Source organism: Actinoplanes sp. NPDC051475 (genome assembly GCF_040689425.1).
Taxonomy (GTDB): domain Bacteria; phylum Actinomycetota; class Actinomycetes; order Mycobacteriales; family Micromonosporaceae; genus Actinoplanes.
Genome location: NZ_JBFAZZ010000009.1, coordinates 1 through 114,442, shown reverse-complemented (window position 1 = coordinate 114,442; position 114,442 = coordinate 1). Strand labels below are relative to the sequence as shown.

The 114,442-nt window shown below is 72.7% G+C and carries 96 protein-coding genes; 54 read left to right on the top strand and 42 right to left on the bottom strand.

The window, feature by feature from the left end; genetic code table 11:
* The first annotated feature begins 61 nt into the window (after window positions 1-61).
* A complete protein-coding gene (locus AB0368_RS19725; RefSeq protein WP_366155337.1) occupies window positions 62-3,733 on the top strand; it encodes a SpoIIE family protein phosphatase in 3,672 nt (1,223 codons plus the stop codon).
* Between the two features lie 6 nt (window positions 3,734-3,739).
* On the opposite strand, the gene AB0368_RS19720 is transcribed toward AB0368_RS19725, so the two are convergent.
* The gene (locus tag AB0368_RS19720; RefSeq protein WP_366155336.1) at window positions 3,740-4,384 is read right to left on the bottom strand and encodes a hypothetical protein; all 645 of its coding nucleotides are present in this window, start codon (window positions 4,382-4,384) and stop codon (window positions 3,740-3,742) included.
* A 178-nt stretch (window positions 4,385-4,562) separates the two neighbouring features.
* Between AB0368_RS19720 and AB0368_RS19715 the strand changes: the two genes are divergently transcribed.
* Window positions 4,563-5,258 (top strand): DivIVA domain-containing protein, encoded by a 696-nt coding sequence (locus AB0368_RS19715; RefSeq protein WP_366155334.1) that lies wholly within the window; start codon window positions 4,563-4,565, stop codon window positions 5,256-5,258.
* Between the two features lie 142 nt (window positions 5,259-5,400).
* Here AB0368_RS19715 and AB0368_RS19710 read toward each other — a convergent pair whose 3' ends face one another.
* The gene (locus AB0368_RS19710; RefSeq protein WP_366155333.1) at window positions 5,401-5,976 is read right to left on the bottom strand and encodes a helix-turn-helix domain-containing protein; all 576 of its coding nucleotides are present in this window, start codon (window positions 5,974-5,976) and stop codon (window positions 5,401-5,403) included.
* Window positions 5,977-6,160: 184 nt separating this feature from the next.
* Between AB0368_RS19710 and AB0368_RS19705 the strand changes: the two genes are divergently transcribed.
* Window positions 6,161-7,768, top strand: coding sequence for a CocE/NonD family hydrolase (locus AB0368_RS19705; protein ID WP_366155332.1), 1,608 nt, complete (start codon window positions 6,161-6,163; stop codon window positions 7,766-7,768).
* Window positions 7,769-7,864: 96 nt separating this feature from the next.
* Window positions 7,865-8,446 carry a hypothetical protein gene (locus AB0368_RS19700; protein ID WP_366155331.1) on the top strand — a complete coding sequence of 194 codons (582 nt, stop codon included), beginning with the start codon at window positions 7,865-7,867 and terminating at the stop codon, window positions 8,444-8,446.
* Here AB0368_RS19700 and AB0368_RS19695 read toward each other — a convergent pair.
* From AB0368_RS19695 to AB0368_RS19645, 11 genes are all read right to left on the bottom strand, one after another.
* Complete coding sequence (locus AB0368_RS19695; RefSeq protein WP_366155330.1) at window positions 8,443-10,260, bottom strand: S9 family peptidase; 1,818 nt, start codon at window positions 10,258-10,260, stop codon at window positions 8,443-8,445. The genes AB0368_RS19700 and AB0368_RS19695 overlap by 4 nt on opposite strands.
* Window positions 10,257-11,618, bottom strand: coding sequence for an FAD-dependent monooxygenase (locus AB0368_RS19690; protein ID WP_366155329.1), 1,362 nt, complete (start codon window positions 11,616-11,618; stop codon window positions 10,257-10,259). Before AB0368_RS19690 ends, AB0368_RS19695 begins: the two co-directional genes overlap by 4 nt.
* Window positions 11,615-11,905, bottom strand: coding sequence for a PqqD family protein (locus AB0368_RS19685; RefSeq protein ID WP_366155328.1), 291 nt, complete (start codon window positions 11,903-11,905; stop codon window positions 11,615-11,617). Before AB0368_RS19685 ends, AB0368_RS19690 begins: the two co-directional genes overlap by 4 nt.
* Window positions 11,886-13,364 (bottom strand): StsB family radical SAM/SPASM domain sactipeptide maturase, encoded by a 1,479-nt coding sequence (stsB, locus tag AB0368_RS19680; protein WP_366155327.1) that lies wholly within the window; start codon window positions 13,362-13,364, stop codon window positions 11,886-11,888. The genes AB0368_RS19685 and stsB overlap by 20 nt, the downstream gene beginning before the upstream one ends.
* A 63-nt stretch (window positions 13,365-13,427) precedes the next feature.
* On the bottom strand, window positions 13,428-13,694 hold the full coding sequence (locus AB0368_RS19675) for a StsA-related sactipeptide RiPP (RefSeq protein ID WP_366155326.1): 267 nt from the start codon (window positions 13,692-13,694) through the stop codon (window positions 13,428-13,430).
* 91 nt (window positions 13,695-13,785) lie between these two features.
* Window positions 13,786-14,796, bottom strand: coding sequence for a methyltransferase (locus tag AB0368_RS19670; protein WP_366155325.1), 1,011 nt, complete (start codon window positions 14,794-14,796; stop codon window positions 13,786-13,788).
* Complete coding sequence (locus AB0368_RS19665) at window positions 14,793-16,022, bottom strand: cytochrome P450 (protein ID WP_366155324.1); 1,230 nt, start codon at window positions 16,020-16,022, stop codon at window positions 14,793-14,795. Before AB0368_RS19665 ends, AB0368_RS19670 begins: the two co-directional genes overlap by 4 nt.
* A complete protein-coding gene (locus tag AB0368_RS19660; RefSeq protein ID WP_366155323.1) occupies window positions 16,019-17,314 on the bottom strand; it encodes a TfuA-like protein in 1,296 nt (431 codons plus the stop codon). The genes AB0368_RS19665 and AB0368_RS19660 overlap by 4 nt, the downstream gene beginning before the upstream one ends.
* A complete protein-coding gene (locus tag AB0368_RS19655; protein WP_366155322.1) occupies window positions 17,314-18,480 on the bottom strand; it encodes a YcaO-like family protein in 1,167 nt (388 codons plus the stop codon). Before AB0368_RS19655 ends, AB0368_RS19660 begins: the two co-directional genes overlap by 1 nt.
* Window positions 18,481-18,497: 17 nt before the next feature.
* Entirely contained in the window at window positions 18,498-19,313 is an 816-nt protein-coding gene (locus tag AB0368_RS19650; RefSeq protein WP_366155321.1) for an ABC transporter permease, read from the bottom strand.
* Window positions 19,310-20,251: an ABC transporter ATP-binding protein gene (locus AB0368_RS19645; RefSeq protein ID WP_366155320.1), complete on the bottom strand. Its 942-nt coding sequence runs from the start codon at window positions 20,249-20,251 to the stop codon at window positions 19,310-19,312. The genes AB0368_RS19650 and AB0368_RS19645 overlap by 4 nt, the downstream gene beginning before the upstream one ends.
* 138 nt (window positions 20,252-20,389) lie before the next feature.
* Here AB0368_RS19645 and AB0368_RS19640 point away from each other — a divergent pair, with 138 nt between their 5' ends.
* The 7 genes from AB0368_RS19640 to AB0368_RS19610 are packed head-to-tail and all read left to right on the top strand — an operon-like array spanning window position 20,390 to window position 27,510.
* A complete protein-coding gene (locus tag AB0368_RS19640; RefSeq protein ID WP_366155319.1) occupies window positions 20,390-21,319 on the top strand; it encodes a hypothetical protein in 930 nt (309 codons plus the stop codon).
* Complete coding sequence (locus AB0368_RS19635) at window positions 21,309-21,578, top strand: helix-turn-helix transcriptional regulator (protein WP_366155318.1); 270 nt, start codon at window positions 21,309-21,311, stop codon at window positions 21,576-21,578. The genes AB0368_RS19640 and AB0368_RS19635 overlap by 11 nt, the downstream gene beginning before the upstream one ends.
* A 1-nt stretch (window position 21,579) precedes the next feature.
* Window positions 21,580-21,759, top strand: a complete 180-nt coding sequence (locus AB0368_RS19630; protein WP_366155317.1) for an aroma-sacti cluster domain-containing protein — start codon at window positions 21,580-21,582, stop codon at window positions 21,757-21,759.
* A complete protein-coding gene (locus AB0368_RS19625; RefSeq protein WP_366155316.1) occupies window positions 21,756-24,674 on the top strand; it encodes an adenylate/guanylate cyclase domain-containing protein in 2,919 nt (972 codons plus the stop codon). The genes AB0368_RS19630 and AB0368_RS19625 overlap by 4 nt, the downstream gene beginning before the upstream one ends.
* A complete protein-coding gene (locus tag AB0368_RS19620) occupies window positions 24,665-25,567 on the top strand; it encodes a S8 family serine peptidase (RefSeq protein WP_366155315.1) in 903 nt (300 codons plus the stop codon). Before AB0368_RS19625 ends, AB0368_RS19620 begins: the two co-directional genes overlap by 10 nt.
* Window positions 25,533-26,183, top strand: coding sequence for a GAF domain-containing protein (locus tag AB0368_RS19615; RefSeq protein WP_366155314.1), 651 nt, complete (start codon window positions 25,533-25,535; stop codon window positions 26,181-26,183). Before AB0368_RS19620 ends, AB0368_RS19615 begins: the two co-directional genes overlap by 35 nt.
* Window positions 26,184-26,241: 58 nt before the next feature.
* Window positions 26,242-27,510 (top strand): helix-turn-helix domain-containing protein, encoded by a 1,269-nt coding sequence (locus AB0368_RS19610; RefSeq protein ID WP_366155313.1) that lies wholly within the window; start codon window positions 26,242-26,244, stop codon window positions 27,508-27,510.
* On the opposite strand, the gene AB0368_RS19605 is transcribed toward AB0368_RS19610, so the two are convergent.
* Window positions 27,505-28,854: a radical SAM protein gene (locus tag AB0368_RS19605; protein WP_366155312.1), complete on the bottom strand. Its 1,350-nt coding sequence runs from the start codon at window positions 28,852-28,854 to the stop codon at window positions 27,505-27,507. The two genes, AB0368_RS19610 and AB0368_RS19605, sit on opposite strands and share 6 nt — an antisense overlap.
* A gap of 5 nt (window positions 28,855-28,859) precedes the next feature.
* On the bottom strand, window positions 28,860-29,048 hold the full coding sequence (locus AB0368_RS19600) for a hypothetical protein (protein ID WP_366155311.1): 189 nt from the start codon (window positions 29,046-29,048) through the stop codon (window positions 28,860-28,862).
* Between the two features lie 160 nt (window positions 29,049-29,208).
* Here AB0368_RS19600 and AB0368_RS19595 point away from each other — a divergent pair, with 160 nt between their 5' ends.
* Window positions 29,209-29,838 (top strand): helix-turn-helix domain-containing protein, encoded by a 630-nt coding sequence (locus AB0368_RS19595; RefSeq protein WP_366155310.1) that lies wholly within the window; start codon window positions 29,209-29,211, stop codon window positions 29,836-29,838.
* Here AB0368_RS19595 and AB0368_RS19590 read toward each other — a convergent pair.
* Genes AB0368_RS19590 through AB0368_RS19575 form a run of 4 tightly spaced genes read right to left on the bottom strand, consistent with a single transcriptional unit; the run spans window position 29,835 to window position 33,843 of the window.
* Entirely contained in the window at window positions 29,835-32,060 is a 2,226-nt protein-coding gene (locus AB0368_RS19590; protein ID WP_366155309.1) for a bifunctional polysaccharide deacetylase/glycosyltransferase family 2 protein, read from the bottom strand. The two genes, AB0368_RS19595 and AB0368_RS19590, sit on opposite strands and share 4 nt — an antisense overlap.
* A 1-nt stretch (window position 32,061) precedes the next feature.
* The gene (locus AB0368_RS19585) at window positions 32,062-32,454 is read right to left on the bottom strand and encodes a hypothetical protein (RefSeq protein ID WP_366155308.1); all 393 of its coding nucleotides are present in this window, start codon (window positions 32,452-32,454) and stop codon (window positions 32,062-32,064) included.
* The gene (locus AB0368_RS19580; RefSeq protein ID WP_366155307.1) at window positions 32,451-33,224 is read right to left on the bottom strand and encodes a hypothetical protein; all 774 of its coding nucleotides are present in this window, start codon (window positions 33,222-33,224) and stop codon (window positions 32,451-32,453) included. Before AB0368_RS19580 ends, AB0368_RS19585 begins: the two co-directional genes overlap by 4 nt.
* A gap of 34 nt (window positions 33,225-33,258) precedes the next feature.
* The gene (locus AB0368_RS19575; protein ID WP_366155306.1) at window positions 33,259-33,843 is read right to left on the bottom strand and encodes an RNA polymerase sigma factor; all 585 of its coding nucleotides are present in this window, start codon (window positions 33,841-33,843) and stop codon (window positions 33,259-33,261) included.
* Window positions 33,844-33,978: 135 nt separating this feature from the next.
* On the opposite strand from AB0368_RS19575, the gene AB0368_RS19570 reads away from it, so the two are divergent.
* The 5 genes from AB0368_RS19570 (at window position 33,979) to AB0368_RS19550 (ending at window position 37,268) form a co-directional block, all read left to right on the top strand.
* Window positions 33,979-34,236, top strand: a complete 258-nt coding sequence (locus tag AB0368_RS19570; protein ID WP_366155305.1) for a hypothetical protein — start codon at window positions 33,979-33,981, stop codon at window positions 34,234-34,236.
* Between the two features lie 98 nt (window positions 34,237-34,334).
* Window positions 34,335-35,003, top strand: a complete 669-nt coding sequence (locus tag AB0368_RS19565; RefSeq protein WP_366155304.1) for a YbaB/EbfC family nucleoid-associated protein — start codon at window positions 34,335-34,337, stop codon at window positions 35,001-35,003.
* A 25-nt stretch (window positions 35,004-35,028) separates the two neighbouring features.
* Complete coding sequence (locus AB0368_RS19560; RefSeq protein ID WP_366155303.1) at window positions 35,029-35,361, top strand: hypothetical protein; 333 nt, start codon at window positions 35,029-35,031, stop codon at window positions 35,359-35,361.
* 15 nt (window positions 35,362-35,376) lie between these two features.
* Window positions 35,377-36,165, top strand: coding sequence for a hypothetical protein (locus tag AB0368_RS19555; RefSeq protein WP_366155302.1), 789 nt, complete (start codon window positions 35,377-35,379; stop codon window positions 36,163-36,165).
* A complete protein-coding gene (locus AB0368_RS19550; RefSeq protein ID WP_366155301.1) occupies window positions 36,162-37,268 on the top strand; it encodes a S8 family serine peptidase in 1,107 nt (368 codons plus the stop codon). The genes AB0368_RS19555 and AB0368_RS19550 overlap by 4 nt, the downstream gene beginning before the upstream one ends.
* 4 nt (window positions 37,269-37,272) lie before the next feature.
* Here AB0368_RS19550 and AB0368_RS19545 read toward each other — a convergent pair whose 3' ends face one another.
* Window positions 37,273-38,823 carry a serine hydrolase domain-containing protein gene (locus AB0368_RS19545; RefSeq protein WP_366155300.1) on the bottom strand — a complete coding sequence of 517 codons (1,551 nt, stop codon included), beginning with the start codon at window positions 38,821-38,823 and terminating at the stop codon, window positions 37,273-37,275.
* Between the two features lie 115 nt (window positions 38,824-38,938).
* On the opposite strand from AB0368_RS19545, the gene AB0368_RS19540 reads away from it, so the two are divergent.
* The gene (locus AB0368_RS19540; RefSeq protein WP_366155299.1) at window positions 38,939-39,907 is read left to right on the top strand and encodes a DMT family transporter; all 969 of its coding nucleotides are present in this window, start codon (window positions 38,939-38,941) and stop codon (window positions 39,905-39,907) included.
* Between the two features lie 132 nt (window positions 39,908-40,039).
* Window positions 40,040-40,348: a hypothetical protein gene (locus AB0368_RS19535; RefSeq protein WP_366155298.1), complete on the top strand. Its 309-nt coding sequence runs from the start codon at window positions 40,040-40,042 to the stop codon at window positions 40,346-40,348.
* A gap of 7 nt (window positions 40,349-40,355) precedes the next feature.
* Here the strand turns inward: AB0368_RS19535 and AB0368_RS19530 are convergent, their stop codons facing one another.
* A complete protein-coding gene (locus AB0368_RS19530; RefSeq protein WP_366155297.1) occupies window positions 40,356-41,492 on the bottom strand; it encodes a hypothetical protein in 1,137 nt (378 codons plus the stop codon).
* A complete protein-coding gene (locus AB0368_RS19525; RefSeq protein ID WP_366155296.1) occupies window positions 41,489-43,216 on the bottom strand; it encodes a YncE family protein in 1,728 nt (575 codons plus the stop codon). Before AB0368_RS19525 ends, AB0368_RS19530 begins: the two co-directional genes overlap by 4 nt.
* A gap of 262 nt (window positions 43,217-43,478) precedes the next feature.
* Between AB0368_RS19525 and AB0368_RS19520 the strand changes: the two genes are divergently transcribed.
* The 4 genes from AB0368_RS19520 to AB0368_RS19505 all read left to right on the top strand — a co-directional run bounded on the left by AB0368_RS19520 (window position 43,479) and on the right by AB0368_RS19505 (window position 46,887).
* Complete coding sequence (locus tag AB0368_RS19520) at window positions 43,479-44,522, top strand: NAD(P)-dependent alcohol dehydrogenase (RefSeq protein WP_366155295.1); 1,044 nt, start codon at window positions 43,479-43,481, stop codon at window positions 44,520-44,522.
* A 103-nt stretch (window positions 44,523-44,625) separates the two neighbouring features.
* A complete protein-coding gene (locus AB0368_RS19515; RefSeq protein WP_366155294.1) occupies window positions 44,626-45,711 on the top strand; it encodes a carboxymuconolactone decarboxylase family protein in 1,086 nt (361 codons plus the stop codon).
* 41 nt (window positions 45,712-45,752) lie between these two features.
* On the top strand, window positions 45,753-46,331 hold the full coding sequence (locus tag AB0368_RS19510) for a hypothetical protein (protein ID WP_366155293.1): 579 nt from the start codon (window positions 45,753-45,755) through the stop codon (window positions 46,329-46,331).
* Window positions 46,332-46,335: 4 nt separating this feature from the next.
* Entirely contained in the window at window positions 46,336-46,887 is a 552-nt protein-coding gene (locus tag AB0368_RS19505) for a copper resistance CopC family protein (RefSeq protein ID WP_366155292.1), read from the top strand.
* A gap of 53 nt (window positions 46,888-46,940) precedes the next feature.
* Here AB0368_RS19505 and AB0368_RS19500 read toward each other — a convergent pair whose 3' ends face one another.
* Genes AB0368_RS19500 through AB0368_RS19490 form a run of 3 tightly spaced genes read right to left on the bottom strand, consistent with a single transcriptional unit; the run spans window position 46,941 to window position 50,360 of the window.
* A complete protein-coding gene (locus AB0368_RS19500) occupies window positions 46,941-48,158 on the bottom strand; it encodes a cytochrome P450 (protein ID WP_366155538.1) in 1,218 nt (405 codons plus the stop codon).
* A gap of 5 nt (window positions 48,159-48,163) precedes the next feature.
* The gene (locus AB0368_RS19495) at window positions 48,164-49,126 is read right to left on the bottom strand and encodes an NAD-dependent epimerase/dehydratase family protein (RefSeq protein ID WP_366155291.1); all 963 of its coding nucleotides are present in this window, start codon (window positions 49,124-49,126) and stop codon (window positions 48,164-48,166) included.
* Window positions 49,113-50,360, bottom strand: a complete 1,248-nt coding sequence (locus tag AB0368_RS19490; RefSeq protein WP_366155290.1) for a glycosyltransferase — start codon at window positions 50,358-50,360, stop codon at window positions 49,113-49,115. Before AB0368_RS19490 ends, AB0368_RS19495 begins: the two co-directional genes overlap by 14 nt.
* Window positions 50,361-50,533: 173 nt before the next feature.
* On the opposite strand from AB0368_RS19490, the gene AB0368_RS19485 reads away from it, so the two are divergent.
* The 5 genes from AB0368_RS19485 (at window position 50,534) to AB0368_RS19465 (ending at window position 56,163) form a co-directional block, all read left to right on the top strand.
* On the top strand, window positions 50,534-50,923 hold the full coding sequence (locus AB0368_RS19485; RefSeq protein WP_366155289.1) for a YciI family protein: 390 nt from the start codon (window positions 50,534-50,536) through the stop codon (window positions 50,921-50,923).
* Between the two features lie 29 nt (window positions 50,924-50,952).
* The gene (locus tag AB0368_RS19480; protein WP_366155288.1) at window positions 50,953-53,196 is read left to right on the top strand and encodes a glycoside hydrolase family 3 C-terminal domain-containing protein; all 2,244 of its coding nucleotides are present in this window, start codon (window positions 50,953-50,955) and stop codon (window positions 53,194-53,196) included.
* A gap of 100 nt (window positions 53,197-53,296) precedes the next feature.
* Window positions 53,297-53,686 (top strand): YciI family protein, encoded by a 390-nt coding sequence (locus AB0368_RS19475; protein ID WP_366155286.1) that lies wholly within the window; start codon window positions 53,297-53,299, stop codon window positions 53,684-53,686.
* Window positions 53,687-53,690: 4 nt separating this feature from the next.
* Window positions 53,691-54,935 carry a sigma-70 family RNA polymerase sigma factor gene (locus tag AB0368_RS19470; protein WP_366155285.1) on the top strand — a complete coding sequence of 415 codons (1,245 nt, stop codon included), beginning with the start codon at window positions 53,691-53,693 and terminating at the stop codon, window positions 54,933-54,935.
* Window positions 54,936-54,981: 46 nt separating this feature from the next.
* Complete coding sequence (locus AB0368_RS19465) at window positions 54,982-56,163, top strand: acyl-CoA dehydrogenase family protein (RefSeq protein ID WP_366155284.1); 1,182 nt, start codon at window positions 54,982-54,984, stop codon at window positions 56,161-56,163.
* Window positions 56,164-56,270: 107 nt separating this feature from the next.
* Here the strand turns inward: AB0368_RS19465 and AB0368_RS19460 are convergent, their stop codons facing one another.
* Window positions 56,271-56,471, bottom strand: a complete 201-nt coding sequence (locus AB0368_RS19460) for a DUF4287 domain-containing protein (protein ID WP_366155283.1) — start codon at window positions 56,469-56,471, stop codon at window positions 56,271-56,273.
* Between the two features lie 232 nt (window positions 56,472-56,703).
* On the opposite strand from AB0368_RS19460, the gene AB0368_RS19455 reads away from it, so the two are divergent.
* Window positions 56,704-57,579 (top strand): alpha/beta hydrolase, encoded by an 876-nt coding sequence (locus tag AB0368_RS19455; RefSeq protein WP_366155282.1) that lies wholly within the window; start codon window positions 56,704-56,706, stop codon window positions 57,577-57,579.
* Between the two features lie 142 nt (window positions 57,580-57,721).
* On the opposite strand, the gene AB0368_RS19450 is transcribed toward AB0368_RS19455, so the two are convergent.
* From AB0368_RS19450 to AB0368_RS19435, 4 genes are all read right to left on the bottom strand, one after another.
* The gene (locus tag AB0368_RS19450; RefSeq protein ID WP_366155281.1) at window positions 57,722-58,024 is read right to left on the bottom strand and encodes a hypothetical protein; all 303 of its coding nucleotides are present in this window, start codon (window positions 58,022-58,024) and stop codon (window positions 57,722-57,724) included.
* Complete coding sequence (locus tag AB0368_RS19445) at window positions 58,021-59,508, bottom strand: MFS transporter (RefSeq protein WP_366155280.1); 1,488 nt, start codon at window positions 59,506-59,508, stop codon at window positions 58,021-58,023. Before AB0368_RS19445 ends, AB0368_RS19450 begins: the two co-directional genes overlap by 4 nt.
* A 158-nt stretch (window positions 59,509-59,666) precedes the next feature.
* Window positions 59,667-60,080 (bottom strand): SgcJ/EcaC family oxidoreductase, encoded by a 414-nt coding sequence (locus tag AB0368_RS19440; protein ID WP_366155279.1) that lies wholly within the window; start codon window positions 60,078-60,080, stop codon window positions 59,667-59,669.
* Window positions 60,077-65,368, bottom strand: coding sequence for a beta-ketoacyl synthase N-terminal-like domain-containing protein (locus tag AB0368_RS19435; RefSeq protein WP_366155278.1), 5,292 nt, complete (start codon window positions 65,366-65,368; stop codon window positions 60,077-60,079). The genes AB0368_RS19440 and AB0368_RS19435 overlap by 4 nt, the downstream gene beginning before the upstream one ends.
* 252 nt (window positions 65,369-65,620) lie before the next feature.
* Here AB0368_RS19435 and AB0368_RS19430 point away from each other — a divergent pair, with 252 nt between their 5' ends.
* The 4 genes from AB0368_RS19430 to AB0368_RS19415 are packed head-to-tail and all read left to right on the top strand — an operon-like array spanning window position 65,621 to window position 70,580.
* Window positions 65,621-66,820, top strand: coding sequence for a cytochrome P450 (locus AB0368_RS19430; protein WP_366155276.1), 1,200 nt, complete (start codon window positions 65,621-65,623; stop codon window positions 66,818-66,820).
* Window positions 66,821-66,845: 25 nt separating this feature from the next.
* Complete coding sequence (locus tag AB0368_RS19425; RefSeq protein ID WP_366155275.1) at window positions 66,846-67,868, top strand: methyltransferase; 1,023 nt, start codon at window positions 66,846-66,848, stop codon at window positions 67,866-67,868.
* A 30-nt stretch (window positions 67,869-67,898) separates the two neighbouring features.
* Window positions 67,899-69,542 carry an AMP-binding protein gene (locus AB0368_RS19420; RefSeq protein WP_366155274.1) on the top strand — a complete coding sequence of 548 codons (1,644 nt, stop codon included), beginning with the start codon at window positions 67,899-67,901 and terminating at the stop codon, window positions 69,540-69,542.
* 24 nt (window positions 69,543-69,566) lie between these two features.
* Window positions 69,567-70,580, top strand: a complete 1,014-nt coding sequence (locus tag AB0368_RS19415; RefSeq protein WP_366155273.1) for a methyltransferase — start codon at window positions 69,567-69,569, stop codon at window positions 70,578-70,580.
* 55 nt (window positions 70,581-70,635) lie between these two features.
* Here AB0368_RS19415 and AB0368_RS19410 read toward each other — a convergent pair whose 3' ends face one another.
* Window positions 70,636-71,796, bottom strand: a complete 1,161-nt coding sequence (locus AB0368_RS19410; RefSeq protein ID WP_366155272.1) for an epoxide hydrolase family protein — start codon at window positions 71,794-71,796, stop codon at window positions 70,636-70,638.
* Between the two features lie 179 nt (window positions 71,797-71,975).
* Between AB0368_RS19410 and AB0368_RS19405 the strand changes: the two genes are divergently transcribed.
* The 5 genes from AB0368_RS19405 to AB0368_RS19385 all read left to right on the top strand — a co-directional run bounded on the left by AB0368_RS19405 (window position 71,976) and on the right by AB0368_RS19385 (window position 77,453).
* Entirely contained in the window at window positions 71,976-73,307 is a 1,332-nt protein-coding gene (locus AB0368_RS19405) for an FAD-binding monooxygenase (protein ID WP_366155271.1), read from the top strand.
* A 1-nt stretch (window position 73,308) separates the two neighbouring features.
* Window positions 73,309-74,733, top strand: a complete 1,425-nt coding sequence (locus tag AB0368_RS19400) for an MFS transporter (protein ID WP_366155270.1) — start codon at window positions 73,309-73,311, stop codon at window positions 74,731-74,733.
* 31 nt (window positions 74,734-74,764) lie between these two features.
* A complete protein-coding gene (locus tag AB0368_RS19395; protein ID WP_366155269.1) occupies window positions 74,765-75,574 on the top strand; it encodes a TIGR03084 family metal-binding protein in 810 nt (269 codons plus the stop codon).
* Between the two features lie 137 nt (window positions 75,575-75,711).
* Window positions 75,712-76,371 (top strand): MerR family transcriptional regulator, encoded by a 660-nt coding sequence (locus AB0368_RS19390; RefSeq protein WP_366155268.1) that lies wholly within the window; start codon window positions 75,712-75,714, stop codon window positions 76,369-76,371.
* A 98-nt stretch (window positions 76,372-76,469) separates the two neighbouring features.
* Window positions 76,470-77,453: a DUF1702 family protein gene (locus AB0368_RS19385; protein ID WP_366155267.1), complete on the top strand. Its 984-nt coding sequence runs from the start codon at window positions 76,470-76,472 to the stop codon at window positions 77,451-77,453.
* A 37-nt stretch (window positions 77,454-77,490) separates the two neighbouring features.
* Here AB0368_RS19385 and AB0368_RS19380 read toward each other — a convergent pair whose 3' ends face one another.
* Complete coding sequence (locus AB0368_RS19380) at window positions 77,491-78,789, bottom strand: FAD-binding protein (protein ID WP_366155266.1); 1,299 nt, start codon at window positions 78,787-78,789, stop codon at window positions 77,491-77,493.
* 178 nt (window positions 78,790-78,967) lie between these two features.
* Between AB0368_RS19380 and AB0368_RS19375 the strand changes: the two genes are divergently transcribed.
* The gene (locus AB0368_RS19375; RefSeq protein WP_366155265.1) at window positions 78,968-79,417 is read left to right on the top strand and encodes an SCP2 sterol-binding domain-containing protein; all 450 of its coding nucleotides are present in this window, start codon (window positions 78,968-78,970) and stop codon (window positions 79,415-79,417) included.
* A 25-nt stretch (window positions 79,418-79,442) separates the two neighbouring features.
* Here the strand turns inward: AB0368_RS19375 and AB0368_RS19370 are convergent, their stop codons facing one another.
* The 5 genes from AB0368_RS19370 to AB0368_RS19350 all read right to left on the bottom strand — a co-directional run bounded on the left by AB0368_RS19370 (window position 79,443) and on the right by AB0368_RS19350 (window position 84,622).
* Window positions 79,443-80,093, bottom strand: a complete 651-nt coding sequence (locus AB0368_RS19370; protein WP_366155264.1) for a MerR family transcriptional regulator — start codon at window positions 80,091-80,093, stop codon at window positions 79,443-79,445.
* A gap of 24 nt (window positions 80,094-80,117) precedes the next feature.
* The gene (locus AB0368_RS19365) at window positions 80,118-80,948 is read right to left on the bottom strand and encodes an AraC family transcriptional regulator (RefSeq protein WP_366155263.1); all 831 of its coding nucleotides are present in this window, start codon (window positions 80,946-80,948) and stop codon (window positions 80,118-80,120) included.
* A gap of 484 nt (window positions 80,949-81,432) precedes the next feature.
* Window positions 81,433-82,419: a carboxymuconolactone decarboxylase family protein gene (locus AB0368_RS19360; protein WP_366155262.1), complete on the bottom strand. Its 987-nt coding sequence runs from the start codon at window positions 82,417-82,419 to the stop codon at window positions 81,433-81,435.
* Window positions 82,416-84,056, bottom strand: coding sequence for a GMC family oxidoreductase (locus AB0368_RS19355; RefSeq protein WP_366155261.1), 1,641 nt, complete (start codon window positions 84,054-84,056; stop codon window positions 82,416-82,418). The genes AB0368_RS19360 and AB0368_RS19355 overlap by 4 nt, the downstream gene beginning before the upstream one ends.
* Window positions 84,053-84,622 (bottom strand): DUF5987 family protein, encoded by a 570-nt coding sequence (locus AB0368_RS19350; RefSeq protein WP_366155260.1) that lies wholly within the window; start codon window positions 84,620-84,622, stop codon window positions 84,053-84,055. Before AB0368_RS19350 ends, AB0368_RS19355 begins: the two co-directional genes overlap by 4 nt.
* 283 nt (window positions 84,623-84,905) lie before the next feature.
* On the opposite strand from AB0368_RS19350, the gene AB0368_RS19345 reads away from it, so the two are divergent.
* The 9 genes from AB0368_RS19345 to AB0368_RS19305 all read left to right on the top strand — a co-directional run bounded on the left by AB0368_RS19345 (window position 84,906) and on the right by AB0368_RS19305 (window position 98,891).
* The gene (locus AB0368_RS19345) at window positions 84,906-85,886 is read left to right on the top strand and encodes a DUF1702 family protein (protein WP_366155259.1); all 981 of its coding nucleotides are present in this window, start codon (window positions 84,906-84,908) and stop codon (window positions 85,884-85,886) included.
* A gap of 3 nt (window positions 85,887-85,889) precedes the next feature.
* A complete protein-coding gene (locus tag AB0368_RS19340) occupies window positions 85,890-91,673 on the top strand; it encodes a type I polyketide synthase (RefSeq protein WP_366155258.1) in 5,784 nt (1,927 codons plus the stop codon).
* A 2-nt stretch (window positions 91,674-91,675) separates the two neighbouring features.
* A complete protein-coding gene (locus AB0368_RS19335; protein WP_366155257.1) occupies window positions 91,676-92,113 on the top strand; it encodes an acyl-CoA thioesterase in 438 nt (145 codons plus the stop codon).
* Window positions 92,110-92,640 (top strand): flavin reductase family protein, encoded by a 531-nt coding sequence (locus tag AB0368_RS19330; protein WP_366155256.1) that lies wholly within the window; start codon window positions 92,110-92,112, stop codon window positions 92,638-92,640. Before AB0368_RS19335 ends, AB0368_RS19330 begins: the two co-directional genes overlap by 4 nt.
* Window positions 92,637-93,995: a cytochrome P450 gene (locus AB0368_RS19325; protein ID WP_366155255.1), complete on the top strand. Its 1,359-nt coding sequence runs from the start codon at window positions 92,637-92,639 to the stop codon at window positions 93,993-93,995. Before AB0368_RS19330 ends, AB0368_RS19325 begins: the two co-directional genes overlap by 4 nt.
* Window positions 93,996-94,059: 64 nt before the next feature.
* Complete coding sequence (locus AB0368_RS19320) at window positions 94,060-96,030, top strand: CRTAC1 family protein (protein WP_366155254.1); 1,971 nt, start codon at window positions 94,060-94,062, stop codon at window positions 96,028-96,030.
* On the top strand, window positions 96,027-97,088 hold the full coding sequence (locus AB0368_RS19315) for an enediyne biosynthesis protein (protein WP_366155253.1): 1,062 nt from the start codon (window positions 96,027-96,029) through the stop codon (window positions 97,086-97,088). The genes AB0368_RS19320 and AB0368_RS19315 overlap by 4 nt, the downstream gene beginning before the upstream one ends.
* Window positions 97,089-97,095: 7 nt before the next feature.
* Window positions 97,096-98,028: a hypothetical protein gene (locus AB0368_RS19310; RefSeq protein ID WP_366155252.1), complete on the top strand. Its 933-nt coding sequence runs from the start codon at window positions 97,096-97,098 to the stop codon at window positions 98,026-98,028.
* A gap of 14 nt (window positions 98,029-98,042) precedes the next feature.
* Window positions 98,043-98,891, top strand: a complete 849-nt coding sequence (locus tag AB0368_RS19305; protein ID WP_366155251.1) for a maleylpyruvate isomerase N-terminal domain-containing protein — start codon at window positions 98,043-98,045, stop codon at window positions 98,889-98,891.
* 62 nt (window positions 98,892-98,953) lie between these two features.
* Here the strand turns inward: AB0368_RS19305 and AB0368_RS19300 are convergent, their stop codons facing one another.
* A complete protein-coding gene (locus AB0368_RS19300; protein ID WP_366155250.1) occupies window positions 98,954-99,586 on the bottom strand; it encodes a DUF4360 domain-containing protein in 633 nt (210 codons plus the stop codon).
* A 474-nt stretch (window positions 99,587-100,060) separates the two neighbouring features.
* Here AB0368_RS19300 and AB0368_RS19295 point away from each other — a divergent pair, with 474 nt between their 5' ends.
* From AB0368_RS19295 to AB0368_RS19280, 4 genes are all read left to right on the top strand, one after another.
* Window positions 100,061-100,702 (top strand): DUF4360 domain-containing protein, encoded by a 642-nt coding sequence (locus AB0368_RS19295; protein ID WP_366155249.1) that lies wholly within the window; start codon window positions 100,061-100,063, stop codon window positions 100,700-100,702.
* 161 nt (window positions 100,703-100,863) lie between these two features.
* Window positions 100,864-104,823: a HAMP domain-containing protein gene (locus AB0368_RS19290; protein WP_366155537.1), complete on the top strand. Its 3,960-nt coding sequence runs from the start codon at window positions 100,864-100,866 to the stop codon at window positions 104,821-104,823.
* 145 nt (window positions 104,824-104,968) lie between these two features.
* Window positions 104,969-105,778, top strand: coding sequence for a PRC and DUF2382 domain-containing protein (locus AB0368_RS19285; RefSeq protein WP_366155248.1), 810 nt, complete (start codon window positions 104,969-104,971; stop codon window positions 105,776-105,778).
* A 255-nt stretch (window positions 105,779-106,033) separates the two neighbouring features.
* On the top strand, window positions 106,034-107,467 hold the full coding sequence (locus tag AB0368_RS19280; protein WP_366155247.1) for a GGDEF domain-containing protein: 1,434 nt from the start codon (window positions 106,034-106,036) through the stop codon (window positions 107,465-107,467).
* Here the strand turns inward: AB0368_RS19280 and AB0368_RS19275 are convergent.
* On the bottom strand, window positions 107,464-109,296 hold the full coding sequence (locus AB0368_RS19275) for a GGDEF domain-containing protein (protein ID WP_366155246.1): 1,833 nt from the start codon (window positions 109,294-109,296) through the stop codon (window positions 107,464-107,466). The genes AB0368_RS19280 and AB0368_RS19275 overlap by 4 nt on opposite strands.
* 287 nt (window positions 109,297-109,583) lie before the next feature.
* On the opposite strand from AB0368_RS19275, the gene AB0368_RS19270 reads away from it, so the two are divergent.
* The gene (locus AB0368_RS19270; RefSeq protein ID WP_366155245.1) at window positions 109,584-111,062 is read left to right on the top strand and encodes a GGDEF domain-containing protein; all 1,479 of its coding nucleotides are present in this window, start codon (window positions 109,584-109,586) and stop codon (window positions 111,060-111,062) included.
* 3 nt (window positions 111,063-111,065) lie between these two features.
* Here the strand turns inward: AB0368_RS19270 and AB0368_RS19265 are convergent, their stop codons facing one another.
* Together AB0368_RS19265 and folE are read right to left on the bottom strand one after the other, a co-directional pair.
* Window positions 111,066-112,298: an FAD-dependent oxidoreductase gene (locus AB0368_RS19265; protein WP_366155244.1), complete on the bottom strand. Its 1,233-nt coding sequence runs from the start codon at window positions 112,296-112,298 to the stop codon at window positions 111,066-111,068.
* A 1-nt stretch (window position 112,299) separates the two neighbouring features.
* Window positions 112,300-112,851: a GTP cyclohydrolase I FolE gene (gene folE / locus AB0368_RS19260; protein WP_366155536.1), complete on the bottom strand. Its 552-nt coding sequence runs from the start codon at window positions 112,849-112,851 to the stop codon at window positions 112,300-112,302.
* A gap of 143 nt (window positions 112,852-112,994) precedes the next feature.
* On the opposite strand from folE, the gene AB0368_RS19255 reads away from it, so the two are divergent.
* Entirely contained in the window at window positions 112,995-113,699 is a 705-nt protein-coding gene (locus tag AB0368_RS19255; RefSeq protein WP_366155243.1) for a helix-turn-helix domain-containing protein, read from the top strand.
* On the opposite strand, the gene AB0368_RS19250 is transcribed toward AB0368_RS19255, so the two are convergent.
* On the bottom strand, window positions 113,669-114,442 hold a 774-nt coding region (locus AB0368_RS19250), incomplete at its 5' end, for a discoidin domain-containing protein (protein WP_366155242.1). The genes AB0368_RS19255 and AB0368_RS19250 overlap by 31 nt on opposite strands.

The window sequence follows — 114,442 nt, the reverse complement described above, 5'->3', positions numbered from 1 at the left end:
GGTTGGGCAGTGCATCGCCGGCGGGCGCGGGGGAGACGTGATGGCGAAATGACGGGCACCGATGGCGCCGGATGACGTGTTCGCGGAAGGCGGGGGCACCGGCGAACTCATGGCTCGGATCGACTGGTCCCGTACGCCGCTGGGGCCGGTGACCGGATGGCCGCAGAGTCTGCGGTCAGCGGTACGCATCGTGCTGTCGTCGCGCTATCCGATGCTGCTCCTCTGGGGACCCGAGTACACCCAGCTGTACAACGACGCGTACTCCGCGCTGATCGGGGACCAGCACCCCGCCGCTCTCGGCGGCGACGTACGCGTGACCCTCGAGGCCGGCTGGGACGTGCTGGAACCGCTGATCGCCGAGGCCATGGCGACCGGGGTGGCGAGCTGGGTGCCCGCCCTGCGGCTGATGCTGGAACGGGCCGGGTACCGCGAGGAGGCGTACTTCAGCGTCTCGCATGCGCCCGCGCGGGACGACTCCGGGCGTACCGTCGGCGTGCTGACCGTGTGCAGCGAGGTGACCGAGCAGGTCGTGGGGGAACGGCGGTTGCGCCTGCTGCGTGACCTGCCGGTGCGCGGCGGCCAGAGCGGCGGCGCCGGCGAGACCTGCCGGCGCCTGGCGGCGGCCATCGCGGAACACCCGCTCGACGTGCCGTTCGCCGGGATCTATCTGCGCGACGGCGGCGTGCTGCGCCGGGCGGCCGGCGCCGGCGTCGATGCCGCCGGCCGGGACGTGACCGCCCTCCTGCCGCAGGTGCTGGACGAAGCGCCGCCGGACACCGTACGGCTGGACACGCCGGGCTCGCTGGAGGTCGCGGGCGGGCCCTGGGCGCTGCCCGTACGCGATACGGTCGCCGTCCCGTTGCCGTCGGCCGACCAGGCCCAGCCGCTCGGGGTGCTGCTCGCCGGGATCAGCCCCAGCCGGGCCCTCGACGACGCCTACCGCTCCTTCTTCGAGCTGCTCGCCCAGCAGGTGTCGGTGGCGGTGCGCAACTCCCTGGCGTACGAGGAGGAACGGCGCCGCGCGGAGACGCTCGCCGAGCTCGACCGGGTCAAGACCGCGTTCTTCACCGACGTCAGTCACGAGTTCCGGACCCCGCTGACGCTGATGCTCGGGCCGCTGACCGACGCCCTCGCGGACCGCGCGGAGCCGCTCGGCGAGCGCCAGCGCGACCGCGTCGATACCGCCCGCCGCAACGCCACCCGCCTGCTCACCCTGGTCAACAACCTGATGACCTTCTCTAGCCTGGAGGCGGGGCGGGCCGGCAACACCCCGCGCCAGGTGGACCTCGCCCGGCTGACGGCCGAGCTCGCCGGCGTCTTCCGCGCCGCCGTCGAGCGCGCCTCGCTGCGCCTGGTGGTCGACTGCCCGCCGCTGCCGCGCCCGACCGCCGTCGACCCGGCCAACTGGGAGACCATCGTCACGAACCTGATCTCCAACGCCCTGAAGTTCACCTTCGTCGGCACGATCCGGGTGGCGCTGGACAGCGATGACGAAATGATCCGGCTGCACGTGACGGACAGTGGCATCGGCATCGCGGCCGCGGAGCTGCCGCACCTGTTCGACCGGTTCCACCGGGTCCAGGGTGCGCAGGCCCGCAGCCACGAGGGCAGCGGCGTGGGGCTGGCGCTGGTGCGCGAGCTCACCCGGCTGCTCGGCGGTGACGTCGCCGTGACCAGCTCGCCGGGCAGCGGCACGACCGTCACCGTGGCTCTGCCGTGGACGGCCGTGACCCCGGCCGGCGCCGTCCCCGGCACGGCCGCCACGGGTGCCCGGGCCCGCGCCCTGGCCGAGGAGGCGTCGGGCTGGCTGCCCGAGCCGGGTACGGCCCCGGACGAGCCCGACGAGCCGAACGATCCGGACGAGCTGGTGATTCTGGTCGCCGACGACAACGGCGACATGCGCGCGTACCTGACCCGGCTGCTGACGGCCGAGAACTGGCAGGTGGAGGCCGTGGGCGACGGCCAGGCGGCGCTCGACTCGATCCGGCGCCGCCGCCCGAGCCTGCTGCTGACCGACGTGATGATGCCCCGGCTGGACGGCTTCGCGCTGGTCCGGGCGCTCCGCCAGGACGAGGCGACCCGCACGCTGCCCGTGGTCATGCTCTCCGCCCGCGCCGGGGACGAGGCCGGCGTGGAGGGCCTGGACGCGGGCGCGGACGACTACGTCGTGAAACCGTTCACCGCCGCCCAGCTCGTCGCCCGGGTCCGCAGCGTCCTGGAGCGCGACCGGCTCCGGACCGGGTCCGCCCGGCACGGGTCCGCGGCGGCTGCGACCACCACCGTGATCGCGTCCGGACGGGTGCTCGAGGACGCCGTCCGCGCCGCGACCGAGCAGGCCTGCGCGCTGGTGGGCGGAGTGCGCGCCAGCACAGTACTGAGCGGCGGACCGGACCGGCCACCGCTGACGTTCAGCACCACGGCGCTGCCCGGCAAGGACGGCCGCGGCCTCGTCCGTACGGCGATCCGCGCCCGCGACGGCAGCGAGATCGGCACCCTCACGGTCCTGCTCGACGCGCCGGCCGAGCCCGGCGACGCTGAGGCGTTGCTCGAACCGGTCGCGGCGATGCTGGCGGCCCTCGGCGAGAGCCGGTGGGAGCTCGGCGACGGGCGGCAGATCGCGATCACGATGCAGCACAACCTGCTGCCGGAGAGCCTGCCCGCCGTACCCGGCTGGGACCTCGCCGCCCGGTACCGGCCGGCGCCGGGCACTGTGTGCGGCGACTGGTACGACGCCGTCGCCGTGGACGGGGGAGACCTGCTCCTGGCCGTCGGCGACGTGGCCGGGGAGGGGCCGGATGCCGCGGTGACCGCCGGCCGCCTGCGCAGCGCCGTACGCGCGTACGCCGCGCAGGACCCCACCCCCGAACGCATCCTGGCCCGGCTGGTGACCATGGTGTCCCGGTTGCGCACCCCGTCCTTCGCGACCGTGCTGCTGGCCCGGCTGAGCCCGGGCACCGGCGAGCTGACCTGGGCGACGGCGGGCCACCCGGCGCCGGTCACCTGCCGCCCCGGCGAGCCCGCGACCTGGCTGACCGGCGCGAGCGGCCCGCCGCTGGGCCTCGGGACCGCCTCGTACGCCGGCAACCGGCTGAACCTCCCGCCGGGCGCCCACCTGCTCCTGTTCACCGACGGCCTCGTGGCCGATCGCGGGCAGCCGTTCGACGCGGGGATCGCGCGGCTGCTCGCCCGGTGCACCGACCGCAGTCACCGCGGCGTGGCCTCCGCCGACCTGCTCGACGCCGCCCTCGCCGGGGACGGCGGCCCGCCCGCCGACGATGTCGCCGCGCTGGCGCTGCACCGCCTGCCGCCGGAACGGCCGGCCGCGGCCCCGGCTCCGCCGGCGGCCCTCGATCGGGCGTGGACCTATCCGCTGCTACCGACCGCCTCCGCCGGGATGCGCCGTGACCTGCGCGCGGCCCTCGCCGGCCAGGTGACCCCGGACCTCCTCGACGACCTGCAACTGGCCGCCACGGAGGCGGTCAACAACGCGGTGGAGCACGCCCAGCAACCGGCCCGTCCCCAGGTCGACGTACGGCTGCAGGTGGCGGACGATGTGATCCGGGTCAGCATCCAGGACTACGGCACCTGGCGCGGCCGTCCTGCCCCGATGGACCGCGGGCGCGGTGCGCTGCTGATGAACGCGTACGGCGAGGTCCGCGTCACCTCGACCCCGGCCGGCACCCTGGTCACCGTCGAGCGGCGGCTGGGCCCGGGACCGGCCCCCGGACCCTGATCCGCCTCAGCGGCGCAGTCCGACCGAGACCAGCACTGCCCGCGCCATGCCCGCGCTCGGGCGTACGACGGCGTCGCGCACCCACCGCCCGGCGCCGGCGACCACCCGCCACGCGGGGACGACCGTCCACCGCCACCCCCAGGCGATCGCCAGCCCGATCGGCCGCAACACCCATCGGTACAGCTGTCGCAGCACCCGGCCGGCGCCGAGCCATCCGGGCAGCAGGACCCATCGGTACGCCACCCGCCCGATCGCGCTGAGCACGGCGACCAGCGCCTCGAGCGTCCACGTCAGGCCTCGCCCCAGCGCCGCCCACACCGGCCCGGTCACGGTGAAGAACCACGCCACGGGTACGACGACCAGGTAACGCACCAGGAACACGAGCGGCCGGACGAGAAACGCCCGATGGGCCCACACCCACCGCGCCAGCCACCGCAGCGGCACGACGACCAGCCGATGCGCCAGCCGGTTCAGCGGCACGACGACGAGCCGGCGCCACAGCCGGGCGAGCGGACGCCCGACGTAGCGTTCGAGGAACCCGCCGACGACCTTCAGCAGCTCCCACGCGACCCGGATCGGGAGCACGACCACGACGGCGAGGACCCGGACCGGCCACTGGATCCAGGGCGGCTGCTCGGGCGCGGTGCTCATGGCCGACCACGGTAGTGGACCCCCTCCACTTGCGGAATCACTTCGTGGCGCTCTATGTCGTTCTGTCGGGCTACTTCACCTGGACCCGCCGGAAGGCCCTCCGCGCACGCGAGTGACTTTGCGCGGCGGCATAGGATCGACCCCCGACACCGCCGCCGACATCTCTCAAGGGAGCGCGATGCCGCTGACTCCGGCCGACGTCCACAACATGGCCTTCAAGAAGCCGCCCATCGGGAAACGGGGATACGACGAGGAAGAGGTCGACGCGTTCCTCGACGAGGTCGAGCAGGAGCTCATCCGGCTGCTGGAGGAGAACGGGGCGCTCCACAACCAGGTCCAGCGCCGCGGGCCGGGCGGTCCCGGTCAGGCCGCTTCCACCGTGGTGCTCGACGGCGAGTTCGCCGAGATCGCGGCGAAGCTGGAGCGGCTGCAGGAGGCGCGTGCCCGCGCCGAGCAGAACGCCCGCAGTGTGCAGGCGCAGCTGGAGCAGGCTCGCAACGCGCCCGTGGCCGCCCCGGCCGCGTCCGGCGACGACGACCGCAACGCGCGGGTGCTGATGATGGCGCAGCGTACGGCCGACGACCACCTGCGTGACGCCCAGCAGGAGTCGGAGTCGCTGCTGACCGACGCCCAGGGCAAGGCCGAGCAGATCACCGGCGAAGCCCAGATGCGGGCCGGCACCATCGAGGGCGAGGCCCGCCGCAATCACACCGAGGCGATGAACAGCCTGGGGGCCAAGCGGGCCGCGCTGCTCGACGAGATCGAACGGCTGGGCCAGCTCGCGCAGAGCTACCAGAACGCGCTGCAGAGTCACCTCTCGCAGCAGATGCAGGAGCTGAACAGCGAGCCGAAGGTGCCCCGCGCCGCTCCGTGAGCCGACCGTGCGCGTCCGCGTCAGGAGCGCGGCGTGCCGGTCGGCCGCCCGGCTGCGTCCTCGTCCCCGCGGATGATCCGGCGCACGTCGTCGGAAGGGTTGTCGAACTGCGCCTGCGCCAGCGCGGCCGCCGGCTCCACCGTCAGGGCGCGTGGCGGCCCCGGAAGACGCCGTCGAGCATGAGGTCGATCGAGCGGTCGGCGGCGGCGCGGGCGGCCGCCGTGTCCTCGCCCGCGCCCGCGATGCCCCGCACCATCGCGAAGAGCAGCAGCAGGTCGCCGGGGACCAGGTCGCGGCGTACGTAACCGAGGTCCTGCGCCCGCCGCAGCGGCTGGGTGAAGGCCGTGACCATGCGGCGCTCGTACCGCCGGCGGGCGCCGGACTCCAACCCCTCCGCGAACACCACCAGCGACCGCATTTCGATCAGCCGGTGCAGAACTGTGCGCAGCAGCGAGCGGAACGCGTCGGGACGCTCGGTGCTCGCGGCGGCGGCCTCCTCCAGCCGGTGCAGCTGGTGGCCGATGACGGCGGCGGTCAGTACCTGCCGGTCGGGGAAGTGCCGGTACAGGGTCGCCAGGGCGACGCCCGCGCGGCGCGCGATCTCGGGCATGAGGCTGACGGCATCTCGCCCGCACAGCACCTGGCTCGCGGCTTCGACGATGGCTTCACGATTTCGCCTCGCATCCCGCCGGAGTGACGTTCGCGCACCGTAGAGCATGTGCGAGCCCCCTAATGTCGGCGTATATGTTACCGACAAGTAACGAGAATGTCACCGCCTTCAATTTCTCGGTACCGGCTCCTACGCTGCCGCCACTGACGCGCTGCAGCTTCGCCACCGCCCCCCACCGGGGCCGATGGCCGTCGGCAGGTCCACCGACGCTTCGACACCTTCAGGAGTGCTCATGGCGCCCCGTCGCGCTGCCCTGCCCGTCCTCGCGCTCTCGCTGATCACCGCCACCGTCCTGGCGACCGCACCCACTCCGGCGGCGGCCTCCGTCACCGCCACTACGCCCGTCGCCGCCGCACAGGCCTCCGCCGGCCTGCGCTTCGTCGACATCACCGCCCACGACGGCGTGGTGCTCAAGGCCAACGTCGCCGTACCGGCCACCGCCGGCCGGCATCCCGTACTGATCATGCCGGCGAGCTGGGGCCTCAACGATCTCGAATACGTCGCCCAGGCCCAGGAGCTCGCCGGCCGCGGCTACGTGGTCGTGTCGTACACCCCGCGCGGGTGGTGGTTCAGCGGCGGCGAGATCGACACCGCCGGCCCGAAGGACATGGCCGACCTGTCGCTGATCATCGACTGGACGCTCGCCAACACCCCGGCCGACCCGGCGCGCATCGGTGCGGCCGGCATCTCGTACGGCGCCGGGCTGAGCCTGCTCGGCGCGGCCTTCGACCGGCGGATCAAGGCGGTCGTGGTGATGAGCGGCTGGGCCGACCTGGTCGCCGCGCTGTACGCCGACGAGACCCGGCACCGGCAGTCCGCAGGGTTCCTCGAGCTCGCCGCGGACACCCTCGGCAACCCCAGCGCGGAGCTGAGCGACGCCCTCGCCGACTTCAACGCCAACCGGGACAAGCCGCAGGTGCAGGCCTGGGCCAAGAAGCGGTCCCCGGCGACGTACCTCGACGCGATCAACGCGAACGGGCCCGCCGTCATGATCGCCAACGGCTGGGGTGACACGTTCTTCCCGCCCAACCAGATCGTGGACTTCTACAACCGGCTCACCGTTGCGAAGCGCCTGGAACTGCGCCCCGGTGACCACGCGATCGCCGAGCTCACCGGCTTGGCGGGGCTCGACAACGATGTGTGGAACAGCCTGTACCGGTGGTTCGACCAGTACCTGGGCGGCGTCTCCACCGGCGTCTCCACCGAACCGCCGGTGGAGGTCAAGCCCTACAACGCGCCCGAGGAGCACTACGCCTCCTGGTCGGCACTGGCCACCTCGAACCGCCGCTACGGCCTCGGCGCCATCCGCTGGTACGACGGCACCGGGCTGCTCGGCGGCGACCCGAGCACCGGCTGGTCCAAGTCCCTGCCGACCGACAAGGACACCTTCGCGAACGGTGGGATCGCCCTGATCACCAACAGCCTCGCGGCGTTCACGGGGTGGCAACCGTGGATCTGGCTCCCGGCGGTCGACCGCTCGCGGGCCGGTGTGTGGGCCTCGGAACGGCCGTCGTCGGTCCAGCGGGTCCGCGGTATCCCGAAGGTGCACCTGGAACTGAGCGGCACGGAGGCGCAAGGCACGGTCGTCGCCTACCTCTACGACCTCGACTCGCTCGGCAACGCCAGTCTGATCACCCACGCCCCGGCCACCTGGCTGGACGAGAAGGGCGGCTCGCGCAGCTTCGACTTCTCGCTGCAGGCGACCGCGTACGACGTACCCGCCGGGCACTCGCTGACGCTCGTGATCGACACCGTCGACGGGCTGTACTACGACGAGAACGCCCCGCACAAAACGGTGACGATCGACGGCGGCTCCTACCTGGACGTGCCGCTGCACTGACCCCGGACGGCCCCGGCGTCCCGCCACGGGCGCCGGGGTCGGCCGCTGTCGGATATCCGCGGCTCAGCAGTGGTGCCGGTGTGCGACCTTGTCGGTATGCACCTGCGCCTGAACCGTCGTCCCGTGGCCGCCGCCGTGCTCGCCACCGCGCTGCTGGCCGTGGCCGCCTGCAGCGACAAGCCGTCTTCCCCGGCTCCCACCACGGCGACCACCGGCCCGGCGCCGTCGGCCGCCAAGCCGGCCGCGACCGGCATCGGCACCAAGCCGGCCGGCGAACCGGCCGCCACCACCGGGGCGCCCGCGGGGGACTCGAAGGCTGCGATCGGCGAGGGGCGCTGGCCGGCGTACGTCACGGCGGTCGGCGACGGCGAGTTGACCATGGACCTGGTCGAGTTCCTGACCGGGGACGCGGCCGTGAAGGCGTGGCAGAAGAAGTACCCGGACTCCGACGAGAAGACCCCGCCGAACGACTACATGATCGTGAACGACAATCCCAAGAAGCGCGTCGTGCCCATCACGGACCCGGTGGCCGTGAAGGTCGTCGGCGAAGGCGTCGGGGGAGTCGCGGACAAGAAGGGCGACCTCGGCGACGTGAAGGCGCGGATCCCCCACACGCTGTTCTGGCTGACCGTCAAGGGCGGCAAGGTCACGGCGATCGAGGAGCAGTTCCTCCCCTAGCCCAGATGCTCCGCGAGGAAGCGTTCGACCGCGGCGTAGTAGGTCTCCCGGTTCTCCGGCCTGGCCAGGCCGTGGCCCTCGTCCTCGAAGAGCAGATACTCGTACGGCAGGCCCTTCGCCCGCAGCGCCGCGACGATCTGCTCGGCCTCGTCCTGCGTCACCCGGACGTCGTTCGCGCCGTGGGCGACCAGGATCGGGGCGGTGACGTCGCCGATGCACGACAGCGGTGACCGCTGCCAGAGCAGGTCGCGTTCGGTCTCCGGATCGCCGACCTGGGCGCGCATGAACGACGCCAGCGGAGTCCGGTACGGCGCGCCCCCGGCGAGCAACGTCAGCAGGCTCGACGGCCCGCACAGGTCGATCGCGCAGGCGAAGACGCCGGGGGTGAACGCGGCGCCGGCCAGCGCGGCGTATCCGCCGTACGAGCAGCCCATGATGGCGACGCGGGCGGGATCGACCGCGCCGAGGCCGACGAGGTGGTCGACCGCGTCGAGCAGGTCGGTCTGCATGGCCGCGCCCCACTGCTTGGCGCCGAGGTTGCGGAAGTGCTTGCCGTAGCCGGTGGAGCCCCGGAAGTTCACCTGGATGCAGGCGTAGCCGCGGTTGGCCAGCAGCTGCGCCTCTTCGTCGAAGGCGAAGGTGTGGCGGGCCCAGGGACCGCCGTGCACGTTCACCACCGCGGGCAGGTTGCGGCGGTCGGCCTGCGGCGGCCAGGTCACGTACCCGTGCACGGTCACGCCGTCGCGCGCGGCGTACTCGAACGGTTCCATCCGGGCGAGCCGGTAGGGGTCGAGGCCGGGCTGGTGGTTGCCGAGGTAGCGCAGCCGCCCCGCCGCCCGCTCGTACACGTAGTAGAGAACCGGGCCGGCGCCGGTCACCGCCGAGACGGTCCACAGGTCGCCGGAGCGGTCGGTACGGTCGGCGTACACCTCGGCATCGACGTCCCGGAGCGCGAGCTCGCCGCGGATCCGGGCCATGTCCTTGGCGTAGGCTTCGTCGAGGTACACCCATTCGTCGCGGTCCTTGGCGAAGGCCACAGCCTGCGGCGCCCCGGTGAGCGGGTCCAGTTCCACGCGCGTGACGTCGTGGACGGGATCGCCGGCGAGCAGGGTCTGCGTGCCGGAGGCGAGGTCGACCGCGTAGAGCCGGGCGGCGTTCGCGCCGATGGACGACAGCAGGTGCACGGTGGCGCCGTCGCCGGTGAAGCCCAGGACCCGGGTTCCCATGACGTCCTCGTACGGCACCTCGAGCCAGGGCTCGCCGTCCAGGTGGATGGTCGCCCCGCCGTCCGCCCGCATCGTCGTGCCGCCGCGGATGCGCAGGTCGGAGTCGATGATCCAGCTCAGGTAGCCGGGGTTCTCGGCGACCCGGGTCAACTCGCCGGTCGGCAGGTCGAGGCGGTAGACGTCGTGCAGGTGCCGGCGCTCCCGGTTGAGCCCCAGCAGCACGGTCTCCGGGTGCCGGCGGTGGTGGGCCAGGACGCGCGCCTGCACCCCGTCGAACGGGGTCGCGCACCGCTCCTCGCCGGACAGCAGGTCGACCAGGTACAGCCGCCAGCTCTCGTCGCCGTGCTCGTCGCGCAGGTAGAACAGGGTGCGGTCGTCGTGGCAGACGCCGTAGGTGCGGATGCCCCGGCCGCGGTCGCGCGTCACGACCCTCGCCTCGCCGGGCCGGTCCACCGGGGCGATCCACACGTTCATCACGCCGTCGTCCGGCGCGAGATGGATCAGGTGCCGGCCGTCCGGGGAGATCTCGGGCTTCAGGTACGCCGGGTTGCCGAACAGAACGGACCGCGGAATCAACGGTACGGTCACAGCCGGCTCCCCGCGGTCGACAGCCACCAGTCGGACAGCCCGCGGTACTGCGCGATCGCCTCGCCGGTGGCGAGCGGCGTACCGGGCTCGGCGGTCAGCTCCCGCAGGAACGCGGCGTCCACGGTCCGATGCGCGGGCACCAGCGTCTGGGCCCGGAACATCTCGGTCATGAGCGCCGGGCTGCTCAGCACCGCGCGGCCCGTAAGGGCCGGTGTCCGGCGTGGCGGGGGCGTCCCGGTGGCACCGGCGCGGTCCTGTCCCGTCGCCATCCGCCAGGAGGCGTCCGCCTCGGCCGCCATGGCGTCCTGCAGGCCGCCGAGCCCGCCTCCGGGCCGTCCGGTGAGTTCGCGGTCCAGCCGCAGGGCGCTGAGCGCGGCGACCGACATGCCGTGCGAGTACACCGGATTCACCGCGACCAGGGCATCGCCGAGGACGAGGAAGTTGCCGGGAAGGGCCTGCCGCTCGAAGAATTTGCGCCGGTTGGCGGTCGCGCGGTACGGGCGGATCGGGCCGATCGGCTCGGCCGCGGCGAGCAGTCCGGTCAGGACGGCGAGGTCCAGTCCGTCCGCGCACTCGGTGAACTCCGCGTCCGTCACCGGGGGAGGGGCGCCCCGGGTCCCGGTCAGGGTCACGATCCACCGGTCGTCCTCGATCGGCAGCAGTGTCGCCCCGTACCCGGGACGTCCGCTCGCCGGCCGCGGATGCAGCATGATCGCCGGGAGGGTGGCGGCGAGGCCCGCGGGCCCCCGGTAGATCCGGGTCGAATAGGCGAGGCCCGGATCGACCGTCTCCTCCTCGACGGGCGGGCCGCCGAGCGCGGTCAGCCACCGGTCGGCCCTGGACCGCCGCCCCGTCGCGTCCACCACCAGGTCGGCCGGGATCGTCGCGGTCCGCCCGTCGGGCCCGGCGACCACCACGCCGGTCACCCGGGACGCATCGCCGGCCAGGGCCACCACCCGGCTGCGGTCGCGCACCGTGACGGCGCCGCCGGCCAGCGCCCGCTGCCGGATCACGTGGTCCATCAGCCATCTCCCGGCCGAGACGAGGTACGCGCCGGTGTCATGGCGGCGGAACCATCCGTCCGAGCTGCGGATGAGCGCGCCGTCCGGCAGTCCGCGCCGCTGGGCGCCGCGGGCGAGCAGCGCCTCCAGCGTGCCCGGCAGCAGCGTCTCCAGGGCCCGCGCACCGCCGGTCACCAGCACGTGGCTGTGGTACGCCTGCGGCAGCCCCGGTCGGGCGACCGGGTCCTCCGGGTACCAGCCGCTCTCGACCAGGGTGACGTGGTGGGCGTGCCGGGCGAGCACGTGCGCCGCCAGCACGCCCGCGAAACCCCCGCCCAGGACGACCGCCGACTTCATGCTTGTACGGCCGCGAGATCCTCGGCCAGCAGGCCGCTCTCGACCATGGAGCTGATGAACTGGTCCACCTCGGCGCGGATCCGCTCGCCCAGCGCCGCGTTGCGGCCGGCGAACAGCAGGGACAGCTTCGTGATGACCTGCTCGCGGTCGCCGTCGCTCTCCACCAGCACCCAGATCTTGGCGCCGGTCTCGTTCAGGCTGCGGAACTCGCCCGACTCGGTGTGGTAGAGCGCGATGCCGTTGGCGGTCTCGTTCCAGATGACCGCGTCATCGATGCGCAGGGACATTTCCCGACCTCCTCTGGACCGGCATGACCGGGATCAGCTCGCCCACCTTGATGGCGGGCTTGGGTGTGGGCACGTACGTCTTCCACTGGTCGTGCACCGCGTGGATCTCGCCGGTGGCGACCAGCCGGGGGACCGTCATCTCGAGGTCGTTCGCGGCCAGCTCGGCGCGGGTCACCCCGGTCTCCTGCCAGAGCTGCGTGACGACCCCGTGCCGCAGGATCCGGCACAGGTGGCGGCTGTTGCGGCGCAGATCTCCGGACTCGGACATGTGCGCGGCCCGGCACCCGCCGCCGCAGTTCGACTTGATGTAGCACTTGGCGCAGTCGTCGTGGAACTCGCCGCCGTAGACGGTGCTCCTGCGCATCGCGCCCAGCACCGGGCTGGCGAAGATCTCGCTCAGGGGCTGCCGCCGGACGTTGCCGGCGTGCTCGGCGCGCCCGGTGACGAGCTTGCACGGGTAGACGTCGCCCAGCGAGTTGACGTAGATCTCGTTGCCGCCCATGCCGCAGTTGCCCTTGACCGAGCACGGGCTCACCGGCCGGGGCCCGTCCGGCTTGAGCTGCGCGGCGACCGGGGAGGTCCAGACCAGCTGCTGCACGCGCAGGTGGTCGCTCCAGCCGAAGGAGTCGTCGTCGTCGACGCCGCGGCCCAGGTCGTTGTGGTTCATCAGGCGCACGCTGTGCACCTCGATCCCGTCGAGGAACGACGCGAAGTCCTCCAGCTCCTCGACGTTGTCCGAGGTCACGATGTGGTTGATCGAGGGCAGTACGCCGGCGTCGTTGAGCATCTGCAGCGCCTTGTACGTCTTCGCGAAGGAGCCGTCGCCGCGGGTCCGGTCGTGGGTCTCGGCCGTGCCGCCGTCGACGCTGATCGTCACCCCGCCGAACAGCTCCGCGAAGCGGCGCGCCAGCTCCGGAGTGCGGATCATGGTCGCGTTGGTGATGATGTTCGCCTGCAGCCCCAGCGAGTTCGCGTGCTCGGCGAGGGCGAACAGGTCCTTGCGCAACATCGGCTCGCCGCCGGTGAAGACGAGCCGCTTGGCGCCGAGGGCGGCGACCTGCGAGATCAGGTCCATCGACTCGGCGGTGTTCAGCTCGCCGGGAAGGCATTTCTCGGACGAGGCATAGCAGTACGGGCAGCGCAGATTACAGCCGTCGGTGACGGCGTAGTACACGGTGTTCAGCGGTGCCTCGGTGACTTTCACGGTGGGGATGTTGCCGTTGAAATAGACGATCCAATTGAGGATCAGCTTGGCCAGGGCGCGCTCGTTCGCCGCTGATTCCTCCAACGGTTCGCCGGCGCCGGCCAGCGCCTTCAGCACGCCGAATTCCTGCGGCTTGAGGACGCACCGGGCGCCCACCTGCGGGTTGACGACCAGGTGGTCCTCGCCGTTCACGAAATAGGTCAGGTCTTCCGGCACGTCGAACAGGGAACGGTGCCGAACCAGATTCCCGCGCATGCGTCCTCCTCAGGGCCCGGCACGGGCGCGGCCCTCGCGGGTCGCGCCCGTGCGGTGCTCGAACTAGTTCTGCTGGTGGCCGGAGCCGGACCAGGCGCCGCAGGCGCACAGCATCGCGGCGTCGAAGCCCTGCTCGGAGGCCTCCGGCTTGGCCCACTCCTGGGAGTGCGCCACCACGTCGGGCAGGACCGCCATGAGGCGGTTCTTGGTCGAGATGAGCACCTCGGTCTCCGCCTGGGTCAGGCTGCCGTAGAACTCCTCGAGCTCGGGGGTCATCGGGCCGCCGAGAATGCCGGCCTCACGCAGGGCCTCAGCCGAGTTGAACGTCATTTCTCCTCCTGAGTGAAACAGTTTTGACAACGGGGTCGATATCGAGAATGCGGGCCGGTGGCCGGTGCTCACAACCCCACGAATGTGGGTTTCAGCCGGGGTGTACGACGAGAATGCGAATAGGTGATCCGCCGATCGGCGCGGTGATGCCGGCGAGGTCGAATCCGCTCGCCACGAACAATTTCCGGAATTGGTTCTCGTCGCGTTCGCGGCCGCCGGTGTAGACGAGCATGGCGATGTCGCTCAGGACGGCTCCGGCGGCGTCCGGGGCGCGTATGGAGTCCGGCAGGACGGGTTCCACCACCAGCAGGCGCCCGTCCGGTGCGATCGCGTCCCGGCACTGACGCAGGAGCGAGAGGCAGCGCTCGTCGTCCCAGTCGTGCAGGATCCCCTTCAGCATCAGGACGTCGCCGGCCGGCACGGTCGTGAAGAAGTCGCCGGTCTCGATGCGCCAACGGTCCGTGACGCCCGCCCGCCGGAACGTCTCGGGGGCGTCCGCCACTCCTCCGGGCGCGTCGTAGAGGATGCCCTTCGCCGCCGGCGCGGCCGCCAGCACCGCGGCCAGCAGAGCCCCGTTGCCGCCGCCTATGTCGACCACGGTGCGCGCGCCGGTGAAGTCGTACGCCGCCGCGATGTCCGCGGCCAGCGAACCGGTGCCCTCGCGCATGGCGGTGTGGAAGACGCCGGCCGAGGACGGGCTCTCCGCGAGGTAGTCGAAGAGCGGCCGGCCGTGCACGTGGTCGAACGCCGCCGAGCCGGAGCGGACACCGTCGGCCAGCGCACCCCACGCCGCCCAGGCCGGCGGGTCGCCGAACAGCAGCACGCTGGAACGCATGGAGCGGGGATGGTCCGCGCACAGCGGCCGCCCGAGCTCGGTGAGGAGCACCTGTCCCTCGCCCGCCTCGTCCAGCACGCCGAGCACGACAAGAGCCCGCACCAGGCGGGTGAGCCCGTCCGGGTCGCAGCCGAGCGTCCGCGCCAGGTCGGCCACCGGGCGGGGACCCGCGGCGAGTGCCTCCGGTACGCCCAGCCGTACGGCCGCGTACACGATCTGGGAGGAGACGTAGCCGAACGCCATCCGGGAGAGAGTCGCGTAGCTCATGGGTTGCCGCCTTTCCCTGCCGCCCGAACGCGCACCGGCAGGCGGCGGACGCCGCGCAGGAACAGGTCGGGTGTCCACTCCAGCTCGTCCTCGCCGACCGCCAGCGTCAGCTCGGGGAAGCGGCCGACCAGCGTGCCGACCGCCGCCCGGGCCTGCAAGCGGCCCAGCGCGGCCCCGAGGCAGAAGTGGATGCCGTGGCCGAAGCCCAGGTGCCGGTTGGGGTGCCGGGTGATGTCGAAGACGTCCGGCTCGGCGAACACCGCCGGGTCGCGGTTGGCCGCCAGCAGGACGGGCACCACGACGTCCCCGCGCGGGACGAGCCGGCCACCGATCTCGACGTCGTCCACCGCGTACAGGTGGCGGGCGTGCCCGACCGGGCCGTTGAACCGCATCACTTCCTCGACGGCGGAGTCGATCAGTTCCGGGCGCCGACGCAGGAGCGCGAGCTGCTGCGGGTGCCGCAACAGTTCCAGCACGGTGTTACCGATCAGGTTGACCGTGGTCTCGTCGCCGGCGAGCAGCAGCTGGAACACGCCGGACACCAGCTCGGTGCGGCTCAGCCGGTCCTCCGACCGTTCCGCGCGGACCAGCCGGGACAGCAGGTTGTCGCCCGGCCTGGTCAGCCCCCGGGTGATCGTGTCGTCGACGTACGCGACGAACTCGAGCCCGGCGCGGCGCACCCGGACCGGGTCCCGGCTGCGGCAGATGTCGTCGCTCCACCGGCGCAGCAGCGCCAGGTCGCCGACGGGGAACCCGATCAGCTCGGCCACGACGAGTACGGGCAGGGGCAGGGCCAGCGCCTCGATGACGTCGATCTCGCCCTCGGCCGGCAACGCGGCGACCAGCCCGTCGACGACCGACCGGAGGTGCCGGTCGATCGCCGCGACCGTACGCGCGCCGAAAGCGGGCGCCATCAACCGCCGCAGCCGGGTGTGGTCGGGCGGGTCGAGGTGGAACATGGTGCGCCGCAGCATCGCGAGCGGGTCGAACTCCCGGCGCCGGTGCGGGGCGGCGAGATCGGCGGGCAACCGGTCGAGCTCACGCGCGAGGCCCGGATGGTGCAGCGCCTCCTGCACGTCCGAATACCGGGTCAGGTACCAGACCGCGAGCCCGGTCGTCGTGCTGACGTGCCGGTGCACGGGCTCCCGCTCCCGCATCTCGTGCAGCAGCGGGTGGGGATCGGCGAGGTCCCCGCGGGTGCTCGGCGGGAACAGCTGAGCGATCACCGGGCACCCCGCGCGGTGCTGACGTCCAGCGCGAAGAACCGCCGGACCACGGCGCCCAGCTCCTCAGGGCCCGCGAAGCCCCGCCGGGCCATCTCGATCGCGGGCGACGTGCCGGGCAGCCGCCAGTGCCGCAGGAACAGGTTCGCGCACATGGCCGGCGGCGGCACCGGGCGGCGGTAGCGGAACTCCTCCATGGCATCGTCGGCCCGCACGACGAGCTCGCTCCATTCGTCCCAGCGGCCGGAGGTGCGCAGGTCGGCGATGACGGCCGGGCGCCAGTCGGCCGACGCCCAGGTCGGCCACACGCGCGTCATCACGAGCCGGGCGCTGCGGGGCTCGTCCGGCGTGAGCCAGGCGGTGAGGCTCTCCGGCAGCGGGGACCCGTCGCCGACACCGAGCCGGTGGTTCGCGTACGCGTCCAGGCTCATGCCACGCGCGGCGGCCAGCTCGCCCAGGATCCCGGTCAGCACCTGCTCGTGCCGGGCCGGGTAGTCCGGGTCGTACAGGCGGGCGGCGTCGAGGACGTCCAGATCGGACAGCCATCGGCCCGGCGCATACTCCCGCCGGGTCTGCCGGTCGAGCTGCTGCGTGGCGCCGATCCCGGTGAGGGCCAGGCCGTCCACCGCGTCGCCGGCCGCGGGCACCGGCTCGCCGGCGGCGTGCAGCGCGGCGGTCGCGTCACGCCGCTTGAGATCCCAGTCCCCGGCGTCGATCCTCGCCGTCAGCGTCCGCAGGGCGTCGTGGTCGGCGGGCTCCAGCCGCGCCTCGAGGTCCGGCCAGGTGCGGAACGTGAACGGCAGGGACTTGGCCGCCGCGACGATCCGCCGTCCGCTGTCCGCGGGCACCGAGCCCTCGGCGGCTCCCTCGCGGCAGCCGTACCGGAGGTTGACCAGCGCCACCGTGCGCGCGGGATAGCCCATGGCGGCCGGGCCGTGCAGCACGCCGACCTCGTCGTCCCCGTCGATCTCCCCGGAGACGTACATGTCGTGGACGGCGCCGACCCCCTGCATCCCGTACGGCCCCAGCTCCACGGCGCGCAGCGCACCCATGCTGGCCGCGCCGATCACCCGTACGCCCTGCCGCACGACCAGCAGGATCTCCTTGTGGCCCACCGACCGGCGCTCGCGGAAGTAGCCGTCGATCACGATCGCGGTGTCGCCTCGGCGCCACCGCTCGGCCAGCAGGTCGCCGCGGGCGGCCGGAGGGCGTACCACCGCGTGCGGGAGTACGGCGTGCACCTCGTCCGGGGAGATCGTCGGTCCCGCGTAGACGACCATCTTCGGGCCGCTCACTACAACACCTCCGGGCTGACGCGGCTGCCGGGCGCCACGACCTTGACGACCGGCACCCCGATGTCGTCGCGGCTCAGGTCGACCACCATGGGCGGGTGACCGAACGCCGCGGTGGCCCGCTTGACGACCTCCTCGAGGTCGTCCAGCAAGCTGGGATGGTCCACGGGCGACGGCAGCAGATCGCCGACGGCGGCGGCCGTGCCGGACGGCTCCCGCCGGCGTTTCGTGCCCGCGTCGTCGATGTCGTCCTGCAGGTCGTCGCGCGCGCCCGCGATGTACGCGAGCCGCGTCTGCGCCGCCTCGGTGAGCGCCCGGGTGAGCGCGATCTCGGCGCTGAGATGGCAGCCGAAGCCGTACATCGCGGCGGGGTAGTCGTCGCAGGCCACCCAGGCCAGGAAGCAGGGCAGGCCGGTGGGCGAGGGGACGAGGCGCACCTCGTAGGCCACCCCGGCCCGTTCGATCATCGTGCACAGGCCGTCGACGACCGCCGACCCGGACGTCCGGGGATCCACCCGGACGCCCGGGTCGCCCCCGACCACGGTGGTCACGGCGTCGCGCTCGATGACCTCGTACAGGGCGTGCAGCACTGCCTCGACGCGGGTGTTGCCGCTGGCGAGACCGTTCGTCGACTCGAGGAACACCGGCGGGTTCCAGCCGGTGCGCCGCTCGAGCGACAGCCGTACGACGTCGACCGGCACCAGGGTCGGCGTGGCGTCCACGAGCGACCGGGCAGCCACCCACTCCAGCGGCAGGTCGTCGTGCAGCAGGCTGGGCGTGGAGCGGACCAGGGCGCCCACGTCGTACCCCAGCCGGTCCGCGAGGCTGCGGGGCGCCGCCGTCTCGACCGGCGCCATGGGCTGCTCCACGTGCCAGATCTCCACCGACTCCATGACCGCGGACAGCCGGGCCAGTTCGTCGGTGACGCCCTTGCCCTGGGAGACGGCGAGAGTCCGGGACAGCGGCCGGACGGCCTGCCAGGTCGGGATGCCGATGGTGTCGAGCCGGGTGATGTCCGCGACCCGGGTGACGCCGACCTTCGCCGCCGCGCGGGCCGCCATGGCCATGGTGGCCGCCGGGGGAGTGGCCCGGTCGGTGCCGGGCAGCCGGACCTTCGCGCCGTCCTGCTCGCGGGCGAGCCAGGACAGCGCCGCGTCGTCGGTTCTCATGTCGCCGCTCCGCCGGGTCACAGGTTCTCGGTACGCCGCAGCAGCGCCCGGCCGGCGAGGACGTTCGCGGCGACCGCGACAGCGAGCAGGACCAGCAGGCTCGGCCACGCGGTGCCGAAACCGAAGATCGCCGCGTCGCGCATGCCGTTGACCGCGTACGTCACCGGGTTGACCACCGACAGCCACTGCAGGACGAGCGGCAGTTGCTTCGTGGTGGACAGCGATGGCGCGGCGAACACCAGGACCGGCACCGAGACGCTGGTCAGCACCATGAAGGTGCGGTAGTCGGTGATGAGGATGGCCGCCGCCAGGTACAGGCCGTTGAAGGCGACCGAGGCGAGCACGAGCGCCACGAGCAGGGCGATCCAGTGCGACAGCGCGAACGGGTACCGGAAGATGATCGCGGCGACGACGAGGGCGAGCAGGCTCTGGGCGAGCACCAGCGACACCCCGGCCAGCAGCTTGCCGAGCAGGAAGCGCGACCGGCGCAGCGGCCACGACCACAGCTGGGTCGACACCCCGCTCATCTCCTCCTGGAACAGCGCCATGCCGGTCGTACCGGACGCGCTGACCACGGACATGGCGAGCACCATCGGCAGCAGGAAGACCGAGAACGGCAGCCGCTCGCCCCGGTAGGTGATGTCCCCGACGACGTTGCCGAGGGACGTGTTGACCAGCAACAGGTACACCAGCATCGGGGTCAGGCCCAGGATGAGGTTGACGCGGTTGCGGGCCAGCAGGGCGTACTCGCGGTAGAACACCGCGGACAGGTCGGCCGAGCGCTTCGGCGCGACCGGGGGGACCTGGGTGAAGGCGAGCTCGGTCACGGTCATCCCTTGTTCTCGGTCATCCGCAGGAAGACCCGCTCCAGCGAGTCGGTGACGGTCGCGACCCCGGAGATCGCCACCCCGGAGTCCTGGCAGTGCCGGGTCAGGGCCGGCAGGACGTCCTGCGCCACGGCGCCCTCGATCCGCACCTCGGTGTCGCCGGCCTCGGCCACGTAGCCGGCGGTCTCGGCCCACTCGGTCACGACCTTGCCGGCCACCTCGTCGTCCACGGTCACCACCAGGTGCGCGCCGCCGAACTCGCGGACGAGGTCCTTGGGATGGGCGTAGCGCAGCACCTTGCCGCGGTCGATGACCAGGACCCGCTGGCTGTTGCGCTCCAGCTCGTCGATGTGGTGGCTGGTCCACAGCACGGTCACGCCGTGGTCGCTGCGCAGCCAGCGGACGAACCGCTCGACCTGGTGCCGCCCGGCGACGTCCAGCCCGGCGGAGGGCTCGTCGAGGATGAGCAGCCGCGGGATGGTGAGCAGCGCCCGGACCAGCTGCAGCCGCTGGCGCTGCCCGCCGGACAGCTGGAAGACGAGCTGCGACAGCGCGTCCTTGAGCCCGAGGTACTCGGCGACCTCCAGCGCCCAGGGTGCCGCGGCACGCCACGACAGCCCGCGGAACCGCGCGGCGATCTGCAGGTTGTCCAGCGCCGAGAGCATCTCGTCGTACGGGCCGGTCTGGTGCATGGCACCGACGCCGTTCTTGGCCGCGACCGGATCGCGGACGGGATCCGCGCCGAGGACGCGGATGCGGCCGGTCGTGGGAGGGGTGACCCCGCAGATCATCTTGATCAGCGTCGTCTTTCCCGCGCCGTTGGGGCCGAGCAGGCCGATGGTTTCTCCCTCGGCTATCGAGAATGAAACGCCGTCGACCGCCGGCACCTCCTTCCGGCGATATCGCTTGGTGAGTTCCACCGCGGTCACCACGTCACCCGACACGAACCCTCCCCTGTCGTCCGTAGGTTTTGGAAGGAAAGTACGGCACGGACGCGGCAGGTGAACCGGGCCGGGGCAAGCTGCCTCGAAACTGCCGCCTAGCTGCCATTCTGCAGCGGTGCGGGTCAATACGATTCACCCATGGGAACGCCACAACGCGCCGTGGTGCTGGTGGACTGTGCCGGCGGCGGTGAGCTCGGGGCCGTGCACGACATCCTGGTGCACTCACTCGGTTCGCCTGCGGTTCTGCTGCGCAGGGAGGATCTCGGCCGGGCCGCGGTGACCATCGACCTGGACACCGGGCTGCTCACCGCCGACGGCAGGTGCGTCCGGCCCGCGGTGGTCTGGGCCCGCCATTCCTCCGCTCCCGCGATCGTGACGCAGGCAGATCCGGCGGGTTCCGTGACAATGCTCGAAGGCGCCTCGTGGTCGGCATTCATCGCGCATCTCACGGCGGCCGCGGAGGTCGCATTTCCGGGCGAGGCCCCGGTCGGCACGTTGCAATTGAGAAAAGCACGGAAATCCGGCGTACAGACCCCGAGAACGATTATCACCAACGATCTGCGGGGCGCGGGAACGCGGCGGGAAATCGTCAAGACGCCCGATTTCCGGCTCTTCGAGCCGGATCGGGGGAAATGGCGGGACCACGCACCTGTCATGGCCGGCGGACGGCGGCCCGCCGGTGGGCGCCCGGTCGTGGTGCAGGAGTACGTCCCGCACAGCCGCGAGCTGCGCGTGTACCACCTCGACGGCGGGCTGTGCGCCTTCGAGGTGGCGATGCCGGAGCCGGCGGCCATGTGGACGGACCCGGCGGCCGTGACCGTCACGCCGGTGGAGTGCCCGGCCGCCGTCGCCGCGGCCGTACGGACGCTGGCCGCGGCGTGGGGCCTGCGCTACGGCGCGTTCGACATGCTCGTCCGGCCCTCCGGGGAGCCGGTCTTCCTCGAGGTCAACCCGGACGGCGACTGGCTCTGGTACGAACGCCGCGCCGGCTGGCACGGCGTCTCCTTCATGGCCGCCGTGATGGTGCACGAGTCCTTCGTCCGCGCAGGTGAGTCCGTTGCCGCCTGAACAGATCTCGCCGCGCGAGATGCAACTGGTGGCGATGCTCGCCCGGGGCCACACCACCGACCGCGCGGCGCGCGAGCTGAGGCTGAGCCGGCACACCGTCGGCGAGGAGATCAGTGAACTGCTCGGCCGGTTCCACTGCCGCAACCGGGCCGAGCTGGTGGCGTACTGCTACGTGCACCGGCTCCTGCCCATCGGCATCTGGCCACCGCCGTACGGCCTGACCGACCATCCGTCCCGACTCTCCCTGGCTGGTGACTGACATGCACGATCCCCTCGAGGCCCTGCGTATCGCGGGCTGTCCCGTCGACCTGTTGAGCTCCGCCCAGCGCGCGGTGCTCGCGTCGTTGTCGCCTCAGGAGACTGCGGTGCTCGTCACCGTGCAGGAACGCCTTCGGGAGGCCGAGGGTGAGGTCGTGGCGCACAACCTGAAGATGCTGTGAGCCGCCGGCTGGTGGTCGTGCTGTTCCTCGACCTCGTCGGCTGGACGCGGCTCGCCGAACGCGTCGACCCGGAGCCGCTGCAGCTGCTGCTGGAGCAGTACTACGAGGTGTGCTCGGCCGCGGTGGAGGAGCACGGCGGGGTGGTGGAGAAATTCATCGGCGACGCGGTCATGGCGGTCTTCGGAGCCGCCCGGTCCGAGGAGGACGACGCCGTACGCGCACTGCGCGCCGCCTTCCAGATCCGCGCCGACGTCGCCGGGCTGCCCACGCCCGGTACGGCGGGCCGGCCGCCGGAGGTGCACTGCGGGATCGCGGCGGGCGAGGCGCTGGTCACCCACTCCTCCCGGGCCGGACTGCGCGTCGTCGGCGACGTCGTCAACCTGGCGGCGCGGCTGCAGTCCACCGCGGTCGCCGGCGAGATCGTCGTCAACGAGACGGTCGCGCAGCTGGCCCGGCCGCAGTTCGCCATGGCGCCGGTGGCGCCGCTGACCCTGAAGGGCAAGGCCCAGCCGGTCCCGGCGCTGCTGGTCGTGGGCCCGGTCGACACCGGCGAACCCACGGACGACGGCTCGCCCATGGTGGACCGGCATGACGAGCGCGCCAGCCTCCGGGCCGCCTGGCACCGGGTGGCCGCCCGGAGCGCGCCGGAGCACGTCACGGTGGTCGGGCCGCCGGGCATCGGCAAGACCCGGCTGGTCCGCGAGGTGCTGAACGCGGTGGGCGCCCCGGTCGTGACGGGGAGCTGTCCCTCGTACGGACCGCACGGCGACCACCTCGCCCTGGTGCAGGTGCTCGACGCCCTGACGGCGCGGTTCCCGGAATGCCGGGCGCTGGTGCAGTCGGATCCCAACGTCGCCGCCGTGCTGGACGACCTGCGGCACGCGTCGCGGGCCCGCCGGCCGGACAGCGGCCCCGGCCCCGGCGTGGAGGAGGTCTCGCGGGTCGCGCGGGACCTGCTCGGGGCCGCCGCCGCCGGACGTCCGGTCGCCGTCGTGTGGGACGGCCTCGAATGGGCCGGGCCCTCGCTCCTGCGGTTGATCGGGGAGCTGGGGACCGGCACCCGGCGGCTTCCCGTGCTGACGATCTGCGTGTCCCGCTCCGGGCCGGACCTGCCGGGCGCCGGGCCCGGCGAGGTCGTCGAGGTGGGCGCGCTGGGTCCGGCCCACAGCGCGGAGCTCGCCGGGCTGCTCGCGGCCGGCCGCGCGACCGCCGAGGTGGAGGCCCACGATCTGCACCTGCTCGACTGGGTCACCGCCGGCGGCGGGGGCAACCCGCTGTTCATCCGGCTGATGATCGAGTCCGCCGTGCCCGGCCGGCCGGCGGGCGAGCTGCCGCCGACCATCACCGCCCTGGTCGGCGCGATGATCGACCGGCTCCCGACGCCCGCCCGCGAGCTGCTGGGCGCGATGGCCGTGATCGGGTCGACGTTCACCCTGCCCCGGCTCGCCGTCCTCGGCCTGCCGGCGCCCGCCCGCGACGTCGAGACGCTGGTGGAGCAGCACCTCGTCGGCCCGCTGCCGGAGCCGGGCGCGTACCGGTTCGTCCAGCAGCCGGTGCACGAGGTCGCGTACGGCCGCCTCGACAAGCACCAGCGCCTCACGTGGCACCGCCTGCTGGCCCAGGGCGACGTCAGCCCGGCCTTCCACCTCGACGCGGCCGTCCGCCTGCTCGGTGATCTCCGCCCGTATGACCCGGAGCTCGCGGAGCTGTCCCGGGCCGCCGGCCGGGCCCTGCTGCGCGACGGCACCGCGGCCCTGCGCCAACGGGACGTGCCCGCCGCGATCGCCCTGCTGACGCGGGCGCTGGAGCTCACCGGCCCCGGCGACGACCGGGACCGTCCCCTCGCGGTTCTGCGGCTCAGCGACGCCCTGCTGCTCGCGGGTGACACCGCGCAGGCCGTGGACCTGGTCGCCGAGGCAGCCGCGGCCAGCACCGACCCCCGTGCCCAGCGGGCCTGCCGGGTGCAGCGCGATCTGCTGGCCGTACGCCGGGGTGCCCTCGCCGAGCAGGGCGTGGCGGACCTCGGCCGGGAGGTGGACGGCGCGCCGGACGACCGCCTCGCCGGATGCCGCTTCGCGCAGGTACGCATGCTCGTCCACCTCGGACAAGGCCGGTACGCCGCGGCGGAGGAGGCGGTCCGCACCGCGCTGGACCACGCGCGGGCGCTCGGCGACGACTACGAGCAGGACCGCCTGCTGGTGGCCCTCTGCGAGGTCCGGCAGTGGTCGCCGACGCCCGTCACGGCGCAGTTGGCCGGCTGTGCCGAGCTGGCCGCACGGTTCGCCGCGGACCGGTTCCTCCTGGTGCCCGTGCTGGTCGCGCGGGCCCGGTGCCTCGCGCTGACCGGCGACATCGACGGCGCGAACGCGGTGCTCGCGGAGGCCGGCGCGGCGGTGGAGGAGCTGCGCTTGACCATGGGCCGGGTCCTGATCGACCAGGCCGCCGGCGTGGTGTGCTCCGCGGCCGGGGCGCCCGCCGAGGCCGAGCGCCACTTCCGCAGGGCGGCCGCCGCGCTGGAGACGGCCGGTCACACGCCGAACGCCCTGACCCTGCGCGTCCAGGCGGCACGGGAACGGGCCCGGTACGGACCGCCCGGCGCGGTGACCGCGGAGATCGCCACCCTGCTGGAGCGAAGGGCGGAGATGGACGTACGCGGACGCATCCTCTGCATGTCCACGGCCGTGCGGCTCGTGGCCGGCGGCGACGCCCTGGACACCGGGATCGGCGACGTCCTCGCGCTGCTGCGGCAGACGGACGACGCCTGCCTGCGCGGCGATGTCGCCTTCGACCTGGCCCGGGCCCAGCGGCGCCTGGGCCGCCACGGCGACGCCCTCACGCTGGCCCGCGCGGCGATCGACAGTTACGCCGTCGTCGGCGCGACCCGCCCGCAGGAGGCGGTGCGGGCATGGATGTGAACGGCGAGCCGTGGCGGCGCGAGCGGCAGCGGCACTTCTCCGGGCTGCCCGCCTGGGGCATGCCCGCCGCGGAACATCCCGACGAGCTGGTGCCGGCGGACCTGTTCGGCGGCATCGACCGGGACTGGGCCATGGGCGGCGCGGACGGCGCGGGCGTACGGGTGTGCGTGCTGGACAGCGGCATCGACGGCGGGCATCCGATGGTGGGGCCGGTCGAGCGGGCCTGGCAGGTGGTGGCCGAGGACGGCCGGGCGCCCCGGGTCGAGGAGTGCGAGCCCCGCGACGCGGCCGGGCACGGGACCGCTTGCGCCGGCATCATCCGCGACATCGCGCCCCGGGTGTCGATCAGCTCGGTGAAGGTGCTCGGCGACGGCCGCTCGGGCAGCGCCGCCGCGTTGATCGCCGGGCTGGCGTACGCGGTGGAGCAGGGCTTCGACGTCATCAACATGAGTCTGTCCACGGCCCGGCTGGAGTTCCGCAGCCGGCTGGCGGAGCTGTGCGATCGTGCGTACTTCCGGCGGACCACACTGGTCGTGGCGGCGCACAACCTGCCGATCGAGAGCTTTCCCTGGAGCTTCTCCTCCGTCGTCTCGGTCGCCAGCCACGCCGAGCCGGAACCGTTGCGCTACTACTACAACGCGGCGCCGCCGGTCGAGTTCTGTGCCCGCGGTGTGCGCGTACCGGTCGCGAGCCCGGGCGGGGGTACGACCCGCAACACCGGCAACAGCTTCGCGGCGCCGCACATCGCCGGGATCGCCGCGCTCATCCTGAGCAAGCGTCCGTGGCTGACCCCGTTCCAGCTCAAGAGCGTGCTCTATCACTGCGCAGCCAACGTATCGGCACAGGGGGATGATCACAGTGGAGTCCTTTACACCCGAACTCCTCAGCGGTGACACCGAGCGGCGGCTGCTGCAGTCCGTCGTCACGGTCGCGCGGCACGTCTACGGCGCGGCCGCCTCCTCGGTCTTCATGGTCAGCCCGGACACCGAGGAGCTGGTCTTCGCCGCGGTCGCCGGCGCGGGCCAGCGGGACCTGGTCGGCATGCGGTTCGCGCCCGGCACCGGCATCGCGGGCTGGGTGGCGGCGAGCTGCCAGACCCTCATCGCCGACAACGTGGCCGAGACCGACCGCTTCGCCCGGGACGCCGCCGCCTCCACCGGCTATCTGCCGACGAGCATCATGGCCGCCCCGCTGGTCGCGGACGGCGAATGCATCGGCGTGCTGGAGGTGCTGGACCGCCACACGGACGGTTCGCGGGGTCCGGGCGACGAGCTCGACGACATGGAGCTCCTGGGGCTGCTGGCCACCCAGGCGGCCCTGGGCCTGTCCCTGCTGCGGCTGCGGCAGCAGAAGCCGGCGGCGCCACGCCTCGGGGGCCTCCTCGCGCGGCTCTCCGAGCACGCCGCCATGAACGCGTCCGACCCGCTGGCCGTCGCCCTGCTCGGCGTCTCGCTCGACCTGCTGGAACGGTCCACCGGCGCCATCGACGTCCTTGACAGCCGCCGCTAACGTCCAAGATAATTTGGATGTCCACCAATCAAGCGACGTTTGATCGGAGTGGGGCGCTATGACCAGCCTCGTCGCCACCGCCTCGTTTCCCGAGCTGCTTCGTCATCACCGCATCCGCGCCGGACTCACCCAGCGCGCCCTCGCCGATCTCTCCACGGTCAGCCCGCGGGCGATCCGAGACCTCGAGGCGGGGCGGGCCAACGCCCGGACCCAGACCATCCACCTGCTCGCCGACGGACTGGGGCTGCAGGGAGTGACGCGCGACGTCTTCGTCAGCGCCAGCCTCAGCCGGCGCCCGACCGGCCCGGGCGACGACCAAGACGCCGCACCCGCGGGAACAGGGGGCGCCCTGATCGGGCGCGATGCGGAAGTGCGGACCATCATGGCGGTCCTCGAGTCCGGCCACCGGCGGATGATCTCGATCTCCGGGCTGCCCGGCGTGGGCAAGACCCGGGTGGCGGCCGAGATAGCCGCCGGACTCAACGCCCGGCGGCGCTGGCCGGTGCTGTGGATCGGCCGGCGCGGCCCGGAGGCCACCGGTGCGCTCGTGCGCTCCTGGCGTTCGGCGGTCGCACCCACGCTCGATGACGTCTCCCGGATCCGCCGGCTCGTCGGCCGTCGGCACGCGCTGCTCGTGCTGGACGGGATCGCGGCCGCCGGGCCGGCCCGGGAGGTGGAGGACCTGCTGGCCGCCTGCCCGGGCCTGCGGGTGATCAGCACGTCGCGGACGCCGTGGCACGTCGCCGGTGTGCAGGCGGCCGTCATCTCCCCGCTGGACACGCCCGAGCCGGGCTGCCCACCGGCCGACGTGGTCCGCCTGCCGTCGGTGCGGCTGCTCGTGGACCGGCTCGCCGAGATCCGGCCCGGGTTCACGCTCAGCGCGGCCGAGGTGGGCGCGGCGGCCGAGATGTGCCGCAGGCTGGACGGGCTCCCGCTCGCGCTGGAGGCGGTCGCCGGGCGGGGCCGGGTGCTCAGCCTGCACCAGCTCGTCGGGATGCCGGTGACAGATCTGCTCGACCTGGACGTGCCGGCGCGGCCGGGGGAGCAGGCGACGACGATCGGCGGCCTGATCGGTGCGAGCCTGACGGGCCTGCACGCCGATCATCGCGCCGTCCTCGCCGAACTCGCGCGCAGCGACCGCGCCTGGACGGTGGCGGCCGCGGCCGCCGCGCTGCACCGTCCGCTGGGCGAGGTGATGCGCGGCCTGGACGTCCTCATCGGTCACGGGCTCGTCCAGGCCTCCCACCGCGAGCCCGCTATCGACCTCCGGGTGCCGCACCTGCTGCGCGCGTACCTGCGGCGCGGCAGCGGGAGCGGGCGGTCATGAGAGCACGGGGATGTATCCGGCGGAGGTCGCGTACAGGTCCAGCCGCTCGCGGACGTTCTCGCGCAGCGACGGGCACGGCACCGAGCCCTCCCGCCACAGCTTCGGGCAGGCGCCGCCGCATACCGGCAGGATCGGGCAGCCCCGGCACGGTGTCTCGCCGGCCGCCATCGCGTCGTACCAGTCGTCGAAGGCGCCGGCCGGCCGGGGCGACGCGGCGTCCAGCGCGCTGACATGGCCCAGATCGCCGGTGCCGAGACCGGGCACCAGGGGCTGCTCGGTGCAGCTGAAGACGCGCCCGTCCGGGGCGACGACCTCGCTGTGCCGGGTGACCGCGGCGCAGACGACCCGCCGGGGTGCGCCCGGCAGGAGCGGGAACCGCAGCCCATGACGCCGGTACGCGCGGAACCAGTCGAGCTCCACGGCCGCCATCGTGCCGCGTTGCAGCGCCATCTCGGTGACGTCGTTGCCCCACGGGTGCACGGGCGCCGGATAACACGTGACCCGCTCGTGCGCGAGGCCGGCGGCGGCCAGCTCGGCGGCGAGCGGTTCGGCCAGTCCGGCGTTGTGCACGCCCACGTTGGTCCGGACGAGGAAACTCAGGTCCGCGACCTCCGGGTCCTCCAGCGCCGCAGCGATGACCGCGAGGATGCGGTGGAACGATCGGCCGCCGCTCTTCAGCCGGCGGCTGGCGTCGTGTGCCTCCGCCGGTCCGTCCACCGTGACCTCGATCAGCCCGACGCCGCACTCGCGATGCAGCGCTGTGAGCTTGCGGGCGTCGAGCAGGACGCCGTTGGTGACCACCTTCGCCGAATAGCGGACCCCGGCCTCGCCGGCGCTCGCGATGAAGCTGCGGGAGAGCTCCCGCAGCACGGCGTACGCCATCAGCGGCTCACCGCCGAACCAGCGGACGTTGAGCGCGTCGTACCGTCCGGACCTCGCCGCGGTGCGGACCCGCTCGGTGAGCGCCGAGCGGTGTCCCCGTGCGAGCGCGAACCGCTCGTGGCCCTGCCCGCAATAGGCACAGGCCATGTTGCAGTACGCGCTCGGCATCACGACAAAATCGCGCGACCTGCCGTCGCGGGCTGCCGTCCGTCCGGCCGCGATCACCTCGGCCGCCTCGTCCCGGCCGGCCTCGACGAGCAGTCCCGCCTCGACGAGGCCCCGATCGCGCGCCGCGTCCTCGGTGAGAGGCTCGCGCTCGCGGGCGAGACGGGCCGCGGTGTCGAGGTCGACCAGGTAGACGCGAGCGGTCGCGGTGTTCAGGACCGGGCGGACGACTCGGCCGGACGGATGTCGGAACGCTGTCGTGCCGACGACGGCGTACCGGCTCGGTCGCCACCCCACGGGGATCAGTGCTGCAGATCGATGTGACAGCCGCCGTCAACCCCGCAGATGCCCCAGGCGGCCACCGTGTCGGTGATCTCCTCCAGCAGGATCTGTGTCTCGTGGTGCACGGCCGACGCGGCCGTGCTCAGTTGATTCGCCGTGTGCAGAGCCAGCTCGGCTGCCTGCTGCACCATCCAGGCCTCGATCGGCATGCGCCACCCCTCGGATCCGATCCACGACATTGAATGCAGCGATTTTTGCCACACGGTCAAGGGAAGTCAAGCATCCAAAGATCCACCGGCGTTCTAAGATATTAGACAGACGACATATTGCGCTCTTCCCCCCGAGACCCCGTTCGCAGGTGATTCCCCGATGGCCTCCGCCCGCATGGTGCAGGACGCCGAGACGCTCAAGGCCCTGGCCGACCCCGCCAGGCTGGCGATTCTCGAGTTGATGATGGGCGACTACGCCCGCGTCTGGACGGCGAAGGACCTCGCCGCCGCGATCGGCATGCCGCCGAAGAAGATCTACTACCACCTCGGCCTGCTCGAACAGCGCGGCCTGCTCGAGATCCGGGCGACCCAGGTCGTCAACGGCATCATCGAGAAGCACTACGGGGCGGCCCAGGAGAGCATCACCTTCCAGCGCGGCAACCAGCCGCTGCCGGGCGGCCTCCACAGCGGCGGCCCGGACAGCGCGGCCGGCTCGCCCGAGGACATGGCCGAGGTGGTGACCACGCTCTTCGACGAGGTGCACACCAACATCGTGAGCGGCCTCCGCTCCGGCCGCGTCGTGATGAACCGGCGGGCGCCGGACGACCAGCGGGTCTTGGTCAGCTACACGACGGCGGGAATGCCTCCGGAGCGGGCCGGCGAGTTCCGCGACGCGTTGCTCGCCGTCGTGGAACGCTTCCGGGCCGCAAGTACCCCCGGCGAACCGGCGTACGAGCTGCTCATCGCCATCCATCCCCGCGGCGACCATGCCGGCCCGGCAACGGCCTAGTTGATCGGCCACCGGTCGCGGCCGCGCCGGCCCCCGCCGACCGGCAGCGCCTGGAGGTCGGGCGGGCGCCGGGACATCCGCGGAGGCGGCGGCCACAAGGGTCCGAAGCGCTCCGGCTCGGGGACGCGAGCCGTGGCCGCCCCGGTACGGGCCATCCGGTGCCAGCGCAGCCGCCCGCCGAGCAGCGCCATCACGGTGGACTGGATCACCACCAGGTACATCAGCTGGCGGTACACGATCTGTTGCAACGGCAGGCTCCAGAGCGGTGTCCAGCGTTCGCCGTCGAGGTGCAGCGCGTACGCGGCCGTGACCATCTGGACGGCCGTGAAGCCCGCCCAGATGCCGACGACCGTGGCCGGCTCCAGGAAGACCGTGCCGTACAGGGCGTACACGTCCACCATCGGTGCGGTGAGCGGCAGCAGCACCTGGAAGAGCAGGAGGTAGCCGAGGCAGCGCCGGCCGGCGCGCGCGGCGTCGCCCCGCTCCCGCAGGGCGTGCCGGTGCTTCCACATCGCCTGCATGGTGCCGTAGCACCAGCGGTAACGCTGTCGCCACAGCTGGCGCAGCGAGGCCGGTGCCTCGGTCCAGGCGACCGCGGCGGGTTCGTGGACGACGCGCCGGCCGCCCCGGAGCACCGCCATGGTGAGGTCGGTGTCCTCGGCCAGGGTCTGCGCCGACACGCCGCCGGCAGCGTCGAGGGCCTCCCGGCGGAAAGCGCCGATCGCGCCCGGCACGGTGGGCATGAACCCGGCGACGTCGAACATGCGCCGGTCCAGGTTGAAGCCGATCACGTACTCGAGATGCTGCCAGCGGCCCAGCAGGCCGCCGCGGTTGCCGACCTTCGTGTTGCCCGAGACGGCGCCGACGCGCGGGTCGCGCAGCGGCTGCACGAGGCGGCCGACGGCATCGGGTTCGAAGACCGTGTCGCCGTCGACCAGGACGAGGATGTCGTGCTGGGCGTACCCGATGCCGTGGTTGAGGGCCGCGGGCTTGCCGGCGTTGGGCTGGCGCAGGACGTAGACGCCGAGCAGGCCGAGGCGCTCGACGATGTCGGCGGTGCCGTCGGTGGAGCCGTCGTCGACCACGATGACCTCGACCGCCGGGTAGTCGCTGCGGACCAGCGATCGTACGGTCGCGGCGATGGTGGCGGCCTCGTTGTACGCCGGCACGATCACGGACACCGGCCCGACGTACTCCAGCGGGCGGTCGTCGCGGCGCCGCCTGCGCATGTGTACGCGAGCGCTGACAAGCTGGGCCATCAGCCGCAGCACGGCGAGCACCACGGCGACGAGGACGAGCCAGGCGAGGGCGTCCGCGAGCAGGTCACCGGCGGTCTGGGCGGCGCGGAAGGCGTACCCCCGCCACCGCTGTCCCGTCCCGGCCGCCGGCATCGCGGCCAGACCCAGGCCCTCCGAGACGGTGACGAACCGGTAGCCCTTCGCCTGCAGGGCAGGGATGAGCCGGTCGAGCGCCGCCACCGTCTGGGCGCGGTCGCCACCGGAGTCGTGCATCATCACGACGGCGCCGGTGTCGCCCTCGGGCTGCGCCGCGGCGACGATGGCGTCCGCACCGGGGCGCCGCCAGTCGCCGGTGTCCAGGTCGGTGAGGACCAGCAGGTAGCCCGCTTCCGCGGCGCGCTGGTGAGCGCGCTGCTCGGCCACGGTGACCGCGGACGGCACCGACGAGTACGGCGGCCGCAACAGCACCGGCCGGCGCCCGGTGGCGGCGGCGACCGCGTTGGCGGTCAGGGTGAGCTCGGCATCGAGCCGCCGGTCCGCGAGCCCCGGCATGCCGGCGTGGCTGAAGGTGTGCGAGCCGATCTCGTGCCCCTCGGCGAGCACCCGGCGCGCGAGTCCGGGGTGTTCGTTGACCTGCGAGCCCACCTGGAAGAACGTGGCGTGCGCCCGGTGCCGGGCGAGCACGTCGAGGATGCGCGGCGTCCAGCGGGGGTCGGGGCCGTCGTCGAAGGTCAGGGCGATCGTCCTGGCGGGCATCCCGCGGCTGCTGACGGCGTCGCCGGGCCCGAGGCGCTGAACGGCCGCTCCGCCGGTGACAGCAGCCGGCGCGGGGGCGGAGCCGGTGCCGGGCAGCGGCCCGTCGCCCTCGGCGCCCACGTGCGTCACGTAACCGTGCAGGCTCAGCTCCGCCAGCAGGACGCCCGAGGCGAGCACGAGGAGGGCCCAGTGGGCCCGCGGTGCCCGGCGCAGCACGCGCTTGCCCATGTCAGCGCTTCCGTCCCGATCGTCCCGGCGGCGTGTGACTCGGATTTCCCCGGCGGTTGCCCGGGATCCGTGTCGCGGCGGGGGACGTACTCGCCGGCGCCGTGGTGGTGGGCCGGGCCGCCGGGCTGGTGCGGCTGCGCTCGCGGGTGGGCGTGGGCGTGGCCGCGCGGCTGCCCGGGCGTCCGGAAGGCGCCGGGGCCGGCTTCGCCTTCTCGCCGTGGAGCTGTTCCGTGCCGGACCCGGCCCAGCCCGGCAGCGACCCCGGGCCGGTGCCGGTGAATCCGGCAACCAGGGCGAGCGCGGCGAGCAGGAGCACCAGGGCGCCGGCCGAGCCGGCCAGCGCGACGACGCGGCGCCGCCGTCCGGTGCGATCGACGAACACCGGCTCGATCATTTCTTCTTCCCCGGGGTATGGGTCTTGTCCTTGCCCTTTCCGGGCTTGTCGCTCGGCTTGCCGGGGTGGTCCGGTTTGCCGCCGTGGCCGGGCTTGGCGCTCGGCGCCGGGGTGGTGCCCGGTGTGGCCAGCGCTTCCGCGCAGAGTTCGGCGATCTGGTCCGCGCCGCCGGCGGCGGCGATCAGGGCCTGCCGGGATGCGGCCTTCATGGCCTTACCGTGCGGTTCCTGCTGGGCGGCCCAGGCCTTGCAGAGCCCGGGTACGGCCGGAGCCCCCGGCGTGGACCCGCGACCGGTGGCCGACGCGCCGGGCGTAGGCCGCGCGGACGCCCGGGGGGACGGCGTCGCGGACGGCGTACGGCGGGCCCGTGCGGACGTGGCCTGGGGCGCGGGAACGCCGACGGCCGAGAACAGCCGATGGGCCTGGTGCTGCGCCCCGGCGGGGAGTTGCCCGGTCTCCGCCGCCAGGGCGACGCCGCTGCCCGCCAGGACAGCCACCACGGCCGCCACCTTCACGGCGGCCGCCTTGGCGGGCAGCGGCATGCGTGCACGGCGTCCTGCTCTGTGCAGGCCGGCTTGCTCGGCTTCCCGATAAGCCGCCCCGAACGCCACGACCGCGGCCCGCTCGCCGGCCAGCTCCCGGGGGGAGGCGGGCGCCTTGGCGGCGTCGAGCAGCGCGGCCAGCCCACGGTGTTCGGGGCCGGCGGGGTCGCCGGCTACCAGCCGGTCAGCCTCCGCCGGACCGAGCCGGGAAGTTCGCCGTTCACGCATCGCATGGAGAAGAGCGCGCGGACCCCGCATTGCGTTACACCTCCCTCGCGCGGGTGCTGCCGTCGTCGCCGCCACGGGCCTGAACCCGCGGATCGGCGGCGAGTTTGCGCAGGCCACGCAGGGTGGCCACGCGGACGGCGCCGGCCCGCTTGCCGAGCACGCGGGCGGTGGTCGCGACGTCGAGGCCGGCCACCACGCGCAGCATCACGGCCTCGGCCTGGTCCGGCGGCAGCCCGGCGATGACCCCGATCGCCCACTCGGTGCCGGAGTGCTCCAGGGCCTGGGTGGCGGCGTCGCCCGTACGGCCGGCATCGTCGGCGATCGTGCCGGCCGCGTCCTCCTGCCGGCGTCCGGCCCGCCGCCGTTCGTCGATGCCCCGGTGCCGGGCGATCCGGAACAGCCAGCCCCGGAAGGCCGCGCCGTCGCCGGTGAACCGGTGCAGGTCCCGGGCGGCCTGGAGCCAGGTCTCGGAGGCCACGTCCTCGGCGGCGTCCCCGGCCACGACCCGCAGATAGCGCAGGACGGCGGGCTGCAGCGAGCGCCACAGCGCCGCGAAGCCCGCCTCGTCGCCGGCGCTCGCCGCCTTCACCGCCGCGGTCAGTTCGTCGTCGTCCCACACGCTCGCTTCGTCGGCCCCTCACCCCAGCGCCGCTGGTCAGCGGCTCGGACAAGGCCAGCACGGTACACACCCGCAGGCGGACGGCGTCGCACGGTCCGCCCCGGACGACGTGATCCGCGATGCCATAGTGGAACGATGCTGCCGCGCCCCCCTCGGATCTTCGAGGCCGACGACATCCTCTCCGGCCGGGTATCGCTCGACGGTTACCCCTTCGGCCTGATCTACCTGGTGATCGCCTATTCCTCCTATTACGCCGACACCCCGATCCACCCGAGCGATCTGCCCCGGGTGGACGTGCTGCTGTCCGCGGCCGAGCTGCTGGAGACCCGCGGCTGGCAGATCGCCGGCGTCGACTCCGGCGGCAAGCTGATCTGCCTGCGCCGCCCGCAGTGACCGCCGCCCGGGCGGGGCAGCGCCGGGCAGCCCGATTGCGTACCCTCTGCGTCGCAGGGCGCCGTCGCCCTGTCTGACACGGGGACGGGGTGTTCATCGTGACCTATTCCGGGCCGGGATACGGCTCCGCGACGCCGGCGGACGAGGCCCTCGCGGAGCTGCGGAACATCAGCGTGGAACTGCGCGCGCTGAGCCGGGTGGCCAGGGCCGGGGGCCGGCCCGGCGGGCGTTACGAGGCCGCCGACCCGACCGGCACCGTCACGGTCACCGTCGACGGGCGCCAGGAGGTGCAGGACGTCACCGTTGATCCCCGCTGGGCCGAGCGGATCTCCCGCACCGAGCTGGGCGAGGCGCTGGGCGCCGCGTACGGCCAGGCGGTGCTGCGGGCGCTGAACGCGGGATCGGCGGCGTTCGACGACGCGCTCGCGGAGACCGACCGCGCCGCCATCGAGCAGGAGGTCGACGCCGAGCTGCGCCGGGCGCGCCCGCGGCACGTCGAGCCCGAGGACCTGCGGTACGAGGTCCAGCGCCAGCTCGAGCAGAACGAGATGCTGCTGCGCTTCGCCGACGCCCCGGCCGTCGCGCCGCGGGTGGCGCCGGACACGACGGTGTCCGGGCCCGGCGGCTTCGTGACGGTGGTGGTGCGCGACGGCCAGATCGCCGACGTCCAGGTGTCCGCGGCGCGCATCCCGGCGATGGCGACGAACGGAACGATCGCGCAGGAGGCGATGGCCGCGTTCCGCGCGGCGGCGAGGGCAGCCGCGTGAGGCGCGGCGCACGAGGGGAGTCCTGATGCCGGGGAAGTCCGAGGGGTTGCAGGTCGTCCGGGAGGCCCTGCTCGACGAGGCCGACAAATGGTCGAAGCTGTCTGACGACATGAAGCAGGTCAAGACCGACCTCGACAAGCTGGAGCTGCAGGTCACCGCGTTCTTCACCAACAATCCGGTGACCGCGCAGATGGCCAAGAACGCCTACGACGGCGTCTGGCAGCTCATGGGCCGCCTCGCCGGCCAGGCGTCCGACGAGTTCTTCCAGATCAACGAGGCCCTGCGGCGCGCCCACGACGACTACCAGGCCGTGGACGGCAAGGCCGCCATGGACCTGTCGAAGATCTACGGCAAGTGAGACGGAGACATCGCGATGGCGCCACCGCCCGGCGACAAGGGCCAGGTCACTGAGGCCGAGACGCAGCTGCGCAAGTCCACCGAGCAGGTCTCGGAGCAGCACTCCAAGGTCGGCGACGAGCTCAACAAGCTGATCGACACGGTCAACGACACCCTGTCGCGGATGGGCAAGGTGAAGTGGCTCGGCGGCCTGGCGGGGATCGCCGCGGCCGAGCTCTACGGCGACAAGGTGCACGACGCCCTGGAGCGGCTCAAGGCGGAGGTCGAGAAGGTTCTCGAGCTGGTCAAGAAGATCCTGGACGAGGCCGTGCCGGTCATCTCGCTGATCACCCGCGCGTTCGACTGGCTGGGGTCCGTCCACGCGCCGGTCAGCGCCATGTCGGACACCGCGGCGCAGTACACGATCAACCTCAACAACTGGTCCGGTGCGGCCAAGCAGGCGTACGACCAGCGGGTGCCGATCCAGGTCAAGGGCATCGACGGCTTCGCCGAGGCGGCCGGGGAGATGGCCGGCTGGCTCTCCGACCTGGCCGCCGCGAACGCCGCCTACATCGTCTCGCTGTTCAAGCCGCTGTTCGACATCGCCGGCGCCCTGGGTGCGGCTCTGGTCGACGCGGCCACGATCGTCGGCGCGCTGGAGGCCATCGGCAAGAGCGGCGAGGTGGTCCAGATCGCCGTTGCCGCCATGTACGAGGCGCTGGACCAGGCGGTACAGCACGTCATGGGCGTCATCGGCAAGATGGTCGACGCCAAGAAGGTGATGGGCGACCTCGGCGACGAGTGGCCGCAGATGGTCACGCTGTGACCCACTCCGCGCGCGCAGCGCTCGCCGCGGTGGCAGTGGCGCTCGCGGGAACGGTGCTGCCCGCGGCACCCGCCCTCGCGTCGCCCCCCGACCAGCAGTGGTACCTCGACGAGATGCACGTGACCGAGGCCCACCGGGTCACCCGTGGCGACGGCGTCACGATCGGCCTGCTGACCAACGGGCTCCCCGCCGCGCACCCCGACCTCGACGGCCGGGTGCTGCCGGCGATGCGCCGCAAGGGCGGCCTGTTCGGCGGGGTCGAGAAGGCGCCCGCCGACTATCCGCTGGACGACCCGCCGGCCCTGGCCGAGATGGGACTCATGGTGGGTCGCGGCGGCCCCGGCCTGCTCGGCGTGGCCCCGGACGCCAAGGTGCAGCCGGTCATCTGCCCCGGCCTCGCCGACGACACCGACGCCTGCCTGCGCTGGCTGGCCGACGACGGCGCAGACGTGATCGACCTCAGCCACGCGGTCTTCCCCGACCTGGACGCCGGCTTCGACGGCATCCGCTACGCCCTGGCCAAGGACGTGGTCGTCGTCATGGCCCTGGAGGACGGCACCCAGCTCCCGGCCGACCAGCGCAAGGGCGTGCTGCTCGTCGGCGGCCTCGAGCGCGGCGGCAAGGTCCCGGCGGACGCGACCGTCGCGAAGGACGTGTCGGTACGGGCCCCCGGCGGCGGCCCGATCGGGAGCACGGCCGAGAACCGGGTCGTCACGATCGACCCGTCGAGCCCGGGCGGCTACGGCACGCCGGTCACGTTCGACGGCGACCGGGCCGCCGCCGCCCTCGTGACCGGCGTGGTTGCGCTGGTGCGCGCCAAGGACCCCGGCCTCGACGCGCCGTCGGTGATCGACCGCGTGTTGCGCACCGCCAAGGACCTGGGTCCGTCCGGCCGCGACGACACCTTCGGTTACGGCATGGTCGACGCGGCGGCGGCCGCGACCACCGCTCCGGTCGCGGCCAACCCGCTCGGCGACCCCGGCAAGCCGGACAGGGAGTGGATCACCTGGCAGCGGGTCGTGGCCGCCGGTGCCGTCGTGCTGCTCCTGGCCGCGATCGCGGCCGCCGTCCTCGTCGTCCGCTCTCGCCGCCGCCGGGGCTGAGACCTCACCCCGGCAGGCGCAACGGGTACGGCAAAGCGGACGGCTTGAACGGCAGCCCGGCGCCGGCCGCCCGCCGTGCCGTGGCCGGGCCGCCCCGCCGGAACAGCCGGCCGCCGAACCGCAGCCACGCAACCGTGCCGTCGGCGCCGCGTACGAAGTTGGCGCGGCTGTGCGTGTCCGCTCCGCCGGGCTCCAGGACCAGAACGTAGTCCTTGCGGTAGAAGGTCAACCGCAGCCCTTCCTGCCCCTCGACACGCACGCTGAGCTGCCCGCCGTCGGCGACGACGTCGAACTCCAGGGTGACGGGCATGCCGTCGAAGCCGATCTGGGTGGCCGAGTAGCGCCCCTCGTACCCGGCCAGGACCGCTGCCGGCAGCGGGCGCGGCACCGCCGGCAGGTTGCGCACCCCGGCGAAGCGGCGCAGCGCCCAGTCGTCCGCGAAGAGCTCGGCGAGCAGGCCGGGACCACCCTCCGAGTTGGTCAGGACGGTCAGCGCGAACCCGCGCTCGGGGACCATGAGGAAGCCCGAGTGCTGCCCGGCCCAGTCGCCGCCGTGCTGGACGACCTCCGGTCCCTCGGCCGTCGGGCGCAGCATCCACGTCACGCCGACCCCGTCCAGCTCCACGAACAGCGTGCCGCCGGGGCCCGGGCGGGACTGCATCACCCGCATCGAGCGGCGGCTGAGGATCCGCGCGCCGCCCGCCGCCCGGCCGTCGCCGAGGTGGAACCGGGCCCAGCACAGCTGGTCGCGGGCGCTGGAGATCAGCCCGCCGGCGGCGTGGATGCTGCGCGGCATGGCGAAGTAGCCCGGCTGCGCGACCGGGGCGCCGGTCGCGTCGACGTCGTGCGGCACGGCCACCGTCGCACCGGGCAGGTCGTCCAGGAAGAAGGCGCTGTGCCGCAGCCCCAGGGGTTCGGTGACCAGAACCCGGATCGCCTCCTCGTACGGCATGCCGGCCGCCACCTCGACCAGCCGCCCGGCCAGCGCAAGCGCCGCGTTGTTGTACGCGAACACCCGCCCCGGCGGGGTCAGCTGGGGCAGGCCGGACATCGCCGCCACGTACCGGGCGATGGCGTCGTCACCGGAGCCGGTGTCCAGGAAGAAGTCACCCAGCCATCCGGCGCTGTGGTTGAGCACCTGCCGCAGCGTCACGCGGGCCGACGCGACCGGGTCGGCGGTCCGGAAGCCGGGCAGGTAGCTGCGCACGGTGCGGTCCAGGTCCAGCCGGCCGCGCTCGATCAGCCGCATCACCGCCGTACCGGTGAAGGTCTTGCTGGTGGAGCCGACCCGGAAGACGGTGTCGCCGTCCACGGGGGAGGGGTCGTCGACGTTCGTCACGCCGAAGCCGCGAACGTACTCCCGGCCCCGGTGGATCAGGCCGACCGCCACACCGGGGATCGCGTACCGGGTCATGCCGTCCTGGATCTTCTCCTCGAGCTCCCGAACGGCGGAGGGCGCGGCGCCGGCGGGTGCCGGCGGCGCGGTGGTGGCGAGAGCGGCGGCGCTTCCCGCGACCGCGCGTAGCAGAGTTCGGCGGGACATCACTTCCGACATGGGCCCAGGATATCGACTTCCATCACTTGCTGGCGCCGAGCGTTGTGGAGGCCCAGGTCGGCGGTGCTAGCGTCAGGAGCTCGGTACCCCTCAGCTCCTTACATCTGGAGGCGTCATGGGTTCGACCCGGCCGGCCGCTCCGGGCCTCGGACTGGCGCTGCTGTCCGCGGCCACCTTCGGCACGTCGGGCACCTTCGCGCGCTCCCTGATCGACGCCGGCTGGTCGGCCGACGCCGCGGTGGCCGCCCGGGTCGGCATCGCCGCGCTGCTCCTGGCCGTGCCGGCGGCGATGGCGCTCCGGGGACGCTGGGCCGCGCTGCGCCGTTCCCTCGGCACCGTCGGCCTGTTCGGCCTGCTCGCCGTCGGCGGCGCCCAGGTCGGCTTCTTCAACGCGATCCGCTACCTGCCGGTCGGCGTCGCCCTGCTGCTCGAGTACTCCGGGGTCGTGCTGGTCGTCCTGTGGATGTGGGCCCGCCACGGCGAGCGCCCCCGCCGGCTGACCATCGCGGGCGCCGCCGTGGCCGTCGCCGGTCTGATCCTGGTGCTGGACATCGTCGGTGGCGCGGCGATCGACCCGGTCGGCCTGCTGTGGGGCATGGTCGCCGCGGTCGGCCTGGCCGCCTACTTCGTCCTGTCGGCCCGCGTCGACCCCCAGCTCCCGTCGATCGCCCTGGCCTGCGGCGGCATGGCGTTCGGCGCGGCGGTCCTGGTGCTGCTGGGCGTCCTCGGCGCGCTGCCTCTGCGGGCGACTTTCGGCACGGTCAGCTTCGCCGGGCACACCATGAGCTGGCTCGCGCCGGTCGCCGGCCTCTCCCTCGTCGCCGCGGTGGTCGCGTACGTCACCGGCATCGCCGCCGCCCGCCTCCTCGGCGCCGCGCTGTCCTCGTTCGTGGGCCTGACCGAGGTGCTCTTCGCCGTCCTGGTCGCGTGGCTGGTGCTGGGTGAGCTGCCGAGCGTCGTGCAGGGCATGGGCGGCACGCTCATCATCACGGGCATCGCCCTGGTCCGCCTCGACCAGCTCCGCGCGGCACCGGCCGGCGGGCAGAACCCGGTCGCCGAGCCGGTCGTCGCCCGCAACGGCTGACCTCGGCGGCCGGCCCCGCAAGTGTCATGTGGGACACATTCGAGGCCTGGTGCGATGGAGCTAACAGCGTTTTCGCACGTCAGTTGCTTGACTGCGGATCCAGCAGTTACGGCGGAAGGAAGGGTCGGGGACATGTCTTTCGCCATCACGGTTTTGCCCGCGGTCGGGGGCCACCGGTGGGTGTGTGTCGAGGGCCGCGTGGACGCGACCACGGCCGACGACGTCCGGGCGGTGCTGCGCACCGCCGTGTGCGACCTGCCGACCCGGTCGCTGACCGTGGACCTGCGCCGGGCGGCCGTGGCCGACGACGCCGGCCGGCAGTGCGTCGCGGAAGCGGCGGCCGTGGCCGTCGCCGCGGGCGTGGCATGGCAGGTCGTGGAGCCGGTCGCCCCGGATGCCACGGTGGCTCCCCGGACGTCATTGGCCCTCGCCGCCGGCTGACAGCCGGTCACAGGTCCTGCCACGGCCCCCGGGACACCGACGGCACCTGTGCCGGTTGCGGGGCCGCCCAGCGCAGCGGCGCCGGGGAGGCCGGGCGGGGTAGTCGCGCGGGACCGGCATCCTGCGGCAGCGGCGAGGTCCACACCGGACGGGCGGCCGGGGGACTCCAGCCGAGCTCGGCCGCAGGTGTTGCGGCCAGCGCGGCGGCCGCGCGTCCCGGCGGGATCCAGATCGGGGGCGGACCCCACCAGATGACCCGCTCGCCCGTGCCGCGGTCCACCGGCTGCGCGGCCGCGGCCAGCTCCGGCCGTACGGGTGCGGCCGCGATGGCCTCGGCCTGCAGGGCGGCGTCGGTGGCCGGCGCGGTGGCCAGCAGCACCGCCGCCCCGATCGTCAGCGCGCCCGCGACGGCGGCCGGCAGGTGCCACCCGGATCGCACGGTGTCGCCGAGCAGCAGCAGGGCGACCGCGGACGGGGCGACGACCTCGGCCGTCCAGTGCACTGCGGTCACCGGGCCCACCTGGCCGATCTGCAGCGCGTGGGCGTACAGCATCATGCCGGTCACTGCGAAGGTCAGCAGCGCCGCGGTGAGCGGTTCCTTGACGATGTCCAGCGGTGCCGACGGGAGGGCCCGGCCGGTCAGGGCGGCGCCGCCGAGGCACAGCCCGCCGAGGGCGGCGACGGCGCCGGGGGAGCGGGCCTTGGTCGCGCCCCAGCCGATCAGGAGCACGACGCCCGCCGCCGCGCAGAAGCCCAGCCGGAGTTCGCCGGTGGCCACCACGTCCCGCTGCGGTCCGGCCGACATGGCCAGCACGGTCAGCGCGCCGACGGAGACCGTGACCGCGGCGACGTCCCGCCGGCGCAGGCGAGAGCGCAGGACGATGCGGGCCGCGACGACGGTGACGGCCAGCGAGCCGGCCAGGACCGCCTCGACCACGTACACGGCGAGTTCCCGCAGGGCGATCATCGAGCCGGCCCAGGCGAAGATGTCGCAGCCGATGCCGGCCAGGTACAGCGGGTGGCGCATGGTCTGCGCGGTGCCGCGGCTGCGCCGGGCGGCCACCGCCTGCAGGATCGACGCGGCGCCGTAGCTGAACGCCCCGGACACCGTGATGGCCAGCGCGACCCATGCCGCGGCGCTCATTCGGCGATCCGGAGGACCGAGAGCGTGTCGTCGTCGCCGTTCGTCACGTACGCCAGGCGGCCGTCGGGCGAGACCGCGATCGTCCGGGGGCTGCCTCCCACCCCGATCGTCGCCGTCACCGCGCCGGTGCGCGCGTCCAGGACGGACACCGAGTTGCTGCCCTCGTTGACGACGTACGCATGTCGCCCGTCCCCGGCGAAGGTCACGCTCTGCGGCTTCTTCCCGACCGGGAAGGGACCGGTACGCCGCAGCGTCGCCGCGTCGATCAGGTCGGCGGTGTCCGCCTCGTAGCCCGCCACCAGCACGGTCCCGCCGTCCGGCGACACGGCGACGCTGTGCGGGGCGCGGCTGACCGGGATGGACTCGAGCAGCCGGTGGGTGCGCATGTCGATCACCGCGACCGCATTGGACTCGTGGTTGGCGCTGAACGCCCGCCGCAAGCCGCCGGAGAAGGCCACGGCGTGCGGGTTCGGCGGCACAGTCACCCGGGCATCCGCCCGCTGCGCGCCGCCGGTCTGGTGGATCTCGATCCGGCCCTCGCTGTGGATGGGCACCCACAGCCGGTCGTCCGGGCTCACGGCCAGCGTGTACGGCTGCCGGCCGGTGGCCAGGTACCGCACGACCCGCCGCCCGGCCGCGTCCACCACGGCGACGCCGCTGCCGGACTTGTCGTTCTCGTACATCGACACGAAGACGAGGCGGCCGTCGCGCGACGTGGTGACGAAGCGGGGAGTGTTGCGCAGCTTCACCGAGGTCACGCGCCGGCTGGCGGCGTCCACGACGGACAGGACCCGGGCGCCCTGGTCGGCCACGTAGAGCGTACGGCCGTCCGGCGAGACCGCCACGCCCTCGGGCTCCGCGCCGACCCGGATCGTCCCGATGACGGATGGTTTGGCGAGGCTGGCCGCGCGCAACGCGAGGGGGACGCGGGCGACCCCGGTCGGTGCGGGCGCCGCCGTGGTGAGGGCACGCGGCGCGGCGGCGGACGGGGGACCGGACGTGACCGCCGGCGCCGCGACGGGTGCGGCCGCGGGTGCCCGGCTGAGCGGCAGGTTGCCGGTCAGGGCGACGGCGACGCCCGCGGCGCCGAGCAGGACCAGCGCCGTCAGGCCACCGATCAGCACGGTTCCGCCCCGGCGCCGCCGCGCAGGCGGGGGAAGCACGGTCACCCGCGCGGCGGCATAGCTGCCGGCGCCGGCCTCCGCCTCGAGCTGTTCCTCCAGGTCCGCGCGCGACAGGACGCCGCTCGCCACGACCTGGCCGGTGACGCGGACGTCCGCCCAGCCGGCCGCCCCGCGTACGGTGACCGACCCGTCGAGCCAGTCCGTACGCGGCTGCCACTCGATGCGCAACCGCCCGCCGTGCAGTGCGGCTCGCAGCCCGGGGCCCGCCACGGTCACCGCGGCGGTGGCGACGGCGAGCGGAGGCCCGTCGACGAGAACGTCCGCCATCAGCGCCGGCGTCCCCGGCGGGACCTGCCCGAAGTCCACCCGGTCCGGGTTCAGGCGGACCGCCGTACGCCCGAGCGCAGCGGCGGCCGCGGCGGCCACACTGCGGCTGTCGTCCTCGGTCAGATGCTGGAGGGCGAGCCGGGCATCGGCGGCCACGGCGAGATCGGCACTGATCGCCAGCTGGGCGAGCTCACCGACGCCCATGAGCCGGGAGTCGCGCATCGGACTCGCGATCTCGGTCAGCACGTGCGGTGGCAGGTTGTGTTCACTCATCGTGCCCCCTCGATCAGCATGCAGTGACGAAGGGGCCCAGCGGAACCCACCGGACCAAATTGGCATCGAACTTTCTCACCGCGTCGGGCGAGATCGCCACCATCGCAGCCCTGGCAACCCTCGACGGCCTCGAGTCGCAGCTGCAGCCGCACTGGCGAGCCCCAGGCCGACCGCAGCTCTGAGGCGAGGATATGAGGGCCGCCACCGGGTAGGTAGTACCGGAACTGCACGTCATTCATCACCCGTGTCGCTGGAGGACATCGTGTCTACCGCCAACGCCATCGCCGCGCCGTCCGCTACCGACCCGCTGGTGCGGACCACGATCGAACGCCGTGACGTCGGGCCGCGCGACGTCCTGATCGAGATTCGCTACGCCGGTATCTGCCATTCCGACATCCACACCGTGCGCGGGGAGTGGGGCGAGGTGCCTTACCCGCTGACGGTCGGCCACGAGATCGCCGGCCAGGTGACCGAGGTCGGTGCCGAGGTCACCAAGCACGCCGTCGGTGACCGGGTCGGTGTGGGGTGCATGGTCAACTCGTGCCGCGAGTGCGAGAACTGCAAGGCTGGGCAGGAGCAGTACTGCCTGAGAGGCAACACTCAGACGTACGCCGGCATCGACCGCGACGGCAGCGTCACACAGGGCGGCTACTCGACGCACGTCGTCGTGGACGAGGACTTCGTGCTGCGGCTTCCCGAGTCGATCCCGTACGAGAAGGTGGCGCCGCTGCTGTGTGCGGGTATCACCACGTACTCTCCGCTGTCGCACTGGAATGCCGGGCCGGGCCGGAAGGTCGCCGTGGTCGGAATGGGCGGTCTCGGTCACGTGGCCGTCAAGATCGCCGTGGCGATGGGTGCCGAGGTGACCGTCCTGTCGCAGACACTGAGCAAGAAGGACGACGGCCTGGCCTTCGGCGCCCGGGAGTACCACGCCACCAAGGACGCTGCCACGTTCGAGGCGCTGAAGAACAGCTTCGATCTGATCATCAACACGGTCAGCGCGCCGATCGACATGGCCGCCTATCTCGGCCTGCTGCGCCTGGACGGCACGCTGGTGAGCGTGGGCGCCCCGCCGCAGCCGCTGCCGGTGCCGGTGTTCGCGTTGTTCGGCAACCGGCGTTCGTTCGCCGGGTCCAGCATCGGCGGCATCGCCGAGACGCAGGAGATGCTGGACTTCTGCGCCGAGCGCGGCATCGCGCCCGAGGTCGAGGTCATCGACGCCGGCGCGGTCAACGAGGCGTACGAGCGCGTGCTCAAGTCCGATGTCCGCTACCGGTTCGTCATCGACATCAACAGCCTCCGCTGACCAGAGGCCATCCACCGCCGATCTGTTCCAACGTGCTCTCTTCTTTGACACGGCGGCCGGGCCGCGCCTTGACTGGCTGCCTGACCAACCCGGGGGAGGGCACATGGTCGTCCAGCGCATCGCCTCATCGGTCGCCGCGCGTCAGGTCCTGCACGTCACGCCGGTGGCCCCGCGCGGCGCCACCGGCATGGTGGCGGAGATCTATGCGCAGGTGGAGCGCGAGTTCAAGATCGTGCTGCCGCCGGTGCTCGCCCACTCGCCCGTGCCGGACCTGCTGGCCGCGATGTGGATGCTGATGCGCGAGCCGCTGGTCGCGCCCGGCGCCGTCGACCGGCTCACCAAGGAGGCCGTCGCCTCGGCCGTGGCGCTGGCGAACACCTGCCCGTTCTGCGTCGACATGCACAGCACCGGCCTCTACGACCTGTCCTGCGAGCAGGACGCCGAGGCCATCGCCGGTGACCGGATCGGCGACGTCTCCGATCCCGGCGTACGGGCGGCCGCGCGGTGGGCGCGCTGGGCTCATCTCGACGGTGCGGCGGGCGACCCGCCCTTCCCGGCGAGGCAGCGGGCCGAGCTGGTCGGGGTGCTGGTGAGCTACCACTACGTCACCCGCATGGTGAACGTGTTCCAGCCCGGCTACCTGCTGCCGTCCCGGCTCGGCCCGCAGGCCCGGCGCCGGTTCAAGCAGGGACTGAGTCACGTCCTCGCGCCGGTGCTGCGCGCGGAGTGGCCGGCCGGCAGCTCGCTGCGGTTCCTGCCCGCCGGCATGCCGCTGCCGTCCTCGGCGGAATGGGCGGAGGGCCACCCGGACATCGCGGCCGCGATGGCGAGGGCGTACCCGGTCTTCGAGGCGGCCGGGGAGCGCTCGGTGCCGCCGGTCGTCCGGCAGATCGTCCTGGGGCGGCTCGCACGCTGGCAGGGTGAGGAGGCGGAGCACGGCGAGGACTGGTGCACCGGGCTGATCGCCGACCTGCCGCCCGCCTCCCGGGCCGCGGCGCGGCTGGCGCTGCTGACCGCGTTCGCCTCCTTCCGGGTCGACGCCGGCGTCATCGCGGAGTTCCGCCGCCATCACCCGGGTGACGCCGCCTTGCTCGACACCACCGCCTGGGCGAGCTTCGCGGCCGCCCGGCAGGTGGGCAGCCGGCAGCTCCGCACGCTCGGAGATGCCCGGCCCGAGCACCGTTCCTAGTGTCGATGCTGACCCCAGCGCCGCATCTTTGGAGGAACGGTATGGCGCAGCATGGCTCAGGCGGCTTCATCGCCGCCGTCAACGGCAGGCATCATCGCGCCGTCCTGACTCTGTTCACCGTGGTGGTTCTCGCCCACTGGGCCGAGCATCTCGTTCAGGCGTACCAGATCTGGGTGTTGAACTGGCCGCGGCCGCAGGCCCGCGGGGTTCTCGGCGTGTGGTTCCCGTGGCTGGTCAGCTCCGAATGGCTGCACTACGGCTATGCCATCGTGATGCTCGCGTTCCTGTTCCTGCTCCGGCCGGGGTTCGTCGGCCGCGCGCGGGCCTGGTGGAGCGTGGCGCTGGTCATCCAGTTCTGGCACCACATCGAACACCTTCTGCTTCTGATCCAGGCCCAGGCCCACCACAACCTCTGGGGCAAGCCGGTGCCGACCAGCATCCTGCAGCTGATCTACCCGCGGGTCGAGCTGCACCTCTTCTACAACTCGGTCGTCTTCATCCCGATGATCGTCGCGGTCTACCTGCACCTGCGCCCGCGGCCGGCCGAACTCGCCCGGATGGACTGCAGCTGCGTGGCTCGGGCGCCGCGTCCGGTGCTCGCCGTGTCCGGTGTCTCCTGACCCGATGACGCTCACCTCCAGGCCGGTCCCGCCGAAGCTCCGGGCGCTGCGCAGAGCGGTGCTCGGGCTGGCGGTGACCGGCCTCGCGGTGCTGGGACCGGCGCCGATGGCGGCCCGCGCCGACGGCACGCTGGTCTCGGGCACCCCCGCCGACGGTGCGGCCTTGCCGGACCCGCCGGCCGCCGTCGCGCTCTCCTTCTCCGCGACGCCCGACGCAGCGCTTTCCCACGTCTCCGTACGGGACAGCGCCGGGCGAGAGGTCAGCGCCGGACCCCTGCTCGCCGGGGCCGCCCGTGAGCTGCGCCGGGACGTGCGGATCACCGGGCGGGGCGACTACACCGTGGCCTTCCACATCGAGTTCACGGACGGCTCGGAGACGATCGGCGCCCGGTCCTTCAGCGTCGGCACCGGGGTGGCACCGCGCCCCGCGGCCGCGGACGCCGCCGACGGTCACCAGCATGAGATCGATCCGCTAAGCGCGGTGCTGCTCGTCGTGGACCTGGCCGCGGTGGCCGGCGTGGGGCTGCTGCTCCTGCTCCGGCCTCGAACCCGTTAGACACCAGAGAGGGAGGCGCCCGCCGGGCGCCTCCCTCTTTCGCTGTACGGGTGTCAGCCGCCGAGCGTGACGGGCAGCTCGGCCCGGCCGTTCATCAGGAACGTTCCCTGCGATCCGAGCTGCTGCGGCGGTGCGGCCAGAGCCAGGCCGGGGAACCGCTCGAAGAGCGCCGGCAGCGCCACCGCGGCCTCCAGGCGCCCGAGCGGCGCGCCGATGCAGAAGTGGATGCCGTGGCCGAACGAGATGTGCTCCTTGTCGGCGCGGGTGACGTCGAAGCGGTGCGCGTCCTCGCCGTGCAGCTGCGGGTCACGGCCGGCCGCGGCGAAGCCGATCAGCACCGGGTCGCCCTTGGGGATGGTGACGCCCGCGATGTCGACTTCCTCCGTGGTGAACCGGAACGGCAGCTGGTTGATCGGGGCATCCACGCGGAGGGACTCCTCGATGACCTCACGCCACGCGAGCTGCCCGGTGCGGACGAGCTCGTACTGGTCCGGGTTGCTGAGCAACGACAGGGCGGCGTTGGCGATCAGGTTGGTGGTCGTCTCCGAGCCCGCACCCAGCATCAGGTGGATGGTGCCGGCCATCTCGGAGTCGTTCAGCCGCTCGCCGTCCTCCTCCTGCGTGTGGATCATCGCGCTGGTCAGGTCGTCGCCCGGCTCCCGGCGCTTGAGGGCGATGACGTCGTTGATGGCGTCGTGCCACTGCTCGACGTTGGCCACCGCCGTCTCGTGGTCGATGGTCGACTCGGTGTTGACCTGGCCGCCGCGCAGGACGTCGGCGCGGTACTCCTCGGGGATGCCGAACAGGTCGCAGATCACCTGGGCGGGCAGCGCCTGCGCGTACCGGGCCTTGAGGTCGACGACCTCGCCCGGCGGCGTCGCGGCGAGATCCTCGAGCAGCGACTTGACGATCCTCTCGATCTGCGGGCGCATGGCGTCCACTCGGCGCAGGGTGAACGCCTTGGCGATCAGCTTCCGCAGGCGGGCGTGGTCCGCGCCGTCGGTGGTGGTCATGTTGTCCATCAGCACCCAGCCGATGAGCGGGAACTCGGGACCGATCTCGCCGTTGACGAAGGCCGGCCAGTGCTTGCGGGCGTTCTTGCTGAACCGCAGGTCGGTCAGGACCGTACGGACCATGTCGTAGCCGACCACCGACCACGCCCGTACCCCGCCGGGCAGTTCGATCTGGGCGATCGGGCCCTGAGCCCGCAGGCGATCGCCCTCGGCGTGGATGTCATGACCGGCCGGGTCGATGACGATGGGCTCGGACAAGCTTTTCACGAGGCCTCCAGCACATTGCTCGAAATTCCGGCCGCGGGGCCCGGAGACCCGTCTCGACCTGCGTCGATGTCGACGGTATCGACCATTTCCCGCGCCTTTCCACTTCTCGGTTGCGGACTGTCCAGGGCCAGTTCGCGGGCCAGGCTCGCCACCGCGTCGAGGTGCCGCGGGGTCCAGCGCATCTCGCGGCGGGTCTTCTCCGACCCGACCACCTGGTGCAGCCGGAACAGGCCCGCGATCGGCGCGTACTCCGCAGGGACCTCCTCGTCCTCCGGCCACGAGATGCTCTTCCCGCGGCCGACGAGCGTCGCCAGCCGGTCCACCCGGACGTTCTCCGCGACGGCGTTCCACGCGGTGCCCGGGGCGGCGAGGCGGGCCACGTTGAGGTAGAGCGGCGGCAGGTCGTCGACGTGGACCGCGCCCCAGCACACGTCCGGCGCTCCGACGTAGACACCCGCGCCGAGCCGCTCGGCGACCGGGATCATCATGTTGTGCACCACGCCGCCGCCGGAGCCGTAGATCAGCCCCGGCCGGATCACCCGGTGCCCGGCGGCCAGCGCGCGGCGCTCGACCTCGTCGCGCCAGCCGACCAGCGGGTGCGGCCGCGGCTCGTCGTCCTCGTCGACGTCTCCGGCGCCCAGCACGTCGCTGCCGGACGTGACGATGATCGGGCTGCCCGCCTCGATCAGCGCGTCGATCCCCGCCAGGTCGAGGTCCGGGCCCAGGATCGCGCCGAGGTGGATCACCAGGTCGAAGCCGCCGGCCGCGGCGACCAGCGACGGCGGATCGGCGAGATCCCCGGGAACCCGGCGGTACGCGGGGGACACCGGTGTGCCGCCCGGCCGCTGCAGCCCCGCCACCCGGTAGCCGGCCCGATCGAACGCGGCAGACATGCGGGTGCCGACGTACCCCGCCGAGCCGATGATCAGGACGTCCCGGCCGCGGTCAGCGGGCGCCACGGCGGGCCTCGTACAGATCGATCTTGCGGCCGATGCGCCGGGCCTCGGCGAGGATGTCGTCACCCCAGCGCGGCCAGAGCCCGGCGAGCCGGGACGTCACGATGACGACGTCGACGCTCTGATCCGGCAGCACCGTCCGGACGCCGACGGCGTGGTGGCCCCGGGCGCCGGAGTCGCGGACGGCCCGGTCGAGCAGGTCGCGGTCGAAGTCGGCGACGTCCGCGTCCCCGATGCCCGGTGGAAGCACGCCGCCGCAGCCCAGGATCGCGATCCGGGTGCCCGCGCCGGCGCGCCGTACGGCCTCGGCCACCTCCTCGGCGACGTCGATGTCACGCGCCTCACGGGTCCACTCCTGCACGGCGAGGTATTCGCTCTCCCACATCCAGTACTCGCTGCGCTCGGCGACCAGGCAGCCGACCTCGATCGCGGGCTCGGGGAACTTGTGCAGGAAGCGGCCCATGTTGCCGATCAGCTCGGGCCAGCGTTGCGCCATGTCGCGCTCGTGCGGCCACTCGATGGCCCATGCGTCGCGTGCCACGTGCAGGGTCAGCCCGTGGCGTTCCAGCCGCAGCCCGAGGTCGAGGTCCTCGGCTCCCCAGCGGACGTACGACTCGTCGAAGCCGCCGATCGCCCAGAACTCCGCGGCGCGCACCGAGCAGTTGTTGGTGAAGAACGCGCGCCAGGCCAGCGGCATCCGGGCCAGCTCGAAGTCGTACGCCTCCATCGCCGGGTGCCGCACGTCGTGCATGGCCGGATCGGCGCCGAAGCGCTCCAGGACCTGCTCCGGCGGCAGGGTTCCGAGCGCTTCGGCGAGCCCCGGTACCGGGTCCTGGATCGGGTTGTAGCCCCACACGTAACCGATCACTGCACGGCGTACCGAAGGATCAGCGTGCGCGGCGAGATGCCGGCGGACGAACTCGGGCCCGACCATGCACCCGGAGTCGAGGAAGATCAGGACGGGCGCCGTCGTGAGCCGGGCGCCCTCGTTGCGGGCCAGTCCCACGCGCATGCCCTCGTCGCTCTGGTGGTGATAGCCGAGCCGCAGCCGGCCGGCGAACTCCTCGACGACCGCCGCCGTGTCGTCCGAGGAGCCGTCGTCGGAGACGACCACCTCGAAGCGGTCGGCCGGCAGATCCTGCCGGGTGAGCTGCTCGAGCATGCGGCGCAGCAGTGGCGCGCGGTTGTAGGTCGGGATCACGACCGCGACCTCCGGCGTGCCTCTGTCCTGGTCCATGGCGGTTTCCTCCGGCGACGGGCGGATGTTGGCTCCATGGTGGGAGCACGCCCGGGCGCCACGCATCGCTCAAAGTGCTCTGCCCGCGGCGGGCGCGCACGTCGAATCCCGGCCCGCGGCTCCGACTTCCTTGCAGAGGCGACAAACGGCGCCGGATACCTGAGGACGTGAGCATGCGTTACGTGATCATGATCTACAGCAACCCCGCGACCTGGGTGCACCCGATGTTCCTGCACCAGCACACCCCGCTGGGACCCGCGGAGCGGGCCGCCCGGATCAGCGAGTTCGGGTCCCTGATGACGGAGATCGCGGAGTCGGGTGAGCTGATCGACTCGGCCGCGCTCGCGGACCCCGTCACCAGCCGCGTGATCCGGTTCTGCGACGGCGCGCCGGAGGCCACCGACGGCCCGTTCGCCGACGCCAAGGAACAGATGGCCGGCTTCTTCATCGTCGACTGCGAGACCCGCGAGCGCGTGGAGGAGATCGCCGCCCGCTTCCCCGACGCCCGCAACGGCGGCGTGGAGATCCGGCCCGTGATGGACCTGTCCGGCATGGAGATGTGAGCGGGCCGCGGCCGCGGGGGGAGCGGGACATGAGTACGACAATCGAGGCGACCGACGCCGCGGGCGTCGCCGGCCTGACGCTGCAGGAGACGGCGGCGCTGGTGTCCGGCGCCGACGCCTGGCACACCCGGGCCGTGCCCGCGGCCGGGATCCCGTCCGTCATGGTCGCCGACGGCCCGCACGGGCTGCGCAAGCAGACGGCGACCGGCGGCGACGCGCTGGCGCTGAGCGTCAGCACCCCGGCGACCTGCTTCCCTCCGGCCGCCGGCCTGAGCTCGTCGTGGAACCCCGCGCTGGTCGAGGCGGTCGGCCGGGCGATCGGCCGGGAGGCTGCCGCCGCGGGGGTACGCGTCGTGCTCGGCCCCGGGGTCAACATCAAGCGGTCCCCGCTGAACGGGCGCAACTTCGAGTACTACTCGGAGGACCCGCTGCTCGCCGGCCACCTCGGCGCCGCGTTCGTCCGGGGCCTGCAGTCCACCGGGGTCGGTGCGTCCGTGAAGCACTTCGCGGTCAACAACCAGGAGACCGACCGGATGCGGATCAGCGCGGACGTCGACGAGCGCACTCTGCGCGAGATCTACCTGCCGGCGTTCGAGCACATCGTCACCACCGCGCGGCCGGTGAGCGTGATGGCCGCGTACAACCGGATCAACGGGGTGCACTGCACCCAGCACGACTGGCTGCTGACGCGGGTCCTGCGCGGGGAGTGGGGCTTCGACGGTCTGGTGGTCAGCGACTGGGGAGCGGTCGCCGACCCGGTGGCGGCCCTCGCCGCCGGGCTCGACCTGGAGATGCCGCCTCGCGCGGGCGCGGCGGACGAACTCGTCGCGGCGGTCGCTTCAGGGAAGCTCGCCGAGAGCGTCCTGTATCGCGCGGCCGGCCGGGTCCGTACCTTCGTCGCACGGGTCGCCGGGGAAGCCGACGGCGCCGCCGGCGACGGGCACGCCGTGGCGCTGGCGGCGGCGCTCGAGTCCGCGGTCCTGCTGAAGAACGAGAACGCGCTGCTTCCCCTCGACGCCGCCGCGCCCGGCACGCTGGCTGTCGTGGGCGAGTTCGCCCGCACCCCGCGGTACCAGGGCGGCGGCAGTTCGCACGTCCTGGCAAGTCGGGTGGACGATGCGTTGGGTGCCATCCGCGAGCGTGTGGCCGATCCGTCCCTCGTGGAATTCGCGCCGGGCTTCACCCTCGACGGACGGCCGGATCCGGGCCTGGTGGCCGAGGCGATCGCCCTTGCCCGCCGGTCCCGTACCGTGCTGGTCTTCCTCGGCCTGCCCGAGGAGGCCGAGAGCGAAGGGCTCGACCGTACGCATCTCGCCCTGCCCGCCGACCAGCTCGCCCTGCTGGACGCGCTCGCCGAGGTGCAGGGGCGGATCGTGGTCGTGCTGGCAAACGGCTCAGCGGTGGCACTCGAGCCCTGGCAGCGGCGTGCCGGGGCGGTGCTCGAGGGCTGGCTGATGGGCCAGGCCGGCGGCAGCGCGCTGGCGCAACTGCTCTTCGGGCTCGCCAACCCGTCCGGGAAGCTCGCCGAGTCCCTGCCCCTGCGCCTCGAGGACACACCGTCCTATCTGCACTTTCCGGGCGGCGAGGGGCACGTGCGCTACGGCGAGGGCGTCTACGTCGGCTACCGAGGCCACGACACGCTCGGTACGGCCGTGGCCTACCCGTTCGGACACGGCCTCAGCTACACCACCTTCCGGTACGACGATCTGCGATGCCGCCGGACCGGCTCGGCCGCGTACGAGGTCACGTTCACGCTGACCAACACCGGCGCCCGTACCGGTGCGGAGGTCGCCCAGCTCTACGTCCGCCCGGTGGACCCCGGCCTCGACCGCCCCCTGCACGAGCTCAAGGCGTTCGCCAAGATCGTGCTCGCCCCCGGGGAGAGCCGGGCGGTGACGTTGCGCCTGGAGGAGCGGGCGTTCGCGTACTGGTCACCGGCGGCCGGCCGCTGGACGGTCGAGGACGCGGAGGCCGAGATCGAGGTGGGGGCGTCGAGCCGGGACATCCGGCTCCGGGCCCGGTTGCGTACCGGAAGCGGCAGGCCGTGCCCGGATCTGACCGCCGACAGCACACTGGGTGAATGGTTCGCCCGGCCGGAGGGGGAGAAGCTGCGGGCCGCCCTGATCGCGGCCGGGCGCGCGGCGGAGCTCGGCCTCGAGCACGGCAGGCCCGCCCCGATGCCCGCGGCCACGCCGCTCAGCAGGCTCGTCTCGTTCCTGCCCGGACTGACGCGCGAGGACGTGGATGATCTGGTACGGCAGGCGGGTGGCTGAGCGCGGGCACGATTGCGCCGCGCGTCGGTTCCCGAGCCGGCCGGGGTGTCGTTATCGTGGGCCGCGTGGCGCGCCGGCGCCGGACATGCCGAGGTGGACGATGAAATACCTGATCATGATCTACAGCAATCCGGCGACATGGGAGCACCCCATGTTCCTGCACCAGCACGAGTCGCTCCCGCCGGAGGAACGCAACGCCCAGCTCACCGCCTTCCGGGAGCTCATGACGGAGATCGCCACCTCGGGGGAGCTGGTGAGCACCGAGGCCCTGGCCGACCCCGCGACCAGCCGCGTCATCCGGTTCCGTGACGGCGTGCCCGCCGTGACGGACGGCCCCTTCGCCGACGCCAAGGAACAGATGGCCGGCTACTTCGTGGTGGACTGCGCCACCCCGGAACGCGCCGCGGAGATCGCGTCCCGTTTCCCCGACGCCCGGTACGGCGCCGTGGAGGTACGGCCCGTCGCGGACGTGTCCGGTATGAAGCGCTGATCCGTTGGAGGACCTGCTGCGTACGCTGACGCCCACCGTCCTGGGTGTTCTCGTACGCCGCTACGGCTCCCTCGACCTGTGCGAGGACGCCGTGCAGGAGGCCCTGCTCGCCGCCGCCCTCCAGTGGCCCGAGCAGGGCGTTCCCGACAACCCGTCGGCCTGGTTGATCGCGGTCGCCGCCCGGCGCCTGATCGACGCCCGCCGCAGCGAGGCGGCCCGCCACCAGCGCGAGGTGACCGTCGCGTCGCTCACCCCGACCGACGAGATGCTCACCCCGGCTCCCGGCGACGAACCGCCCGAGGGTGACGACACGCTCACCCTGCTGCTGCTCTGCTGCCATCCCGAGCTGACGCCGTCCTCCCAGATGGCGCTGACCCTGCGCGCCGTCGGCGGGCTGACCACCGGCCAGATCGCCAGCGCGTTCCTCGTCTCCGAGACCACGATGGGCCAGCGCATCAGCCGCGCCAAGCAGCGCCTCAAGGCCACCGGCGCGACGTTCTCGAAGCCGCCGGATCTCAACGAGCGGCTGCGCAGCGTGCTCCACGTGCTCTACCTGATCTTCAACGAGGGCTACACCGCCACCTCCGGCCCCGAGCTGCAGCGCGTCGACCTGACCGCCGAGGCGATCCGGCTCACCCGCGAGCTGCACCGGCTGCTGCCTCAGGACGGCGAGGTCGCCGGCCTGCTCGCGCTCATGCTGCTCACCGAGGCCCGCCGGCCGGCCCGCACCGGCCCCGGCGGAGCGCTGATCCCGCTCGCCGAGCAGGACCGCTCGCTGTGGAACCGGGCGCAGATCGCCGAGGGGTGCGAGCTGATCAGCAAGACGCTGGCCGAGGCGCCGCTGGGGCCGTACCAGCTGCAGGCCGCGATCGCCGCCGTGCACGACGAGGCGCCGCGGGCCGAGGACACCGACTGGACGCAGATCCTGGTGCTCTACGGGCTGCTGGACCAGGCGTGGTCCAACCCGGTCGTCCGGCTCAACCGGGCGATCGCGCTCGCCATGGTGCGCGGGCCCGCCGCGGGGCTCGACCTGCTCGCCACCCTCGACGACGACGAGCGGATGGCGAACGGTCACCGGCTGTACGCCGTACGGGCCCACCTGCTCGAGATGGCCGGGGACCTCGACGCCGCCTGCGCCGCGTACGAGACGGCCGGACGGCGTACCACGAGCCTGCCCGAGCGCCGCTACCTCGAGGCCCGCGCCCAGCGTCTCGCAACCTCGAAGATGCCCCCGCCTCCCGGCGACTGACATGGTCGGGCGGTGAGGCGGGCCGCCGCCGTCGAAGGGGGAGAGCGTGGACACGATCCGCAAACCGGACCGGGCCGAGCTGGTACGGCGAGCAGCCGAGCTCGTCCCGATCCTTCGCGGCAACGCCCTGTGGTCCGAACGCAACCGGCGCCTGGCCGACGAGAGCGTCGAGGCGATGACCCGGGCCGGCATCTTCCGGATGCGGATCCCCGCCCGGTACGGCGGCTACGAGTGCGACACGGCCACCCTGGTCGACGTCGGCATCGAACTGGGCCGCGGCGACGGCTCCGCCGCCTTCGACGTCGCCGCCTGGTGGATCATGTCCTGGAACGTCGCCCACTTCCCCGACGAGGTGCAGGACGAGGTCTTCGCCGATCCCGACGTCCGGATCTGCGGGACCCTCGCCCCCACCGGCACGGCCACCCCGAAGGACGGCGGGATCGTCGTTTCCGGCAGCTGGGCGTTCAACAGCGGGGCCGCGCACAGCCAGTGGAAGCTGCTCTCCGCCATCCTCCCCACCGAGGACGGCGGCGCCGAGCCGATCATGGCGCTGGTGCCGATCACGGACCTGACGCTGCACGACGACTGGGAAGTGGCGGGGCTGCGCGGCACCGGCAGCGTCACCGCCGTCGCCGAGGACGTGTTCATCCCGGCCGCCCGCTACCAGCGCATCGCCGCGATGCTCCAGGAGCAGTACGCCTCCCGGCTCAACGCCGACAACCCGATCTACCGCGGCCCGATGGTGGGGCCCATCTCGGCGTCTACCGTGGGCAAGATCGTCGGCCTGGCCCGGGCCGCGAACGAGGCGTTCCTCACCCGGCTCCCCGGCCGGCCCATCACCAACACCGGGTACGGCAGCCAGGCGGAGGCGCCCGTCACGCACCTCCAGGTGGCGGAGGCCTCCCTCAAGACCGACGAGGCCGAGTACCACGCCCGCCGGCTGGCCGCCCTGGTCGACGGCAAGGGGATCACCGGCGAGCCGTGGACCCTCGAGGAGCGCGCGTACGCCCGGGTCGCGGTGGGCCGGGTCTGCCAGCTCGCCCATGAGGCCACCAGCACGCTGGCGCTGGCCAGCGGCGCCTCTTCGCTCTACGCCGACGTACCCATCCAGCGCATCCAGCGCGACGTCCAGGCCATCACCCTGCACGCGCTGAACCTGCCCACGACGAACATGGAGCTGTACGGCCGCATCCTCTGCGGCCTGGAACCGAACACCTTCTTCGTCTAGGGGATCCGATCCCGGCCGGGCGGTTCGCCGCCCGGCCGCTGTCGTGCACGGCGGGGGCTCCGCCTCGGGTCGGCGGCTGGTAGCGGCCGGCCCGAGGCGGCGTCCGGCTACTTCTCCTTCTGCTTGTGGACGAGCGCGGTGGCGTGACCGTGGCCGACGCCGTGCTCCGTCTTCAGCCAGTTGACGAGGTCGGAATGCTTGGTCAGCGGCGAGGCGTCGATGATCTTCATCCATTCGTCGATCGGCTTGCCGTACTTCTTCTCGATGGCCGGGAAACTAATTCGGGGACCGCCTGCGGGGCTCGTCATGATGGCTTCTCCTCGTCCGGGGTGAAAAGGGCTCCAGATGCCTGACTACGTCGAACATGATAGCCGATTCGTGCGCCTCGGGGACGCCTGATCCGGGGGCGGATCCGGCATTCGTGAAGATGGCAGGAAATGCTCTTGAGCCTAGGGTGGAATTGCCATCCGTCCCACCTGAAGCGAGCCCCCGAATCGAGTTCCCCCCGAAGCGAGCCACACCGAAGCAAGGAGAGCGCAGATGCAGGAACCCAGAACCCCCGAGGGCGCCGGAGTCACCCTGGAAGGGCTCGACACCGTCCTCGACGACGACTACGACGCGCCCAGTACCGGCCGGCTCGAGTTCGTGACCTCGGCCGACGGTACGCGGATCGCGGTCGACGTCTCCGGGTCCGGCCCGGCGGTCATGGTGATCGGTGGCGGGCTGAACGACCGCTTCATGTTCGGCGCGTTCGCCCAGATGCTCTCCGAGCAGTTCACCGTCTACAACTACGACCGCCGGGGCCGTGGTGACAGCGGCTACGGTGACCCTGACCAGTACACGATCGAGCGGGAGATCGACGATCTGCGGGCGGTGGTCGAGCTGGCCGGCGAGCCCGCGCTCGTGTTCGCCAACTGCACCGGCGGGATCATCGCCGTGCACGCCGCCGCGAGCGGGGTGCCGATCGCCAAGCTCGCGATGTACGAGCCGCCGTACAACTACCCGAAGATCACGCCGGATCAGATGGCGCGGTTGAAGCAGCTTCTGGTCGAGGACCGGCGCGAGGAGGCGGTGACCCTGTTCGGCCTCGAGGTCGTCGGCTTCCTGACGCCCGAGACGCTGGACAATTTCAAGCAGCATCCGGCCTGGAAGGGGTTCGAGGCCAACGCCCGGTCGACCCTCTACGACTCGATCATCGACGCCGACCACAGCTCCATCCCGTTCGATCTCCTGCCGAAGATCACCGTGCCGACCTTCATTCTCTGCGGCGCCGAGACCGCCGCCTCCATCCGCGATGCAATGGTCACACTCTCCGAGGAGATCGCGGACGCCGAGCTTGTTTTCCTCGAGGGCGAGGTGCACGTCCCGGATCAGCGCAAGTGCGCACCCCTCGTAACCAATTTCTTTCTTTCCTGAATAGCGCACGGAAATTGCCCCTCCGTCGTCGGCGGAGGGGTTTCGGCCGTCCCCGATAAACGGGAAACGGCCGGAGAGGCGGGCACCGCCGCCTGGCCACGGGGGAAGCGCGCGGCGGTGCCCACCCGGTCGGGGCGTCCGGCTAGGAGTCGAAGCCGTACGCCCCCAGCAACTCGGCCGCCTCCGCCACCGGTGGTGACGCGGCCCGATCGGCGAACCCTTTCTGGAACGTCTGGAACGCGGTCGTCTCCGACAGCGCTTCGTTGCCGTCGTCCGCGATGCCGACGTGCACGAACGTGACGCCGTCGGCGAGCCGGAAGGACGCGTACCGGAGTCCCTCGGGCCGCTTGTCGGCCAGCTCGGCGAAGACGTCCTCGACGAGCCGCTGGTTCTCGTCCGCGGTCTCCGGGCGCATCTCGTAGCGAACGACGAATCCCCGGCTCATGAGTGCACCTCGGCCGGCTGCGGCTCGGCGGCGACGCCGCGCTCGAGGAGCAGCGCCACGAGGATGCCGGCGAGGACGAGCAGGACCGTGCCGATGCGGAACGACATCACGAAGCCGTCGGTGACCGCGGTGGCCGGGGCGATGCCGTCGGCCAGCCGGTCGCCCGCGATCCGGACGGCGAGCGTCACCAGCGTCGCCAGGCCGAGGGCGCTGCCGACCTGCTGCATCGTCGTCTGGACGCCGGAGGCGAGGCCGGAGTCCTGGCCGGTGACGTTGTGCAGGGCGGCGTTGGTCATCGCCGGCATGGTGGCGCCCGCGAAGAAGCCCAGGATGATCATTCCGGGCAGCAGGCCGCCGAGGTAGGAGCTGTCCGGGGTGATCATGCTGGTCAGGAACAGCCCGACGCCGGCGCCGATGAAGCTGACCGCGCTGATCGCCTTGACGCCGATCTTCGGGGTCAGGCCGGTGCTCATGCCGATGCCCATGCCGATGGCGACGCCGAGCGGCAGGTACGACAGCCCGCTCTGCAACGGCGAGTAGCCCAGCACCTGCTGTTCGAAGAGGGTCAGCAGGAACGAGTACGGGATGAAGGCCGCCATGAACAGCAGGGCGGTCACGTTGGCGACGGTGCGCGTCCGGTTGGCGAAGAACTGCAGCGGGATCAGGGGTTCGCTCGACCGCGACTCGACCACGACGGTCACCACGAGGAGCACGATGCCGGCGATCAACGGCACCATGACGCGGGTCGAGCCCCACGCGTGCGACGCCGCCTCGAGCAGGCCGTACACGATGCCGATCAGCCCGGCGGTGGCCAGCAGCGCACCGGTGAAGTCGAGCCGGTGGGACCGGTCGCGGATCATCCGGGTCTCGGTGACGATGCGGGGCACGACGACGAGGAGCATGAGGGCGACCGGCACGTTGATGTAGAAGATCACGCGCCAGGACAGGTACGTCGTGAAGATGCCGGAGAGGATGTAGCCGGTGATGCCGCCGATACCGGTGAGGCCGCCCCAGATGCCGAGGGCCTTGGTCCGCTCCTTCGAGTCGGTGAACAGCAGCGCGATGAGGCCCAGCGCCGCGGGGGCGGCCAGCGCCTCGCCGAGGCCCTGGCCGAAGCGGCCGGCGACCAGCATGCCGGGGTTGACCGCGGCGCCGCAGACCGCGGAGGCGAGCATGAACAGCCCGGTGCCCAGCAGCAGGATCCGGCGCCGGCCGAAGACGTCGGCCAGCCGCCCGCCCAGCAGCAGGAAGCCCCCGGCCATCAGCACGTACGCGCTGACCACCCAGGCCAGGCCGGACTGGGTGAAGCCGAGGCTGGTCTCGATCTTCGGCAGGGCCACGTTGACGATGGTGATGTCCAGAACCAGCATGAACTGCAGCACACCGAGCAGGGCCAGCGCCCGCCAGCGGCCGGGGTCCGCCGGCGGTGCTCCACCGGGCGGCACGTCGTTCAGGGAGGTCTTGTTCTCGCTTACCGTGCTCATGAGTTCCCCTCGGGTGAGGCGCTGACGCGGGTGTTCCACTAGGTAGTCGGAGTCGTGCACCGGTTTTCGACATCACCGGAATCCGGTGTCCCTGGGACGGGTGAGACGGCACACGACGGCGGCCCCGATGCACCGCATCGGGGCCGCCGTGCGCCCGGTCAGTGCCGCGGGCTGTTCTGGTATCCGGCGAGGCGCCACTCGCCGTCGCGGCGTACGGCGAGCCAGGTGGCCCGGATCGCGCGGTCGTCGCTGACCTCCGTGTCACCAGGGGCGAGCACGCCGCCCTCGGTCAGCAGGACCGCCACGTCCGAGGTGAGGAACCGCAGGTCGAGCGGCTGCCCGGTGACGTTGCTGCCCTTGTAGTGGTCCTCGAAGGCGGCCGCCATGAACGCGCGGATGTCGTCGCGCCCGGTGCGGAAGACACCCGGCAGGATCATCGTGCCGTCCTCCAGGAACAGGTCGGCGAAAGCGTCCGCGTCGTGGCGCGACCACGCCGCCACCATGCGCTGCGTGAGGCCCGCGATCGCCGCCTTGTCGGCGTCGGTGCGGCTGTTCTGGTCGGTCTGGGTCATTCTCCGTGCCCTTCTCTCGTACGGGGGTGCAGGTTGTCGATGACGTGCTCGGACAGGGCGGCCACCGTCGGCTTGGCCCAGAGGATGGTCGGCGGCAGATCGAGTCCGTACCGGCGTTGCAGCCGCACCCGCAGGGCGACCGTCATCACCGAGTCGACGCCGAGCTCGACCAGTGGGCGTTTGAGCTCAACGGCCGCCGGGTCGAGGTTGAGCTCGGCGGCGACCTGACCGCGGACGTCGGCGGTGACCTGCTGGCGGGCGTCGCCCTCGCTGAGCGCGGCGAAGTCGATCGTGAAGCCCGGCCCGGCCGCCTCGCCGGTCTGCCCGGTGACCGCCAGGTCGCGGAACATCGGCAGCCGCGGCGTGTTCGGCGAGGTCGGCAGCACCCGCAGGACGGCCTGGTAGCTCGCCCGGAACCGGTCCGCGAACGACCACGCCCGGAACGCCTCGGAGACCGACACGGCTTCCAGGCCGCGGGAGTTGGCCTCCAGCATCGTGCTCGCGATGTCCGACGACAGTCCCAGCCCGCGCCATGCGGTCCAGCCGATGCTGCGCGACTCGGCGTGCCCGCCGGAGTTGCGGTGGGCGGCGAGCGCGTCCATGAACGAGTTCGCCGCCGCGTAGCTGGTCTGGCCGGTGAGCCGGGCGAACTGCCCGCAGGACGAGAACATGACGAAGAACTCGAGCTCGCCAGGCGGGAAGAGGCGGTGCAGCACCATCGCGCCGGTCGCCTTCGGTGCCAGGACCTCCCGGAGCCCTTCCGGCTCCACCTTGTCCACCAGGTCGTCGTTGACGACGCCGGCGGCATGGACGATGCCCCGGATCGGCGGCAGGCCGAGTGCTCCGGGAGCCAGAACCCGGGCGGCCTCCCGCGGGTCGGTGATGTCGAGCGCCACGGTGCTCACCGTGACGCCCAGCGCCTCTAGTCCCAGCACGGCGTCGATCTGGCGCCGTACATCCGGCTCGGTGACCGTGTCCCACTCCGCCCGCGGCGGCAGTCCCCGGCGGCCGCTGAGCAGCAGCCGGCGGGCGCCCCGGCCGACGAGCCAGCGCGCCACCTCCAGCCCGAGCGAACCGAGTCCACCGGTGATCAGGACCGTGCCGGACGGCGAGCACTCCAGCGGCGTACCGTCGGCGCTGCGCTCGATCTGGGTCAGCCGGGCGACGTCGGCGCCCGTGGCCGTCAGGGAGATGACGTCCTCCTTGCCGGCCACCTCGCGCAGCACGCCGAGCAGCCGTACGGCCGTCGCGTCGTCGATCTCGCCGGTCCCGATGTCGACCGCGCCGCCCCAGAGCTCGGGGTGCTCGCCCGCGACGATGCGGGACACCCCCCAGAGCGGGCCGTGCGCCACCGACCGTTCGTCGCCGGCGTTCCGCACGCCGCGGGTCAATGCCCAGACCCGCTGCGGCTCGATCTCGCCGCCGGCGTCGGTGGTGATCGCGACCAGCCCCTGGACGGTACGCACGAGCGACCACGCAGAGCGTTCGGCGGCCCGGTCCGGTGCCTCACCGGCCCGGGTCAGCTCGGGCACCACCACGATCGCCCCGGCCCGGGCGAGGTGCCCGGCGTGCAGGGACAGCGGGCTGTCCGGGTCGTCGGGTTCGTCGCTCAGCGCGGTGCACGGCACCCCGGCGGCTTCGAACCGGCGGGCCAGCACCGTGGTGAGCGCGGGATCGCCCACGAACACCACCTGGTGCAGTTCCGCCGTGGTGCTGCGTTCACCGGCCGGCAGGGGCCGCCACGCGATCTCGTGCACCAGCTCGCGGGGCAGGACGGCGGATCCCAGGTGCTCGACCGCCGCGAACCGCAGCCCGGTACACACGCACAGCACCTCGCCGTCCATGCCGGACACCCACACGTCGACGGTGTCCAGCGGGGACCGCGGGGACCGCCGGCTGTGCACCATGACCCGGGCGGGCGGCTCGTCGCGGAAGGCGACCCGTTCGATCGACTTGGACATCCAGAGGGTGGTGGCATCGCCGGGCGCCACGACGACCGCGCTGATGGTCAGCGCGCCGTCGATGACGTGCGCCCAGCTGCTCGCCCGGGTGGCGGGCGGCGGCACGATGTCCAGGACGGCGAACTGCTCCTCGTCGTCGCGGCGCAGCTCGGCCATCTCCCACGGGAACGCGTACCCGCCGACGCCCATCCGCTCGAACATCTCACCGACTCGTTCCGGTGAGCCCTCGGGGAGCCGGGCGCGCAGGCCGTCGGCGTCGATGTGGCCCGACGGCGGCGCGGCGCCGGCGTCGATGGTCGCGGTGGTGTGCGTGAGCCACTCGTCGTCCTCGTCCGCGGTGTCGTCGCCGGCCACCCGGGTGGCGAGCGACAGCGACCGGCCCTCGCGCACGATCTGCACGACCCGGGGCGGTTCCACGGCGAGCGGCGTCCGCAGCACGATGTCGGTCAGCGAGGGCCCGTGGCCGTCGTCCGCCGCCGCGGCCGCGAAGGTGTTGATGATGGAGGCCGCCGGGGTCACCTCGACGCCGACCAGCCCGTGGTAGAGCGGGTACGGCCGGCTGGCCACGTCGAGGTACGTCTGCCACACCTGGCGGGAAGGCGCCCCGCTGACCGTCATCCGGCCGCCGAGCAGGCTGTGCGCCGCGGGATCGTGGCCGCCACCCGTACCGGCGTCCGCCGCGTCGTCCTGGAAGATCCAGTACGGCCGGTGCTGCCACGCGGCCGCGGGCAGCGGCACCAGGTCGCCGTCCGGGTGCTCGCGCGCCCAGTCGACGGCGGCGCCGTGGCAGAACAGGGTGGCGAGGTTGGCCAGGAGCGTACGCACGTCGTCGCTGCCGCGCTTGAGGGTGCCGGTGACCGTGGCGTCCTCGATGTCGAGGTGCAGTACGGTCTCGCTGATCGAGTGGGTCACCACCGGATGCGACGACACCTCGGCGAACAGCCGGTGCCCGTCGGCCAGTGCCGCCTCGACGGCCTCGGCGAAGCGCACCGGGCGGCGCAGGTTGCGGGCCCAGTAGGCGTGGTCGCGGGGGTCGGTGCCCCGAGGGTCGCCCAGAGCGGTGCTGTAGAGCGGGATCAGCGGCGGTCGCGGCCGCAGGTCGCGCGCGCCGTCCTCGACCTCGCCGAGTACCGCGTCCACGTGCCGGCTGTGGAAGGCGATGTCCGAGTCGACCGGACGCATCTCGATCCCGTCCGCGCGCCACTCGGCGATGAGCGCCTCGATCGCGTCGCTGTCGCCGGAGACGACCGTCGAGTGGGGACTGGCGGAGATCGCGGCCTCGACGTCGTCGCGGCCGGCGAGGCGCTGCTGCGCCTCCTCGAACGGCAGGCTCGCCATGGCCATCCGGCCCAGCCCCTCGAGGCGCTGCAGGGCGGCCGCCCTGCGGCAGGCGAACCGGGCGGCGGCCTCCTCGTCGAGCGCTCCGGCGGCCACCGCGGCGGCGATCTCGCCGACGGAGTGCCCGATCACGGCCGCCGGTCGCAGTCCCCGGCTGCGCCAGACGTCGCTGAGCCCGAGCTGCATGGCCACGGTCAGCGCCTGGACGTGTGCGGCGCTCCACGGGCCGCCCTCCTCGAGCGCGGCCCGCGGGGTCCAGCCCAGCTCGTCGCGGAAGACCTCCGCCAGCCGGTCGATCGCGGCGGCGAAGACGGCGTCCTGGTCGAGCAGCCGGCGGCCCATGCCGGACCACTGCGCGCCGTGGCCGGAGAACACCCATACGACACCGGTGTCCTCGCCGGGAGCGCAGCGGCCCCGGGCCGTGCCGGCCGGCGTCACCCCCTCCGCGAGGTCGCGGAGGCGCTGGGTGAGCTGGTCGAGCGAGTCGGCGACCACCGCGGCGCGCTGCGCCAGGTGCGACCGCCGCCGGCTCAGCGTGTGCCCGATCGAGGGCGCCGGAGCGTCGGGGTTCTCGATCAGCCAGTCGGTGACCGAGGCCGTCAGCTCCCGCAGCCCGGTGTCGGACATGGCGGACAGCGGGTAGATCCGGGGCTCGTCCGGGCCGTCCGCCGGGCTGTCGGCCGGCCGGGTCCCCTCCTCGAGGATGACGTGGGCGATCGTGCCGCCGACGCCGTAGCTGGAGACCCCGGCGCGGCGGGGGCCGCCGTCGGCGCGCCACGGCGTGCGCCGGGCGACGAGCTGGAGCCCGGAGCCGGCCCAGTCGACGTCGGGGTTCGGGGCGTCGTGCAGGCTCCGGGGCAGCTGACGGTGCCGCATCGCCAGGACCGTCTTGATCACTCCGGCGATGCCCGAGCCGCCCTCGACGTGGCCGATGTTCGGCTTCACCGAGCCGATCAGGCACGGGTCGTCCGGCGTACGCCCGGGCCCGAAGACCCGCGCCAGCGCCTCGATCTCCTTGGCGTCGCCGGTGGGCGTACCGGTGCCGTGCGCCTCGACGTAGTCGACCGTGGCCGGCGAGATTCCGGCCCGGTCGTAGACGCGCCGCAGCATGTACTCCTGGGCGTCGGCGTTGGGCGCCATCATGCCCTCGGACCGGCCGTCCTGGAAGACGCCGCTGCCGAGGATGACCGCCTGGACCGGGTCGCCGTCGCGCTCGGCGTCGCGCAGGCGCTTGAGAACCAGCACCCCGGCGCCCTCGCCGCGGCCGTACCCGTTGGCTGAGGCGTCGAATGCCTTGCTGCGACCGTCCTCGGCGAGCGCGCCGCTGCCCTCCAGGGCGACGTTGAGCGCCGGGGTGGCCATCAGGTTGAGGCCGCCGACCACCGCGAGCGGCGTCTCGCCGTCGCGCAGGCTCTGCGCGGCGAGGTGGAGCGCCGTCAGCGAACCGGCGCACGCGGTGTCGACCGCCATGCTGGGCCCGTGCAGGTCCAGGAAGTAGGACACGCGGTTGGCGATGCCGTAGTAGGTGGTGCCGTTGACCGCGTACGCGCCGGTGAGCGGGATGTCCTCCAGCAGCCGGCGGCCGTAGTCGTTGGAGTTCGCCGCCACGAACACCCCGGCGTCGGTGCCCCGCAGCGACAGCGGTGCCACGCCGGCGTCGGCCAGCGCCTCCCACGCGAGCTCGAGCATGAAGCGTTGCTGCGGGTCCAGGAAGTCGGCCTCGCGGGGCGAGATCCCGAAGAACTCCGCGTCGAAGCCCTCGATGTCGTCGAGGAAGGAGCCGCGCAGCGTGGTCTGCCGGATGATGGACGTCGCCCGAGGGTTGCTCGCCGCGTACGGCCGCCAGCGTTTCTCCGGCATCTCCCGCACGGTGCTGCGGGCGGCGGCGAGAAACTCCCAGAACTTCTCCGGCGAGTCGAGGTCGGGTGCGAACCGGCAACTCATGCCGATGACGGCGATCGCCCTTTCGGATTCTGTGTTCTCGGTCAATTCCTCGCTCCTCTGCAATTCAGCGACCGGCGGCTCGGCGCTTTCGACGCCGTTACGGGCACACCGCGGAAAAGGCGGCACGCGGCGATGAGAACGCCTGCGAAAAGTCGCCTCGCCTGCAGAAGTCTGGGTGCCCGCCGCGGGACCCCGCATCTTTAGTCGTGTCATCTCGGCGGGCGGCCGCGGGCCTCGGGCGCGCACGGCACGACAGGAGATGCCGGGGCGTTTCGCGGGCCGACAGACTCCTGCACCATGACGACAGCCGACTGGGGAACCGTCGACCGGCTCACCCGCCGGTACGACTACCACGACCCCGAGTTCACGCCTGAGGTCGCCGAGGTCGTCAACGGGCGCCTGCGGGACGGCCCGGGCGTCGCGTACACCGGGGCGCACGACGGCATGTGGATCGTGACCCGGTACGCCCTGGTCCGCGCGGTGCTGCGGGACCACGAGACGTTCAGCTCCGCCCAGGGGGTCTTCTACCCGCGGGCCAAGGGCATGCCGAAGCACTCACCGATCGACTACGACCCGCCCGAGCACCGCACGCTGCGCCGCCTCATGACGCCGCCGCTTCAGCCCGACGAGGTGCGCGGCCTCGAACCGGCGGTCGAGCGGCTCGCGGCCGAGCTGATCGCCCCGCTGGCGGGCCGCGGCGCCGGGGAGATCGTCACCCAGGTCGCCAAGCCGATGGCGATCGGCGTGCTGGCGATGGCGATCGGCCTGTCCGAGAAGGCGCAGCACCGGGTACGCGAGCTGACCGCCGAGATGTGGCAGCAGTTCTCCAAGGCGCCGGACGCGTCGACGTTCTGGCACGCGTTCGAGGACCTGCTCCGCGCCGAGGTGGCGCACGCCCGGGCCGACACCAGTGGGTCGTACCTGTCCCGGCTGGTCCGCATGGAGATCGACGGCCGGCCCATCCCCGAGCAGACCCTGCACTCGATCATCGTGTCGTACTGCATCGCCGGGCACGAGACCACCATGAACACCGTCAGCCGGATGGTCTGGTACCTGGGCCGGCATCCGGAGCTGCAGCGCAAGCTGCGCGACGATCCGGAGCTGCGGGCGGTGGCCGCCGACGAGACGCTGCGCCGGTGGTGCCCGACCGACCGCTTCACCCGGGTCACCACCCGCGACGTCACCCTCGACGGGGTCTCGATCCCGCGCGGCTCCCGGGTCGTGGTGCTGATCGACGCCGCGAACCGGGATCGGGAGAAGTTCCCCCGGCCCGACGAGTTCCGCCTCGACCGCGGCAACTCGCACCAGCACCTCAGCTTCGGGTTCGGCATCCACGCCTGCATGGGCGCCAACCTGGCCCGCCTCGAGCTGCGCAGCGTGCTCGGCGAACTGGCCCGGCACCCGGGCTACCACCTCACCCGCGAGCCCGGCCGGCACTTCGAGAACGGCCGGCACATCGTGTTCGACCAGGTCCATGTCGGATTCGCCGCCGCCTGAGCGGCCCGCCTGAGAAGGAGAAGCCGTGGACGTCCGTACCCCGCCCGCGCCGGCAGCACTGATGGAGCTCACCACGGGGCTCTGGGCCTCGCAGACCCTCGCCGCGGCCGAACACCTCGGCCTGTTCACCGTGCTGTCCCGCTCGGGTGGCGCCTCGGTCGCCGAGACGGCGCATCGGCTCGGCATCGAGGAGCGGCCCGCGGAGATCCTGCTGACCGCCTGCGCCGCGCTGGACCTGCTCAGCCGCGACGGTGGCCGCTACGTCAACACGCCGCTCGCCGAGACCTATCTGGTCCGCGGCGGGCAGTACTACTTCGGCGACTACGTCCGGATGCTGACGGAGTACGTGTACCCCGGCTGGACCCGCCTCGCCGACGCCATCCACGCGAACGCCCCGGCCCGGGTGACCACCCGCGAGCAGCAGGAGATCTTCGAGGCCACCACCCGGCCGAAGATCTTCTGGGACGGGCTGTACCCGCTGTCCGCGCTCACGGCCCGAGCGCTCGCAGAGGCGGTCGACCTCGAGGACGTCACGTCCGTGCTGGACGTCGGTGGTGGCAACGCCGCCTTCGCCATCGAGCTGTGCCGCTTCTACCCCGAGCTGCGGGCGACCGTCTTCGACCTGCCCTTCGTCTGCCGGCACACCGCCGACCGCGTCGCCGACGCCGGCCTGAGCGAGCGGGTCGCCCTGCACCCCGGTGACTTCTTCGCCGACGCCGACCTGCCGGGCGGGCACGACGCCATCCTGCTGTCGATGATCCTGCACGACTGGGACGAGCCGCGGAACGCCGAGCTGCTCGCCAAGTGCCACCGGGCGCTGCCCTCCGGCGGGCTGCTGATGATCAGCGAACTGCTCGTCGACGACGACAAGACCGGCCCCCGGGACGCGGCCCTGATGAGCATGAACATGCTGGTCGGCACGTGGGGGCGCAACTACACCGTCGCCGAGTACCGGGACTGGCTCGCCGCCGCCGGCTTCACCGGCATCCGCACCGTACGGTTCAGCGCGCCGGGGGCCAACGGCGCCGTCCTCGCCCGCAAGCCCTGACCGCCCGTCCGTGAACCAAGGAGGTACGCCATGCCGCACCGCACCACCGAGGGCACGGTGCCGTGGCCCGCGGATCTCGCCCGCCGGTACGTGGCGCGCGGCTACTGGGAGGGCCGCTCGCTGCTCAGCTACGTCCGGGCCGCGGCCGAGGCCGACCCCGCAGCGGTCTGCGTGGTCGACGGAGAGGTGAGGCTCACGTACGCGGACCTGCTCGCCCGGGTCGACGGCGCCGCCGGCCGGCTGCACGCGCGCGGCCTGCGGCCCGACGACCGCGTGCTGATCCAGCTGCCGAACTGCTGGCAGTTCTTCGTCGTCGTCCTCGCCTGCCTGCGCGCCGGCGCGGTGCCGGTGCTGATGTTGCAGGGCCACCGCCGCCAGGAGGTGTCGCAGGTGGCCACGCACGCCGAGGCCCGCGCGATAGTCACCACCGGAACGGTCAAGGACTTCGACTTCCAGGCGCTGGCGCACGAGGTGGCCCGCGACTCCGCGACGCTCGAACACGTACTGGTGCTCGCCGACCGGCTGTATCCGGGCAGCCTCGACCTCACCGCGCTCTGCCGGCCCGCCGACGGACCCGCGCCGCGATTCCCCGAGCCGGACGCTACGGCGGTCGCCCTCTTCGTCTGCTCCGGCGGGACCACCGGTGCGCCCAAGCTCATCGCGCGTACGCACGACGACTTCGCGTACATGGTGCGCCGGGCGGCGGAGATCTGCGGGGTGGGGCCGGGGACGGCGTACCTGACGGCGCTGCCGCTCGGGCACGGCTTCCCGTTCACGGGTGCGCTCGGCGCGCTGTTCCGCGGGGGCCGGGTGGTCGTGTCCGCGTCGCCCGCGCCCGAGCGCGTGTTCCCGCTGATCGAGGCCGAACGGGTCACGATGACCTCCCTGGTGCCCGCGATCGCGCAGCGCTGGCTGGACCATCGCGCGACCGATCCGGACCGGGACCTGAGCTCGCTGGCGCTGGTGCAGGTCTCCGGCTCCCGGATCCCCGACGAGATGGCCCGCCGGATGGGGCCGGTGCTGGGCTGCCTGCTGCAGAACGGGTACGGCATGGGGGAGGGGCTGATGTGTCTCACCCGCCCGGGCGACCCGGCCGACGTGGTGTGCGGCACGCAGGGCCGGCCGATCTGCCCGGACGACGAGCTGCTGCTGGTCGACGAGCAGGGCGCACCGGTCGCCGCGGGCGAGCCCGGCATCCTGCGCACCCGCGGCCCGTACACGCCACGCGGCTACTACCGGGCGCCGGAGGCGAACGCGCGGTCGTTCACCCCCGACGGCTGGTACGACACCGGCGACATCGTGCGGCTCCGCCCGGACGGCAACCTCGTCGTCGCCGGCCGGCAGAAGGACGTCATCAACCGGGGTGGCGAGAAGATCTCGGCGGAGGAGATCGAGAACTTCGCCTACCAGTGCGGTGCGGCCCTGGCCGCGGCCGTGTCCATGCCCGACCCGGAGCTCGGCGAACGGATCTGCCTGTACGTCGTCGGGGGCGAGTTCGACCTGGCCGGCCTGCGCGAGACGATGCGGCGGGCGGGGGTCGCCACCTTCAAGTTGCCGGAGCGGCTGGAACGAACCGGCTCGCTGCCGTTCACCGCACTCGGCAAGATCGACAAGGCCGCGCTGCGCGCCGACATCGCCGGCCGTCTCGCCGCCGATCCCATTCCCGCCGTCTGAACCGGCTCACCAGGAGGAACCGCGGTGCCCAGACCCGAAGGGGCGCGCCCCGGCCTGCGCGCCATGGCCGACCTGGCAACCCCGATGGCGGTGCGGACCGCCGCCACGCTGCGGATCGCGGACCATGTCGCGGCCGGCCGGCATACGGCCGCCGAGATCGCCGCCGCCATCGGCGCCCATCCGGACGCCCTGGACCGGCTGATGCGTCACCTGGTGACGATCGGGCTCTTCCGGCGCGACGACCGCGGCGCGTACACCGCGACGGAGCTGGGCGATCAACTGCGCGACGACCACCCCTCAGGCCGCCGCAAGTGGCTCGACAACGAGGGCGCCGTCGGCCGCGGCGATCTGAGCTTCGTCGACCTGGCGTACAGCGTGCGATCGGGACGACCGGCGTATCCCGTACGGTACGGCCGCCCGTTCTGGGACGACCTGGCCGCCGACCCCGTGCTGTCCGCCTCCTTCGACGCGGTGATGGAGCACCACGTCGACCTGGACGCGGGCACGGTCGCCGACGCGTACGACTGGGGCGGGCTCAAGCACGTGGTCGACGTCGGCGGCGGCAGCGGGGGCCTGCTGAGCCGGTTGCTGGCACGCCACGACGGCCTGCGCGGCACCCTCGTCGACCTGGCCGGCCCGGCCGCGAACGCCCGCCGGCGGTTCCGTGCCATGGGGCTGGACCACCGTGCCGCGGCCATGACCGGCAGTTTCTTCGATCCGCTGCCCGAGGGCGCCGGCGGGTACGTGCTGTCGGCGATCCTGCACGACTGGGACGACGCGCACGCCGAGAGGATCCTGCGGCGCTGCGCCGAGGCGGCGGGCCGTGGCGGGGTGGTGCTCGTGATCGAGGCGATCGGCGCGGACGGCGAGTCGCCGGACACCGGGATGGATCTGCGCATGCTCACCTACTACGGCGGCCGGGAGCGTGGCCTCACCGAGCTGCGGACGCTGGCCGCCGCCGCCGGGCTGGCCGTCCGCTCGGTGCAGCAGGTCCGGCGCGGTTCGTTCATCTCGATAGCAGAGCTGGCCGCGGCCTGATCGGGCACGGCGAAGCCCCGGACGCGGCGACGACGTCCGGGGCTTCTTCGCGGGCTCAGCCGCGCAGTGCCGTCAGGAACGAGCGCAGGTCCCCGACCAGCAGGTCCGGTTGCTCCCAGGCGGCGAAGTGGCCGCCACGGTCGAACTCGGTCCACTGCACGATGTTGGTGAAGCCGCGCTCGGCGAAGCGCCGGATCGGCTGGCCCGGGTCGCGCGGGAAGATCGCCACGCCCAGCGGCACCGGCAGCGGCGGCGGAGGCGGCGGCGGGGTCTTGGCGATCGGCAGCAGCTCGGCGTTGTCGTAATAGAAGTGGGCCGACGCGGCGCCCGTACCGGTCAGCCAGTACAGCATGACGTTGGTGAGGATCCGGTCGCGGTCGATCGCGTCCTCGGGCACCTTGGCCGAGTCGCTCCACTCGTGCACCTTCTCGACGATCCAGGCGAGCTGGCCCACCGGCGAGTCGTTCAGCCCGTACGCGAGGGTCTGCGGCCGGGTGGCCTGGATCTTCATGTAGCCGGACTGGTCGTCGATGTAGTTCATCAGCAGTCCGAGCCGGGTCGCCTCGACCTCCGTCAGCCCGGCCAGGTCGGCAGGGTCGCCCGACGGCGGGGTGGGCAGGAAGTTCACGTGCGCGCCGATGACGTGCTCGTGGTCGAGGCCGGCCATCACCAGGCTGATCCACGCGCCGAAGTCGCCGCCCTGCACCACGTACCGGTCGTAGCCCAGCCGGGCCATCAGTTCCGCCCAGGCCCCGGCGACGCGGGGGATCGTCCACCCCGGACCGCCGGGCGGGCCGGAGAATCCGAAGCCGGGGATCGTCGGGATCACCACATGGAACGCGGTCGCCGGGTCGCCGCCGTGGGCCCGCGGATCGGTGAGCGGCCCGATGATGTCGAGGAACTCGGCGAACGAGCCGGGCCAGCCGTGCGTGATGATGATCGGGGTGGCGTCCGGCTCGGGGGAGCGGACGTGCAGGAAGTGCACCGTGGCGCCGGAGACCTCCGTGGTGAACTGCGGGAAGGCGTTGAGCCGGGCCTCCGCGGCACGCCAGTCGTAGCCGGTACGCCAGTACTCCGCCAGCTCGCGCAGATACCCGGCCGGTACGCCCCGGCTCCAGTCGTCGGCGGGCAGGTCGGCCGGCCAGCGCGTGGCGGCCAGGCGGCGGTGCAGGTCGTCCAGGGCGGCCTGCGAGATGTCGATCCGGAACGGATTCATGCGGCGATCCTCACTCGACGAGGGCGGTAAAACGCTGATCCGTGGCGATGTTATCGGCGTGCGAGATGCCCCGGAAAGAGCCTGACGAGACAGAGCATTCTGCAAGAAGAATGCGTCTCGAACGCCGATATCATCAGCGACAGGAATTGACGCGTACCCATTCAGGGAGGCCGACGACAATGGTTGAGCAGCGGAATGGGCATGCCGTGGTCCTGGGTGGAAGCATCGCGGGATCACTGGCCGCCCGGGTGCTCTCGCCGGCCTTCGCCAGGGTGACCGTCGTCGACCGCGACGACCTCTCCGGGCCGGTGGCGCCGCGCGCCGCAGCGCCGCAGGGTCACCACATCCACGCCCTGCTCGCCCGGGGTCAGCAGATCCTCGAGGAGCTGTTCCCCGGTTTCACCGACGAGCTGGTGTCCTCCGGCGTGCCGATCGGTGACTTCGGCACCAGCCTCAGCTGGTACTTCAACGGCGAGATGATCCGGAAGGCGGAGACCGGCACGGTCTGTGTCGCCGCCGGGCGGCCGCTGCTCGAGTCCCGGGTACGGGCCCGGGTCCGCGCGCTCGGCAACGTGACGTACCGCGAGCACACCGACATCGCCGGCCTCGTCGCGTCGCCGGACCGCGACCGGATCACCGGCGTTCGCGTGCAGGCCCGGACGCCCGGCGCCGCCGAAGAGGTGATCGACGCCGACGTGGTCGTCGACACCACCGGGCGCGGCTCGCGGACCCCCCGGTGGCTCGAGGAGCTGGGCTACCCGCGGGTGCCGGAGGAGCGGGTCAAGATGGACCTGACCTACACCACCATGGACTTCCACGGCCCGCTGCCGTTCGACCCGATCGGCGACGACATCGCCCTGCTGCCGGTCGCCACCCCGGCGATACCGCGCGGCGCCATCTTCGCCCGGATGCCCGACCGGTACGCCGTGTCGCTGACCGGCATCCTCGGCGACCGGCCGCCGACCGACCGCGAGGGTTTCCTGGCGTACGTGCAGTCGCTGCCCGTACCGGAGATCTACAAGGCGGTCCGGGATGCCGAGCCGATGGGCGAGGCGATGTCGTTCCGGTTCCCGGCGAGCGTCCGCCGGCGCTACGAGCGGATGGCTCGGACGCCCGACGGCCTGCTGGTCCTCGGCGACGCGGCGTGCGTCTTCAATCCCGTGTACGGCCAGGGCATGACGGTGGCGGCGATGTCCGCGCGGCTGCTCGGCGAGCACGCGCGTTCCGGCCCGTTGTCACCGCGGGCCTTCTTCCGTGACCTGTCCCGGCTCGTCGACGCGCCGTGGGACATGTCCGCCGGTGCGGATCTCGGCTTCCCCGGCGTCGTCGGACGGCGTACGGCCAAGGTCCGCATGGGCAACGCCTACATCCCGCGTCTGCAGGCGGCGGCGGTGCACGACGGCAGGCTGTCGCGCGCGTTCCTGCGCTCCGCGGGGCTGGTCGACCCGCCCCAGGCGCTCATGCGTCCGGGCATCGTCTCGCGCGTCCTGCGACCCCGGAGGGGTGAGTGACATGAATCCGACTCAGCCGGATCCCCGCCGCTGGTGGGCGCTGGTGCTGCTGTGCACCGCGAACTTCATGGTCATCCTGGATGCGCAGGTCGTCATCCTGGCGCTGCCGAAGATCGCCGAGGGCCTCCAGCTGTCCCCGGGCGCGGCGCAGTGGGTGCTCAGCGCGAACCTGATGACCTTCGGCGGCCTGCTGCTGCTCGGTGGCCGGGCCGCCGACCTGCTCGGGCGCCGCCGGATGTTCTTCGCCGGGACGCTGCTGTTCCTGCTGGTCTCGCTCGCCTCGGGGTTCGCGGGCAACGGCGAGGTGCTGATCGCCGCCCGGGCCCTGCACGGCGTCTCGGCCGCGCTGATGGCGCCGACCGCGCTTTCCCTGCTCACCGCGATGTTCCCGGAGGGCCGCGAGCGTCATCTCGCGCTGGCCGGTTGGGCCGGCATCGCCGGGATCGGCGCGACCGTGGGCCTGCTCATCGGGGGCTGGCTGACCAGCGACTTCGGCTGGCCGGGCGTCTTCTTCGTCAACGTGCCGGTGGCGCTGCTGATGCTGGCCGCCATCCCGGTGCTGCTGCGGGAGAGCCGCGACGTGCGGGCCGGCCGCACCTACGACGTCGCCGGGGCCTTGACGAGCACCGCCGCGCTGGTGCTCGTCGTGTACGCCCTCGTGACGGCCCCGTCGGCCGGCTGGCTGAGCGGCACCACGATCGGCGCGACCGCGGGAGCCCTCGTGCTGGCGGTCCTGTTCGTGGTCATCGAGTCGCGGTCCAGCGCGCCCCTGCTGCCGCTGAAGCTGCTGCGCTCGCCGTCGCTGCTGGGCGGCAACCTGGCCATGGTGACCATGGGCATGTGCGCGTTCGGCATGTCGCTGGCGATCGCCCAGTACACCCAGGGCCCGCTCGGTTACACCCCGCTGGAGTTCGGCGTCCGGCAGTCGATCATGCCGCTGATGGCCTTCGCCGGCTCGTACGCCGGGCAGTCGTTCATCACCCGCTACGGCTTCCGCCCGGTGGCGAGCATCTGCTTGGTCCTGCTGGGTGTGGGCAGCCTGCTGCTGGCCCGGGCCGTCGTCGGCGGTGGCTCGTACGGCGCCCTGTTCGCCGGGCTGTTCATCTTCGGCACCGGACTGGGGCTCGGCACGGTCGCGGCCTCCGCGGCGGCGCTGGCCGGTGTCGCGCAGCGCGATCTCGGCCTCGCGTCCGGCCTCAACACCGCCGCGCAGCAGATCGGTGGCGGCCTGGGCGTCGCCGTGGTGGCCACCGTGCTCGTCTCGTTCTCGGTCGGCACCAGCCCGGCCGCCGCCATGACCGCCGGCTTCCGCTCGGCCTTCACGGCGTGTGCGATCTTCGCCGCCACCGGGCTCGTCATCGCGGTGACCCTGCTGCGGGGGCGGCGGCAGGCCCCGGCCGGTCTCGTGGCCGTCCCCCGTCCCTGACAACCACGCCATCGCAACGAAAGAGGCAGACGTGACAGAGCAGCAGCAACCGAGGGTCATCGCCGACCTGACCGCGGACGGTGCCGACGTCGACCGTCTGGTCGCCGACCTCGACGCGGGGGGCTGGGCGGCGCCGACCCCCGCGGAGGGCTGGACCGTCGCCCACCAGATCGCCCACCTCGCCGCGACCTTCCGCATGGCCGGGCTGGCGGCCGCCGATCCGGACCAGTTCGTCGCCATGACCGGGCGGCTGGGTGCCGACTTCAACGCCAACGTGACCGCGGCGTTGTCCGGCTACCTCAGCGAGGAGCCCGCCGAGCTGCTGCGCCGCTGGCGCGAGGAGCGGACGTGGGCGGAGAAGGCGCTGGGCGCCCTGCCCATGAACCAGCCCGTGCCCTGGCTGGTCAGGCCGCTGCCGGCCGCGGTGCTGGCGATGGCCGGCATGATGGAGCTCTTCGCCCACGGTCAGGACATCGCCGACGCGCTCGGGGTGCGCCGCCGGTTCACCGACCGGATCGGCCAGGTCGTCGGGTTCGCGGTCCGGACCTGGGACTTCGGCTACCAGGCCCGTGGCCTCGCGACACCGGACGTGGAGTTCCGGTTCGAGATCACCGCGCCCTCCGGTGCGCTGTGGGAGTTCGGCCCGGCGGACGCGGCCGAGCGCATCACGGGCCCGGCGGAGGACTTCTGCCTGCTCGTCACCCGGCGCCGCCACCCCGACGACCTCGCGGTGCGGGCCCAGGGTGACGTCGCCACGCACTGGCTGGGGATCGCCCAGGCCTATCGGGGCCCCGCCGGTCCCGGCCGCCGCCCGGGCCAGTTCGCGGCCCTGCGGGGCTGATCGACGCCTCACCGCCGGGCGGCACCGCGCCGCCCGGCCGCCCGATGCTCACTAACAGTCAATATGTCGTCACTGACAACTGTCGATCACGTGTGGCACCATGCCCCAGGAGCGGTTTCTCGTCCTGGAGGACACCGATGCGCATCTCGGAGCTGAGTCGCGAGAGTGGGATCCCACTCCCGACCATCAAGTACTACCTCCGTGAGGGGCTGCTGCCGGCCGGTGAGCCGACCGCTCGCAACCAGGCGGCCTACCACGAGGGCCACCTCGCCCGGCTGCGGCTGATCCGGGCGCTGACCTCGGTGGGCAAGCTCGACCTCGGCACCATCGGTGAGCTGCTGGCCGCCGCCGAGGACGAGTCGATGCCGATGCCGGCCCTGCACGAGGCGGTCAGCGAATCGGTCTGCCGTTTCGGCCCGTGCGCCGCCGACGCGGACGCCGAGGTCGGCGCCGACGTGGTGCGCGACCTGCTCGCCGAGTTCGGCTGGACGGTCACCCCGTCCTCGCCGTCGCTGCGCATGCTGTCCCGCACGGTGTCCGTGATGCGGCAGCTCGGCTGCGACGCCGACGTGTCGTTCTTCCGTCCCTACGCGGCCGAGGCGACCCGGGCGGCGGCGGCCGAAGCGGCCCTGCCGGCACCCGGCAGCGTGATCTCGGAACGCATGTCCGCGGTGGCCCGCTCGATACTGCTCGACGCCGTCGTGCTCTCCCTGCGGCGGATGGCCCAGGAGAGCTGCGCCGCCACGCCGGTGCCGGCCGGCGAGGCGTTGCACCCGGTGGGTGTGTCGGAAGCCTGATCGCACGGCGCACGCTGGGAGACGCGGCGTATCCCGCGCGCGGCGAGGATGAAATCGCCGCGGTGACCGCCTCCGTGGCATCGGACGGAGGATGCGTCATGTCGAAGGTGCTCGGATCGTTACGCCGCATGGTCCTGGCCCCCGCGCTGGAGGACGTCTCCTTCACCGCGGTGGGTTTCCCGGTCACGCCGTCCGCGACCACCGTCGCCCTGGAGGCGATCCCGCAGGCGGTGGTGTGCGGCTTCGAATGGGGGATCGAGGGACCCCCGGTCGCCGAGATCGAGCGCCGGCTCGCGCTCGTGGAGCCGGAACGCCGGGGCTTCGCCTACGAGGGCGCGACGATGGCGTTCACGGTGCTCGACGCGATGGGCGGCGGCGGGTCCCGTACCCGTGAGCTCCTGGAAGGGCCCGGGCGCCCGCACTACTTCCTGGCCTGCATCGGCATCGGCTTCGCCATGGCCCGGCTGCCGCGGGTGCTGTGGCGCAAGGTGCTGCCCGAGCTCTCCGGCATCTCGTACCACCCGACGATGAGCTGGCTCGCCGTCGACGGCTACGGCTTCGACAAGGCCTACTTCGACCAGGACACCTGGATCACCCGGCAGCGCCGGCCCAAGCCGTACCCGTGGCAGGGCCGGGCCGACTACTTCCCGCGCGCGTTCGACCAGGGCGTCGGTCGCGCCCTGTGGTTCCGGCATGCGGCGGACCCGGCGGCCGTGGCGGCCACCGTTGCCGGCTTCGCCGAGGAGCGCCGCGCCGACCTGTGGGGCGGGGTCGGCCTGGCCGCCGCCTTCGCCGGCGGCTGCGACAGCGCGGGCTTCGAGATGCTGCGGCAGTCGGCCGCCGGTCACGAGCCGCACCTGGCGCAGGGAGCGGTGTTCGCGGCCAAGGCGCGCACGTGGGCCGGTCACTGCCCGGAGCACACCGATACGGCCGTACGGGCGCTGACCGGTCTTTCGCCCGGCGCGGCCGCCGAGCTGGCCGACTCCGTGGTGCTGGACGCGGACAGCGACGTGCCGGCGTACGAGCAATGGCGTCAGTCGATCCGCGAGCGGGTGCCCGGGGCGGCCACCGTCAGCCGATAGCCGCTCCGAGCGGCGGCCCGCGAACGCGGGTCGCCGCTCAATGCGCGGAGGCCGGTACGGCAGCGACGCCGCGCTTCTCGTGGAAGCCGGTCGGCTCGCAGTAACCGCAGCCACCCAGCAGCTCGGCCGTGGCCACCAGCGCGGCGTTGTCCCGCCGCATCCTTGCCAGGATCGCGCCGTCGCCGGGTGGTGCGGTGCGCTGAAGTCCGAACACGACACTGACGGCGTCGGCCGCGCGGGCCATGTGCGGTGCGGCGAGACGCGCGGTCGGGATCGGGTACAGCAGGACGCTGCCGCCGTGCCCCAGCTCCTCCGTGGAGAGCTCGGTGAGCACGGCGCCGACGACTGCCTCGGCGTGCCGCGCGGGCAGCAGGACCGTGCACCGGGGGTGCGGGTGGCTCTGCCAGGAGCCTGCCGCCCGCAGCTGCTCCTCGACCGGTCCCAGCCGGCCCAGGAAGTCCGCGTAGCCGGTGGAGGCGATCTCCTCCGCTCCTCGCGAATACGCCAGATCGCCCAGCAGCGCCGCATCGTCGGGAATCCCGGGCGGGGTGTACGCCACCATCGCCTCGAGCTGGTACACCCACCGGTCGCGTACCCCGCCCGCGGCGGCCCGCGCCTGCCCCAGGACGTGGTCGAAGCGGCCGTCCGCGATCACCCGCCGCTGGTCGGCGAGGAGCGCCCCCGGGTCGCGGTAGCTCAGCAGGTAGCGGCGGGCGATGCGGTGCGCCGGTACGAGCCGCAACGTCGCTCGCGTGATGATGCCGTGCCGGCCCTGCGTGGCGCGGACGGCGTCGAACAGCTCGGGGCGCTGGGCCGGTGAACAGGTGACCAGGTCGCCGTCAGGCGTCACGACGTCGAGGTCGGACACGTTGTCGGCGATGCAGCCGTACCGGTGACTGGATCCTCCGATGCCGCCGACCGACAGCGTGCCGCCGACCGTGAGCCCGAGATGGTCGGGAAGCACCGGGGGCACCAGGCCGTGCCGGAGGGCCGCGCTCACCACGGTGCCCCACGGCGCGCCCGCGTCGACACTCATCCGGCCGGCGCCGACGTGGTGGACGGCGCCGAGGCTCTGCAGGGCGACGACGATGCCGTCCCGCACGAGCGCCTGCCCGCCCACCGAGTGGCCGGCCCCGCGCGCCGCCACGGGCAGGCCGTTCTCGCGGCCGAAGCGCACGGCGGCGGCGACGTCCGCCGCGCTCGCCGGATGCAGCACCGCCGCCGGCCGGCGGCGGATCCGGTTGCCGAAGTCGGTCGACGCCGCGGCGAGGTCGCCGCCGGCGGTGCTGAGCACTCCGTCCAGCGACGGTACGGGCAGTGCGAGGGCCTCGCTCATGATCGCTCCTGCGGGGGCGCTTGCGTCGGTCTGAGAGAGCGTTTCATCCGGGCGGCCCGGCGCTGTATCCGAGCGTGCGCAGTTCCGCCGGCGGTCGTCACAGCGCGCAACCTGAGAGTGGGCGGCGATTCGTACGGCCGAGACAATCGGTGCAGACAAATGACCGAAGGAGCCGTGAATGTCCATGGAAAGCACCGATCCGGCGACCCTGGCCCCGCGCGATCTCGCCGTTTACGTCAAGCGGACCCCGGCGGCGGAATTGCGCGAGCTGATGACCGGAGAGCGCCGCACCGCGGTTCTCGAGGAGGTCTTCCGCCGCATGCCGGACGTGTTCCGCGCGGACCGGGCGGGCGGGCTCGACGCCGTCATCCACTGGGTCATCGGCGATCTCCCCGGCGGCGGCGCGGACCGCTACGAACTGGTGATCGCGGACGGGGTCTGCCGGGTCTCCCCGCAGCCGGACCGGGAGCCGAAACTCACGCTGACCATCGGCGCCGTGGACTTCCTCATGGTGGTCACCGGCAACGCGCACCCCGTGGTGCTGGTGATGAAGGGCCGGCTGCGCACCAAGGGCGACGTCGCCCTGACCGCGAAGTTCCCCGGCCTCTTCGACGTGCCGAAGGTCTGAACCCGCCCCGGCCCGCCGCGCGCCCTCATCCCGCACCCGGCGCCGGCGCCGGCGGGCGGCAGCGGGGGCTCAGACGGTGCTCGTGGGCCATCTGGCGCAGGGCGGACAGCGCCTCGTCCAGCAGCAGGGCCCGGGCCACCGCGGCCGACCGGTCGGTGTGGTCCCGGTCGGCCGTCTGCAGTTCCGCCTCCCGCCGTACGAGGGACTCGACGGCCTCCGCGAACGGCGCGAAGTTGTCCGCACTGCTGTCGCAGCCGAGCCTGCGCATCGCCGTCAGCACCTCCAGGAGCCGCGTCCGGCCCGGGGAGCCGGGATCGATGCGCCAGTCCAGCCGCGCGATCAGGGCGGCGACGTCGGCGTCGGTACGGATCGCGTCCGGGCAGTCCTCGGGCCGGTGGCTCGGCCGGTGCAGCACCCGGTTGACGACCCCGAGCAGGTCCGGCATCGGCAGCCGGTCGTCGTCCACGGCGGACAGCAGGGTCCGTACCGAGGAGAGGTCGAGCTGGCCGATGCCGGTGCACGCCTTGATGAGTTGCAGCCGTCGGCGGTGGCTGTCGTCGTACTGCGCCTGGTTGCGCCCGGTCGCGCGGCCCGGCGCCAGCAGCCGTTCCCGGAGATAGAACTTGATGGTCGCGACCGGCACGCCGGTCTGCCGGCTCAGCTCCGAGATTCGCATCGCTCCCTCGCCGTCGCCGGGCGCTCAGGCGGCGCGGCGGTCAGCGTGGTACGGCCGGGCGAGGGGAGCTGCCGAGGGGGTGGCCTGGGCGGTCACCATCTCGGTGGCGAGCTGGCGTACGTCGAGCATGGCGAGCAGGACCGGCGGGTCGAGCACCCGGGCCCGGTTGAACGCCAGGCTGACCTCGTGAACGCTGTCCGGCCGTACGGTCAGGGGCCCGTGGCTGGCGACGGACACGGCCTCGTTGATGTTCGCGCGATAGCCGTCGGGGTCGCAGAGGCTGCCGGGCACCGACTGGGCGAGCAGGTACCAGGTGCCGGGCGGCACGTTGCGCAGGACGAACGCGCCGGGCCTGCTCAGGACGGCGCACCGCGCCGGGCGGCCCTGCGGGATGCGGTCGGGGAAGAGCCCCGCGAACACCAGCCGCGATCCGTGCTCGTCGCCGTGCGGGACGACGTGGCCGCGCACGGTGGCGGCGGTCGGCACGAGCCGGCCGCCCTCGTCCTCGACGATGCGCGGGGCGAAGCCGGCCTGCCGGCGATAGGTGGTCGGTGACATTCCGACGCTCCGGCTGAAACGGGAGCTGAAAGTGCCGACGCTGCTGTAGCCGACCTGCTGGCTGATGTCGGCGACATTCAGCGACGTCGAAACGAGAAGATGCTGCGCCTGGTGCAGGCGCAGTGCCGAGAGAAAGCGGCCCGGCGAAATGCCGGTGACCTGCTGGAAGATTCTCGTGAAGTGGAACTTGCTGAACATCGCCGCGCGCGCCATGTCGTCGACGGTCAGCGCTTCCCCGAGATTCTCTCGCATGGTCGCGATGGCGCGCTTGACGGCTTTGTGGATCGCTTCCTCCATGGTTTCCTCCGATGACGTCATTATCGGGGCGCCACCAGGGTGCGCCCATGGTGGCGCGCAAGCCATCAACCGTCTCCCTCGAGTGGGCGCAACAATGGTGCCGACCTAATTGGCCGGATTGTTGCCGCCTTTATGGGTGACCGGCTGGTTGGAATGTTAAGTGAGCGGCCCCGTTCGTTGTAATTTCGCTCCGGACCGACGCTAGCGGACCGCAGGCCAACTGGCAACGCTGTGGATACCAGCCGACAACGGAGGGCAATCGTGAAGAGGAATGTCTGGTCATGGGGTGTGTCATCCCGGACTTAATTGGATAGTGGCACCATCCACTGTCGTGGCGCGGCCGCATATTCATCCTCCGAAAGTCGCGGGCTTGTCAGCCGACCGGACACCCTCATTCAGCCGTGCAGGGCATAGACCCCCCGCCGCCCGCGTAAACGGACACAATTGCGGTATCGATGACAATGAACGCGAACGGCCGGAACGGTCAGTGCGCGGAACCGGCCGCCTCGTACGCCGTGGCGAGCGCGCCGCCGGCGTGCCGGGCCGCGGTGAGGGCGGCCCACGCCGAAAGGCCCACGAGGGCCGCCTCGTCGTAGCCCCCGGCCCGCACCTCGGCCACCAGCGAGTCCGGCACCCGGTACGAGGCGAAGGCCACCAGCATCGCCAGCCGGCCCGTCGCGCGGTCCGAAGGGGACAGGCCGGCGAGCCGTGCATCGAGCCACGGGGGTGTCACGGCTTCGGGCTGGTCGGCCAAGGACTCGCGCACGAGTGCTCCTACGGCGGGCGGCACGGCCCGTCTCCCCGCGTCCTCGATCACCGCGGCGGCACCCGCCATGGCGGCGGCGACGTGCGGGAGCCCGGCGGCCCACCGCAGGTCGGCGGGCAGGCGCCGGGAGGTGTCGGCCACGCCGGGCAGCAACGACAGGGACGTGCCGGCCGTGGCCTCCCGCCGGGCGAGCCGGGCCATCACCCACGCGGCGCCGCGGTGAGCGCCGCCGAGCAGCGGAGCCGGCACGTCGGCCAGCGGTGACTCCTGAAGGAAGACGTTCACCATCCGGTTGAGGTAGTGGAAGATGACCGCCACGCCGATCAGTTCCGGCGCGAGAACGGCCGGCAGGGCCGGCGGGGGACCGTCCGGGCCACCGAGTCCCCGCACTACCGCCCCGTGTACGTCCACACAGTACGGACAGGCGTTGGCTGCCGAAACGGCGGCGGCGATGGACTCCCGCGCGCGGCGGGTGGTCGTACCCGGCACGAGCAGCGTCTCGCGCAGCATGCACCACGCGGCGGCGAGGACCGCGGGGTCGGCGGCGTGCAGGGCGATCGGCGGCGCCAGCAGGCCGAATTCCCGCTCGATCTGGTCGTACACCCGCTTCACCGGGGGCGGGGCGGCACCCGGGCGCACCGGCGACACGTGCCGCAGGTGCGCCAGGGTCGCTCGCCGGGTGAGCCGGGCGAGCGTACGGCTCATGAGCGCAGGCGGGCGATCGCCCGGCGGCCGGCGGTCTCACCGTCCGGCGACGGCGCCCCGTAGGTGACCGGGACCCCGCGCTCGCGGGCCGCCCGGACGATGCCCGGCATGGCCCGCTCCGCCAGCGCCGCGATCGTCGAGGCGGGGTTGACCGTCAGGGCCCCGGGCACGGCGGATCCGTCGGTGACGAAGATGCCCGGATGCCCGCGCAGCTCGTGCCGGTCGTCGAGGGCGGAGGTAGCCGGGTCGTCGCCGATGCGGCATGACGCGAGCGGGTGCACGGTGTAGGCGCCCACCAGGTCGTTCGTCCACGGCATCACCTTCGACAACCCGTCGCGTTCGAGGATGTCCTTAATGTCGGCGTCGGCGAGCGACCAGCCCCGCCGGGTGTTCGCCGTCGGCCGGTAGCTCAGCGGGCCGTGGCCCAGCATCTGCTGGGAGAAGCGGTGGGCGTTGCCGGTCTCCGGCGGCGGCCCGAAGACGCCCTCGTTGTCGTCCTCCGACATGATGAAGATCGTCAGCCAGGACTGCCAGCGGCGCAGCATCTCCTTCTTCTCCCGGCCGAACCAGGTGGGCCCGGTCGCGTCCGCCACCTGCGCCAGGATCGTTCCCAGCGCCGGCGGGAAGTACAGCTGCTCCAGCGAGTAGCGCTCGAACTCCGGCAGGGCGCCGTCGAGCCGGTCCCAGCTCGCGACCGTCGGGCCGCGGCCGATCTGGTAAGCCTCGTACGCCCGCCCGTCCGGCCGCGACAGCTTCAGCACCTCACGGACCCGGTCCTCGTCGAACACGGCGGTGTTCAACCGCTCGCCGTTGCCCGAGAAGTAGCGGCCCACCGCGTGCGGCATCCGCCCCAGGTGCGGCTCGGACCGCTGGAGGATCACCGGCGTGGCGCCCGCACCGGCCGCGACGACCACGATCTTGGCATCGATCGTGCCCTCGCCGTGCAGGATCCGGTAGTCCTCCGCGTCGACGATCCGATAGTGCACGCGGTACGAGCCGTCGGCGCTGCGCGTCAGGTGCTGGACCTCGTGCAGCGGCCGGATCTCGGCGCCGTGCGCGAGGGCCGCGGGCAGGTAGTTCAGCAGCAGCGACCGCTTGGCGTCGAAGCGGCAGCCGGCCATCATCCAGTTGCAGTTGGTGCACATGTCGACGTCGATGGCCGCCGGCGCGGCGTTCGCCGTACGGCCCGCGTGGTGGCAGGCCGCGGCGAACAGGCCGCCCGCGTACGGGACCCGGTCCCAGCTCTGCTGCGTCACCGGGAGCGCCTCGGCGATCTTGTCGTACCAGGGCTCGAGGGAGTCGCGGCTGATGGCGGCGGGCCACATGCGGCGCCCGATGCTGCCGCGGCGCTCGAACACGAACCGCGGTGCCCTCGGCATGGTGGCGAAGTAGACGACGCTGCCCCCGCCCACGCAGTTGCCGCCCAGCACACTCATGCCGTCGCCGATGACGAAGTCGAAGATCCGGGTGTACGAGGCGCCCAGCTTGAAGTCGTGCTCGAACTCGTCGGCGCGCAGCCACGGGCCGCGCTCGAGCACCGTGACCCGGGCGCCGCCGGCGGCCAGGTGGTACGCGGCGATCGCGCCGCCGAAGCCGCTGCCGATCACCAGGACATCGGTGGACTCCGTGGCACTCATGCGGGGCTCCCGGTCGCCGTCGTGTGCGGGTGCTGGTCGGCGAGCTGCCGGCCGTACGAGAACGCGGGGAATCCCCAGAGCCCGTCCGCGCCGGGTGCCGCATAGCCCATGGTGGTGAGGCCGGGATGGCCGGCGGCGAGCGCGTCGACGGTGTGCAGGTGCGGCGCGCTGTCGAAGGCCATGTTGCAGAACAACGCCAGGCCGACCCACATCTGCTTGTCCGGGTGCGCCGGGTCGGTCAGCTGCTGCACCAGCGCCGTACGAGCGGCGAACGGCAGGCCGACGAACGGCGGCAGGTCCGGGTCGAGCGTGATGCCCTGCGCCTCGGCGTGCTCCCGCGCGTACGCGTCGAGCTCGACGCAGATCGTCTCCAGGGCCGGGGCCAGCCCGCCGGCGGGGTGTTCGAGCAGCTCGACGGCGCCGCACACGACCGCGCCGCCGCCGGTGTCCACCCCGGCGATCGCCGGGTCGTCGGCCGTGCGTTTCTCCCCGGGAACGATGGTGTCGGCGAATGCCTCCAGCACCATCGTGCGTATCCGGTTTTCCGCCGCATCGTCGGATTCCACGGCACGCTCCTTCGCAGCTTCACCGGAAAAGACTCCCGGATGTATTGGATGCCAGCCAGCGTGATGTCGCCGGCCCTTTGCGTCCATATCCTGCGTTGCGCTGCGCGGTCCGAAGTGGCTATTCCGGCTATCCACTATCCGCTTGATACGTCGCGGCCTGTCTCTTTTCTGCGGCCGGTCTGTCGCGTTCGTGGCGCCCGGGCCGACCGTCGCAATGCAGGAGAAGTTTTGGTCGTCGAAATCACGTAACAATGAGGCCCCACCGCCGACGCGGGAGTTCACGATGGATGCTTGGAACAGACTTCGCCGCCGTATTCTGACGCCCGACACCGGGCAGACGAAACTCAGCACGCGGGGATTTCATCTCAAGGACGAGCGGGCGCGCGACCACCTCGAGACGGTCGGCGGCTCCTTCCTGCGCGGCTTCGCGGCCGCCGCTGAGGCCGACGGTCCGCCGGAGGCCGCGCCCACCGTGGAGGCGACGCCGGCGGCGTACCGCGGCTTCGCGTACGAGGGCGCCGCCATGGCCTTCGCGATCCGTGACGCCCTGCCCGGCCGCCGCCGCCGGCTCGTGGCCCGGTTCCTCGCCGACCACGACGAACACGTCTACATGGCGTACGTCGGCGTCGGCTGGGCGATGGCCCGGCTGCCGCGCCCACTGTGGTCGCGCCTGGATGCCCCGGACCCGCTGCTGCGCTGGCTCGTCCTCGACGGGTACGGCTTCCACCAGGCCTACTTCCGCACCGACCGGTACGTCCACGCCCAATACCTCCCGGGTTCCTTCCCCTGGCCGGCCGACGGTTCCCGCGGCTACGCCCTGCGCGCCATCGACCAGGGGATCGGCCGGGCATGCTGGTTCGTCGCCGGCACCGACCCCGAACGCCTCGTCTACCTCCTTGACGCGTTCCCCGCCCACCGCCGCTCCGACCTGTACGCCGGGGCGGGCCTCGCCGTCTGCTACGCCGGCGGCGCCACCGAGCAGGAGCTGACCTGGCTCGCCGAGGTGGCCGGGGCGTACCGGGGGGACCTGGCCCAGGGCGTCGCCTTCGGCGCCGCCGCCCGGCACCGCGCCGGGCTCGTGCTGCCGCACAACGAGCTGGCCACCCGCATCTTCTGCGGCATGCCGGTGCCCGAGGCGACCCGGGTGACCGACGAGGCGCGGGCCGGCCTGCCCGCCGACGACGTCCTGCCCGCGTACGAGATCTGGCGCCAGCGCATCCGGAACGCCTTCGCTCCCGTCGCCAGCGACACGAAAGCCGAGTGACCGATGACCAGAATCGCAGTGGTGGGAATGGCGTGCCGCTATCCCGACGCCCGTTCGCCGCACGAGCTGTGGGAGAACACGCTGGCGGGACGGCGGGCGTTCCGGCGGCTTCCCGACGTCCGCATGAACCGGGACGACTACTGGTCGGCCGACCCGGCGGCCCCCGACCGCTTCTACGCCGGCAACGCCGCGGTTCTCGAGGGCTACGAGTTCGACCGGGTCGCGTACAAGGTCGCCGGCAGCACGTACCGGTCGACGGACCTGGCGCACTGGCTGGCCCTGGACACCGCGGCGACCGCGCTCGCGGATGCCGGCTTCCCGATGGGGGAGGGGCTGCCGCAGGAACGCACGGGTGTGATCGTGGGCAACACCCTGACCGGGGAGTTCTCCCGTGCCAACCAGATGCGCCTGCGCTGGCCGTACGTCCGCCGTACGGTCGCCGCGGCGCTTCGGGCCGAGGGCTGGGACGACGAGAAGCTGTCGGAGTTCCTTGCCGGCTACGAGGTGGCGTACAAGAGCCCGTTCCCTCCGCTGGATGAGGACACGCTCGCCGGCGCGCTGTCGAACACCATCGCCGGGCGCATCTGCAACTACTTCGACCTGAAGGGCGGCGGTTACACCGTCGACGGCGCCTGCTCCTCGTCGCTGCTGTCCGTGGTGACCGCCTGCCGCGCGCTGCTCGACGGCGACCTGGACGTCGCGGTCGCCGGCGGCGTCGACCTGTCCATCGACCCGTTCGAGGTCATCGGCTTCGCCAAGACCGGCGCCCTGGCCACCGGCGAGATGCGCGTCTACGACCGGTCCTCCAACGGCTTCTGGCCCGGCGAGGGCTGCGGCATGGTCGTGCTGATGCGGGCCGACCAGGCCGTCGAGGCCGGTCACCGGATCTACGCCGCCGTGGCCGGCTGGGGGGTCTCCTCCGACGGCCGGGGCGGCATAACCCGGCCCGAGGTGGACGGCTACCGGCTCGCGCTGCGCCGCGCCTACAGCCGCGCGGGCTTCGACATCGACACCGTCGGCCTCTTCGAGGGCCACGGCACCGGCACGAAGGTCGGCGACACCACCGAGCTCACGGCGTTGTCCGAGGCCCGGGCGGCCGCCGACCCCGACGCCGCCCCGGCCGTCATCGGCTCGGTGAAGGGCATGATCGGGCACACCAAGGCGGCCGCCGGGGTGGCCGGCTTCATCCGTGCCGCGATGGCGGTGCACCACGAGGTGCTCCCGCCGAGCGTCGGTTCCGTCGACCCGCACGAGCTGCTCACCGGCGATTCGGCGCGGCTGCGGACGCTGCGCCGGGCCGAGCCGTGGCCCGCCGAGGTGCCGGTGCGCGCCGGCATCACCGCGATGGGCTTCGGCGGCATCAACACGCACATCGTGCTGGAGCGCAACGGGCCGCGGCGGGGCACCACCGATCGCCGGACCCGCAGCCTCGCGGCCTCTGCCCAGGACGCGGAGCTGCTGCTGGTCGACGCGGCCACGGCCGAGGAACTCGCCGCGCGGCTCGCCGAGTTGAGCGCGTTCGTGCCGGCGATCTCGTACGCCCAGCTCGCCGACCTCGCCGCGACGCTGCACCGCGACCTGCAGGGCCGGCCGTTCCGCGCCGCCGTCGTGGCGTCCTCGCCGGAAGAGGCGGTAGCGCTGCTTACCGCCGCCCGCGAGGCCGTGGAATCCGGCGAGACGACGATGATCCGCCCCGACGGCCGGTTCCTGCTCGGCCACGTCAGCGGGCCGGCCCGGGTCGGCCTGCTCTTCCCGGGGCAGGGCTCGGGCCGCGGTGTCAGCGGCGGGGCGCTGCGCCGGCGCTTCGGCGAGGTCGAGGACGTCTACCTGCGCGCGGGGTTGCCGACCGGCAGCGACGCCGTCGCGACCGAGGTCGCCCAGCCGCGGATCGTCACCGGCTCGGTGGCCGGGCAGCGCGCACTGGCGCTGCTGGGCATCGAGGCGTCCACCGCGGTCGGGCACAGCCTCGGCGAGATCGTGGCCCTGCAGTGGGCCGGCGCCATCGACGAGGACACGCTGCTGCGCATCGCCGACGTCCGCGGCCGGACGATGGCCGGGCACAGCCACGCCGGCACCATGGCCGACATCGGCGCGCCGCCCGAGGCCGTGGACGAGCTCATCACCGGCCTGCCGGTGGTCGTGGCCGCCTACAACGGGCCGGACCACACCGTCGTCTCCGGATCGGTCGACGCGGTCGAGGCGGCTTGCCGCAACGCCCGCATCGCCGGCCTGAGCGCGACGCGGCTCCGGGTCTCGCATGCCTTCCACTCGCAGCTCGTCGCCCCGGCGGCCGACGCGTTCGCCGCCGCGCTCGCCGGCGACACGTTCCACCGCCTCGGCGCTCGGATCGTGTCCACCGTCACCGGCGACGTCCTGCCCGCCGGGACCGACGTGCCCGCCCTGCTGCGCCGGCAGATCATCGACCCCGTCCTGTTCCACCAGGCCGTCGCGCTGGCCGCCAAGAACACCGACCTGTTCGTCGAGGTCGGTCCCGGACGGGTCCTCACCGGACTGGCCCGCACCATCACCGACGTGCCGGTCGTCGCGCTGGACACCGACAGCGAGTCGCTGGCGGGTGCGCTGCGGGTCGCCGGTGCCGCGTACGTCATCGGCGCGGCGCCGTCCCCCGCCGCCCTCTTCGACGGCCGGCTCGTCCGGCCGCTGGAGGTCGGCGCCGAGTTCTCCTTCCTGGCCAGCCCGTGCGAGCAGGCCCCGGACCTGAGCCCGGCCATCGACCGCGGTCCCGCGGTCCCGGCGGCGGCCGCCACCGCCGACGTGGGTCCGGCGGGTGAGGAATCGGCCGAGGACCTGCTGCGCCGGCTCACCGCCGAGCGCGCCGAGCTGCCCCTCGAGCTCGTGCGGCCGGACAGCCGGCTGCTCGACGACCTGCACATGAGCTCCATCACGGTCGGCCAGGTGGTGAACCAGCTCGCGCAGCGCCTCGACGTGCCACCCGCGCAGATGCCGGTCAACTTCGCCACCGCCACGGTGCGCGAGCTCGCCGAGACGATGGAGGCCATCGCCCGGACCGCCCGCGACACCGACGCCGCGGCCGCGCCGACGGTCGCCGGGGTCGCCGCGTGGGCCCGTCCCTGGCGCGTCGACCTCGACGAGGTGCCGTTGCCGGCGGCCGCGGAAGCCGCCGGGGAGAACGGCACCTGGCACGTGTACGCCGCCCCGGACCACCCGTTCGCAGCCACCCTGGCGGCCGCTCTCGGCCAGGCAGGGCTCGGCGGCGGCGTCCTGGTCTGCCTGCCGCCGGACTGCACCGAAGACGACCTGGAGCCGGCGTTGCTGGGTGCGCGTCAGGCCCTGTCCGCCGGGGCGACCCGCTTCGTACTCGTCGGGCAGGGACGCGGGGGCGCGGCGATCGCCCGGACCCTGCACCTCGAGGCACCCACCGTCCGGGTCACGATCCTCCATCTGCGGGCCGGCGCGGAGGCGGTCGAGCGGGTGGTCCGCGAGGTCGCCGCCACGGCCTCCTTCGCGGAGGTGCACTACGACGCCGACGACGTCCGCCGGGTGCCGACCCTGCGGGCCCTTCCGGTGCGCGCCGCCGCTGCCACCGCCCCGCTCGGCGCCGGCGACGTGCTGCTGGTCACCGGCGGCGGGAAGGGCATCACCGCCGAGTGCGCCCTGGCCCTGGCCACGGACAGCGGCGCCGCCCTGGCGCTGCTGGGCCGTTCCGATCCCGTCGAGGACGGTGAGCTCGCCGCCAACCTGAGCCGCATCGCCGCGGCCGGCGTGACCGTCCGGTACGCCCGCGCGGACGTCACGGACGCCGCCGCCGTACGGGAGGCGGTGCGCAACCTGACCGCGGACCTGGGACCGGTGACCGCCGTGCTGCACGGCGCCGGCCGCAACGAACCCGCTGGGCTCGCGAGCCTCGACATGGACGCGTTCCGCCGTACCGTGGCGCCGAAGATCGGTGGCCTGCGCGCCGTGCTGGACGCGGTCGACCCGGACCGGCTCCGGCTGCTCGTCACGCTCGGCAGCATCATCGGCCGCGCGGGGCTGCGCGGCGAGGCCCACTACGCGACCGCGAACGACTGGATGGCCGGCGAGACCACCGCCTTCGCCCGGTCCCACCCCGGTTGCCGCAGCCTGTGCCTGGAATGGTCGGTCTGGTCCGGCGTCGGCATGGGCGAACGGCTCTCGGTCGTCGAGTCGCTCAGCCGGGACGGGGTCACGCCCATCACCCCGGACCAGGGAGTCGCCATCCTGCGCCGGCTCGTCGCGGATCCCGCGGCACCGGGCGTGGTGGTGATCAGCGGCCGGACCGAGGGCGTCCACACCGTCCGGTACCACCGGCCCGAGCTGCCGCTGCTGCGGTTCGTGGACCGCGCCCTCGTCCGCTACCACCAGGTCGAACTGGTGGTGGAGACCGAGCTCAACCCGGGCACCGACCGCTACCTCGCCGATCACGAGCTCGACGGAAACCTGCTGTTCCCCGCGGTGTTCGGGATGGAGGCTATGGCACAGGTCGCCGCGGCGGTCACCGGCACCGAGGTCGTCCCGGTCATCGAGCGGGCGGAGTTCGTCCGGCCGATCATCGTCGCGCCGCACGGCCACACGAGGATCCGGGTGGCGGCGCTCGTCACCGACGAGGACACCGTCGACGTGGCGATCCGCAGCGAGGAGACCGGCTTCGCCGCCGACCACTTCACCGCGCGGCTGCGCCTCGGCGGCAGCGCCGTGCCGGACGGGCCGCCGGACCAGGCCGGGGAGGGCCTGCCGGCGGCCTCCATCACCCCGTCCGATGACCTGTACGGCGACACGCTCTTCCAGGGCGCCCGGTTCCAGCGGGTCCAGCGGTACCACCGGGCCGCGGCGCGGCACGTCGACGCCATCGTGACGGCCGACGACTCGACCGTCTGGTTCGCGCCGTACGTGCCCGGGACGCTGCTCCTCGGCGACCCCGGTGTCCGCGACGCCCTGATGCACGGCAACCAGGTCTGCGTCCCGGACGCCACCCTGCTGCCGTCGGGTGTGGAGCGCATCCACCCCGGTGGCGAGAAGCTGTCGTCGGCCCGGGAACTGCGGTACTGCGCCACCGAACGCGAGCGGGACGGTGACACGTACGTCTACGACATCGCGTTGCGTACCGAGGCCGGCGTGATCGTCGAGCGGTGGGAGGGCCTGCGCCTGCGGGCCGTCCGCAAGCTCGACGGTGCGGGTCCCTGGGTGGCGCCGCTGCTGGGCCCGTACCTGGAGCGCGGGCTCGGCGAGCTGGGACTCGGCGGCGTCGCGGTCGCCGTCCAGCCCGATGCCGAGGTGCCGGCGGATCCCGCCCGGCGCACCGTCGCCCGCCGCGTGACCAGTGCGGTCGCCGCCGGGCACGCGCTCGGGCGGCCGGCCGAGATCGCCTATCGGCCGGACGGGCGTCCCGAGGTCCGGGGTGAGCACACCGTCTCGATCGCGCACGGGGCCGGAGTGACGCTGGCCGTCGCCGCGCGCGGCCTCCTCGGCTGCGACGCCGAGGCGGTGGCCCACCGGGATCCCGAGGTCTGGCGGGGGCTGCTCGGCCCGCACTTCGCCCTGGCGGAGCTGCTGGCCGCCGACACCGGTGAGGACGCCGACACGGCCGCCACCCGGGTGTGGACGGCGGTGGAGGCGATGCAGAAGGCCGGTCTGCCCATGGGGGGCCCGCTCGTGCTGGCCGGTACCGGGCGTCCCGGCTGGGTGCTGTTCGCGGCGGGCGGCGCCAGGGCCGCCTCGTTCGTCACAAGCCTGCGCGGCGGCGCGGGACGAGTCGTGTTCACGGTTCTGGCCGGTGCGGAGGAATGAGCATGGAGAGCTACTACGAGCTGCGGCACACCGTCGGGTTCGAGGAGACGAACATCGTCGGCAACGTCTACTACGTCAACTACCTGCGGTGGCAGGGCCGGTGCCGGGAGATGTTCCTGCGCGACCGGGCCCCGGCCGTCCTCGCCGATCTGCAGAACGACCTCAAGCTGTTCACACTCAAGGTCGACTGCGAGTTCTTCGCCGAGATCACCGCGTTCGACGAGCTCGCCATCCGGATGCGGCTGCTCGAGCTCGCTCAGACGCAGCTCGAGTTCGGCTTCGACTACGTCCGGATGGGGCCGGCCGGCGAGACCCTCGTCGCCCGGGGCACGCAGCGGGTGGCCTGCATGCGCGGGCCCAACAACCGTACGGTGCCCACGCGGATCCCGGAGGCGCTGGAGCGGGCCCTCGAGCCGTACGCCGTGGGGGTCCGGCGATGACCACGTCCCGCACGGAGGAGACGACCGACCCGGCACTCATGCGCCGCGTCTACGGCACGTTCGCCACCGGAGTCACGGTGATCAGCGTGGGCGGCGACACCCCGCACGCCATGACCGCGAACTCGTTCAGCACCGTGTCGCTCGACCCGCCGCTGGTCCTGGTGTGCGTGGGGCGCGACGCCTTCATGCACCAGGCGCTCACCGGCTCCGGCACGTTCGGCATCTCGGTGCTGGCGTCCGGCCAGGAGGAGGCGGCGCGGTACTACGCCGACCGGCGGCGGCCGCTCGGACCCCAGCAGTTCGAGTTCGCCGAGTGGCAGCCGGGCCTGCAGACGGGCGCACCGCTGCTCGCCGGCGCCGCGGCCCACATCGAGTGCGAGCTGTGGCGGTCCTACGACGGGGGAGACCACACGATCTTCCTCGGTCGGCCGCGGAGCATGCGCCGGCACGCCGACGGCGAGGACGACGCCCTCATCTTTCTCGGCGGCCGCTTCCGCCGGCTCGACAGCGCGGGGGTCTCCTCATGACCGCCGTCATCCCCGCGCGGGGGCCGATGCCCGGGCCGTCGCGCGCCGCCGCCGTCAGCATGCTGATCACGATGGGCCGCGACCGCCTCGGCATGATGACCTCGGCGGCCGCCCGGTACGGCGACGCCGCCAGGTTGCCGGTCGGGCCGAAGGAGCTCTACTTCTTCAACCATCCGGAGCACGCCAAGCACGTCCTCGCAGACAACGCCGCCAACTACCACAAGGGCATCGGCCTGGTGCACGCGCGGCGTGCCCTGGGCGACGGACTGCTCACCAGCGAGGGCGACCTGTGGCGCAAGCAGCGCAAGGTCGTGCAGCCCGCGTTCCAGAGCCGGCGCATCGCCGAGCAGGCGGGCATCGTCGCCGAGGAGGCCGCCGCGCTCGTCGGCCGGCTGCGGGACCTGGGCCGCAGGGGCCCGGTGGACGTGCTGCACGAGATGACCGGGCTGACCCTGGGCGTCCTCGGGCGCACCCTGCTGGACACCGACCTCGGGCGGTTCCCGTCCATCGGGCGCGACTTCGCCTCCGTGCAGGACCAGGCCATGTTCGAGCTCGCCTCGCTGAGCGCCGTGCCGCCGTGGGTGCCGCTGCCGCGGCAGCTGCGCTTCCGGCGGGCGCGCCGCCGGCTCCAGACCATCGTCGACCAGCTCGTCGCCGAACGCTCGGCGCACTCCGGGGACCGCGACGACGTGCTGTCGCGCCTCATCGTCTCCGCGCGGGCCGAGACCGACCCCCGCGTCGGGCGTCAGCGGCTGCGGGACGAGCTCGTGACGCTGCTGCTCGCCGGGCACGAGACGACGGCGAGCACGCTCAGCTGGACTTTGTACCTGATCGACCGGCATCCCGAGGTGCGCCGGAGGCTGCGAGAGGAGGCGACGGCGGTCCTGGGCGACCGGCTGCCGACCTTCGCCGACCTGGGCAAGCTGCGGTACACCGCCATGGTCATCGACGAGGTCGTGCGGATGTTCCCGCCGGTGTGGATCCTGCCGCGCAAGGCGCTGGCCGCCGACGAGGTGGGCGGATACCGGGTCCCGGCGGGCGCCGACGTGCTGATCTGCCCGTACACGCTGCACCGGCATCCGGCCTTCTGGGACCGGCCGGAGCACTTCGATCCTGAGCGCTTCGATCCGGACCGCGCCACCGATCGCCCGCGCTACGCCTACATCCCGTTCGGCGCGGGACCGCGGTTCTGCGTCGGCAACCACCTCGGCCTGATGGAGGCGGCGTTCGTCATCGCCGTGCTCTCCCGCGAGCTGACCCTGACGAAAGTCGCCACGCACGACGTCGTACCGGAACCGATGTTGTCGCTGCGCATGCGCGGCGGCCTGCCGATGACCGTGCGCGACGCCGGCTGAGGCATCCACGACCCGCACCACACCGAGCCCGCCCGCCCGGGCGGGCACCACCCTAGGGGGACCGTTGCCACCGAAACCAGTGGGTCCGCTGCGCAGACTCATTCCCGTCGTCTTCGTTCTCGTCCTTGTCGCGGGGCTGTTCACGGTCTCCCGGCTGCCGTCCGCGTCCGCCGCCGACAGGAAGGCGATGGCCTCGCGCTACGCGTTCACCGAGCTGCCGATCGCGCTGCCACCAGGCCTGCCGCAGCACACGATCCGTACGGTCAACCCGAAGTACGAGCACATCCGGTCCTGGATCTCGTCCGTGGGCGCCGGCGTGGCCCTCAACGACCTGGACGGCCGGGGCGGCGCCAACGATTTGTGCCTCGTCGACCCGCGCAGCGACAGCGTCATCGTGACGCCGGCGCCCGGCGGTGGCGGAGATTACGCGCCGTTCGTGCTGAACCCGGCACCGCTGCCGATGGGCCCGGCGATCGCCCCGATGGGATGCACGCCCGGCGACTTCAACCTCGACGGCCGGATGGACCTGCTGGTCGTCTACTGGGGACGTACACCCGTGCTGTTCCTGCAGCGCGCGGACGCGACCGGCCTGAGCCTCGCCTCGTACCTTCCGGAAGAGCTGATCCCGCAGCAGCAGACCGCCAACGGTCTCTACCGCGGGCCGCTGTGGAACACCAACGCGACGGCGGTGGCCGACTTCGACGGCGACGGCCGGCCGGACATCGGGATCTTCAACTACTTCCCGGACACCCAGGTCCTCGACCCTCACGGCTTGCCGAACGTGCAGATGAACCACTCCATGTCGCGCGCGCAGAATTCCGGCGGTGCCCACGTGCTGCGCTGGACCACGGCGACCTCGGGGACCCGGCCGAGCGTCACCTACGAGGAGCAGACGGCGATCAAGCCCAAGTACGCCACCGGCTGGACGCTCGCCTCGGCCTCCGCCGACCTCGACGGTGACCTGCTGCCCGAGCTGTACCTCGCCAACGACTTCGGTAACGACCGCTTCTTCCACAACGTCTCGACGCCCGGCCGGATCAGATTCGCCCTGGCCGAGGGCCGGCGCGGGCCGCTGACGCCCAAGTCGCTGGTCGTGGGGCACGACTCCTTCAAGGGCATGTCCGTCGACTTCGCCGACCTGGAGGGCAACGGCCGCTTCGACGCGTTCGTCAGCAACATCACCGAGTCGTGGGGGCTGGAGGAGAGCAACTTCGTCTGGCACAACACCGCGGCGACACCGCAGGAGGCGCGGGACCGGCTCGCCAAGGGAATCGCACCGTTCTCCAACCAGGCCGCGGAGCGGAACCTCGCCTGGGTCGGCTGGGGTTGGGACGCGAAGATGGCCGACTTCGACAACAGCGGCCGGCTCGTCGTCGTGCAGTCCTGCGGCTTCGTCAAGGGCACCATCAACCGGTTCAACTGGCTGCAGGAACTGGCCGCCAGCAACGACCTCATGCTCCAGGAGCCGGACATGTGGCCGAACGCCCAGCCGGGTGACGACATCGCCGGCTCCAACGCCCTCGCCTTCTGGACGCCGGAGGGCAACGGCCGGTACGTGGACCTGAGCCCGCAGCTCGGCCTCGACGACCGCACCCCGACCCGCGGGGTGGCAGTGGGCGACGCGGACGGCGACGGCCGCCAGGACTTCGCCGTGGCGCGTCAATGGGGACCGCCCGCCTTCTACCACAACGCCAAGACGGACGCCGGTGCCTTCCTCGGGCTGCGGCTGCACCGGCCGGCGCTGGACGCCGCTGCGGGTGACGCCGCCGGCGGGCCCGCGTACGGCGCCCAGGTTCGGGTGACCACGGCCGACGGCCGCACCCAGCTCGCCCAGCTCGACGGCGGCGGCGGGCACTCCGGCAAGCGCAGCTTCGACGTGTTCTTCGGGCTGGGCGACCAGCGCGGGACACCCGTGTCGGCCGAGCTGAGCTGGCGCGACCTCAGCGGTGCTCAGCACCGGCAGACCCTGCCTCTCTCCGCGGGATGGCACGACATCACGCTCACCGACCGAGCCCAGGAGCTGACCACACCATGACGGACGTCAAACCCGCCCCGGATTCCCTCACCGCACCGGTCGAGGTGACCACCGGCCGTACCGGCACGGGCGCGAGCCTTGCCCGGCCCGGTGCCGACCCGCGACCGCCGGTGCCCCGCGTGGACGGACGTGATCCCCGCTATCTGGCCCTGCGTAACTTTGCCCTCTCCATGTCCATCCTCAACATCCTCGGCTACACGATCCTCGGATTCGAGCAGCCGTGGACCTGGCCGCTGTTCGCCCTCGGGGTCGGCTACACCGCCGAGATCATGATCGAGGCGGTGGCCGCCCGCGCGCTCGGGCGGCGGCCGGCCTACAGCGGCAACGGCGCGTGGGGCGTCTACACGTTCCTGCTGCCCACCCACATCACCGCCCTCGCGGCGAACATGCTGCTCTACGCCAACGACAGGTTCTGGCCGATCGCCTTCGCCGTGGTCGTGGCCATCGGGCAGAAGGCGGTGCTGCAGGCGCCGATCGCGGGGCGCATGCGGCACTTCATGAACCCGTCGAACTTCGGCATCACCATCACGCTGCTCGCCTTCTCCTGGGTGAACGTGGCGCCGCCGTACCACTTCACCGAGAACGTGCCGGACATGTTCCGGATGTTCATCCCGATGGTCGTGCTGACGGCGGGCACGATCCTCAACGCGATGCTCACGAAGAAGGTCGCCCTGATCGTCGGCTGGGTCGGCGGCTTCGTCATCCAGGCGCTCATCCGGCACTACGTGTGGGACGTGCAGCTCTGGTCGGCGCTGAGCATCATGACCGGCGTCGCGTTCGTCCTGTTCACCAACTACATGATCACCGACCCGGGCACGACGCCGTCGAAGGCCCGGAACCAGTTCATGTTCGGCTCCTCGGTCGCCATGGTGTACGGCGTCCTGATGCTCTTCAACGTGGTCTACACGCTGTTCTTCGCGGTCACGCTGGTGTGCCTGCTGCGCGGCTTGTTCTGGTGGGGCAAGTGGTTGCTCGAGCGGCGCGAGGCCCGCACCGCGGTGCAGCCCGTGCCGCCGCCGGCCGCGGTCGAGTTGCCGATCTCCCGACCCGCGAATTGAGGTCACGATGACTGCCACGCAACGAACGCACGAGCACGTCACGGCCGCGCCGGCACCCAGCCGGTCCGGCCGGCACGGCGGCCTCATCGCGGCGAGCGTCCTCGCCGGGATAGCGCTGGCCGTGCTCTGGTCCTACGAGTTCGTCGACAAGACGATCGGCGACAACGTCGCGAACACCCTGCTCGGCCACGACGCCAAGGCCACCGCGATCGGCGGCACGGCGGCGGGGCTCCTGTTCGCCTTCGTCTCGGGGCTGGCCGGCACCTTCACCGCCTGCAACATCGCCATGGCCGCCTCGATCGGGCCGATGACGCATGCCGGCGGCTCGTCGGCCGGGGGCCTGCGCGTCATGCTGCGGCCGCTGGGCGTGCTCACCCTCGGCATGGTCGTCGTGTCTGCCACGTACGGATTCATCGGTGTCCTGCTGGGCGACTCGCTCCCGCAGCTCTCCACGGCGACGACCGGCGGAATCCCCGTGCGGCTGGTGCAGTCGATGGTGGTGTTCGGCGTGATCGGCCTCGCGTTCGTCTACCTGGGCCTCGCCGCGCTCGGCAGGCTTCCCGACCCGTTCGCCCGCCGCCCGTTCGCCCGGGTCTTCGTCATCGGCATGCTGGTCGGCGGGTTCCTCATCGGACGCCCGTACCCGTTGTTCCACAAGCTGTTCCAGTGGGCCGCCGACAACGGCAACCCGCTCTACGGCGCCGGTGCGTTCGTGCTGCAGTCGCTGGGCAACATCGCCATCGTGGCGGCGCTCTTCGCCCTGGTCGTGCTGGCCACCCGGGGAGGGCTGGTCCGCTGGCTGGCGAGCCGTCCGGCGCGGACCCTCTCGATCAGCGGCTCGCTGCTGCTGGCGCTGGGCGTCTTCACGGTCGTCTACTGGACCGTACGGGTGCCGGCGATGTTCGGCTACGGCTGGTTCCCCACGATGCCCTACAACTGAGTGGAGGCGCCGGCATGGAGATGTCCGCCCGGCAATGGGATTCGGTACGCCGTGACGTCGCCGCCAGTGGCGAACGGTTCGCCGGCCTGGTCGAGTCGGCGGCTCCCGGCCGGCGCGCCACCCGGCATTGGTCGGTCGCGGACACGGCGGCGCACGTGGCCACGCTCACCCACCTCGACGTCGGCCTCGTCGGCGGCCCGCCCGGCGCGGCGTTCGCCTTCCCGGACGCACACGAGCAGTGGCGGCGCACCACGGTGGACCAGGTGGACGTGCTCAACACCCTGGTGATGCGGTCGTTCCCGGAACGGGACCCCCGGACCCTGGCGGCCCGGATCCGCGCGGACGTGGCGGCGATGCTCGACGCCACGCGGCACCTCGACCCGTCGGCGCCGGTGCCGTGGCTGGGCAGCTCGACGCTGACCCTGGCCGGGCTGCTGGCTCACATCGTCAACGAGTTCCACATCCACGGCCGCGACGTTGCCCGGGCGGCGCGCCTGCCGCACGTGGTGCCGCCCGCGGAGGCCGCGACGTTCTTCGAGGTGTTCTTCGTCGGGCTGGTCCGCGACGGCTACGGTCACCTGCTCGACACCGCGAAGCCGCTGCCCGACGTCCGGGTGACCGTGGAGTTCCGGTCGGCGTACACGCGGCCGGTGACGCTGCTGCTCGACCACGACGTGGTCAGCGTCGCCGAGCCGGGTACCCGGCCGGATGCCCGGATCGCCTACGACCCGGTGGTCTTCAACCTCATGCTGTTCGGCCGGGTCGGCCCGGTACGGGCGGTGCTGTCCGGCGGCATCAGGGTCGGCGGGCACCGCCCGTGGCTGCTGCCCGCCTTCATGCGCAAGGTGCGCTGCCCCAGCTGACGGCGACACGAAGGGCTCCCTGCGAAGCCCTTCGTGCCCGTGGCGTAGCCCGGTTCAGCGGTTCAGCATCGGATCCAGCTGAAGTTGAAGAGGGTGTCGACGTCGCCCTCGCTCGAGGTCATCGACATGCTGCTGGTGCCGCTCGATGTGCCGGCGTCCACCCTGAGCTCGGTGTTGATGTTCAGCACCCGCTGCTCCTGGCAGGGCACGTAGATGAGCGCGGGCGCGACGTCCTCGGTGTGCCAGTAGCCGTTGAGCGGGCCGGCGAACGACTCCTCCGTACGGCTGTTCGACGAGGAGCCCTGCCAGTAGTAGTTCGTGCGCTGCAGGCCTGTCGCACCGCTGTTGAGTCGGGCGCGGCCGCGGTAGTCCGCCTCGGCGATCGCGAAGGTCCAGCCGGCCGGAACGGTCACGACGACACCGACCTGGCAGTTGCGGCGGCGGGCGGTGGGGTCGACGCCGGCGCCCGCGGACGCGACGAAGTCGTGGTAGCGGACCCGGAAGCCGGTCTTGTCCGAGTTCGCATAGACCGACGCGGTGCCGGGCGCGCAGCCGGAGCCGTTTGCGGCCACCACCTCGACGGTGATGGCGCCGTCCGGAACCGAGTCGGTCGCTTCAGCGGTCCCGGCCCGGGCGGGCGCCGACACGGACAGCGCGAGAACCGTACCGAGGACGGCGAGAATGGTACGTCTCATGCCGGCAAATCTTTCCGTCATGTCTTTCCCCTAGGGTTGCGTGCTCACTGTCGACGGGTTTCGCGCGTGCACCATCGCCGATTTTCCCCGCGCCGCCACGGGCGCGGATGATCGGTATTTGGCCGGGACCATTACGTCGCCGAGCGGCGTCTCCGCGTCCCGCGACGAATGTTATCCAGGCGCCACTCCGGACACAAGCATCGACTGAGATCGATCGCCTGTTGATGTTGCCGGGGGCTGCCCGGGGACGACTACGGGGTAATTACCGGATTATTTCGGGTTATCCCTTCGAGCGACTCGCCCGATATAACCGTTAGATGGCCGAGTGCTGGTTTTCGCGAAACACCGCGGGCAACAGATCCGGTCTTTTGTACCCACGAGCGTGCCGTCCAGACGGGTAATTGACGCTTGTCTATGTCAAACATAGCATTGGCCCGCGCGCACATCGTCGTCGTATCACTCGAAGGGAGTCCCATGCGTAAATTGCTGGTACGCGGGGGTGTCGTCCTGGCGTTGCTTGCCTCGTCGTTGATCGCGAGCTCGCCCGCCTCCGCCGGGATCATGGACAACCCGCCGGACGACCACATCGTCATCGACCTCGTCGCCATGGCGGGCTCCGGCTGCCGCCCCGGCACGGCGGACGTGGCGGTCTCGCCGGACAACACCGCCTTCACAGCGATCTACAGCGAGTACCTCGCCCAGGCCGGCCCGGGCGTCCCCTCCACCGAGGGACGCAAGAACTGCCAGCTCAACGTGCTCGTCCACGTGCCGCAGGGCTTCACCTTCGCCATCGCGAAGGTGGACTACCGCGGGTACGGGCTGCTCAAGGCCGGCTCCACCGCCTCGCAGCGGGCCAACTACTACTTCCAGGGCATGACCCAGAGCACCTTCACCAACCACCCGATCGCCGCGCCGCTCGACGACAACTGGATCGTGAGCGACGTGGTCCCGGTCGCCGCACTGGTCTGGCACCCGTGCGGTGAGCTACGCAACCTCAACATCAACACCGAACTGCGGATCGCCCGCGGTTCGGCCGCCGACACCAGCTTCATCACGATGGACTCGACCGACGGCAGCATCGCGACGACATACCACTTCGCATGGCGGGAGTGCTGAAAGATCTGAGCGGGTGGCGAGGGTTGCGGCGTTCCGGTCGCAACCCTCGCACACCTTGGCCGTGTGACCGCGCCAAGATCCATGCATACTTACGGCCGGTCAGCGCGCCCGGCGGCCGCCTGACCGGACGACGAGTCGGGAGGATCGCGGTGGGCGAGGACATGGCGGGTCAGCCGCACCAGAACGGGACGGGCGCGGGGACGGCGGTGGCCGATCCGGATCTGCGGCAGCTGCTGGCGGGCCTGACCGCCGTGCGGGACGGCGACTTCCGCACCCGGTTGCCGCAGGACGGCGACGGCCTGCTCGGCGAGATCGCCACGGTCTTCAACGGCATGGTGGACCAGCTCTCGCTGTTCACCTCCGAGGTGACCCGGGTGGCCCGGGAGGTCGGCACCGAGGGGCAGCTCGGCGGCCAGGCGGAGGTGCCCGGGGTGTCCGGCACCTGGAAGGACCTGACGGACTCCGTCAACGCGATGGCCGGCAACCTGACCGACCAGGTACGCGACATCGCCCAGGTCGCCACGGCCGTCGCGCGCGGCGACCTGTCGCAGAAGATCACCGTGGACGTCCGCGGCGAGATCCTCGAGCTCAAGAACACGGTCAACACCATGGTCGACGAGCTGTCGTCGTTCGCCGCGGAGGTCACCCGGGTGGCCCGCGAGGTGGGCAGCGAGGGCCGCCTCGGCGGTCAGGCCGAGGTGCCGGGGGTCGCCGGCACCTGGCGGGACCTCACCGACTCCGTGAACTTCATGGCCGGCAACCTGACCAGCCAGGTGCGCAACATCGCCCAGGTGACGACGGCCGTGGCCCGCGGCGACCTGTCGCAGAAGATCACCGTGGATGCGCGCGGGGAGATCCTCGAGCTCAAGAGCACCATCAACACGATGGTGGACCAGCTGTCGTCCTTCGCCGACGAGGTCACCCGGGTCGCCCGCGAGGTGGGCACCGACGGCCGCCTCGGCGGTCAGGCGCAGGTCAGCGGCGTCGCCGGCACATGGCGCGACCTGACCGACTCGGTGAACTCGATGGCCGGCAACCTGACCGGTCAGGTCCGCAGCATCGCCCAGGTCGCCACCGCCGTGGCCCGCGGCGACCTCTCGCAGAAGATCACCGTGGATGCGCGCGGGGAGATCCTCGAGCTCAAGAGCACCATCAACACGATGGTGGACCAGCTGTCGTCCTTCGCCGACGAGGTCACCCGGGTCGCCCGCGAAGTGGGTACGGAGGGCCGGCTGGGCGGCCAGGCCGACGTGAAGGGCGTCGCCGGCACCTGGAAGGACCTGACCGACAACGTCAACTCGATGGCGAACAACCTCACCAGCCAGGTCCGGAACATCGCCCAGGTCACCACGGCCGTGGCGCAGGGTGACCTCACCAAGAAGATCGACGTCGACGCCCGCGGCGAGATCCTGGAGCTGAAGACCACCATCAACACGATGGTCGACCAGCTGTCCGCGTTCGCCGCCGAGGTGACCCGCGTGGCGCGGGAGGTCGGCAGCGAGGGGCGCCTCGGCGGCCAGGCGGAGGTCGAGGGCGTCTCCGGCACCTGGAAGCGTCTCACGGAGAACGTCAACGAGCTGGCCGGCAATCTGACCCGCCAGGTACGGGCGATCGCCGAGGTGACGAGCGCGGTGGCCACCGGCGACCTGACCCGGTCGATCACCGTCGACGCCTCCGGCGAGGTGGCCGAGCTCAAGGACAACATCAACTTCATGGTGGAGTCGCTGCGCGAGACCACCCGCGCGAACCAGGAGCAGGACTGGCTCAAGACCAGCCTGGCCCACATCTCCGGCCTCATGCAGGGCCACCGCGACCTCGAGGTGGTCGCCACCCAGGTGATGAACGAGCTCGTGCCGCTCGTCGACGCGCAGCTGGGCACCTTCCTGCTGGTCGACGACGCCTCCGGCGCCGAGCTGCGGGTGGTGGGCGGCTACGGGCACAACAGCGCCGGGCGGCGCTTCGCCCTGGGGGAGTCGCTGGTCGGCCAGGCCGCCCTGGCGAAACAGCGCATCGTCGTCGACAACCTGCCCGGGCACTACTTCTCCGTGTCCTCGAGCCTCGGCGCGGCGACGCCGGTCCAGCTGATCGTGCTGCCCATCGTCGTCGAGGACCAGGTCCTGGGCGTCATCGAACTGGCGAGCATGACCCCGTTCACCGCCGTGCACCGGGACTTCCTGGATCAGCTGATGGAGACGATCGGCGTCAACGTCAACACGATCGTGGCGAACGGCCGTACCGATGTGCTGCTCACCGAGTCGCAGCGGCTCGCCGCGGAGCTCCAGGCCCGCTCGGAGGAACTGCAGGCCCGGTCCGAGGAGCTGCAGCGGTCCAACGCCGAGCTCGAGGAGAAGGCGAGCCTGCTGGCCCGGCAGAACCGCGACATCGAGACGAAGAACTCCGAGATCGAGCAGGCACGGCAGGAGCTGGAGACCCGGGCGCAGCAGCTCGCCCTGGCGTCGAAGTACAAGTCCGAGTTCCTCGCCAACATGAGCCACGAGCTGCGGACCCCGCTCAACTCGCTGCTCATCCTGGCCCAGCTGCTGGCCCAGAACCCCACCCGCAACCTCAGCGCCAAGCAGGTCGAGTACGCCAACGTCATCCATTCCGCCGGCACGGACCTGCTCCAGCTGATCAACGACATCCTCGACCTGTCCAAGGTGGAGGCGGGCAAGATGGACATCACGCCGGAGGCCTTCGACCTGCGCGTTCTGCTGGACTACGTCGAGCAGACGTTCCGGCCGCTGACCACCTCCCGTGGGCTCGCCTTCGAGGTCTCCACCGCCGCCGACGTGCCCGCCGGGCTGTTCACCGACGAGCAGCGGCTGCGCCAGATCCTGCGCAACCTGCTGTCCAATGCGGTCAAGTTCACCGAGGAGGGGCAGGTCCGGCTGCGGATCGAGCTCGCCCGGGCCGACGAGGTGTCACCGATGCTCGCCGACCACGACACCGTCGTGGCTTTCCGCGTGGTCGACACCGGCATCGGCATCGCCGAACAGCAGCTCAGCGCCATCTTCGACGCGTTCCAGCAGGCCGACGGCACGACCAGCCGCCGCTACGGTGGCACCGGGCTCGGCCTGTCCATCAGCCGGGAGATCGCGCACCTGCTCGGCGGTGAGATCCGGGCCCGGAGCAGCCTCGGCGACGGCAGCACCTTCACGCTCTACCTGCCGGCGCAGGCCTCGCCGGGCCAAGCCGTCCCCCAGGACGCCACGGACGCCGCCCCCGGCCGGGAGGAACCCCAGGGTGACACCTCCTCGAGGCCCGGTGGCGGCCGTCGCCTGCTCGTCGTCGAGGGCGCGCCGCTCGGGCTGCTCACCCTTCTCGCCCAGGGCGCGGCGACCGCCGTGGCGCACACCCACGGTGTCGTCGAGGTGGTGACGGCGGTCGACGCCGACGCCGCGATGACCGAGTTGCGGGGCGGGGCGTTCCAGGCGGTGGTCCTCGACCTCGCCATGCCCGACGACAGCGGCTCGGTCTTCCTCAAGGCGTTGCACGACCGCAGCGAGCTGCGCGACCTTCCGGTCCTCGCCTACCACGGCCGGCAGCTGTCCCCGGCGCAGGACACCCTGCTCCAGGCGCTGTCGCACACCCGCCCGCTGGAACTGCTGCCGAGCCTCGACGAACTGCGCGAGCGCATCACGTTGCACCTCTCGGCGGGCGCCGGCGAGGACGTCCTGCCGCGGGTGCCGGCCGGCGGCCCGGCTGGCGACGCCGGCGGCATCGCCATCGGCCGCCTCACCGGCTGCAAGGTCCTGGTCGTCGACGACGACGCCCGCAACGTCTTCGCGCTGACGAACATCCTCGAGCTGCACGGCATCGAGGTGGTCTACGCGGAGAACGGGCGCCAGGGCATCGAGGTGCTGGCGCGGCACGACGACGTCGACCTGATCCTGATGGACGTCATGATGCCGGAGATGGACGGCTACGCCGCGACGGCCGCGATCCGGGCGATGCCCAAGTACGCCCGCCTGCCCATCATCGCCGTCACCGCGAAGGCGATGCACGGCGACCGCGAGAAGAGCCTGAGCTCCGGCGCCAGCGACTACGTGACGAAACCGGTCGACGCGGAGGACCTGCTGGCGTGCATCGACCGGTGGCTGACCGAGCGGGAAGCGCATTGACCCAGCGTTATGAGGGCCTTGGTGATCGGCCGTCCGGTTCCCTCCCCAAACCTGTTGCTGGCCACCGGAAATAGTGATTTTCGGCGCGCGTGGCAGAGATCGTCGGGGGTAGCTGAGGGTCACACCACCGAAAGGAGACAACCCCGTGATCGCGCAGGAGCAAGTGCATTCGCTGTACGGCCGTGAGGTGTACGACCGCGACGGTGACAAGATCGGCAGCATCGGCCAGGTATGGGGCGACGGCATCGGCCGGCCCGCGTGGGCGAGCATCAAGACGGGCCTGTTCGGTCTCCACGAATCGCTGGTCCCGCTGCAGGACGCCGACCTGCAGGGTGATCGCCTCGTGGTGCCGTTCGACAAGGCCACGGTCAAGGACGCCCCGAACGTGGACGCCTCGCACGATGAGCCGCTCGCCGCGGACGAGGTCGGCAAGCTGTACTCGTACTACGGGCTGAGCTGGGACGACAGCTATCGGGCGTACGAGGCCGGCACGGCGGCGGGCAACGCTTCCTACACCGGGACCGACACGGCCGGTTCGGTCGGCCAGGACACCTCCGGGCCGAACACCGACGACGCGATGACCCGCTCGGAGGAGCGGCTCAACGTCGGCACCGAGCGCGAGCAGGTCGGCCGCGCGCGGCTGCGCAAGTACGTCGTGACCGAGCAGCAGCAGGTCACCGTGCCGGTGAAGCACGAGGAGGTCAGCCTCGAGCGGGAGCCGATCACCGAGGCCAACGTCGGTAAGGCGCTGGACGGCCCGGACATCAGCGAGGAGGAGCACGAAGTCACCCTGCACGCGGAGCGGCCGGTGGTGGACACCGAGGCCGTGCCGGTGGAGCGGGTGCGCCTCGGCAAGCAGACGGTCACCGAGCAGCAGACCGTCGGCGGCGAGGTCCGCAAGGAGCGCATCGAGGCCGACGTGCCCGACGAGCAGGGCAACCGCACCTTCGGCTGACCCGAACCCGGCGCCTCCGTCCGCCACCGCGCGGGCGGGGGCGCCTGCCTCAGGCGGTCCCGGCGGCCAGCACGCACCGCCCGGATCTGGGCGATGTGCTGGTCCACCTGCGCGATCAGGCCCGGCATGGCCGGGGCCAAGAGCGGTGACGCGCTCGCAACCGAACACCAACCGACCGGCCGTCCCGCCGGTGTAGTTCGGGAGCAAAGTCGCCCGGAGGCCTCGCGATGCGCCGCGGCGACCGAACCAGTCGTCGTGACCCGTCGGATGCTGGCGCTGTACCTCGCCCTGACCGCCCTCGCCGCCCTGGTGGCGGGCGTGGCCTCGGGCACGCCCCTCGGTGAGAGCTGTTACTTCGGTGCGTACCTGGTCATCTGCGTGCTGGTGACCAGGTCGGCGCTGGCGCGCCGGCGCAGCAAGGAGCGGTTTCCCTGGCTGTACGTGGCCTGCGGCCAGATCGCCTGGCTCGCGGGCGACACCGTGTACCCGGTGACCACGTTCGTGCTGCACGGCACGGACGACGGGGTCGTCGAGGCGGCGCTGTGGACCTTCGGTTATCTGGCGTACGGCGCGGCCCTGGTCGGGATGGCGCGCCGCCGGGCCGGCCGGTGGCTTCGCCCGGCCGTCCTGGACATGCTGACGCTGGCCACGGCCGTCACCATCGTCATCTGGGTCGCCTTCATCTCGCCGTTCCTGGCCGACGCGGCTGCGGACCCGCTCGGCGCCTACCTGTACGTCATGGGCCCGCTCGGCGACATCGTGATCCTCGCCGGCGTCCTGCTGCTGATCCTGTCCCCGGGCACCCGTACCGGCGCGACCCGGCTGCTGCTGCTCTCCGCCGTCCTGCGCATCGCCTCGGACCTGGGCTCGAGCTTCATCCCCTCGGAGGACCTGGGGATGGGCGTCGGCACCGCGGTGATCCTGATGAGCAACGCGATCCTCGTCGCGGCGGCCCTGCACCCGGGCAGCGAGGAGCTGACGGCGGCCGCACGCCGGGCGCCGACGCTGCACCCCGCCCGCATCTGGTTCCTCGGGGTCGCCCTCCTGACGGCACCCCTCGTGCTCTTCTCCCGGACCGGGTACGCCGAGACCGAACGGCTCATGCTGTTCGCCGCCACCCTGATCACCACCGGGCTCGTCCTGGCCCGGTTCGCCAGCGCGCTGCGGTCGCTGGAGCGGGCCGAGCGGCAGCTCAGCTTTCAGATCCGGCACGACCCCCTGACCGGCCTGGCCAACCGGGCCGCGCTCAGCGAGGCGCTGGAGGCGTCCCCGCCCGGCAGCACGCTGCTCTACCTGGATCTGGACGGCTTCAAGGCGGTCAACGACAGCGCCGGGCACGGCGGCGGCGACGCCATCCTGCAGGCCGTGGCGCAGCGGCTGCGGGCCGCGGTCCGGGACGCCGACACGGTGGCCCGGCTCGGCGGCGACGAATTCGCCGTGGTGCTGGCCGGGCTCGGCAGCGGCGACGCGATCCGTACGGCCGACCGGATCCTGCGGGACGTGGCGGTCCCGATCGAGCACGAGGGTGCCTGGTACACCGTCGGTGCCAGCATCGGCATCGCGGGGACGGCCGGCACCGATTCCGGCTCGGCCTGGCGCCCCGCCGCGCTGCTGCGGGCCGCCGACACCGCGATGTACCGCGCGAAGCGCATGGGCCGCGGCCGCTGGATCCTCGCCGAGGCGGCCTAGAGGCCGGCGGTGTCCCGGGCCGCCTTTCGGGCGTAGAGCTCCGCGTCGGCATGGGCGTACAGGGTGTCGAAGTCCTCGCCGTGCTCGCCCGGGACGGCCACGCCGGCGCTGCAGGCGGTGCGTTCGGCGAGCGCCGCCCGCAGCGTCTCGGCGGTCCGCCCCGGGTCTGCGGCGGTGTCCCGGTCGAGCAGCACCACGAACTCGTCCCCGCCGAGGCGGCCGACGATGCCGCCGGGCCGCGCGTGCTGCCGCAGCGTCGCGGCCACCCAGATCAGCAGCTCGTCGCCGGCCGAATGCCCGTGCATGTCGTTGACCTGCTTGAAGCCGTCCAGGTCCAGCAGCACCAGTGCCGCCGGCCGCTCGGCGGCGAACCGCTCGGTGAACCCGCGCCGGTTGAGGCATCCGGTGAGCGGATCGGTACGGGACAACTCGCTGAGCTGTCGCCGCCGCCGCGCAGCGATCCGGCCCTTGTGCCCGCAGAGCGCCGACACCCCCAGTGCGCCCGCCAGGTGCATCGCCACGTACCAGGGATCGGGGTGACCGACCGAGACCGCGATGCCCAGGTAACCGGCGACGATCACGGCCAGCAGGGGTCGCCCCACGCTCGGCGTGGTCAGCGCGATCAGCGGGAGCGGCGCGAACAGCCCGAGCGCCAGCGTGGAGTCGGCGCCGCCGTCGAGGCAGACCACGGTCCCGGCGATGCTGAACTGCACGACGCCGAGGACGAACATCGCCGGGCCCACCCGGCCGTACCGGCTCAGCGGAGAGGCCACCCGCAGCGTCGCCACGCCGATCAGCGCCGCCACCGCCAGCAGCACGCCCATGGCGAGCCGGTGCGGGTGACCCGCGGCGAAGAAGGCCACGTAGAACAGCCCGACGCCCGGGTCGACCATCCCCAGCCGGCCGGAGTCGGCGATCGCCCGCCGGCGCCGCTCGTGCCGGGACACCCGGGGCTCCTGCCGCGGCGCGGCGGCGGCCCGGGCGCGGGCGACGGCGGCCGGCCCGGGCGGCCGGCGGTCGCGGCCCGTCTTGGCGACGTAGACGCGCTGGTCCGCGCGGTGGTGCAACGCCTCGATGCCGGTCGCCTCGGCCGGATAGCAGGCGTAGCCGATGCTGCCCGCCGCGACGCCGTTCAGGGCGGCCCGGACCCGTTCGACCAGCGTGGCGGCCGCCTCGGCGTCGGGACCGGTGAGCACCGCTGCGAACTCGTCACCGCCGAGGCGGCCGACGGCATCGTGCGCGCGCAGCTGGGACTTCAGGGTGCGCGCGGTCCACGCCAGCAGCTCGTCGCCCGCCTGGTGGCCGTACGTGTCGTTGACCTGCTTGAACCGGTCCAGGTCGAGCCGCAGCAGCACGAGGGGTTCGCCGGTCCGCTCGGCCTCGGCGACCTCGGCGGCCAGGCGTGCGTCGAAGCCCCGGCGATTGAGGCATCCGGTCAGCGGGTCGAGCTGTGACAGGACGTCGAGCCGCCGCCGCAGCGAGGCCATCGCCGCCGAATAGCGCAGGCAGAGCAGCGAGATGCCGGCGAAGGCCACGGTGTAGACGGCCGCATACCCGATCGGCGCCGGACCGCCGCCGATCGCGACCGCCCAGTACGCCGTAGCCGAGAGCGTTGCCGCAAGGGCGAAGGCCCGGGGCGGCATGGTCGCGGCGTACACCATGACGGAGAACGGCAGCAGGGCGCCGAGGGGACCGGCGACCCCGCCGTCCAGCAATCCCAGTGCCGCGTATCCGACAGTGGTGAAGACCAGGGCCGCCACCTGCTGGGACGTGCCGCGCCGCCGCATCACGACGGCGCCCAGCACGAGGGTGGCGAGGATCAGCGCCATGGCGGGACGATGCCCGGCCGGCCAGGTCGCGGCCACGTACGGGACACAGACCAGCGGCGTTACCAGGGCTGCATCCGGTCCGCGACGTGCTTGCACCAGAAACCCATCGGCGCGGAAGCGGCCGATATGAGGCTTCTACCGCGCTCAGGAGCACCTGTGCCATCGACGCCGGCACATCTATCATGCTCGGAGTGCTACCAGACGGTAACCGGGCGCGGGGGCCCGTCCTCAGGTCCGGACCCGTGCGGCCGATGAGGCACGTGGACCTCGACGGAAGGACTCCGCTGATGCGCTGGCCGCGCGCCACCGTGCCGGCCTGGCTGGTGCACGCCGGGTTCCTGGGCCTGCTCGCCGTCGCCGGTACGGCGTACGCCCTGGCCGGGCCGGACCGGCGCGCCCTGGTCTACACCGCGGTCACGGTCCTGCCGATCGTCACCTTCCTGGCGGCTCTGGCGAGCGGCAACCTGCCCGACCGCCGGCCCTGGCTGACCGCCGTCGCCGGGCTCGTGCTGCTCACCACCCAGCAGCTGATCTGGCCCGGCTGGATCGCCGGACTGCACCTCGGCCGGGCCGAGGGCTCGCCGACCGACCTCACCCAGTCCCTCGCACACACCCTGTTCCTGGCCGGCACCGCCGCGGCCCTGCGCCGCCGGGCGAGCGCAGACCCGGGCGGCATCATCGACGCCGCCCTCTTCGGTCTCTGCGCCGGCGGCCCGCTCTGGGAGTGGGTGATCCGCCCGCACCTGCCGGCGGGTGCCCCGCCGATGGGCCAGGCTCTGCTCCTCGGCGACCTCCTCGTGCTCTTCGGCGTCGCCGGCTGCCTGCTGCGCCTGGGCACGATGGGCCGGGCCGGCCGTGGCACGCTCGGCTACCTGGTGCTGACCGTGATCCTCACGCTGGCCTCCACCGTCACGTCGTCGCTGGGACCGGGGGACAGCGGTGTCTGGAGCGCCGAGCTGATGCTGGCGGCGTACCTGACGATCGCGGCCGCGCCGGTGCACCCGGAGGCCGCGGCGGTGACCGTGCCGCCGCGCTCCGGGACGGTGGTCAGCCGCCAGCGGCTCGGCTGGCTGGCCCTGGCGCTGAGCGCCAACCCGCTGATCGCGGCGGTCCAGGTGATCCGCGGGGAGGGCTCATCCAGCCTGCTGCTGCCGGTGGGGACCCTGCTGGTCGTACCCCTGGTGCTGCTGCGGATCCGGCTGCTGTCGGCGCAGCGCGACAAGGCCGAGCAGACGCTCGCCTATCACGCCACGCACGACGAACTCACGGGCCTGTGCAACCGGCGGCACATCGCCGCCGAGATCGACCGCGCCCTGCAGGACCTCAACCGCGGCGCACTGGACGAGGTCACCCTCCTGCTGTGCGACCTCGACGGTTTCAAGCCCGTCAACGACCGGTACGGCCACCCGGCCGGCGACGCGGTCCTGAGGACGGTCGCGTCCCGGCTCGTCGCGACGGTCCGCGAGCAGGACGTGGTCGGCCGGCTCGGCGGCGACGAGTTCCTCATCCTGTGCCGGGGCGAGGCCGGGGTGGACGCGGGCCGGCTGCGCGACCGGATCGCCGAGGCGGTACGGGCGCCGATCCCGCTCCTGGACACCACTGTGTCGGTGGGGGTGACGACGGGGGTGGCGCAGGCCCGGCCCGGCCTCGGCGCGGACCGCGACCTGCTGATCGGCATCGCCGACGCCGCCATGTACGCGGGCAAGGCCCGCCGCGGCTACGGCGATCTGCAGCGCACCTCGAGCACCTCGAGCACCGGCGAGTAGCCGTCACCCTGCCTTGACGAGCTCCTCCACCGGGACGTCCGGGTCGGCCAGCCGCTCCTGCGGCACCCGGACCTGGGCGCGGACGAGCTGCTGAAGGTGGTCGCTGACGTCCCACACGTTCGCGTTCATCGCGGCGGCGACGATCCCGTCGTGCAGCCAGAAGGCGAGGAAGCCGTCGGTGCCGGGCTCGCCGCGGAACACCACCCGGTCCCATTCCGGGCAGTGGCCGGTGTACTCCATGCCGAGGTCGTACTGGTCGGAGAAGAAGTACGGGACGTGGGCGTACGCCTCCCCGGCGCCGAGCATGCCCGCCGCGGCGGCCGCGCCCTGATTCAGGGCGTTCGCCCAATGCTCGACCCGCAGCCGGCCGCGGAACAGCGGATGCCAGGCGGCGGCGATGTCGCCGGCCGCGAAGATGTCGGGATGGCTGGTACGCAGGTACTCGTCGGTGACGACCCCGTCGCCGACCGTCAGGCCCGCATCGGCGGCGAGCTGGATCCGCGGTGCCGCCCCGATGCCGGCGACCACCAGGTCGGCCGGTATCCGCGCGCCGGCGGTGGTCACGACCTCCTCGACCCGTCCGGTGCCGTGCAGGGCCGCGACCCCGTCGCCGAGGCGCAGGTCGACGCCGTGCCCGGCGTGCAGATCGCGGTAGACGAGACCGACCTCCCGGCCGAGCACCCGCTCCAGCGGCAGGGACGCGGGCTCGATGATCGTGACGGGCAGGCCGCGGCTCCGCAGGGACGCGGCGACCTCGCTGCCGATCCAGCCGGCGCCGATGACGACGGCTGCCGTGGCCGTGGCCGCGGCGGTGGCCAGCGCGTCCGCGTCGGCCTTCGTCCGCAGGTGGTGCACGCCGGGGAGGTCCGCGCCGGGAACCGTGAGGCGGCGGGCCTGCGAGCCGGTGGCGATCAGCGCCTTGTCGAATCCGAGGGTGGTGCCGTCGGACAGGGAGACCGTGTGCCCGGCGGGATCCAGGGCCGTGACGGCGGTGCCGGTGAGCAGCTCGACGGAGTGCGCGGCGTAGAAGTCCTCGTCGTGGACGAAAACCGAGTCCTTGCCGGCCTCGCCGGTGAGGTAGCCCTTGGACAGCGGCGGGCGCTCGTACGGCCGGTCGGATTCCTCGCCGATCAGCACGACCCGGCCGTCGAATCCCCGTTCGCGAAGGGCCTCGGCCGCCTTGGCGCCGGCGAGTCCGGCGCCGACGATGACGAAGATGCGCTGGTTCGTGGTCATGTCAGCTCCTCACGCCGGCGAGGGCGTAGAACTCGGCGCGGGTGGCGGGGTTCTGGCGGTGCAGGCCGAGCAGCGTGGACGTGACCGTCGTCGTGCCCGTGGCTCGTACGCCCCGCAGTGACATGCACATGTGTTCCGCCTCGAGGGCGACGGCGACGCCCTTGGCCTCCAGGTTGAGCTGGAGGTAGTCGGCGATCTGCCGGGTGAGCCGCTCCTGCACCTGCAGTCCGCGCGCGAAGTGTTCCACGACGCGGGCCAGCTTCGAGAGGCCGACGATCCGCTGGTCGGGGAGGTAGCCGATGTGGGCGACGCCGTGGAAGGGCAGCAGGTGGTGTTCGCACAGCGACCGGAACGGGATGTCACGGACGAGGACCAGCTCGTCGTAGCCGTCGTCGTTGGGGAAGGTGGTGAGCGTGAACGGCTCGGGGGTGAGCAGCTCGAAATATGCGGAGGCCACCCGGCGCGGGGTGTCGAGCAGATGCTCGGAGTGCACATCCTGGCCCAGCGCCATCAGCAGATCCCGGACGGCCTCGGTCGCCGCGCCGAGATCCATCGTGGTGACGCCGTGGACCGGGCGGATGGCGGTGCTCGTCATGAGGAGGCCCCTTCTCTAACGGAGATTTTCCTTGACGTTAGAGCGCCCGGCTGATTTCGTCAACATGCGTGTCCGTTAGAGTGGAAGGCGGAGGTGGTCCGATGTCCGAGGACTTCGCGGCCGACGTGGCCAGCGTCGCGGCGCTCGGTGAACCCGTGCGCAGGGACCTGTACCGCTACGTCGTCGCCCAGGACGAGCCGGTGAGCCGCGAGGCCGCGGCGGCCGCCACGGGCATCGCCCATCACGTGGCGAAGTTCAACCTCGACAAGCTCGTCGCCGAAGGGCTGCTGGAGGTCGAGTACAGGCGCCCACCCGGCCGCGGCGGCCCCGGGGCCGGCCGCCCGGCCAAGCTCTACCGCCGGGCCGGTCGCGACATCTCGGTCAGCCTGCCCGAGCGCCGGTACGACCTGGCCGGGCAGGTGCTGGCCGAGGCGGTCACCGTCGCCGCCCGCGACGGCGTACCCGTCGGCGAGGCCCTGCGCGAGGCGGCCCGGACGACGGGCAGGGTGCTCGGCGAGGAACGCGGGCCCGGCGACGCGCCCCTGGACCTGATGTCGGTGCTGGAGCGCAACGGCTACGAGCCGCGTACGGCCGACGGCGAGGTCGTCCTCGCCAACTGCCCGTTCCACCGCCTCGCCGGCCAGTACACCGAGCTGGTGTGCGGGATGAACCTCGACCTCATCGACGGGCTGCTGACGGTCGTCGGCGCCCAGGGCCGGTGCGCGCGGCTCGACCCGGGGCCCGGCCGGTGCTGCGTGACCATCGGGGAGCCGGGTCAGCGCACCTCGAGCTCGAACAGCGAGTAACCGTAGCGGCTGGAGCGCCGGGTGCCGTACACCCGCACGTAGCGCCCCGGCGTCTGCTCCGCGTCGATCGTCAGGTCACCGCCCCACCCGTCGGCCGTCGCGTACAGCTGCTTCCACCTGCGGCCGTCCGTGGAGATCTCCACGCGGTAGCTCTCGGCGTACGCGTGCTCCCAGCTCAGCCGGATCTCGCTGAGCAGCCGGCGGCCGCCGAGGTCGACCGTCAGCCATTGCGGGTCGCTGAACCCGCTGCTCCAGCGGGTGTCGCGGTCGCCGTCGACCGCGTTCTCCGGGCCCCAGGCGGCTCCCTCCGAGCTGGAGGCCGACACGGGGCGGTGCAGCGCGAGGTTGCGGCGTCCCGGGTTGGGGACGGCCTTGGCGGGGGTGGGGCTGCCGGCAGGTGTGGCCGGTCGGGTCAGGGGCGGCGCCGATGGCGGCGACGGCGACCGTGCCGGTGGAGACGGCACGGGCGTCGAGTTCGCGGCGGCCTGCGGCGAGGACGTGGCGGGCCGCAGGTCGCGGGTCGCGGCGACGACCAGCCCGACGATGGTCAGACCGGCGACGATGAGCAGGGCGGCGAGGGCGGTGACCAGCTTGCGGCCGCCGGGGGCCGGCGGGGCGGCGACCGGTCGCGGCACCGGGCGGTCGCCCAGGAGCATGTCCAGCAACTCCCGCGCACTCGGACGATCCCGCGGATCCTTCGCCAACGCCAACCCCACCACCGCCCGCAACGGCTGCGGCAACCC

What these genes read in the sequence shown, in the direction of transcription:
- AB0368_RS19720 (WP_366155336.1), bottom strand. Translation starts at nt 4,384, where the DNA reads ATGAGCACCGCGCCCGAGCAGCCGCCCTGGATCCAGTGGCCGGTCCGG.
- AB0368_RS19590 (WP_366155309.1), bottom strand. Translation starts at nt 32,060, where the DNA reads ATGGGCAAGCGCGTGCTGCGCCGGGCACCGCGGGCCCACTGGGCCCTC.
- AB0368_RS19460 (WP_366155283.1), bottom strand. Translation starts at nt 56,471, where the DNA reads ATGACGAGCCCCGCAGGCGGTCCCCGAATTAGTTTCCCGGCCATCGAG.
- AB0368_RS19340 (WP_366155258.1), top strand. Translation starts at nt 85,890, where the DNA reads ATGACCAGAATCGCAGTGGTGGGAATGGCGTGCCGCTATCCCGACGCC.
- AB0368_RS19505 (WP_366155292.1), top strand. Translation starts at nt 46,336, where the DNA reads ATGACGCTCACCTCCAGGCCGGTCCCGCCGAAGCTCCGGGCGCTGCGC.
- AB0368_RS19420 (WP_366155274.1), top strand. Translation starts at nt 67,899, where the DNA reads ATGCCGCACCGCACCACCGAGGGCACGGTGCCGTGGCCCGCGGATCTC.
- AB0368_RS19560 (WP_366155303.1), top strand. Translation starts at nt 35,029, where the DNA reads ATGCCGGGGAAGTCCGAGGGGTTGCAGGTCGTCCGGGAGGCCCTGCTC.
- AB0368_RS19545 (WP_366155300.1), bottom strand. Translation starts at nt 38,823, where the DNA reads ATGTCGGAAGTGATGTCCCGCCGAACTCTGCTACGCGCGGTCGCGGGA.
- AB0368_RS19685 (WP_366155328.1), bottom strand. Translation starts at nt 11,905, where the DNA reads ATGTCCCTGCGCATCGATGACGCGGTCATCTGGAACGAGACCGCCAAC.
- AB0368_RS19490 (WP_366155290.1), bottom strand. Translation starts at nt 50,360, where the DNA reads ATGGACCAGGACAGAGGCACGCCGGAGGTCGCGGTCGTGATCCCGACC.
- AB0368_RS19510 (WP_366155293.1), top strand. Translation starts at nt 45,753, where the DNA reads ATGGCGCAGCATGGCTCAGGCGGCTTCATCGCCGCCGTCAACGGCAGG.
- AB0368_RS19360 (WP_366155262.1), bottom strand. Translation starts at nt 82,419, where the DNA reads ATGAGCCGTACGCTCGCCCGGCTCACCCGGCGAGCGACCCTGGCGCAC.
- stsB (WP_366155327.1), bottom strand. Translation starts at nt 13,364, where the DNA reads ATGCGCGGGAATCTGGTTCGGCACCGTTCCCTGTTCGACGTGCCGGAA.
- AB0368_RS19430 (WP_366155276.1), top strand. Translation starts at nt 65,621, where the DNA reads ATGACGACAGCCGACTGGGGAACCGTCGACCGGCTCACCCGCCGGTAC.
- AB0368_RS19370 (WP_366155264.1), bottom strand. Translation starts at nt 80,093, where the DNA reads ATGCGAATCTCGGAGCTGAGCCGGCAGACCGGCGTGCCGGTCGCGACC.
- AB0368_RS19295 (WP_366155249.1), top strand. Translation starts at nt 100,061, where the DNA reads ATGCGTAAATTGCTGGTACGCGGGGGTGTCGTCCTGGCGTTGCTTGCC.
- folE (WP_366155536.1), bottom strand. Translation starts at nt 112,851, where the DNA reads ATGGATCTCGGCGCGGCGACCGAGGCCGTCCGGGATCTGCTGATGGCG.
- AB0368_RS19335 (WP_366155257.1), top strand. Translation starts at nt 91,676, where the DNA reads ATGGAGAGCTACTACGAGCTGCGGCACACCGTCGGGTTCGAGGAGACG.
- AB0368_RS19440 (WP_366155279.1), bottom strand. Translation starts at nt 60,080, where the DNA reads ATGACCCAGACCGACCAGAACAGCCGCACCGACGCCGACAAGGCGGCG.
- AB0368_RS19725 (WP_366155337.1), top strand. Translation starts at nt 62, where the DNA reads ATGGCGCCGGATGACGTGTTCGCGGAAGGCGGGGGCACCGGCGAACTC.
- AB0368_RS19365 (WP_366155263.1), bottom strand. Translation starts at nt 80,948, where the DNA reads ATGGAGGAAGCGATCCACAAAGCCGTCAAGCGCGCCATCGCGACCATG.
- AB0368_RS19255 (WP_366155243.1), top strand. Translation starts at nt 112,995, where the DNA reads ATGTCCGAGGACTTCGCGGCCGACGTGGCCAGCGTCGCGGCGCTCGGT.
- AB0368_RS19315 (WP_366155253.1), top strand. Translation starts at nt 96,027, where the DNA reads ATGACGGACGTCAAACCCGCCCCGGATTCCCTCACCGCACCGGTCGAG.
- AB0368_RS19525 (WP_366155296.1), bottom strand. Translation starts at nt 43,216, where the DNA reads ATGAGTGAACACAACCTGCCACCGCACGTGCTGACCGAGATCGCGAGT.
- AB0368_RS19475 (WP_366155286.1), top strand. Translation starts at nt 53,297, where the DNA reads ATGAAATACCTGATCATGATCTACAGCAATCCGGCGACATGGGAGCAC.
- AB0368_RS19485 (WP_366155289.1), top strand. Translation starts at nt 50,534, where the DNA reads ATGCGTTACGTGATCATGATCTACAGCAACCCCGCGACCTGGGTGCAC.
- AB0368_RS19600 (WP_366155311.1), bottom strand. Translation starts at nt 29,048, where the DNA reads ATGCCGATCGAGGCCTGGATGGTGCAGCAGGCAGCCGAGCTGGCTCTG.
- AB0368_RS19595 (WP_366155310.1), top strand. Translation starts at nt 29,209, where the DNA reads ATGGCCTCCGCCCGCATGGTGCAGGACGCCGAGACGCTCAAGGCCCTG.
- AB0368_RS19690 (WP_366155329.1), bottom strand. Translation starts at nt 11,618, where the DNA reads ATGAAGTCGGCGGTCGTCCTGGGCGGGGGTTTCGCGGGCGTGCTGGCG.
- AB0368_RS19450 (WP_366155281.1), bottom strand. Translation starts at nt 58,024, where the DNA reads ATGAGCCGGGGATTCGTCGTTCGCTACGAGATGCGCCCGGAGACCGCG.
- AB0368_RS19330 (WP_366155256.1), top strand. Translation starts at nt 92,110, where the DNA reads ATGACCACGTCCCGCACGGAGGAGACGACCGACCCGGCACTCATGCGC.
- AB0368_RS19650 (WP_366155321.1), bottom strand. Translation starts at nt 19,313, where the DNA reads ATGACCGTGACCGAGCTCGCCTTCACCCAGGTCCCCCCGGTCGCGCCG.
- AB0368_RS19715 (WP_366155334.1), top strand. Translation starts at nt 4,563, where the DNA reads ATGCCGCTGACTCCGGCCGACGTCCACAACATGGCCTTCAAGAAGCCG.
- AB0368_RS19275 (WP_366155246.1), bottom strand. Translation starts at nt 109,296, where the DNA reads ATGGCGCTGATCCTCGCCACCCTCGTGCTGGGCGCCGTCGTGATGCGG.
- AB0368_RS19355 (WP_366155261.1), bottom strand. Translation starts at nt 84,056, where the DNA reads ATGAGTGCCACGGAGTCCACCGATGTCCTGGTGATCGGCAGCGGCTTC.
- AB0368_RS19410 (WP_366155272.1), bottom strand. Translation starts at nt 71,796, where the DNA reads ATGAATCCGTTCCGGATCGACATCTCGCAGGCCGCCCTGGACGACCTG.
- AB0368_RS19455 (WP_366155282.1), top strand. Translation starts at nt 56,704, where the DNA reads ATGCAGGAACCCAGAACCCCCGAGGGCGCCGGAGTCACCCTGGAAGGG.
- AB0368_RS19630 (WP_366155317.1), top strand. Translation starts at nt 21,580, where the DNA reads ATGCACGATCCCCTCGAGGCCCTGCGTATCGCGGGCTGTCCCGTCGAC.
- AB0368_RS19610 (WP_366155313.1), top strand. Translation starts at nt 26,242, where the DNA reads ATGACCAGCCTCGTCGCCACCGCCTCGTTTCCCGAGCTGCTTCGTCAT.
- AB0368_RS19265 (WP_366155244.1), bottom strand. Translation starts at nt 112,298, where the DNA reads ATGACCACGAACCAGCGCATCTTCGTCATCGTCGGCGCCGGACTCGCC.
- AB0368_RS19670 (WP_366155325.1), bottom strand. Translation starts at nt 14,796, where the DNA reads ATGAGCTACGCGACTCTCTCCCGGATGGCGTTCGGCTACGTCTCCTCC.
- AB0368_RS19555 (WP_366155302.1), top strand. Translation starts at nt 35,377, where the DNA reads ATGGCGCCACCGCCCGGCGACAAGGGCCAGGTCACTGAGGCCGAGACG.
- AB0368_RS19540 (WP_366155299.1), top strand. Translation starts at nt 38,939, where the DNA reads ATGGGTTCGACCCGGCCGGCCGCTCCGGGCCTCGGACTGGCGCTGCTG.
- AB0368_RS19515 (WP_366155294.1), top strand. Translation starts at nt 44,626, where the DNA reads ATGGTCGTCCAGCGCATCGCCTCATCGGTCGCCGCGCGTCAGGTCCTG.
- AB0368_RS19710 (WP_366155333.1), bottom strand. Translation starts at nt 5,976, where the DNA reads ATGCTCTACGGTGCGCGAACGTCACTCCGGCGGGATGCGAGGCGAAAT.
- AB0368_RS19405 (WP_366155271.1), top strand. Translation starts at nt 71,976, where the DNA reads ATGGTTGAGCAGCGGAATGGGCATGCCGTGGTCCTGGGTGGAAGCATC.
- AB0368_RS19705 (WP_366155332.1), top strand. Translation starts at nt 6,161, where the DNA reads ATGGCGCCCCGTCGCGCTGCCCTGCCCGTCCTCGCGCTCTCGCTGATC.
- AB0368_RS19290 (WP_366155537.1), top strand. Translation starts at nt 100,864, where the DNA reads ATGGCGGGTCAGCCGCACCAGAACGGGACGGGCGCGGGGACGGCGGTG.
- AB0368_RS19700 (WP_366155331.1), top strand. Translation starts at nt 7,865, where the DNA reads ATGCACCTGCGCCTGAACCGTCGTCCCGTGGCCGCCGCCGTGCTCGCC.
- AB0368_RS19445 (WP_366155280.1), bottom strand. Translation starts at nt 59,508, where the DNA reads ATGAGCACGGTAAGCGAGAACAAGACCTCCCTGAACGACGTGCCGCCC.
- AB0368_RS19640 (WP_366155319.1), top strand. Translation starts at nt 20,390, where the DNA reads ATGGGAACGCCACAACGCGCCGTGGTGCTGGTGGACTGTGCCGGCGGC.
- AB0368_RS19580 (WP_366155307.1), bottom strand. Translation starts at nt 33,224, where the DNA reads ATGCGTGAACGGCGAACTTCCCGGCTCGGTCCGGCGGAGGCTGACCGG.
- AB0368_RS19655 (WP_366155322.1), bottom strand. Translation starts at nt 18,480, where the DNA reads ATGAGAACCGACGACGCGGCGCTGTCCTGGCTCGCCCGCGAGCAGGAC.
- AB0368_RS19325 (WP_366155255.1), top strand. Translation starts at nt 92,637, where the DNA reads ATGACCGCCGTCATCCCCGCGCGGGGGCCGATGCCCGGGCCGTCGCGC.
- AB0368_RS19380 (WP_366155266.1), bottom strand. Translation starts at nt 78,789, where the DNA reads ATGAGCGAGGCCCTCGCACTGCCCGTACCGTCGCTGGACGGAGTGCTC.
- AB0368_RS19480 (WP_366155288.1), top strand. Translation starts at nt 50,953, where the DNA reads ATGAGTACGACAATCGAGGCGACCGACGCCGCGGGCGTCGCCGGCCTG.
- AB0368_RS19345 (WP_366155259.1), top strand. Translation starts at nt 84,906, where the DNA reads ATGGATGCTTGGAACAGACTTCGCCGCCGTATTCTGACGCCCGACACC.
- AB0368_RS19385 (WP_366155267.1), top strand. Translation starts at nt 76,470, where the DNA reads ATGTCGAAGGTGCTCGGATCGTTACGCCGCATGGTCCTGGCCCCCGCG.
- AB0368_RS19535 (WP_366155298.1), top strand. Translation starts at nt 40,040, where the DNA reads ATGTCTTTCGCCATCACGGTTTTGCCCGCGGTCGGGGGCCACCGGTGG.
- AB0368_RS19270 (WP_366155245.1), top strand. Translation starts at nt 109,584, where the DNA reads ATGCGCTGGCCGCGCGCCACCGTGCCGGCCTGGCTGGTGCACGCCGGG.
- AB0368_RS19570 (WP_366155305.1), top strand. Translation starts at nt 33,979, where the DNA reads ATGCTGCCGCGCCCCCCTCGGATCTTCGAGGCCGACGACATCCTCTCC.
- AB0368_RS19585 (WP_366155308.1), bottom strand. Translation starts at nt 32,454, where the DNA reads ATGATCGAGCCGGTGTTCGTCGATCGCACCGGACGGCGGCGCCGCGTC.
- AB0368_RS19375 (WP_366155265.1), top strand. Translation starts at nt 78,968, where the DNA reads ATGTCCATGGAAAGCACCGATCCGGCGACCCTGGCCCCGCGCGATCTC.
- AB0368_RS19390 (WP_366155268.1), top strand. Translation starts at nt 75,712, where the DNA reads ATGCGCATCTCGGAGCTGAGTCGCGAGAGTGGGATCCCACTCCCGACC.
- AB0368_RS19675 (WP_366155326.1), bottom strand. Translation starts at nt 13,694, where the DNA reads ATGACGTTCAACTCGGCTGAGGCCCTGCGTGAGGCCGGCATTCTCGGC.
- AB0368_RS19310 (WP_366155252.1), top strand. Translation starts at nt 97,096, where the DNA reads ATGACTGCCACGCAACGAACGCACGAGCACGTCACGGCCGCGCCGGCA.
- AB0368_RS19400 (WP_366155270.1), top strand. Translation starts at nt 73,309, where the DNA reads ATGAATCCGACTCAGCCGGATCCCCGCCGCTGGTGGGCGCTGGTGCTG.
- AB0368_RS19530 (WP_366155297.1), bottom strand. Translation starts at nt 41,492, where the DNA reads ATGAGCGCCGCGGCATGGGTCGCGCTGGCCATCACGGTGTCCGGGGCG.
- AB0368_RS19300 (WP_366155250.1), bottom strand. Translation starts at nt 99,586, where the DNA reads ATGAGACGTACCATTCTCGCCGTCCTCGGTACGGTTCTCGCGCTGTCC.
- AB0368_RS19620 (WP_366155315.1), top strand. Translation starts at nt 24,665, where the DNA reads ATGGATGTGAACGGCGAGCCGTGGCGGCGCGAGCGGCAGCGGCACTTC.
- AB0368_RS19305 (WP_366155251.1), top strand. Translation starts at nt 98,043, where the DNA reads ATGGAGATGTCCGCCCGGCAATGGGATTCGGTACGCCGTGACGTCGCC.